Source organism: Stutzerimonas stutzeri, from assembly GCF_002909485.1.
GTDB lineage: Bacteria > Pseudomonadota > Gammaproteobacteria > Pseudomonadales > Pseudomonadaceae > Stutzerimonas > Stutzerimonas stutzeri_AH.
In genome coordinates, this window is the sequence record NZ_PPXG01000003.1 from 54884 (window position 1) to 167584 (window position 112701).

The following is a 112701-nucleotide window of genomic DNA, read 5'->3' on the forward strand; positions in this document are numbered from 1 at the left end:
ATCGACGCTGACTCTTGATCCGCTTACGCCCGATGAACTGCCGGAGCTTACCGAGACAAGCGTTGACGAAGTCGCTGAACAGGACGCAGCCGAGCAGTGGTTGCTGAGCATGTTGGACCAGCAGCAGGTGGTGGTGCAGGCTCGTGAAGCGATCAGCACCGGGCTGCCTGCAGCTTTGCCATTTGCAGCGGCGCAGGCCGAAGCGGCGACAGCCAGCCTCGGCGAATCTGCTGAGCAGCGGCCGGCTTATCTAGGCGCGCCCTTGCCGGCCGTGCAGCTCGAAGGTCACGGCGAGCGCTTCGCCGAGCACCAGTCTGGCAGTGTTGCTGTCCTGCGCGCCGCGTTCGATAGAGCCGCACCGCCGTCAACGCCAGCGCCAGATGCGTTGCTGCTCAGCCTGGAGCAGGACAGCGCGTTGCCTGTCGAGCACATATCCGCTCTGGTCGATGCGGGCGAGGGTCATGAAACGGCCATTCTAGGCGGCGAACGCCCAGCCGGCAGCGGAGTGCAGGTCGCGGAGCGCCTGATCAAGCTGCAAGGGCCCGATGCCAAGTGGGGCGAGCAGATGTTGCACGCGCTGCGCGAACACGTGGAAGTGCAGCTTCAGCAACGTCAGCAGAGCGCAACCATTCGCCTCGATCCACCAGAGCTGGGAAGCCTGGAAATCCATCTTAGCCATGACGCCGGCCGCCTCACCGTACAGCTGAGCGCTGCCAACGCAGACGTCGCGCGGCTGCTGCAGCAGACCAGTGACCGTCTGCGCCAGGAGCTGGTGGCGCAGCACTTCGTGCAGGTCAACGTTCAGGTCGGTGCCGATGGCCAGTCGGGCCGCCAGGGCCAGTCACGACAGTCGGAGCATGGCGAGGACGTGCTCGCCAGCGCCGCTGCCCCAGGCAGTAACACCACACCGGTCGGTGGCAGTGGACGTTCGGTCAGCCGTACAAACGATGTGCTGGTCACGGTCTGACCGGCTCAACCCCAACTACAGGATTGTGAATTGGTTATGTCGACGCCCCGTCTGGTTCTTCTGATGCTGCTGCTCAATGTCGTCACCGTCGCCGGTGGCGTCGGTGCCGCCTACTGGCTGCTCAAGCCGGGCATGTCCGGCATGACTGGGGGCGAGGTGGTGGCCGAAACCATTGAGCCGGTGGAGTACCAGTTCTATCCGGTGCCGAAAATCATCGTCAGCCTGCGCGGGGATGGCCGCGAGCATTACTTCGTGCTCGATCTCGCCTTACAGGCCGAAGCGTCGGACGAGCCGAAGAATTTCGAGCAGATCGAGCCGTTGGTGCGTAATTCAGTGGTCAGCTACCTTTCTGGATTAGCGTTCGCCGACCTGCGTGCGATGCCAATTGGCGAGCTGCAGACCCGTCTGGAGGAGGCGCTGTTTGCCGATTTCGCCAGCAAGAAAGCCGTAGTGCCGTTCCGGCACGTGCTGGTCAACAAACTGATCGTTCAATAAAGGCCCGCGCCATGAACGCCACCTGTTCCGTCGACTGTTACGGCGCCAACCCGGCAGGCCACATGCTGTTCGCGCCTGGCGCCGAGCAGCGCTGGCTGATGCAGTATTTGCCGCTGGTCAAACGCATCGTGCGTCAGCTTTCGTTGCAGGCGAATCAGGTGCTCGACCGCGAGGATATGGAGCAGATCGGCATGATCGGGCTGCTCGAAGGTCTGCGCCGCTATGGCGAACCGGATGAGCAGTTCGGGCGCTTCGCCGCGCTGCGCATTCGCGGCGCCATCCTTGATGAGCTAAGGCGTCAGGACTGGCGGCCGCGGCAGGTGCGCCAGCAGGCGCACAAGGTTCGCGATGCGATTCGCGAGCTCACCCGTCAGCTCGGGCACACACCCAGCGACGAGGAAATCAAGACCTTCACCGGGCTGGACGAGAAGGACTACCAGGCCTTCCTCTGGGCTGATTCGTCCGAGGCCATCGAGAGCCTCGACGAGCTGTTGCAGAGCGGTCACGAACACTTCCCGGATACCTCCGAAATGTTCGAGGAGCGGCTGCTCAAGGAGCGCCTGTTGGAACAGGCCCTCGCGCGGCTGGATGAGCGCGAGCGGCTGGTGCTCACGTTGTATTACCAGCACGAACTGAGCCTGAAGGAAATTGCCCTGGTACTGGAAGTCAGCGATGCCCGGGTCTGTCAGCTGAGCAAACAGGCGATCGGCAAGGCCTGTCGTTTTTTAGGGTCTGCGAACCCTTAACCGAGAGAAGTCAGTAACGTCATGCAGAAAGTATTAGGTGCGTTCATCATCATCGGTTGCGTGCTGGGCGGCTACGCCATGGCCAACGGCGACATGCGCATGCTCTGGCAGCCGGCCGAGGTCGTCATCATCGTCGGCGCGGCACTCGGTAGCCTGGTCGTGGGCAATCCGAAAGAAGTGCTGATCGAGATGCTGCATCAGATCAAGGGTGTGTTCGCCTACCAGCGCCGCGGCGAGGAATTTCAGCGCCAGTTGCTGATGCTGCTTTATGAGCTGCTGGAGATGGTCGATGTCGGCGGCCTGAAGGTGCTCGACTCGCACATCGAGGAGCCTGAGCAGAGTGACCTGTTCGTGCGTTATCCGCTGATCCTTCAGGAAAAGAACCTGATGGCCTTCATCGCCGACAACTTTCGCCTGATGGCCATGGGCAAGATCACGGCGCACGAGCTGGAGGGCTTCCTCGAGCAGGAGCTCGAAGCCATGGAGCACGCCCTGCTACAGCCGGCGCGTTCGCTGCACAAGATTGGCGAGGCGATGCCGGGGTTCGGCATCCTCGCGGCGATCATGGGCATCATCATCACCATGGGCAGCATCGGCGGCAGCGTTGCGGAAATTGGCGCACACGTGGCGGCAGCTCTGGTGGGCACCTTTCTTGGCATTTTCTTCTGTTATTGCCTGATGGACCCGCTCTCCAATGCCATGAGCCAGCGCATCAAGACCGAGCTGTCGGCGCTGGAATGCGTGCGCACCACGCTCGTCGCCCATGTCGCCGGCAAGCCCACGCTGCTGGCGGTGGATGCCGGTCGCAAGCTGATCGAGCAGGACGTCAAACCCGCTTTCCGTCAGCTGGAAAAATGGGTCACCCAGTATGAGGAAGAAAGGGACGCCGCATGAGAAGCAGAGGCAAGGGCGGCGCAGGCGGCGAGCACGAGATCATCATCAAGCGTCGCGGCAAGAAGGGCCACGACGACGAGCATGGCGGTGCCTGGAAGGTTGCCTTCGCCGACTTCACCCTGGCGATGATGGCGTTGTTCATGGTGCTGTGGATCATCCAGCCGCAGATGAACCAGAGCAATCCGGCGTTCGGTGAGCAGGAGAGCAATCCGTTGGTCGATGGTGGGGCGGGCATCTTCGATGGCACCAGCACCTCACCGCTGGAGCTCGATGGTGTGCCGATCCGGCAGGCGCAGAGCGAACCGGAGCGGCGACGTGATGAGAGTGTGCGTGGGGAAGATGAGGCCTCCGTGGAGGGAAGCCGTCGCTACGCCTCGACTGCCGAGCTTCAGGCCCTCGCTGCGCTGATGCGGGAAGTGGCGGGGCAGGTCGATGCTCTGGCAAACCTGGAAGTGGATGTGGTGCCTCAGGGCCTGCGTATCCTGATCAAGGACGATCAGCAGCGCTTCATGTTCCAGCGTGGCAGCGCCATCCTCAATCCGCATTTCGCCCAGCTACTCGGCGTGCTGGCGGGTGTGCTGGGCAAGGTCGAGAACAAGCTGATCATCAGTGGGCATACCGATGCCACGCCATACCGTCTGCAATCTGGCTACAACAACTGGAACCTGTCTGGCGATCGCGCCTTGCGTGCACGCAACGTGCTGGTGGATGCCGGTTTGCCGAGTCGGTCGGTGCTGCAAGTGACTGCGCAGGCGGACGTCATGCCGTTGCGTCCCGATGCGCCTGAAGATGGTGCCAATCGGCGTGTGGAGATTCTCCTACTGACCGATTCGGCCGAAGCGCTCTACAGGGAGCTGTTCGGCGACGCATACGGCAAGGTGCGTTTCTCGGAGAGTGGCGCGCAATACAGCGGGGAGCGCCAGGAGGGGATCTGACGGTTGTCGACCGTCGGGTGGTGGCGGTCAGCGCTGAGCTACGGTGTGCTCGGCACAGTAAACCTGCTGAGTCTCGACGCCATAGAGACAGGCGCCGACCTGTTCGAGGGTGATGCGCGCGCCTTTGTGCTTACCATAGAACAGGTTGAAGATCAGCTCGTCATCCAGTCCCGCGGTAGCTGCGAGGCCATTGATTTCGCCTTCTTCAACCACCAGCCGGGCGCGTCCGAGGAAGTCGGTTTCTACCCGCCCCGAGGCTTCGACAATCGCCGGATTGTTCCGCGTCATCGAATAAAAGCGGCCCTCCTTGAACACCACGCTCTGACTGATCTGAACCAGCTGTCCATTGCTGAGCAGAACCTGGCCTGTCGAGGCGTAGCGGCCGTCAAGATTGGCGCTGTAGTTCGTCGTCGTGCCCATTGCCACGAAAGCCCAGAGTGCCAGTGCCGTCGGCACCATCACCCGTAGCACTCGCTTGCTCGCCGAGCCGGCCTCGGAGTGAATACTCATCGTAAACATCCTTGAAGTGTTTCGTTCGGGATCGCGTTCACCTGGCTGCGGTGGATCTTCAGCCAGTTGACCTGACCATCGTTTCGCAGGCAGCGCAGTTCGTAGAATCCGGGTGACATGTTCACAATCAGCCGACTAGGCCGTGTGCTCAGGCCAGCCACCGAGGCAACCAGCAGGCGAGTCTCCTGCATCATCCGTTCCAGCAGCTGCTGGCTCTTTTCAACGTACAGCACTTCTAGCTGGCCAATGGAAAGGGTGTATGTCAGCGAGCCCTTGGGTGCATGGACGAAGCGATAGCCCAGAGTGGCTATGGCCAGCAGTAGAGCGACGGTGGTGCCCACTACCGTGGGCGAAAGCCAAACGGAACGGCGTGCTGCGGGCTGCGCGATGTGGATGATCTCAGTGGAGGTCTCTCCTGCTGCGGGCTCGCTAGGCATCGGCAGGTCGGTTGCTGGCGCTTGCTCGCACGTAACCAGATAGTTCGGGTTGAACAGGTAACCACGCCGCGGCAATGTCTGAATGATCTGACTGTCACTGTCGAACAGTATCTGGCGCAGGGTATAGATCTGCTGGTTCAGGCTGCCCTGACCAACTACCCGGTCTTCCCAGGCGTGCCGCAGCAGCTCATCTCGGGTGACAACTTCGCCCGGTGTTTGCAGCAGTCGTTCGAGCACCCTGCTCCCGGAAAAACCGAGGTCGACCTTTTTCACCGCATCTTCAGTGGTCAGTGACAGCTGGTAAAGCGAGCGATCGAAGCGAGCCAGGCAGCCGTCGCGGCCGCTCTTCAGGAGCGGGCAGATGATGCCATCGGTGGCCTTCCTGGTCAGAGATGAAGTCATAGAGCCCTGAAAATTTAAACGAGTTGTCTGTGATCTAGGGCAAGGCTTTGCCATGAACTAGTCGGCAGTATATTGGCGTCGTTTTTTTGAACTTACAAGGGAACTAATCGGGCTGATAGTTGTATTCTATGATGGCTAGATGACATCATCATTGCTGTCAGGATAGATTCTGCATACGTTAAAAAAGCCTGTAACCCTTGGCCTGCGGGGCTTTTCAGACTGCTCGAGGATTTTTTGAAAGCTATTTTCCTCCGCTAACCATTGGTCGGATGGACATGTCGCAGTTTCCCGGAAAAACGAAAACGCCCCGAACCAGTCGGGGCGTTTTCGTTTGTTGCAAGGTGATCGGCCATGCGCTGACCGATCCAGCGGTCTTTAGCCCAGCAGGCCCATGACCATGCTCGGCATTTGGCCGGCTTGTTTGAGCATCGAGATGCCGGACTGCATCAGCATGCTGTTCTTGGTCATGTTGGCGCTCTCCGAGGCGAAGTCGGCATCCATGATGCGACCCTTGGCCATCTCGGTGTTGTCCTTCATATTCGCCAGGTTGTTGGCGGTGTGGTTCAGACGGTTGACCGAGGCACCGAAGGCTGCGCGGGTCTTGCCGACTTGGTCCAGCGAGGTGTTCAGCGTATCGATGGCAGCGTTGGCACCGGTGGTCAGGTCCAGGGTGGCGATGTCTGTCGTCAGCGCGGTCACAGTGGTCGCGATGTCGGTAGTGGCGGCCGCCAGGGTGTAAGTCTCTGCCTGGGAGGCACCGATCTGGAAGGTAACGTCAGCTGCCAGCTTGCCGCCTGTTGCGAACAGCGCGTCGCCGGCGTAGGAAGTGTTGTCGGTGATGTTCTGCAGCTCGGCGACCAGCTCGGTGTATTCGGCCTGGACAGCTTCGAGGTCCTTGTCGGCATTGGTGCCGTTGGCCGCTTGAGTGGCCAGATCCTTCATGCGCTGCAGAATGTCGGTTGCTTCGTTGAACGCGCCTTCTGCGGTCTGCAGCATCGACACGGCATCGCTGGTGTTGCGCATGGCAACGCCCATGCCGCGGCTCTGAGCATTCAGGCGCGTGGCGATCTGCAGGCCGGCTGCGTCGTCGGCAGCGCTGTTGATGCGCAGGCCGGTACCCAGGCGCTGCTGGTTGGTGCCCAGCGCATTGTTGGTCTTGCTCAGGTTGGTCTGAGTAACCAGCGAGGAATAGTTGGTATGAATGGACAGGGCCATGAGTAAATCCTTCGTGCTAAGTGGGCTGTAGGAGCTGGCTTGACTGCCTGCTGAAAAGGTAAGGCGACAGCACTTCGGGAAGGATTAAACCCTGACGTCAAATTTTTTTGTTTTTCTCGATTTAGAACGTACTCGTCACCACCCCCGGGCTCACTACCTTTGCGTCGATGACTTTGCCGCTACGTGTGTTGCGCACACGAATGACGTCGCCTGGTTGACCGTCGCCCAGGGCTTCACCGGAGGTGGAGGCTTCGATGCCGTCGTTGCTGGCGACGATCCTGACCGGTTGGCCGCGCCTGACGGCCATGGCCTGTTCGATCAGCGCGGGGGTAATGGTCTGGCCGGCGCGGATGCGTCGTTTGGCAGCAAGGCCGACAACCTCATCAAGACGGTTGTAGTAGCCGCGGCGGGCCTTGGCAATGTTGATGCGCTGCAGCTTGAGATCGCCGGCCGTGAGGGTCTGGCCACGATCGATGATGCCTTCAGCGTGGACGACCGGCAGCAACACATGGGTTTGCCCGGTGGCGTTCAGGTGCCAGCCATCGGGGCATTCGACTCGCAGTTGCTGGCGATCCATCAATGAAGGTGCGTCGCCCGTGGCCTGGATTCGCAGTGTGCCAGAGCACTGCGCCAGGTTAGCCGAGCTAGCAGGCAGGCTGACGTCATAACGCAGTTGCATGCCCTGCCAGCCATGACGCTCCGCGTGCCGCTCAAGCATCAAGCGCAAATGCTGTTCCACCGCTTGCCGCACCTGCGCAGTGGCGTCCGCGCGGGTCTCGGTGCTGATCATCAGCGACAGGAATGCGGCGAGCAGGCAGGCGGAAGCCGCTTTTCCGCTTTCCTTGATGCGGCTCCGCCGATGCGGAAACGGTAGCTCTCGGCGCACTTCAGGGGCTGCGTTTTCAGCTATATAAATCAATCAGTTACCTTCTTTTGTTGGTCCGGCACGCTTTCTGCAATGTCTTCCCGACATTGCTGCGGGCAGCTGTTCGAGCCCGCCAGGCTGCAAAGGGTATCGGTGAATGAGTATACGGATTGAAGACGCCCTGGGCGTCCACGAGCGCGCCCTTGGTTTGCGCATGCAACGCAGCGAAATACTCGCAGCGAACCTGGCCAACGAAGACACGCCCGGCTTTCAGGCGCGAGATATCGATTTCAGCAAAGAGATGCAGCGGCTGGAAAGCAGCAGCTCGACGCGCAAGGCCATTGCCGGGACTGATCCGAGTCTGCTGTTCCGCGTGCCGGGGCAAGCCTCCCAGGACGGCAATACCGTCGAACTGTCCACCGAACAGGCGCAGTTCTCACGCAATTCCATGGATTTTCAGACCAGCCTGACCTTCATCACGATGAAATTTCGTGGCCTGAAGCAGGCCATCGAGGGACGTTGAAGACATGTCATTCGATTCCATCTATCGCATCGCTGGCTCTGCCATGAACGCGCAGACCGTGCGCCTCAATACTGTGGCGAGCAACCTGGCGAATACCGATTCGGCAGCCAACAACGCCGCCGACGTCTACAAGGCGCGCAAGCCGATGTTCGCGGCCGTCTACGAGAACAATTCGCTGACCCGCGGCGTTGGCCTGGGCGGAGCCCATGTGCAGGTGCTCGATGTGGTGACGTCCGGTGCCGAGCCCAAGCGTCGCTATGAGCCGGGTAACCCGCTGGCCGATGGTGAAGGCTATGTCTTCTACCCGGACATCAATGAGATCGAGGAAATGACCGACATGATGTCGGCCACCCGCAGCTTCGAAACCGGTGTCGAGGTGCTCAATCGTGTGAAAAGCATGCAGCAAAGCCTGCTGCGTCTGGGAGAAGTCTGATGAGCACCGTCAATTCCGCGCTCGATAGCAGCCTGGCCGGCAACGCGATCGATCAGGTCAAGCGCGCCGTCAACGTCAGCGACGCCACCACGATGGAGAACAACTTCATCAGCCTGATGGTGGCGCAGATCAAGTATCAGGACCCGACCAAGCCGGTCGACAGCACCGAGTTTCTCAACCAGTTCTCGGCGATGTCGCAGGTCAAGAGCATGGAGAACATGACCAGCCTGGCGCAGAACAACCTGGTGCTGATGGACAACCTGCAGACCCTGACCGCCGCCGGCCTGGTCGGCCAGCAGGTGCGGGTGGCGGTGGACAGCCTGCAGTTGGTCGGTCAGCCAGTACAAGGGCAATTCACTCTGGAACATGCCTCCAATCGCACGGCCGTGGTGCTGACCGATTCCAACGGCCTGAAGACCACCATCGAACTCGGTGCTCGCTCGCCCGGCCAGGTGCCATTCGACATCGATCCGCAGCGCCTAGGCCTGCCTGCCGGCCAGTACAGCGTGGTGATCGAGTCCGACAACGGCGAATACCCGCAGGTGGAAGTCGCCGGTCTGGTTGGCAACGTACGTGTCAGCGCCGAAGGCCCCCTGCTGCAGATTGATGGGGTGGGATCGGTACCGTTCTACAACATTCTCGAGTTCGGTGCCGGCAGCGCCTGAGTGCGACGGCCATCCACGAACCTCCATTTCGCAGAGTCGAGACGCAACCATGAGCTTCAACATCGCCCTGACCGGCCTGTCCGCCGTCAACGAACAACTCAACACCATCGGCAACAACATCGCCAACTCCGGCACCGTGGGCTTCAAGTCCTCGCGTACCAATTTCGGCAGCCTATACGCCGAGACCCAGGCCATGGGCGTGGAAGTGATCGGTACCACCCAGAGCATCAGCCAGGGCGGCGCGCTGACCTCGACCAACCGCACCCTGGATCTGGCCATCTCCGGTGGCGGCTTCTTCGTCACCCGCGCCAGCAACGGTGACATCGGCTACACCCGTGCCGGCATCTTCGGCACCGACAAGGACAGCTACATCACCAACAGCCTCGGCCAGCGCCTGCAGGGTTATCCCGCCGACGCCACCGGCAACCTCCAGACTGGCACCGTCGGTGACCTGCAGTTGCGCTCCGGCGGCATTCCGGCCCGCGCCACCGATGCGCTGAGCTTCGTCGCCAATCTGGACGCCAACCAGGAAGTCCCGACCGTGGCCTTCGACCCGTTGGCGGCGGACAGCTACAACTCCACCTACACCACCAAGCTGTACGACTCCCAGGGCAAGGAACACACCCTGACGCAGTACTTCGTCAAGACCGGCGACAACAGTTGGAATGCCCACTATTACGTTGATGGAGCCGCCTTGGCTGGCGCGCCGCAGGCACTGACCTTCGACAGCGCCGGCGTGCTGGCTACCCCGATCGGCACGGTTGCCCTGGCCGCTCCCCTGACCGGCGGCGTCGCACCGCTGGCCATTGACCTCGACTACAGCGGCACCAGCCAGTACGGCTCGGAGTTCAGCGTGACCAACAACCGCGCCACCGGCTATGCGGCCGGCGAACAGACCGGGATGACCGTGGAGAAGGACGGCAGGGTCTACGCCAGCTACTCCAATGGCGAACGCATGCTGCAGGGGCAGGTGGTACTGGCCAGCTTCGTCAATGCCGAAGGCCTGAAGAACGTCAGCGGTACTGCCTGGACCGAAACCGCCGCCTCTGGCGCGGCGATGCTCGGCGCTCCTGGCGTAGGCCAGTACGGCACCCTGGCATCCGGTGCGCTGGAGAGCTCCAACGTCGACCTCACCCAGCAGCTGGTAGGCCTGATGGAAGGCCAGCGTAACTACCAGGCCAACACTCAGGTCATTTCCACCAACAAGGAACTGACCCAGGTCCTGTTCAACGCAATCTGAGGCTGACCCATGGATCGTTTGGGATACACCGCCATGACGGCCGCCAGCCGCACGATGATGTCGTTGCAGGTGCGCTCCAACAACCTCGCCAACGTCAACACGCCCGGTTTTCGCGCCGACCTCGAGCGCGCCCAGGCGGTGGCGGTGGAAGGCTACGGCTACGACAGCCGGCACATGGCGCTGATCGAGAACAACGGCGTCAGCCTGGCTGCCGGTCCGCTGATGGCTACCGGCCGGGAGCTGGATTTCGCGGTCAAGGGCACCGGCTTGATTGTCCTGCAGGACGGTGACGGCGAAGCCTATACCCGTCAGGGCAGCATGCAGATCGACGCCGAAGGTCGGTTGACCCTCAATGGTCGCGCCGTAATGGGCGAAGCCGGGCCGATCGAGCTGCCTGAGCACGACCGGGTGGAAATCGGCAATGACGGAACCGTGTCGATCATGGCTCCCGGCGACTGGGTGATGGCCGAGGTCGACCGTATTCGCTTGGTCGACGTAGCAGCCGCAGATCTGATGAAGAGTGAGGCCGGCCTACTGGTCACGCGCAACGGCGAGCCCGCAGCGCCCAGTGAAGAGGTGCGCCTGGCCAGTGGTTTTCTGGAGTCGAGCAACGTCTCGGCCATCGAAGAGCTGGCCTCGACCATGAGCCTGAGCCGGTTGTTCGAAACCCAGGTAAAGATGATGAAAGCCGCTGAGGACCTTTCCGACGCTGGCAACCGAATGATCCGCGGCAGCTGATCGGGAGATAACGCATGAATTCCGCACTTTGGGTCAGCAAGACCGGCCTGGCCGCCCAGGACAAGGCCATGGCCACAGTCGCCAACAACCTGGCCAACGTCAACACCAACGGCTTCAAGAGCGACCGCGCGGTTTTCGAAGACCTGTTCTACGTCATCGAGAAGCAGCCGGGCGCCCAGGCCGACGAAATCAACACCGTGCCGTCCGGCATCCAGCTGGGCAGCGGCGTGCGTGTCGCCGGTACGCAGAAGGTATTCACCGAAGGCAGCATCCAGACCACTGGCCAGCCGATGGATCTGGCCATCGTCGGCCGCGGCTTCTTTCAGGTCGAGTCGCCCAACGGTGACATCTTCTACACCGAGAACGGCCAGTTTCAGCTCAACGCCGAAGGCATGATGGTCAACGCGCAGGGCTTGCCGCTGAACCCGGCGATCGAAGTGCCCGAAGGTAGCACCGGCTTCACTGTCGGCAGCGACGGCATCGTCACGGCGGTGCTGGCGGGCGACAACCTGCCATCGGAGCTGGGCCAGATCACTCTGGTCAACTTCACCAACCCGGGTGGTCTGGAAGCGCTAGGTGGCAATCTGTATCGCGAGACGGTCGCCAGCGGCGAGCCGGTGGAAGGTGTACCAGGCGAGGAAGGCCTAGGCCAGCTCAAGCAGGGCGTGCTGGAAGGCTCCAACGTGCAGGTAGTGGAGGCCATGGTGGCGATGATCGCCATCCAGCGCGCCTACGAGGCCAATGCCAAGGTGCTCGACGCTGCCAGCGGCATGCAGCAGTTCCTCAACCAGACCGTGTGATGCCGATGAAGCCGATCACCCTCCTGTTCGCGTTCCTGTTGCTCAGCGGCTGCGCCAGCTTCAACGAGATGTTGCCCGACGAGGACTCCAGCGAATACGAGCCACTGGAGCTGGACTACAGCCTGCCGCCGACCACCGGTGGCGGCCTGTTCCGCTCCGGCTACAGCGGCTCGCTGATCAGCGACAGACGTGCGGTACGGGTCGGCGACATCCTCACCGTAGTGCTCGACGAATCCACCCAGTCGAGCAAGAGCGCCGGTACCAGCTTCGGCAAGGAATCGAGCGTCGGAATCGGCGTGCCGACCATTCTGGGAAAAACCTACCCGGACGTGGAGACCTCGGCCTCTGGCGAGCGCGACTTCAAAGGCTCAGCCAAGAGCTCGCAGCAGAACACCCTGCGCGGCTCCATCGCCGTCAGCGTGCACCGCGTGCTGCCGAACGGGACTTTGCTGATCAAGGGCGAGAAGGCCCTGCGCCTGAACCAGGGGGACGAGTACATCCGCCTGACGGGGCTGGTGCGCATCGACGACATCAACCGCTACAACCAGGTGTCCTCGCAAAGCGTGGCCAACGCCAAGATTTCCTACGCTGGCCGCGGTGTGCTCAACGACAGCAATTCGGCCGGCTGGCTGACGCGTTTCTTCGCGTCACCGCTGTTCCCTCTTTAAGCGAGCTGACCCATGCAATCCGTGAAGCTGTTTTTCGCCGCCGTTGCGCTGTGCTGGCAATTGCCGGCACAGGCCATACCGCTGATGGACCTGGTGGATATCGAGGGCATCCGCGGCAACCAGCTGATCGGCTATGGTCTGGTGGTTGGCCTCGATGGCACTGGTGACAAGAATCAGGTGAAGTTCACCAGTCACTCGGTAACCAACATGATCAAGCAGTTCGGCATCAACCTGCCGGCCAATGTCGACCCGAAGCTGAAGAATGTCGCCGCCGTGACCGTCACCGCTACGGTGCCGCCGTCCTACAGTCCGGGGCAGAGCGTCGATGTCACCGTATCGTCACTGGGCGACGCCAAGAGCCTGCGCGGGGGCCAGCTGCTGATGACCCCGCTGCAGGGCGTCGACGGCGAAATCTATGCCGTGGCCCAGGGCGCGCTGGTTGTCGGCGGGGTGAATGCCGAGGGCGCCAGCGGCTCCAAGGTCGCCATCAATACCTCCAACAGTGGCTTGATTCCCAACGGTGCGACCGTGGAACGGACAATCCCTACCGATTTCACCGAGCGGGCCGAAGTCATGCTCAACGTTCGCCAGCCGAGCTTCCAGACCGTCAGCCGCGTGGTCGATGCAGTGGACGCCTTCTTCGGCAAAGGCACCGCAACGGCGCTCAACGCCACCAAGGTGTCGCTGCGCGCGCCGGTTTCGAGCAACCAGCGCATGAGCTTCATGGCCATGCTCGAACGCCTGGAAGTGGAAGAAGGCCGCGTGCGGCCGAAGGTGGTGTTCAACAGCCGCACCGGCACCGTGGTGGTGGGAGAAGGTGTGCGCGTGAAGGCCGCGGCAGTGGCGCACGGTTCGCTCACCGTGACCATCAGTGAGCGGCCGCAGGTCAGTCAGCCAGGGCCTTTCTCCCAGGGCCAGACCGCCGTGGTGCCGCAGTCTGATGTCGCAGTCGAGCAGGATCGCAATGCGATGTTCAAGTGGCCCGAAGGTGCCAGCCTGGAAAGCATCATCAACACCATCAACAGTCTGGGTGCCACGCCGGATGATGTGATGAGCATTCTGCAGTCGCTGGAACGTGCCGGCGCCCTGAACGCCGAACTGATCGTGATGTAAGGCCAGCCATGAGCATCGTTTCCCTACCGCAACACATCAACGTCATGCGCTCGCGCCCCGATGGCCCGACGGCGGCGCGCCGTCAGCAACTGGAGATGGTTGCCGAGCAGTTCGAGGCCATGTTCCTGCAGCAGATTCTCAAGCAGATGCGCAAGGCTGGTGACGTGTTATCGGCCGGCAACCCGACGCGCAGCCGTGAACTGGACACCATGCGCGACTTCTACGACGAGGTGCTCGCCGAGACCCTGGCCGGCAAGCGTCAGACCGGGATTGCCGACATGCTGGTGCAGCAGCTCTCCGGTGGGCTGGACGGCACCGCGCCCGCGCCTGCAGCGCTCGGTCTGGCGACGGGCGCGAGCACGCAGTCGGTTGGCCAGCATGCCCTGCGTGGTACCTGGCAGCGCGGCGTCGATGCCCTGGACAGCGCCTGGGCGGCGGGCAAGGCCGGTTTTCGGGCACTGGTGGATAGCGTCATCAAGCACGAATCCAGCGGCAACGTGGCGGCTGTCTCGCCCAAGGGCGCTCGTGGCCTGATGCAGCTGATGCCCGGTACCGCCCGCGACATGGCCGCCGAACTCGGCCTGCCTTTCGATGAAGCGCGCCTGACCAGCGATGCCGAGTACAACAAGCGCCTCGGCAGCGCTTACCTGAACAAAATGCTTGATCGCTACGACGGTCACCAGGCACTGGCATTGGCGGCCTACAACGCCGGTCCCGGCAAGGTCGACGAGTGGCTGAAGAGCCACGGTGATCCGCGTCGTGGCGAAATCGATGCGGCTAGTTGGATACAGAAGATTCCCTATCAGGAAACCCGCAACTACACGCGCAACATCCTCAAGGATCTGCAGGCCGCCAACAGCCAGGAGCATGCACCACAGGCCGCGCTTCCGTCGCAGCCAGCGCGCTGGCCACAGGTAGTGCAGGTCAGCCTGGCAGCATCCGAACGCCTGGGCCAGGCGCAACCGCTGGCGATTACGCAGGGCAAGGGATTCAGCGCTGTGCAGCCATTATCAGCGACGCTTAATACCACGCCCGCTGCGGTCGCCTTGAATAGACAGCAGCCGGTTGTCGCCCGTCATCTATCGGTGGCGTTCGCGCAACCGATCCGGATCGAGTCGAAGGAAGTCCTGTCGTGAGTATCTTGAGTCAGATTGGCTACAGCGGTGTGCGTGCTTCCCAGATCGCCCTGACGGCGACCGGGCAGAACATCGCCAACGTCAAAACCCCCGGGTTCAGCCGTCTGGCCCCCGAGCAGCATTCGGTTGCCGGCCAGACCGCGACCAGCATCGGCGGTGGCGTGCAGGTCAGCAGTATTCGTCGGCTGTCCAACGATTTCCAGAATCAGCAGCTCTGGCGCGCCAGCACCGACAAGAATTATTACGGCACCAGCCAGCAGTATCTGACGGCGCTGGAAGGCCTGATCCACAGTGAAGGCTCCAGTGTCAGCGTTGGCCTGGACAACTTCTTCGCCGCGCTCAGCGAAGCCAGCTCGACCCCCGAGTCCATCGCGTTGCGTCAGCAGATCACTGGCGAGGCCAAGCAACTGGCGCAGCGCTTCAACGGCCTGAACGGCAACATCGGCACCCAGCTCAATGCCCTCCAGGGCCAACGGGTGGCGATGGTCAGTGAGATCAACGGACTGTCCGGCAACATCGCCGAGCTGAATGCCGAGATCCTGAAAATGGAATCGGCTGGGCGCGATACCGCCACGCTGCGCGACTACCGCGAGAACCTGATCAAGGACCTCAGCCAGTACGCCGGCATCCGCGTTCAGGAAGTGGCCGACGGCACCCTGACCGTATCGCTGGCCAATGGGCAGCCGCTAGTCGCGGGCACCACGGCCGGCCAGTTGCGGGTTGAGCAGAACCTGGCCGGTGAGCAGGAACTGACCCTGGTGTTCGCCAAGACCTCTTTCCCCCTGGTGCAACAGGGTCTTGGAGGCTCGCTGGGCGCGCTCTACGACATGGAATACGGTGCGCTGCGCCCCGCCCAGGCGGACTTGCACGATATGGCCGCGGCCCTTGCCCAGATGGTCAACGATACCCTGGCCGGAGGCTTCGATCTGAATGGCAATCCGGGCCAGCAGCTGTTCGTTTACACCCCCGGTAGCACCAGCGGCTTGCTCGCGGTGACCACACTGAGCCCGGAACAGCTGGCCTTCTCCTCCGCCGGCCAGAGCGGTACCGGCGAAGTCGGCAACAACGAGAACCTGCTGGCGCTGCTGGAGCTAAAGTCGGCCAAGGTCAACGTGGCTGGCAGCGACGTTCCGCTCAATGACGCCTACGCCGGTCTGGTTGGCCGCGTGGGTAGCGCCAGTCGGCAGAACAAGGCCGATTTGGCCGCCGCCACGGTCGTCGCCGAGCAGGCCCAGGCTCAGCGCGACAGCGTCAGTGCGGTGAACCTGGACGAGGAAGCCGTCAACCTCATGGCCTACGAGCAGGCCTACCAGGCCAACATGAAAGTCATCAGCACTTCCAACGATCTGTTCAACGCCGTACTGGCGATGTTCTGAGCACCCGCCGCCCGATTCGACTGACGAGAAGACACCATGCGCATTTCCAACGCCCAGATCACCGCGATGATGCACGGCTCGCTGAACAACAGCTCCGAGAAGCTCGGCAAGCTGATGCAGCAGATGGCCAGCGGCGAGCGCATGCTGGTGCCATCCGACGACCCGATCTCCGCGGTCCGTGTATTGCGTATCCAGCGCGAGGAGGCGAGCCTCACGCAGTACCGCACCAACATCGCCAATGTTTCCGGCAACCTGTCCAAGCAGGAGGCCAATCTAAAAGCGGCCTCCGACAGCATGCTGAGCATTCGCGATTTGCTGTTGTGGGCCGGCAATGGCAGCAACACCGATAAGGACCTCTCAGCCATCGCCAACGAGCTGGAATCGCTGGAAAACACCGTGCTGAGCTTCGCCAACGTGCGTGACGAGGAAGGCCGCTATCTGTTCTCCGGCACTCGCTCCAACCAGCCGGCGGTCGCACTCGTCGGTGGCGCCTACGTGTTGCAGGGCAACGACCAGCATCGCCAGGCGGCAGTGGCCAATGGCGTGCTGGTGGAGGAGAACGTCACCGCGTCGCAGATATTCGGCGCTGATGTGGGCATGCTCAACGAGCTGCGCGCGCTGGTGCAGGTGCTCAAGGATCCGGCGCTGGATTCCACCGATCCGGCAGTGCGCGCACAGATCACGGCGACCATGGACAAACTGGACACCACTCAGAGCAACCTGCTCGGCGCGGTCACCGATCTGGGCGGGCGACAGAACACGCTGATGTTGCTCAGTAGCAGCAATGAGGATGTCTCGCTGGTTAATCAGAAGATCGACGGTGAGTTGTCACGGCTGGATTACGCCGGTGCCAGCATTGACCTGAACAACTATCAGCTGTCGCTACAGGCCACCCAAAAGACTTATCTGAAGATCAACGGCCTGTCCCTGTTCGGGATGCTCTGAGGCGAGGAAGCATGAATGAAAATTGGTAAGCAGCTACCCGCTGTTTCCGCGATCAACCCCCAGGAGCGCCGCCAGACGCTGGTGCCGGACGCGCCTGCGGTGTCGCGGCGAGCGCCCGTGGTGGGCGATGCCTTGCATGCCGAAGCTGGCACCAAGAAAAGCACCAGCTTCAGCTTGCAACTCAACCAGCAGCTGTCCTCCATGCAGTCGGCGGAAAGTTATCTGAACGACCTGCACAGCCGGCTCTCGCAGCTCAAGCTGAGCCTCAGTCGCGAAATCAGCTCGCCGACGTCAAGCAGCGGCCCGGACGCGATTCGTCACGCCATGCAGGAAGTCGAGCAGTTGCTTCGCGAGCGGAGCAAGCGTTCGGCTAATTCCCTGGATGCCACGCTGAAGCTGCGTCTGAGCGAGCCGGTGCGCAGCCGTTTCAGTCTGCAGGGGCTCGAGTCGCTGGAGGCGATCCGCCAGTCCGGGCGCGAAACGCTGCTTTTCAGTGGCGGTCGGCAGCTGGCTGAACCGGTGGCCGTGGTGCTGGACGACGACATGGGCGACGAGCAGATACTGCGGCGCTTCAACGGCAGCCTGGGCCAGGCCGGCATTCGTGCCGAGCTTGATGACAGCGGTCGGCTCAAATTCTCTGCCCGTGAGAGCGACTGGCAGCAGCTCAAGGATCAGTTGGCCGTGCAGGGTGAAGACAAGCTTTTCGCCAAAGGCCGGTATCAGCGTGTGCAGAGCAGCGAAGAGCAGCTGCTGCGCTTCCCCGAGGACCCGCCGCTGGACTCGCTGCGCGAATTACGACGCATGCTCGATACGGTAGTCGCGGGGTTGGAAAAGGTCGGTGCACTGCGCGAACAGCTCGGTCAGCGGCAGCGCGAGATTCGAGAATTCCTGGCGCGGCAAGCCGATGTCGACGAGCAGCAGTGGGCCAAGGACTTTTCGCACTCGGTGTTCAATCTCATGCAGCGCAGCCCATCCAGCTATGCCGCCGTCACCCAGACGGTAGTGGCGCAAGCCAATATCAGCCGGTTCGCCGTGGTCAGCATGTTGTCCTGAGCGTGCCCCTGATTCAAAGCCCGCACGACCGCCTTTCTAGGGCTTGCCCCATGGGAGGGGGCTTGCCCTACTGTAGAAACTTGATATCGGACGGGCGCTCGACAAGCAGCGTTTGCAGCTTATCGCCGAGTTTTCCGCTGTTCGGATCACGACCAATCACCACGAGGCTGTCGCTCAGCTGGTTGGCCACGAGTATGAAGCGCCCGTCGGGTGAAATGGCGAACTCCCGTGGTTCGCGACCTTCGCTCGGGCGGCGCTGGATTTCCCGCAGGGCGCCGTCGCTGTCGATAGCGAAGACGATGATGTGGTTGTAGTCGCCGCGGTCGCTGACATAGAGGAAACGGCCATCGGCCGAGGTGTGGATCGCCCCCGGTGAATGACGCACCTCGCTAGCGGCATCCTTCAGGTCCAGCAGTTGCCGGCGGATCAGGGTGCCGTCCGTGTAGTCGAAGCTCGCCACTTGGGCGCTTAGCTCGAGGGCGAGATAGGCGTGCTTGCCATTGGGGTGGAAGACCAGATGGCGCGGGCCGCTGCCCGCTGGCAGCTCAATGCTGGCGGGTTCGTCGGGTTGCAGGGGACGTTCGGCATTGCGCGGGTCGTAGCGGTAGACGAATACCTGATCGGCGCCCAGGTCGCTGACCAGCAGGCGCTTGTCGTCCGGGCTCGGTACGGCGGAGTGCACATGCGCCGCCTGCTGCCTCTCGGGGTGCACGCCGCTCGACTGATGCGCGAGAAGCTGCGTGACCGGCAGTGGCCGGCCATCCTCGGCCAGCGGTATCACCGCCAGGCTGCCGCCCGGGTTCGGTCGCGCCCCGTAATTGCTGATGAACAGGTAGCGCCCGTCATGGCTGAGGCTGGCATGGGTCGGTTCGTCGCCCAGGCTGATGTTCTGCCCGATCAGCTGGTGCTCGCCGCTGCTGTCGAGTTGCCAGGCGCTGACACGACCGACCGGGTCGGCGTGCGTTGGGCTGTTCTCGTTGGTGGCATAGAGGCGCCCGCGCTGCTCGTCCAGCACCAGCCAGGAGGGATTGTGGCTGGCGAGGGTCTGCAGCGGTTGCGGGTCGATCCGACCTTTCGCCGGATCGAAGCGCAGGCGCAGAACGCCCGGGCTGTCGCTGTCGTGCGTGTAGCTGCCGATCAGGATGTGCATGTCGTCGGTCTCAGCTCGCGCGCCGGCAGACAGCGTCGCGCCGATCAGCAGAGCGAGAGCGAGGCGAAGCAGTACGGGGCGTTTGCGCGTGGTCATTGATGTCATGCCACTATGACCACCGTGGGCGGCCAACGCTCCCGAAGACGTTGTTCGAACAATACCCGACTGTCAGGGTCTGATATGCACCTGGGCGGACGCCAGCCACCCGCGAATTCAGGAAGATTCATGGACCACTTGCTACCCGTTCAGCTCGTCGAATTGCAAAACGTCGCCGCCGATCTGGCTGAAACCGTCATTGCGCCGCTGGCGGCCGAGGTCGATGCCAACTGCCGCTGGCCCGCCCATTCGCTGCGAGCACTTGGCGACGCCGGGCTGCTCGGGCTGCAGGTGCCAAGCGAACTGGGCGGCCTGGGGCAGGGGCTGCTGGGCTTGTGCGTGATTACCGAAACCATCGCCCGCGCCTGCCCGTCGTCGGCGCTGTGCTACGGCATGCATTGCGTGGCGACCGCGGTGATCGCGGCCAAGGCCACCGAGCATCAGCGCGAACACTACCTGCGGGAGATCGCCGCGGGACAGCACATCACCACGCTGGCGCTCTCCGAGCGGGGTACCGGCGCGCATTTCTACCTGCCGGAAACCCGTCTGGATGCCGACGGCGAAGATTTCCTGATCGACGGTACCAAGCAGTTCGTTACTAACGGCGACCATGCTGACTCCTACGTCGTGTCCACCGTCGCGGCGGGCGCCGAGGCGGGGGATTTCAGCTGCCTGATCGTCGATCAGGGCAGTGCCGGCATGCACTGGCTCGAGCCCTGGGCCGGCTTTGGCATGCGTGGCAATTCCTCGCGGCCGCTGCAGCTCGATCGCGTCCGGGTGCCGGCGAGCAATCTGCTCGGCGAGCCGGGCGATCAGGTCTGGTACGTGTTCGAGGTGGTCGCGCCGTTCTTCCTCATGGCCATGGCCGGCACCTATCTGGGCGTTGCCCAGGCGGCGCTGGACGAGGCGAGCCTGCATCTGCGCTCGCGGCATTACAGCCATTCCGGCGAGTCGCTGCGGGATGTGGAAAGCCTGCAGATCCGCTATGGCGAACTCTGGACCGAGCTGGTCAAGACCCGCGCGCTGGTGCGCGAAGCCGCACGCCGGGGCGATGGCGCCCACCCCGAGGCGTTGTCGTTCATCCTGGCGTGCAAGGCCGATGCGGCGGAGACCGCAGTGCGTCTGGCCAACGAGGCGATGACCCTCTGCGGCGGCGCGGCCTATCGCGAGAACAGTCGTGTCGCCCGTCTGCTGCGTGACGCGCGGGCCGCGCACGTGATGACCCCCACCACCGGCCTGCTCAAGCTCTGGACCGGTCGCAGCCTGCTGGGGCTGCCGCTGCTATGAGCGAGCTGCTGCTCGATCAGATCGCGCTGCTGGAGGCAGGCGATGCCGCGTTGCGCGAGCAGATCGACAGCTGGGCGGCCGCCCACGGTCTGCAGGTGCGCAGCCTTGATCCAGGCGCGTTGCTGCCCGATGAGAACGAGCCGGCGCTGGTGCTGCTGGCGCCCGGTCTGCAACGCCCGGTGGCGCAGGCCCGGCAGCTGCGCAGTCGCTGGAAGGCCACCCAGTTGCTGTTCCTCAGCGATGAGGCGGGCGTCGACTCGCTGCACCGCGAGCTGGGCCCGGCGCCGTTGCTCGGGCCTCACTGGTCGATCGTCACCCTCGGCTCCAGCGCGCTGGCGCAGCTTGATCAGGCCTTGGCCAGCGTGCGGCGGCGGGCGCGCCTGCGCACCACGTTGGCGCAGGCCAACGCGATGGTCGATGGCGGCCAGTTGAGCAAGCGTTCGTCACCCACGGCAGAGCTCTATCTGCATCATTTCATCGACGCGGCACGCGACGCCATCGTCGGTCTCGACCGCGCCGGGGCGGTGCTCTACTGGAGCGCCGGTGCCGCTGAGCTGTTCGGCCTGGGCCGTGGCGAGGTGCTACGCCGTGCGGCGAGCGGGCTGCCGTTCTGGAGCGACGAGCTGGGCCAGGCCCTGGCGCAGGTCCAGGATTGCGACACGACGCTGACCCTGCAGCATGAAGACGCGGATAACGGGCGAACGCTGGAGATCGTCGTCGCCGCCGTGTGTTCTGCGGATGGCGCAGTGGTGGGCGCGGCACTGACCTTGCGCGATGTCTCGGCGCTGGTCGCGGAGCGTCGCGCCAACGAGCTGCATGGTCGTCAGCTCAGCGAGGAGCGCGCCCACCTGCAACGGCTTTTCGACCAGGCGCCGGGCTTCATCGCCATCACCGAAGGGCCGCAGCACGAGCTGAAGATCGCCAATCGCGCCTTCCACCAGCTGGTCGGCGCCCGCGAGCTGCTCGGGCGTCCGGCGCTCAAGGCGTTTCCGCAACTGGAAAGCCGCGCGCTCTCTGACTTGCTACAGCAGGTCTATGTCACCGGGCGGCCCTATATCGGCCGCGACATCGCCGTGCGCGTGCGCCCGCAGGCCGGCGGTAAGGCCGAGCGTCACTATGTGAATTTCATTTTCCAGCCGGTGTTCAGCGAGGACGAGCAGGTCAGCGGCATCTTTTGCCAGGGCCATGATGTCACCGCCCAGGTGCTGGCGCAGCAGGCGCTGCAGCGCTCCAGCGAGCAGCTGCAGGAGCTGGTCGAGGAGCGCACCCGCGAGCTGGAACTCAGCCGCCAGGCGCTGTATCAGTCGCAGAAGCTCGAGGCCATCGGCAAGCTCACCGGCGGCGTGGCACACGACTTCAACAACGTGCTGCAGGTGATCGCCGGTAATCTGCAATTGCTGCAGCCGCTGGTGGAGGCCAACCGTGGCGCGGCGAAGCGGGTCGATGCGGCCAGCTCCGCCGTCGAGCGCGGTGCCAAGCTGGCGCGGCAACTGCTGGCCTTCGCCCGTCGGCAGCCGCTGCGCCCGCAGCCGACCAACCTTAGCCGGCTTTTGCGCGACCTCGACGAGCTGCTGCGCCAGGCGTTGGGCGAGCGCATCGAAATCGAAACCGTGGTGGCTGGCGGGCTGTGGACGACGATGGTCGACCCGAACCAGCTCGAACAGGTGGTGCTGAACCTGGCGATCAATGCCCGCGATGCCATGCCTGATGGGGGCAAGCTCACCCTGGAGCTGGGCAACGCCATGCTCGACGAGCACTACACCGGTACCCAGATCGACGTCGCGCCAGGGCAATACGTGTTGCTGGCGGTGTCGGACACAGGCGTTGGCATGCCCGCCAACATTATCGAACAGGCCTTCGAACCGTTCTTCACCACCAAGCCAGAAGGGCAGGGCACCGGGCTGGGGCTGAGCATGGCCTACGGCTTCGCCAAGCAGAGCGGCGGGCATATCCGCCTGTACAGCGAACCGGGTGCCGGCACGAGCGTGAAGCTCTACCTGCCGCGCACCGAGCAACCCGAGGTACAGGCGCAGCCATCCACCGTCGGGCCGGTGGTGGGCGGCAGCGAAACCATCCTGGTGGTCGAGGACGATCTGCCGGTGCAGGCCACGGTGATCGAGCTGCTCACCGGCCTCGGCTATTCGGTGCTGCGCGCCAACGATGCGCAGAGCGCCCTGAGCATCCTGCAGAGCGGCCTTTCCATCGACCTGCTGTTCACCGATGTGGTCATGCCGGGGCCGCTCAGCAGCACCGAACTGGCGCGCCAGGCTCGCGTGTTGCTGCCGGATATCGCCGTGCTGTTCACCTCCGGCTACACGCGCAATGCCATCGTGCATGGCGGGCGCCTCGATCCGGGCGTGGAGCTGCTGAGCAAGCCCTATCGGCAGGAAGACCTGGCGCGCAAGGTGCGCCAGTTGCTGGGCACGCAGCACAGCGACGACAAACCCGTCGAGCAGCAGTGGGTGATGGTGGTGGAGGACCAGCCGCAACTGCTGGTGCTGGCCTGTGAGATGGTCGAGGAGCTGGGCTACCGCGCCTGCGGCTATCCGAATGCTGAAGCGGCCGCGCAGGGGCTGCACGAACAGCGCTTCGATCACCTGTTGCTGGACGTCAATCTGCCGGGCCGATCAGGCCCCGACTTCGCCGCCGAGGCCTTGCGAACCCAGCCATGGCTGCGGCTGGTATTCGTCTCCGGTGAAGGGCGTATCGAAAGCAACCTGCCGGCGCGCTCGCTGCCCAAGCCGTTCAGCTTCGACCAGCTCGCCGAGATCCTGCAGGGGTAAGGGCCTCGCCGCGTGCCTGGGGGCGGGCGCCGCTGCGCGACAAGCCATGCAGGCCGATGGCGACGGGCGCCGCCAGGGCCAGCCAGCTCAGCCAATCGCCCGCGCCTTCGGACACCAGCCCGGCGATCAGCCCGAGCATGGACAGCACGCCGATCAGCACCGGCCACAACCAGATGCGCATCATGAGCGTACCTCCGTCGTGCCGCGCTTGATCCACAGGTACAGGCCGCTGCCCAGCACGACGATGGTGAGGATATCCAGCAGCCCCCATAGAATCTTCAGCGGCAGGCCGCCGTAGTCACCGAAGTGCAAGGGTTCTGAGAGCTGCAGCGCAGTGACGTACCAGGGCCGGGCGCCGGCTTCGAGCACCTCGCCATTGGCCGGGTCGACCAGCAGCGCCTGGGTCAAGCGGGAAGTCAGCGGCGTGTCGCCGCGCAGGATCACCGCGACGTGCTCCGGCGTGGCGCGCAGTGTGCCGGGGTAGGCAATCATCGACACTGCCATGTCCGGCGCCGCAGCCAGCACGCGATCGACCGCAGTCTGCAAGGAGCCATCAGCGGCAGGCGCATCACTGGCATCGGTGGCCAGCAGTACCCGCGTTTCACCGGCTTGCAGCGCGGCGACCTGTTCGGCCTGCCAGGCCTGGAAGATCAGGTCCGCCCAGGTATTGATCACTCCGGTGAAGCCCACCGCCAGGGCCCACACCAGGGTGACGATGCCGAGCAGGTTGTGCAGGTCCAGCCAGCGGGTGCGCGGCGTGCGTTCCTGGCGCACCTCGCCGAAGCGCAGCTTGCGCATGAAGGGCGCGTAAAGCACCACGCCGGAGACGATCGCCACCATCAGCAGCAGGCCCATGAAGCCGAGAAACAGCTTGCCGGCGAGCCCCGCGTAAAGGTCGACGTGCAGGCGGTACATCACGCTCATGAAGCCTTCGTCGAAGTTCGGCGCGCCGAGCACCTCGGCCGTGCGGGCATCGGAGAGGATCAGGGTCGATTCGCTTTCATCGGTGTCGACCCGGGTATCGAGCTTGACGTACCAGACATCCGGCGCGTCTTCCTCGGCGAAGAAGTACAGCGGCACCAGACCGGGGTAGGCCTTCACAGCTTCGGCCGCAACCCGGTCGACCGCAGCGCGCGGCGTGCCCTCGGGCATCGCCGGCGCCTCGATCTCGTTGCCGGTGAGGTGATCGATCTCGTGGGAGAAGATCAGCGGCAGGCCGGTCAGGCACAGCATCAGGATGAACAGCGTAGAGACGAGACTGGACCACTTGTGGACCCAGCCCCACCGCCGCAGGTTGACTGCCTGCATCAGAAGTCGACCGTAGCGCTGACCGAGAGCGTGCGCGGGGCTCCGAGGACGAGGTAGTTAGAGCCCGGATAACCGCCGGTGGAGGCCCAATAATCGCGACCGGTTGCATTGTCGAGCCCAGCCCGAAGCGTAACGTCGCGGTCTTCGATGGTCATGCTGTAGCGTGCACCCAGATCCAGGCGGGTCCACGATGGTAGGCGGAGGTCGTTGCTGGCGCTGGCATACTGCTTGCCGGTATGCACCACCAAGCTGGTCAGCGTTAGCCCCTGCACACCTGGCACGTCCCATTCGCCGCCGAGGTTGGCCTGCACCTTAGGAACGCCGATGGCATCGTTGCCGTCGTTGGCACCGTTGAGGGTCTTCTTCTGCTCGGCATCCAGCAGGGTCACGCCACCCAGCAGGCGCACGCCGTAGACGGGCTCGCCGAACATCGATAGCTCTATGCCACGGTTGCGCTGCTCTCCGCCCTCGCGGAACACCTGGTTTTCTACGATGCCGAACGGTCGCTCGGTGTTGAACACCGCGATACTTCCACCCAGGTGGCCGCCGTCGTACTTGAGGCCGATTTCGGTTTGCTTGGCAACGTAGGGTGCTAGCGAGGTTCCGGCGTTGAGCACGGGCAGGTCATTGGCGCTCGCCGCTGCGGTATCGCCTTTAGTCAGCCCTTCGATGTAGTTCGCGTAAACCGAGAGCTCGTCGGTCAGTCTGTACACAACTCCCGCAACGGGAGTGACTTCATGGTCATCGTACTGGCCGCTGCGATCACCGGTTTGCGAGGAATAGTTCTTGACCTCAATACCCTGCCAACGCGCGCCGAGAGTGATCAGTAGACGATCATCCATAAACCCCAACGTGTCGGCTAAAGCCATGCTTTTTGTATGGATTCGTTCTGTAACATGCGGATCCGAGAGGTCTCCCCCATCGTAGGTAACGGTTGTGGGCAGTGCCGCATCGAACGGGTCGTAGAGGTTACCGATCACGGGAGCATAGAACTGATTGGCCCCTTTCTCTCGCGAGTTGAACATCGCCGCCGACGCCACGAGCTGATGCGAGACCGCCCCCGTTTGCAGGCGCATGCGTAAGCCGGCTTCGCTGGTGAATACGCTGTCTTCGCGATAATTGTCGAAGCGCGAAGCCGTGGTGGTACCAGAGGCCGTCGCTCGAGGGTTGGCCAGGCGATTTTGCTCTTCACCCTCCCGCACGCCAGCGGCCAGCCACCCTGTCACAGCATCGGCAAAGTCGTATTCGGCGCGGAAGGTGCCAAACGTCTGCTTCTCTTTCGAGTAGGTCCAGGATTGGGCGAAGTTATCGTCCGCATCTGGAGCGCTGGGCAGGCCGCCGTTGGGCGTCACGCTGGGGCGTGGATTGTCGATGAAGTGATACTGGTGGCCGATGTCTGCCGACAAGCGTAGACGGTCACCTTGGTAATCCAGACCCAATGCGAACATATCCAGCGTCTGGTCTTCTTCCTCAACGCCGGTCTCGCCGGCGCGCTTGGCTGCATTAAGGCGAACGCCGAACTGGTTCTGCTCACCAAAGCGGCGGCCCAGGTCGGCGGCAATCGTGCCCTGACCGCCGGAGCTGGCGCCAAACGTCATGCGCGTCAGTGGTTCGTTAGGCGCGCGCTTAGGCAGCAGGTTAATAGCACCACCAAGCCCGGTGCCACCCGGTGCGGCGCCATTGAGAAAGGCGCTAGCACCACGGAACACTTCCGCGCGTTCGATGAACTCTGCCGCCACATACTGGCGCGGCAGTAGGCCATAGAGTCCGTTATAGGAAATGTCATCGGAATACAGTGGGAAGCCGCGCACGACATACAGTTCCTGCATGTTGCCGAAGCCCCGCGCCACACGTACTGAAGGATCGTTCTGCACGATGTCAGACACGCTACGGGCCTGCTGGTCTTGAATCAGCTTGGAGGTGTACGACGTCGAGGTGAACGGTGTCTCCATATAGTCCTGATTGCCCAGGATGCCGACTCGTCCGCCGCGAGCCACCTGCTCGCCCGCATAAGGCTGGGTCAAGCCGTCGGCGGAGGCGTCCGCGCTGGCCGTGATTTCCACTGACTCCAGTTCTACCGGCTCGGAAACCTGGCTCGTCGCCGGAGCGTTCTGGGTCGGCTGACTCTCCTGAGCCATGAGCGGCGAACCCGTGAAGCTGGCGGCGAGGCATATGGGCAGCAGTGCGGTTTTACGCGGAAAGCTAAGAGTGGGCATGGGACCTGACCGGGCGTTGAGCGTGGCTGTGGCGGATAAAGGCACGGTGAGGACTTTCGAGTGCGTGCCATCTGAGAGCCACTATCATATTTCAACAATAATAATTCGCAACATCATTCCGCCTGTTGGCACGCCTTCGAAAAGTGCCGCCGCCTGACGCTGTGGTCTAGCTCAACAGGTCAGCTGTGCTCCGTGATCTCCGAAAAAAGCTGCGCGCTTGTCGATTCGACAATGTGCCGAACGACTAGCTGGTGAACCCCCGTTCAATCAGATGAAAGGAGATGGACATGAATAGCGAAACCCGCGAAAGCGAAATCGCCATCCGGCAGCTGCACGAGACCTTCGAGCAGGCCACTGTGGCCAAGGATCTCGACCGGATCATGGCGCAGTACGCCGACGACGTAGTCGCGTTCGATGCAGTCGGCGCGCTGCAATTCAAGGGCGTTAGCGCGTACCGCGAGCATTGGCAGCGCTGCTTCGAGTTTTGCCAGGGCGAAGGCTTTTTCGAGACCCACGAGCTGCACGTGGACATCGGTGGTGAGCTAGCCTGCAGCCGCATGCTGACCCATTGCGGCGGCCCCAATGCTGAAGGCGAGATGCAGACCGCCTGGATGCGCGGCACCCGGGTCTGGGGTCGGCGCAATGGCGAGTGGAAAGTGGTCCACGAGCATTTCTCGATGCCCTTCGACATGCAGACCGGCCAGGTGTGCATGGATCAGGCACCGTCGCAGCAACAGACCGGTTGAGGCTGGCCTGCGGTCTTCGTCGCGCGATCGGGCGAGGTCGCTCAATGGCTGCTAGCTTTGCTGCGTTGCCGGCAGACGGAGCCCCGCCATGAACTACCTGTGCCTGATCTATTACGACGAACAGCGTGTGGATGCGATGACCGATGAGCAGTGGCATGCGCTGGTTGCGCGTTGCCTGAGCTGTGCCGAGGAGCTGCGTGCCAGCGGCCACATGCTCGCCGGCGAACCGCTGCAGTCAGTGCGCACCGCACGCACGGTTCGCGTGCGAGATGGTGTCACCTCGGTGGTCGACGGCCCCTTCGCCGAAACCCGCGAGCAGCTCGCAGGCTTCTACCTGATCGAGGCGGCGGACCAGCAGGAGGCCGAGGCCATCGCGGCGAAGATCCCGCCGGCCAGCCTTGGCTGCGTCGAGGTCCGGCCGTTGCGCCAGCTGCCGCAGCGCTGAGCATGCCGCTGACCGGACATTTCACGGCGGCGCGGGTCGAGGCGGTCTACCGCAGCGAATCGCGTCGCGTGCTGGCCACGCTGATCCGTCTGCTGGGCGACTTCGATCGCGCCGAAGAGGCCTTGCACGATGCCTTCGCCGCAGCCTTGCAGCAGTGGCCGCGCGATGGCGTTCCGGACAATCCGCGTGCCTGGTTGGTTTCCGCCGGCCGCTTCAAGGCCATCGATGCCCTGCGTCGTCGGGCGCGCTTCGATGCCTCGTTGCGGCTGCTGGCCGAACAGTTGGAAGAGGCTACGGATGCAGCGGAGGTCGACGAGATGGAAGACGATCGTCTGCGGTTGATCTTCACCTGCTGCCACCCGGCCCTGCCCGCCGATGGACGCGTGGCGCTGACCCTGCGTGAAGTTTGCGACCTGACCACCGAGGAGATCGCCCGCGCCTTTCTCGCTCCACCGGCCACCATTGCCCAGCGCATCGTGCGCGCCAAGGCGAAGATCCGTGACGCGCAGCTGCCCTATCGGGTACCAGAGCGCGACGAGCTGCCGGCTCGCCTGGAGAGTGTGCTACGGGTGGTTTACCTGGTGTTCAACGAGGGCTACACCGCATCGGCTGGCGCCGAGCTGACCCGCGCCGACTTGTGCGCCGAGGCGATCCGGCTGGGTCGATTGTTGCTCGAACTACTGCCCAATGCCGAAGCGATGGGACTGCTGGCGCTGATGCTGCTGCACGACTCGCGCCGCGCCGCACGCACCGACCCGGCCGGCGAGCTGGTGAGGCTGGACGAGCAGGACCGTAGCCTTTGGAACCGGCATCAGATCGCCGAAGGAGTGCAGTTGGTGCAGCTGGCGCTGACCAGCCGTGCATTCGGGCCCTACGCGCTGCAGGCGGCCATCGTCGCTGTGCATGCCGAGGCGCCGAGTGCCGAGGCGACCGACTGGGCGCAGATCGTCCGGCTTTACGATGTGCTGCTGCAGTTGAGCCCGTCGCCGGTGGTGGAGCTGAACCGCGCGGTCGCAGTGGCCATGAGGGATGGTCCCGAGGCCGGCCTATTGCTGGTGGATAAACTGCTGGAGCGTGGTGATCTGCGGGACTATCACCTCAGCCATGCCACCCGAGCCGATCTGCTGAGCCGGCTGGCACGTAGAGATGAGGCACGGGAGGCCTATGGCAGAGCGCTGCGTCTGGTTCAGCTGGAGCCGGAACGGCGTTTTCTGCAGCGCCAGCTGGATGAGCTGGGCAGTTGATCCAACGGTCCCACGCTCCCGCCGCAGCGCTCCCACGTGTCAGACGTAGGGTGGGCTTCAGCCCACCAATTGCGCTTCGGTAGCATGCTCGTTGGCGCTTCGTCGTGCCGCGTCACCGGGCGCTGGTGGGGTGGTAGTCGATGTCCCCGCGCTTTCGTGTGCGTACCCATGTAGTGAGCGCTCAGACGTAGGGTGGGCTTCAGCCCACCAATTGCGCTTCGGTAGCGTGCTCGTTGGCGCTTCGTCGTGCCGCGTCACCGGGTGCTGGTGGGCTAAAGCCCACCCTACAAAGGTGGCGCCGGGCTACGGTGGGGCTGGCAGTGAAGCGGTGCGAGCGACGCGGTGATCAGGTGTCGCCACTACCGGCCGGCAAATAATCGCTACGGCTCAGCCCGTGGCGCTGCATTTTCTCGTTGAGGGTGCGGCGCGGCAGCTGCAGCTGGGTCATGACCTCGGTGATGTTACCTTTGCACTGCTGCAGGGCGTTGTGCAGGCATTGCGCCTCGAAGGCTTCCATTTGGTCAGCCAGGGAGCTGCTGGCGGTGGTGGATGGATTGCTGGCAGTGGACGGTGGCGTCAGGCCAAGTGCATGGCGTTCGGCGGCATTGATCAGTTCGCGCACGTTGCCCGGCCAGTCGTGGGCCAGCAGTTGCGTCAGCTCGCCGGGCGTTATCGGTGGGGCCGCGCGCCCGTGGCGCTGGGCGGCCTGGCTGGCGAAATGTTCGAACAGCAGGGGAATGTCTTCGCGGCGTTCGCGCAGCGGCGGGATATGCAGCTCGGCGACGTTCAGCCGGTACAGCAAGTCCTCGCGGAAGCGTCCACCACGCACCTCTTCCAGCAGGTCCGGCTTGGCCGCGCTGATCACCCGCAGATCGACCTCGATGCTGCGGTTCGAACCTAACCGCTCCAGGGTCTTTTCCTGCAGCACGCGCAGCAGCTTGACCTGCTGCGCCAGCGGCATGCTTTCGATCTCGTCGAGGAACAGCGTGCCGCCGGCGGCGTGTTCGATGCGGCCGATGCGCTTGCCCTGGGCGCCGGTGAAGGCGCCGCTCTCGTGGCCGAACAGCTCGCTCTCGAAGATGGTTTCCGGGATCGCCGCGCAGTTCAGCGCCACGAAGGGGCCTGCGGAGCGCGGGCTGAAGTCATGTAGGCAGCGCGCGACCTGTTCCTTGCCGCTGCCGGTCTCGCCGCGGATCAGCACGTTGACGTCGGTGCCGGCCAGCTCCAGCACCTGCCGGCGCAGATTGACCATCGCCCGTGATACCCCGAGCAGCTGCGATTCGATGCGCCCCTTGCGGGCGAACTGCTCGCGTAGCTGGCGGTTCTCGCAGACCAGCCGGCGCTTGTCCATGGCGCGGCGCACGCTGTCGAGCAGGCGCTCGGGGGTGAAGGGTTTTTCGATGAAGTCGTAGGCGCCCTGGCGCAGCGCCTGCACCGCCATGGGCACGTCGCCGTGCCCGGTGACCATGATCACGGGCAGGTCGGCGTCCAGCGCCACCAGCTGTTCGAGCAGGCCGAGGCCGTCGAGATCGGGCATGCGCACGTCGCTGATCAGCACCCCGGGAAAGTCGCGATCCAGCGCCGTCAGCGCCTCGCGGGCGCGGGAGAAGGTGCGCACCTGGAAGCCGGACAGCTCCAGCCACTGCTGCACGGCCTGGCGGATCGCCGCCTCGTCGTCGATGAAGATTACCTGCCCGCTCATTGCCTGCTCCTCGCGGTCGCGTCGCGGCAGTTTACTCGGCGGCGCGCGCTTCGGCAGCCGGCAGCGTCAGGGTGAACACCGCGCCGTGCTCGTCGTTGCTGACTTCCAGCGCGCCGCCCATCTCACGCACGATGCCGTAGGACACCGCCAGCCCGAGGCCGAGGCCCTGGCCGACCGGTTTGGTGGTGAAGAAGGGCTCGAACACCTGATCCAGATGTTCGCTGGCAATACCGCCGCCGTTGTCGCCTACGCTGAGCTGCCAGCGGTCACCGTTGAGCTGACAGAGGATGCGCAGGCGTCGCTGCGGGCGCTCGGCCATGGCATCCAGCGCGTTGTGCAGCAGATTGATCAGCACCTGCTCGAGGCGGATGGCGTCGCCGCTGACCGCGGCCTCGGCCGGTACCTGGCGGAATACCTCGACCTGCTCGCTGCGAATGCGCGGCGAGAGCAGCTGCAGGGCCTGCTCCAGCACCTCGGCCAGGCTCAGACGCTGGCGCAGCCCTGCCGGGCTCTTGCGAGCGAAGGTCTTCAGGTGGCCGGTCAGCGCCGCCATGCGTTCGAGCAGGCCTTCGACATGCCCGAGGCCTTCGCGCACCTCGCCGTCGCGGCCGCTGTCGAGCAGCAGGCGAAGGCTGGCGAGCTGCATGCGCAATGCGGTCAGCGGCTGGTTGATCTCGTGGGCGAGGGCGGCGGACATCTGCCCGAGGGCGGCCATGCGCGCCGCATGCACCAGTTCGTCCTGGGCGGTGTGCAGCTCGCGGGTGCGCTCGCGCACCAGGCGCTCCAGCTCGTTGCGGCTGCGCTGTTCGACGCGGCGGGTCTTGCCGCGTTGCGCCAGGTAGAGCAGCAGAAAGGCCAGGGTCATCCACACGCCCGCTGCGGCCAGGCGATAGCTGCGCACGCTGGCGACCACCATCTGTGGGTCGTGCAGCAGGTGCAGGGTCCAGTCGTCTTCCGGCAGCGCCAGGCGTTGCCAGAGGTATTCTCGGCGGCCGTCCGGGCCATCCACCAGGCGACGTTCGCTGCCTTCGGCGAGTTGCTGCACGCGGCTGCTCGGCAATGGCTGCAGCGTCTGTTCGGCATAGCGCCGGGCATCGACGAGGCGGCTGCGCACCTCGTCGCTGAGCGGGCGCAGATAGCGGAAGCGCCAAGCCGGGCGGTTGGTCAGGATGACGATATCCAGCGAATCAGCGATCAGCAGAATGCCCGGCTGGCCGACCCAGTCGCGCTGCATGTCCTCCAACTCCAGCTTGACCACCAGCACGCCGAGCACCTCGCCGGCGGCGTTTTTCACCGAACTGGAAAGGAAGTAACCGGGAATGCCGGTGGTGACGCCGACAGCGAAATAGCGGCCGCTGTCGTTGCTCACCGCATCGCGGAAATACGGGCGGAAGGCGTAGTTGTTGCCAACGAAACTGCTCCAGTCGCGCCAATTGCTGGCGGCGATGGTCTCGCCATTGCGGTCCAGCAGGTACAGTACCGAGGAGCCGGCTGCGTGATTCTGCTGCTCCAGTCGCTGGTTGAGCTGGCGGCGCAATGCGCGGTTGCCCGGTTCGGCGAGCAGCGCCTGGATGTCACTGTCCAGCGCCAGTAGCGCCGGCACCGAGCGGAAGCGTTCGACCTGGGTGTGAATCGCCTGTGCGTAAAGCTCCAGTTGCCCCTGAGCCTCCTGGCCACGTTCGGTCCAGGCACGCTGCTCAGCCAGTCGCCCCGCCCAATACATGCTCAGCAGCAGGCCGACGAGGATCAGCGCAACGATCAGGGTTACCCGCAGGCGGTTGGACAATGCTGGCATGACGAAGCTCGCGACAGGACGCGACGATGGTAAGCCATAGTCGCCAGATATGAAGAACTGCAGCAGCCAGTCTTAGCTACCAAAGTCTTGATCTGTGCCGATAGAGGCAATGTGCCATCATAGTTATACTGCGGGGAGTTACCTTCAGCTCAGCAGGGATTGCTAATACGGAACGGCCCGCTCGTTCCATTCAGTCGAGGTCCGCTTTGCTCAGAAAAATCCTTGTCAGCCAACTCAGCTTCGGGATGTACGTTCATGCGCTGGACGGCAGCTGGTTCGAGCACTCGTTTTGGCGTGGCAAGTTTCTATTGACCGATCCGGCCGACCTGCAGGCGCTCCGTGCCAGTGGTATCAAGGCGGTGTGGATCGACGTGGGCAAGGGCATCGATGTCGATACGGCGACGCCGTCGGTGGCTGAGGTCCCGCAGCATCTAACCGAAGCCATATCTGTTGTCGCTCAACCTGTCACCTCACCGCCACATCGGCAGCAGTGCAGCGTTCAGGACGAGCTGCAGCGTGCCACCCAGTTGCTCAAGCGCTCCAAGCAGCAGGTCACCCTGCTGTTCAACGAGGCGCGCCTGGGCAAGGCTGTCGATCCGCAGCAGTGCCTGCCACTGGTCGAGCAGATTTCCGCGTCCCTGGCGCGCAATGGCTCGGCGCTGCTCAGCCTGGCGCGATTGAAGACCAAGGACGAATACACCTACATGCATTCCGTGGCGGTCTGCGCGCTGATGGTTGCGCTGGGCCGGCAGCTCGGGTTGAGCGAACACGAGGTTCAGGAAGCGGGCATGGCTGGGCTGCTGCACGACATCGGTAAAATGGCCATGCCGCTGAATGTGCTGAACAAGCCCGGCAAGCTCAGTGACGATGAATACGCAGTCATGCGCAGCCACCCTGAGCGTGGGCACGCCATATTGCTCGGCGCCAGCACCGCGTTTTCCGACGCAGTGCTGGATGTCTGCCTGCATCACCATGAAAAGATGGATGGCAGCGGCTATCCCTATGGCCTGGTCGGCGAGCAGATCAGCCAGCTGGCGCGCATGGGCGCGATCTGCGACGTGTATGACGCCATCACCTCGGATCGTCCCTACAAAATGGCCTGGGACGCCTCGGGCTCGCTGGCGCGCATGGCGCAGTGGCAGGGGCACTTCGATACCCAGATGCTGCACGCCTTCGTGCGTACCGTGGGTATCTATCCGCTGGGCTCACTGGTACGACTGCAGTCCGGGCGACTAGGTGTGGTCATCGAACACAATGCGCAGCAGCTGACGGCGCCGCGCTTGAAGTTGTTCTATTCCACCCGCTCGCGCGCAACGATTCCACCACAGGAACTGGACTTGTCCAATCCGCAGTGCGGTGACCGTATCGTAGGCCGCGAGGACCCCGCCGCCTGGGGCTTCAGCAACCTCGATGACCTCTGGACCTAGGGTCTGTGCCATACGACGCCGCAACGCGGGCGCGGCCAGACGGCAACAGACCCTGGATTGGCGGTCGTAAATTGGCCGCGTTGCGACTAGAATGTCGCCCCCCGAATGCGACTCGCCAGCCGAGTCGCTCAGAAAGAGCTCGTAATGCCCATGACCTGGCTGCCTAGTCCGCCATAGCGCTTCGCCCCCTCGCGTCACTTTGCGACTGCCTGTCATGGGGCGGTCGTACGCTGCTGTCCGTGCGTTCGCCCACCGACAGCTGAATCACTCAAACTAAAAAACTAGCCTTGTATCCCTGCCGGCCGCCCGTGGCCTGCATGGCGGTGCTTTTGCTCTGGATAGTCCGATGCTGCAAACGATCAAACAAAACTGGTTCTCCAACATCCGCGGCGACCTGCTCGCGGGTATCGTCGTCGCGCTGGCGCTGATTCCCGAAGCCATCGCCTTCTCCATCATTGCCGGGGTCGATCCGCGGGTCGGCCTCTATGCCTCCTTCTGTATCGCCGTGGTGATCGCCTTCGTCGGCGGCCGCCCGGGGATGATCTCCGCCGCTACCGGCGCCATGGCGCTGCTGATGGTGACGCTGGTGCGCGAACACGGCCTGCAGTACCTGCTGGCGGCGACGCTGCTCTGCGGCCTGCTGCAGATCGGCGCAGGCTACCTGCGTCTTGGCTCACTGATGCGCTTCGTCTCGCGCTCGGTGGTCACCGGCTTCGTCAACGCGCTGGCGATTCTGATCTTCATGGCGCAGTTGCCGGAGCTGACGAACGTCACCTGGCACGTCTACGCCATGACCGCAGCGGGCCTTGGCATCATCTACCTGTTCCCCTATGTGCCGAAGGTCGGCAAGGTCATCCCTTCGCCGCTGGTGTGCATTCTCTCGATGACGGCGGTGGCCATGTACTTCGGCCTGGATATCCGTACCGTTGCCGACATGGGCGACCTGCCTGACACGCTGCCGGTGTTCCTCTGGCCGGAAGTGCCGCTGACCTTCGAGACGCTGGCGATCATCTTCCCGTATTCCGCCGCGCTGGCCGTGGTCGGCCTGCTGGAATCGCTGATGACCGCGACCATCGTCGACGACCTCACCGACACCTCCAGTGACAAGAACCGCGAATGCAAAGGGCAGGGCGTTTCCAACATCGTCTCCGGTCTCTTCGGCGGCATGGCCGGCTGCGCGATGATCGGCCAGTCGGTGATCAACGTGAAATCCGGCGGCCGCACCCGTCTGTCCACGCTGATCGCCGGCGTGGTGCTGTTGCTGATGGTGGTGTTCCTCAGCGACTGGGTCGGGCAGATCCCCATGGCCGCGCTGGTGGCGGTGATGATCATGGTGTCGATCGGCACCTTCAGCTGGGATTCGCTGCGCAACCTCAAGCGCTATCCGCTTTCCACCAACATCGTCATGGTCGTCACCGTGGTGGTGGTGGTCTTCACCCACAACCTGGCCTACGGTGTTCTGGCGGGCGTGCTGCTGGCGGCGATGTTCTTCGCCAACAAGGTCGGTCACTACCTGCACATCGGATCGGAGCTGGATGCCACCGGCAATCAACGCACCTACAAGGTGATCGGGCAGGTATTCTTCAGTTCATCGGACAAATTCACCGGCGCGTTCGATTTCAAGGAAGCACTCGACAAGGTGACCATCGACCTGTCCCGTGCACATTTCTGGGACATCACCGCCGTGGCGGCGCTGGACAAAGTGGTCGTCAAGTTCCGCCGCGAAGGCACCGAGGTCGAGGTGCTGGGCCTGAACGAAGCCAGCGCCACCATCGTCGACCGCTTCGGTGTGCATGACAAACCCGACGCCATCGACAAGCTCATGAGCCACTGACCAGGAGAACAACAATGACCCACGTAATGGCTTGTATCGACGGATCACCGCAGGCCGCGGCCGTTTGCGACTATTCGGCCTGGGCCAGCAAGCGCCTGGACGCGCCCCTGACGCTGCTGCACGTACTGGATCGTCAGCAGTATCCGGCGTCCGGTGATCTGAGCGGCATCATAGGCCTGGGCAGCCGTGAGTTTCTCCTGCAGGAACTTGCGACGCTGGATGAGAAACGCGCCAAGCTGGCGCTGGAAGAAGGCCGCATGATGCTCGATGCCGCACGTCAACGGGCCACTGTTGCTGGCATCGCCCAGCCCGAGTGCCGACAGCGTCACGGTGATCTGGTCGAGTCCCTGCGTGATCTGCAGAGCGAGACGCGCCTGCTGGTGATCGGTCGTCAGGGCGAAGACAGCGGCGATGCTATGCAGCACATCGGTAGCCAGCTGGAAAACGTCATCCGCACCATGCAACGGCCAATTCTGGTCGCCCCTGGCAATTTCAGCGAGCCACAAAGCGTGATGCTGGCCTTTGACGGCAGCGCCACCAGCCGCAAGGGCGTGGAAATGCTGGCCGGCAGTCCGCTGTTCAAGGGCATGCCGATCCATCTGGTCATGGTCGCAGCCGACACCGCGGACAATCATGCCCAGCTGGAAAGCGCCCGTGACGTGCTGACCGCTGCCGGGTTCAGCGTCGAAATCGCCATCCGCGCCGGTGATGTCGAGCCGACCCTGCACGCCTATCAGGCCGAGCACGACATCGACCTGCTGGTGATGGGTGCTTACGGCCACTCGCGCATTCGCCAGTTCTTCGTCGGTAGCACCACCACCAACATGATCCGCACCACTCCCACGCCGCTGCTGTTGCTGCGCTGAGCGATGGGCGCCGCGCCGGACATCGAGCGTTACAGGCTTCGCCTGGAACAACGCCAGGCGGGAACTGCAGCGGCTGCTCGCCGCGGACGAGCCACGGGAACAGAGCGTCGAGCTTGATCAGAGCAAGGTCGGTCGCCTATCGCGCATGGATGCGCTGCAGCAACAGGCCATGGTCGATGCCTCTCGCGGGCGAGCACAACGCGAGTTGGTGCGGGTGCGGTTGGCGCTCAAGCGAATCGAGGAAGGTGACTACGGTTACTGCGCCGAGTGCGGTGAAGAGATCGCGACAGGGCGGCTGGATTTCGATCCGGCCAATCCGCTATGCATCGACTGCGCTAACAAAGCATCCGCTTAGCGGCACAGCCGGTCAGTAAAGACCGGCAGCGCACTCCTAGCGATACAGATCGGCCCGCGTCCAGGGCAACTCGTGGGAGCCGTCCGGTAGCGGCTTGCTGGCGAGAATCTGATGCAGGTCGATCCAGTCGCGGCGAAAACCGTACGCGCAGCCGGCCAGATACATCCGCCAGATCCGCAGCGCCCGTTCGGGCACCAGCTGTTTTGCCTCCTGCATATGTGTTTCCAAACGCTCGCTCCACAGCTGCAAGGTGCGCGCGTAATGCAGGCGCAGGCTTTCCACATCGACGATTTCCAGTCCCGTTTCGCTGATGCAACTGCTGATCTTCACCAGGTGCGGCAGCTCGCCGTGGGGGAACACGTAGCGGTCGATGAACTCACCAGCACCGTGGCTCACCGGCCTGCCATCGAGGTGGCGCGAGGTGATGCCATGGTTGAGCACCAGCCCGCCCGGCCGAACCGCGCCGAACAACTGCTGGCAGTACAACGGCAGATTGGCGTGGCCGACATGCTCGAACATACCGACACTCACCACCTTGTCGAAGCCACCATCGGCCGGCAGGTCGCGGTAATCCATCAGCTCCAGCTGCACCTGATCCTGCAGGCCCTCAGCGGCGACCCGCTCGCGCGCCAGCGCCAGCTGTTCGCGGCTGAGGGTAATGCCGAACACCCGCGCGCCGAACTCCCGCGCGGCGAAACGGGCCAACCCGCCCCAGCCGCAGCCCACATCCAGCAGCCGCTCGCCGGGCTTGAGCCGAAGCTTGCGACAGATCAGGCGCAGCTTGGCCTGCTGCGCCTGATCGATATCCTCTTCGCCGGTCTCGAAGTAGGCACAGGAATAGACCATCTCGCGGTCGAGCCAGAGCCGATAGAAATCATTGGAAAGATCGTAGTGATAGGAAATCGCCTCGGCATCGGTGTCCTTGTCGTGGGCCGTGCGTTCAGGCGCTGCAAAGTGATCCTCGCCCAAAGCCCGGCTGATCACATCGCCGATGCGAATGACCTCGCCTGGAGGTCCGAGCAGGTCGATCTGTCCTTCGACGTAAGCGGCGCCGAGCATATCCAGACTCGGATGCGCCAGCCGGGTAACCAGGTTCGGGTCTTTGATGACCAGCGTTACGCTGGGAGCGGGGCCGATGTCGATCTCGTTGCCGTCCCACAGTTGCAGCTTCAGCGGCAGAGCGAGTTCTTTAAGGGCCGGTAGCAATGTTGCCAACATGCTCGATCTCCTTTTCAGTGCACGAAGAAATCCTAGACCACAATCTGGAAACGGTAGGCTATGGTGATGATAGTTTCGCGCTATGGTTCGAACGGCGGCGAACGTGCATTTGACGGCTTAACTCGCCGAGCGCCTTAAGCATGAGGGTTTATGGAAGAAAGCCAATCACAACGCGTACTGATTCTTGTCGCCAGCGGCCCCAGTACCCCGGCGCGCTGCGCCGCTCCGTTCCATATCGCCACGCTGCTTGCCTGTATGGATGCCGAGGTAACCCTCTACCTCACCGGCGAGGGTGCGCAGCTGGCGCGCTGCGAAGTGGCCGAATCGCTATGTGCGGTAGAGGGCGGCGAGCCACTGCTGCACTTTATCCGCAACGCCAAGCAGGCCGGCGCACGACTGCTGATGTGCCGCCAGCCCGGTGTTGAGGTAGACCCCGTCACGCTGATCGCCGAGCTGGATGAAATCTCCAGCGGAGGTGAGCTGGCGCAGATGATCCTCGAATACGAACGGGTGCTGAGCCTATGAATGTGCACGGCCTGGAATTCCCCGACTCGCTGCGTTACGCGCCAGACCACAGCCTGTGGCTGCGCGAGGAAGCCGACGGTAGCCTGACCATCGGCCTGACCGCCTATGGTTGTGCGCTGTACGGCCAGATCTTCGCCTTCACGCCCAAGCGCGTCGGCGCACGCATCGAGCGCGACCGCAGCTTCGGTGTAGTGGAATTCGCCAAGGCCGCCTCGTCGGCACGCAGCCCGGTCGCCGGTGAGCTGCTGGCGGTGAACGAAGCACTGCTACAGCGTCCGGCTCTGATCAATCAGGATTGTTATGGGGAGGGCTGGATGGTCCGCCTGCAACCCACGGACTGGGTCACCGTGCGCGACCAATTCCCACTGGGCGAGACCGCAGCAGCGGCCATCGCCGAACGCATGCGGCTCGACAACTTCGACCCCGCCAACGCCCATGTGCAGGCGTTGCAATGGAAATAGGCGCCGGCGCCTACGTAGAGTGGGCTTTAGCCCACCAAGCCGACACCAATCGATAAAGCCCTAGCGATTGCACCGCGCCGCGCTCAAGACTTATCGGCGTTGAATCCTCGAGAACCTTGTCGCAACGCCCTGATCGCATGGCCATGCAACGTAGGGTGGGCTTCAGCCCACCAAGCCAACACCAACCGATCACCTGGCGATTGCACCGCTCCGCGCTCAAGACTTATCCGGCGTCGACCCCTCGAGAACCTTGTCGCAACTCGCCTTGATCGCATGGTCCAGCTGCCGGATACAGATATCGATCGCCATGTCGCGCGTACGCTTGTTCTTCCACTCCAGCTCGGCCAGCGTCTCGATCAGATCCTGATGGCCATTCTCGTTGACCAACATCCCGTGCTGCACCGTCAGCGTCCGTCCCTGAAAGCTCAGCCGAACAGGCTCACGCCCCACGAGGGATGCACCTTCAGCTAGCAGACACTCGATGTGGTCACGCAGCGCATGAAACGCCCGACGCTCATCTGGCGGGTTACCCACGACACCTCTCCTGTCCCTGGAAAGCAAAACGCCGATTGTGACGTGCTTCTCGCTGGGGTGCGATGGCTTTTTGATACTGCGAAGTGAGGTGGACTGTCGCAGGGTGGTGGCGAGGGGTAGATGGCGGAAGGCAGTGAGAGTCGAACTCGTTTTTTTGGCTTGCAGTGATCGGCTGTCTTCGGCTTTGCTGGGTCTGTGGCATGTGCGCGCCAGCTTTGTTCCGCTCTGGACCGCATTGTTTTCGACACTTTATCGACACAGTAAAGGGTAAAAGGGGCCTGAGACGCCACGCGGTGCCGATCTAAAGCCAGCCCCTTAACGAAACATTAGGGCTCACGCCTTGTAATTCTCAGATTATGGAATAAACGATGATGGACTGGTTTAAAAACAAGTTTTACAAGGTTAATAGCTATCTAGATCAAAAATATCCTGATTTTGAAGCCATGTTCTCCGAGTCGGGTGAAAACAAAATAGGCCTAAGTCTCAATAAGGTTTTATTTAAAGTTCTCTCGCTTGCAGTATTAAGTGCTGGGTTATTGTTATTAATTAATCTGACCTTGATCACGTTCACTGATCGAGGTGGAGTTTTTGGCGATTTTTTAGGTGGAGTCCTAAATCCAATATTAACTTTCTTTACATTATTCGGCCTAATTGCCACTATCGTAATTCAGCGACAAGAACTGCGTTTGGCCCGCCATGAATATGAAAAGACGGCAGATGCTCTGAGTACGCAAGCTATTGAAACTACCTTTTTTAATATTCTCGACCTACACCATAAAATTGTAGATAACCTAAAGGTTGATTTGGAAGAATTAACTTATAGGAGTGAGGCTGAAAATGCTCTTAAGGGAATTACAGCATCTATCATAAATTCTCAGTTAGGCATAAACGTATCATCTAGAAGATCTAAGGTCGAAGGGCGAGCTGTGTTTGAGGAGATTCTGGCATTCTTATCAGTTGAGGCAAAAACACCGGAAGATGCTTTGGACCGCTACAAAAATATTCAGAAGCATCACAATCACATACTAGGCCACTATTTCAGGAATCTATACCAGGCCCTAAAAGTTATTGATGGTTACGAAGAAAACAAATTGACCTATCAAGAAAAAAGAAAATACTCAAGTATTCTGAGAGCACAGCTGTCCACAAAGGAGCTCGCATTACTGTTTGTCAATTGTCTAGAAGGCGTGTCAGATTCAGGGCAATTTAGAAATCTCCTAGTAGAGTTTCAGATGTTAGAGCACCTGCCAATACAAAAAAATAAAAATGGCTATTCACTTGCGGGCTCTAAAACAGCAATAGCTAGTGAAGACATGCTTTTGCAGTACAAAGAGAAGAAGAATATAGGGATTAGTTTGACGAAATACTATGGCGGGGCTTTTGGTACTAATGGGGGCGTTCCCTATAATCTCCGCCCTACCAAATCATCACAATCGGCAGCTGACGCGTCAGTTGATTGAGACTATATGTGGTCAATTTGGAGTTAAAGTTAAACAGCATGGATTGGTTTAAAGAATATAAAAAATTAGTTTTTTCAGAGAGTACATCTTTGGAAAATATTGATAGAGCCATTTCGTTGAAGTATGAGAATATTCCAAGCATGCTTTATAAGTATCGCTCTATTAATGAATCTTCTTTGAAAAATTTGGAAGATGACACAATTTGGCTATCTGACCCAAAAAACTTCAATGATCCCTACGATTGCTCATTTCATCATAAAGTAGAGATGGATATTGGCAATGCGGATTCAGTTCTATCAATGCTCTTTAAGCATGGCTTGCTAGATGTTTTAACTGAAGAGCAAATTCAAGCGGTTAGGGAAAGTGAAAACCCTATAATTAAGCTGCTTGAACTCAGTTATCCTGATAAGCCTGATTTTGGTCGCTCTTGTGGTGAGGCTTTAAGCCATATAGTGAAAGAGCGTGACAACGCTTTGGTTCGAGAAACATCCGAGGGTTTCAAGCAGATGTTTAAAATCTGCTGTTTCTCAGAAAATCCAAAATCCATACTAATGTGGTCGCACTATGCTAATTATCATACAGGGTTCTGTATTGGATATGACTTTCACGAGTTAGGAAATGATGATGTAAGAACTAGATCAATTTATCCTGTTGTTTATTCTGATGAAATGTTTGATGCTACAGGTGTTTTTGCCTCACCTAAAAATATAGAGAATATACTCTACCTTAATCAAGTCGCACTTATGAAAAGTACCGAATGGTCTTATGAAAAAGAGTGGAGGCTTGTGTTTGGGCATATGCTTATGCAACAAGAAATGCCCTATCGTATGCCAAAGCCAAAATGCGTAATCTTAGGCGCAAAAATATCTTCGGCTAACGAAGATACTATCCGAAAAATATGCGACAGGAAAAATATTGAAGTTCTTAAGCTGTATATGAAACATAATCAGTTTCTGCTGGATGTTCGTCAATAACCACAGAATAGATGCTTCAAGGTGGCGCCTGCGACTAAGCGTTAGTACCGCTATTTCCACTTCGCTCCCTGCGCTCGGGCATACCATCGCCTAGCTACTTTCCGTGTGATTGCTATCCCGCGCTGGGTTGGCTCAAGTTTCGGTTGGCCTCGTCGTAGGCCGGGCTGGTTTGTCCAGACTCAGGCATGACCTCTCCGGTCGCCAGCCACCATCTGTAGCGAGGAAACATCGCGTTTAGCTGCTCGATTTCCTCCGCACCCAACCTCGCTTTTCCCCGTTTGATGTTTGACCAGCGGTAGTACTCCTTCGAGCGCACCGGCGCAAAGGCGTCTAGTCCTGCGAGGTCAATCAATAGCACCGCTCTATCAGTAATGCTCACGTCGTTCGGCAATTTTCTTTGTTGGTACTGTTTACAAACGGGATGGCGATGGTACTATCTACTCACAGGTGGTACATAGTACGAACAGGCCCCGTTCGATTAATGCCGAACATAGTGGAGTAAAGCGGATGGATACGGAAGGTTTTGACCCGCAAAAGCTGCACGGCGCCCCGCCCCTGATGCCGTGGCCGAAGTTCGCCGAGTGGATCGGCATGGGCGACGAACCCATCGTGGTACGCACCTGGTTGGAGCGCGGCTACCTGCCTTCGCAGAAAGTGGGCAAGCGCACGATGGTCAACGTGGCCCTGCTGCATCAGCAGCTTCTCGAACAGGAGTGGACGCTATGAACAAGGCAGACGACAGCCTCGACCTGTGCAGCCTCAAGACCTTTGCCGAAATGAGCGGCGTATCGGTTGAGGAGGCCATCAACTGGGCCGACTCCGGCGCCATCCCGAGCATGAAGCTGGCCGACTTCCGCATGGTCAATCTGGCCCGCCTGCGCGACGACCTGCTCAAGGGCAAAACTGAGTTTCAAGCGGGGGATTACAGCCATGTCTAAGCCATTACAGGATGCCGCCAAGGCGCTCGGCTACATCGGGCAAACCGTGCTCGTCGAATTGCGCTGGGAAGACGACAACGAACTGCTGTGGCGCTGCTACCACATCGTGGGTGCCGTGCTGCCTGTGCCGGGCGTGTTCGATACGGGCTACTTCCTGACGGTGCCCTTCTGCGGCAGCGTGGATTTCCCCGACGAGATCTACTTCGACAGCATCCGCACCATCCAACCGATGCGCCAACGCGACAACCGCGGTGCTGGCAAGGTGCTGGGCCATATCGCGCTGCCGGAGCCTTCCGCACCCTGGAGCGATCTGGCCGCACATCAAGCCACGCTCAACGAAGGAGAACGCCGCCATGCGTAAGCCCTTCGTAATGGATACCGCCGCCGCACTCGGCTATGTGGGTCAGACCGTCCTGATCGAAACCGCCTGGGAGCAGGAGCCGGAGTCCTTCTGGCAATGCGTGACCATCGCCGGTGTTGTGCTGCCGGTGGATGGCATGAAAGGCGCGCCGTGCTTCCTGGGCGTCGAACTCAGCTCCAGTACGCAAGAGCCCAGCGAGATCTACTTCCACACCATTCGCACCATCAGGGTGATGCGGCACCGCGACCGGCATGGTTCCGGCAACGTACTGGACCGTATCGCCCTCCCTAATGCTGGGAGGTCAGGGGCCGCGCTCCCGGCTCGTCGGGACAGCTTCACCGTCCCGTCGAACGGAAGCACGGGCGCAGCGCACCCTTGACCCTGCACGCTCATGAACAGCCTAACGCGGGGAGTGTGGGGTAGCTTTTCCACCCCACGCTCCCGAGCCCTCGGCGGCAAGAGCGGGATGACAAGGGCAGAGCCCTTGGTGTTATTCGTCCTGTCGCGCCGCGCCGCTCTCCCTCACTTGCTCCGGCTGGCCTGCCTTGCGCTCTGCATCGCCCTGGCCGGGACGCCGCCGCCTGACGATCCCAACCTCGCCACCTTCTTTCAGGAACAAGCCTGCCTGGAAGACCCGACCCAGGGATTCATCGACCCCATCGCGCCTATCGAAACCACCACGTGCAAGCCAAGAAGGTTTGAAAGCGTCGCCGCGCCGCCGGCCGGGAGCGCAAGGCACGAGCGTTAGGCCGCCGGCGCGGCGACGTCCCTGTAGCACGTCAGATAAACCCAGATGAATTACCGCATTAGTCAGCATTAGGAAGTAAAACCAAATGTCCAAGCCAAAAGATTTTCTCCGCCTAGACATGCTTGCCCGTGAAGATCGCAACGGGCGTTTGTTCGTCGATCCCAGCACGGCGGCATTCGTCGATCTGTCCAAGGTCCGTTTGCTGCGCTGCGGCGTGGATACGGTCCGTCAGCTGTACCGCGGGCTGATCCGCCCCGAAATCATGGCGCTATTCGAGAAGCCGGGCGCGATGGTCGAGTTTGCCGGGGAGATCTGGCACGCCGGGCGAGTGGGGCGGGACTCGGGCTACCAGTACAAACTCCAGAACGCGGACCTTGGGTTCATCCTGCTGATCAAGAACTTCAACGCCAAGCTGGAACAGATCGGCCCGCACTTGAAAATCGAGGTGTCACCGCACGCCATCGACGCGCTGTCGCCGGAACGGCTCCAGGAACGCATGGACTACTACGCTGCCGCTGTGATGACCCACCGGGAGCGCAACCAGTGTGCCGTTCACCTCGCCCTGGATCTGCAAGGTTGGACGCCTCCGGCTGACCTGACGGGCCGCATGCACTGCCGCGCACGGGCCAACCGCGATATCTCGGGCATCAAGGAGATCCAGTGGACCATGGAGGCGGCGACCTACGGCAAGGGCCAATCCTTCCTGTTCGGCTCTGCCGGTGGCGTACAGCTCGGGATCTACAACAAGACGCTGCAAGCCCGTGCGAGTGACAAGCTCGACTATTGGGAAAGCGTCTGGCGTCGCCGTGATTCGTTCGATGCGAAAGACCCGGAAAACTACAACCCAGCCCAGGACGTGTGGCGCGTTGAGCTGCGTTATCACCACTCGGTCATCCAGCAGTTCGCCAGCGGCTCGACCGACGTGAAGACTGGCCAAGCCATCGATACAGACTCCTTTGCCGCCTTCTCGGCCCATCTGGAAGGCCTGTGGCGCTACGGCATGAGTCAATTCAAGCTGCTCGCCCGGCCCGGCTACTTCGAACCCATCTGGACGCTGCTGCGCGAAGACGCACGGGTTGATCTGCCAGTGGACTCCCTGGTCGATGAAACCGAGTACAAGCGGTACTACAAGACCTCTCGAGGCTTCTCCGGCAAGAACGTGGAACTATTCCTGGGAAACTTCGTAAGCCTGCTGGCAAGGGAGCGAGTGGGCGCTAAGAAGGCATTCGAGACCCTAAAGCAATGGGATTGCTGGCCGGTCATCCGCGACCACTACGCCGCCAAGGACATGAGCGAGCGGGATCTGTACAAGCACATCAAGAACCTGCTCGAGGAGCGGCATGTGAGGTGGGGCAGGGCGATCTGATGTTTGTTTGTCAGACACACAAACAAGCCAAACAGACTGCCGTAACTGCTCCCGGCCAAGGCGGTGATGGCCATGGCGATTGAGCAACTACCGGATGGCCGCTGGAAGGTCGATGTAGAGCCGGTGAAGGGCAGGCGCTTTCGCAAGACGGTGAAGACCAAGGCCGAGGCGTTGCGATTCGAGGCGACCTGTCGTGCCAAGGTGATCGACAAGCCAGACTGGACGCCTAAGCCCAGGGACCGGCGCAAACTGCTAGAGCTGATCGGACGTTGGCGATTGCTGCACGGGCATGGCCTGAGCGACATTCACCGCACCGAGCTGGTACTGAACCGCATGGCCCGCGAAATGGGCAACCCGGTGGCCAGCCAACTGACTGGCGCGATGTATACGGCCTACCGTGCTGCACGACTCGCCTCCGGCATCAGCGGCAAGACGGTGAACATCCAGTTCGGCTACCTGTGCTCGGTGTTCAACGTGCTGCGCCAGCTTGGCGAGATCGACTATGAAAACCCGCTGGCCTCGGTAAAGCCGCTCAAGCTCCAGGAACGGGAACTGACGTACCTGAGTGATGCCCATATCGACCGTCTGTTTCGCGCCATCCAGGAGCACTGCCGCACGCCTCACACGTACATGGTCGCCACCGTGTGCCTCGCTACGGGCTGCCGTTGGGGAGAAGCACAAGCGCTCAGGCCGGAACGGGTGAGGGATGGGCACGTACTGTTCGTGAACACCAAGGGCAAGCGCCGACGCTCCGTGCCGATCGATCAGGCATTGCATGACCGCATTCACCAGCACTTCCAGGAACACGGCCTGTTCACCAACTGTCGCGACAGCTTCGACTACGCGGTGAAAATGTCTGGCCTGAAGCTACCGGTCGGCCAGAAGACGCACGTTCTTCGACACACCTTCGCCTCTCACTTCATGATGAACGGCGGCAACATCCTCACCCTGCAAAAAGTCCTCGGCCACGCCTCGCTGAACATGACGATGCGCTACGCACACCTCGCGCCGGACTACCTGAAGGATGTGATCAAGCTCGGCCCGATTCGGGGTTTTCGACACTTCTTCGACACCCAAGCCGAAGCGGAACCGGGGAGAGCGCTGGAAGCCCCATAAACCGGGGCCTCCAGAAGAGAATTTGGCGGAAGGCAGTGAGAGTCGAACTCACCCGGGAACGGCTGCCGTCCCCAACCGGGGTTGAAGCCCGGCCGCACCACCGGGTGCGATTGCCTTCCTTATCTGGTCTTGATGTGAGAAAGGGGCGGTGTCCAGCCTACCCCAGGCCTGACCGGATCGCCAAGGCACTGTCCTGGCGGACTTTGCGTTCGTTGCCGAAGCGGCGGGTGAGGCCGATACGGTCGAAGTGTTCGAGCAGCTGGATGCTGCGTTTGCGGCCGAGCTGGATGCGGTCGCGGAAGGCGGCGGCGCGGATCACGCCGCTTTGTGCTTCCAGTCGCAGTACATGCCCCACGAGTTGGCGAATGGTGAACTCGGGGTAGAACAAATCTTTCACCACCTGTTGCAGCAGGCCGAGGCGGGCGAGCTTGCGTAGCAGGTTGCGCATCTGTGTTTCGTCGACGCCGAGGTCGCGGGCCAGGTCGCGGACCCAGGGTGGGTCGAACTGGCCGGCTTCGAGCAGTGGCCACAGGCGTTCCTTCAACCCTTCTTCCGCATCGCTCAGGCGCACCCGGTGATCGGGGTGGTGCAGCCAGGGGCCGCTGGTTTCGATGCGGCCGGCGGCCAGCGCCTGCTCCAGTAGGGCGATAAATACCGGCCGCTCTAGCTGCGACACGGCGTAGCGACGCAGGCGGTCGCGGTCGGGGCCGAGTTCGTCGGGTTGTTCTTCGTGAAAGCGTTGCAGGGCGGCGAGCAGGGTGGCTTCGAGTTCGTCCCAGCGGGCTTGATCGAAAAGCCGTGGCCCCAATCGCGTGCCGACTTCCAGTACGCCGTGCGGCAGCTGCCAGCCATCGCGCGGGCGGTTGAACTGGCGTTCCAGGCTTTGCGGGTCGATGCCGTTGGTGGCGCTGGCGAGCAGCGGCGGCAATGCCTGCTCCAGGCTCGGCTGGTCGAGGGCGCGAAGTTGTTCCAGCCGTGCGGCGCGGCGGCGGTTACGCGGTGGTGCGTACGGGTCGAGCACACGGCCGCCGCCAAGGGTGCGCTGGGCGGACTGATCGCGAAGGACGATGCGGTCGCCATGTACCGCGTGGCTCGGTGCGTTGAGCAGTAGCTGGGCGAAGGCGCGTTCGCCCGGCGCTAGACTCGTGCCTTCGAGCAGGGCGACGCGGGCGGTGACGTCCTGGGCGCCGAGGTGTACGTGCACCGGCGTCCAGTGCTTGAGCTCGTGGGCTTCGCCGGGCAGCAGCTGGAAGTCGATATCGATGCGTTGGGTGGGTGCATGCAGCAGTGGGTGCAGCAGCCAGTCGCCGCGATGGATCTGCTCCACTGCCAGCCGCTCGCCGGCAAGATTCAAGGCCACGCGCTGGCCGGCATGGGCTTCGCCCGCTTCGCGGTTCTGCGCGTGCAGGCCGCGGACGCGCACGCGTTTGCCGGTGGGGCCGAGCAGCAGTTCGTCGCCGATTCGCACGCGCCCGGCAAAGGCGGTGCCGGTGACCACCACACCGGCGCCGGTGACGCTGAAGGCGCGGTCGATGGCCAGGCGGAAGTGGCCGCTGTCGCCGCGTGCGGCGGTGCGCGCGGCTTCTTCGATCAGCGCGGTGCGCAGGGCGTCGATGCCATCGCCGCGGATGCTGGAAACCGGAAAGATCGGCGCGCCGGCCAACGGCCCGGCGGCCAGCAGGGCTTCGATCTGCTGCTCAACTTCGGCGATTCGGGCCGGCTCGACGCGGTCGATCTTGGTCAGCGCTACTAGCGCGCGACGGATGCCAAGCAGTTCGACGATGGCCAGGTGTTCGCGGGTCTGCGGCATGACGCCATCGTCAGCGGCGACCACCAGCAGCACGCAGTCGATGCCGCTGGCGCCGGCCAGCATGTTGTGCACGAAGCGCTCGTGGCCTGGCACGTCGATAAAACCGGTGAGGCTGCCTTCGCCGAGGTCGGCGTAGAGGTAGCCGAGATCGATGGTGATGCCACGCTCGCGCTCCTCGCGGCGGCGGTCGCCTTGTTGCCCGGTGAGGGCGTGGAGCAGCGCGGTCTTGCCATGGTCGATATGGCCGGCGGTACCGACGATCAACGGGCCAGCTCCTCTTGCAGGTGCGCCAGTTGCTGGAGGAATGCCGGTTCGTCGTCGAGCTGTCGCAGGTCGAGCCAGAGGGCGTCGTCATCGATGCGCCCGAGCACAGGAATCGGCAGGCAGCGCAGGGCTTCTTCTAGCTGGCGCAGGCTGCGGCCGCGCAGGCGTTTCGGCTGCTGCGGGCGGATGCATAGCGCGGCGCTGGGCAGGCGTGCCACCGGCTGCGCGCCGCTGCCGATCATGCCCAGGGCATCGGTTACGGCGACTTGCCAGGTTTCACCCAGCACGGCGGCAAACGCCGGGGCGATGCGGTCGGCCTGGCTACGGATCTCCGTCTGCGGGCGACTGAGCAGGCGCAGGCTGGTGAGGCGTTCGGCGAGGCGGTCGGGGTCGCGATAGAGGTTGAGCACCGCTTCCAGCGCGGCGAGGGTTAGCTTGTCGACGCGCAGGGCGCGCTTGAGCGGGTTCTTCTTGATCTTCTGGATCAGTGCCTTGCTGCCGACGATCAGCCCGGCCTGCGGGCCGCCGAGCAGCTTGTCGCCGCTGAAGGTGACGATGTCGGCGCCGTCGCGCAGCGCTTCCTGCACCGTCGGCTCTTTCGGCAGGCCCCAGCGGGAGAGGTCGAGCAGGCTGCCGCTGCCAAGGTCTTCCAGGAGCGGCAAGTCGTGGGCATGGGCGATGCGCGCCAGTTCGGCGGTGGCGACGCTGGCAGTGAAACCCTGCACGCTGTAGTTGCTGGTATGCACGCGCATCAGCAGACCCGAGCGCGGGTTGATCGCCGCTTCGTAGTCTTTGGCGTGGGTGCGGTTGGTGGTACCGACCTCATGCAGCTTCACGCCGGCGCGGGCCATGATGTCGGGGATGCGGAAGGCGCCGCCGATCTCGATCAGCTCACCGCGGGAAATGATGCCTTCCTTGCGTGCGCCGAGGCTGTTCAAGGCCAGCAGCACGGCGGCGGCATTGTTGTTGACCACGGTGACCGCCTCGGCGCCGGTCAGCTCGCGGATCAGTCCTTCGATAAGGTCGTCGCGATCGCCGCGCTTGCCGGTGGCGAGATCGAATTCCAGATTGAGTGGGTAACGCGCGGCAAGGGTGATCGCTTCGATGGCTTCATCCGGCAACAGGGCGCGGCCGAGGTTGGTGTGCAGCACCGTGCCGGTGAGGTTGAACACGCGGCGCACGCGGCTCTTGTGCTGGTTGGCCAGGCGTTCGCCGGCGCGTCCGGCGAGCACTGCCTCGGACAGTTCCAGTGCAGCCAGCTGGCCGTGACGAGCGGGCTCGCGCAATTCATCGAGCAGATCGCGCAGGGTGCTCAGCAATGCCTGGCGGCCGTAACGCTGCTGCAGCGGCTGACAGGCCGGATCGCGCAGCAGCTTGTCGACCGAGGGCAGGTGACTGCTGCTCATGCATCGCCCCCCGGTGCCAGCAGCAGATTGGGCGCCTGACGCTGAAAGCCCTGCTCGGCCAGCAGCAGGTCCAGGTCGAGGGTGGCGAGGTCGGCGGAGAGGCTTTCGCCATCCGGGGCCAGGTCCAGATAGAGCTGCTTGAGGTAGCCGTTGCACTCGGGGCAGACCTCGGCCTTGATGCCCTGGGGCGAGCCCTCGAAGTGCAGGTAGTCGAGCTTTTTGGTGCTGCGGCAGAGGCTGCATTTGACGCGCACGTAATGCCACTCGCAGGCGCACAGCGAGCAGACCAGATAACGCAGGCCGTTGAGCTGGCCGCGGTGGCGGATGATGCCGGCCATGGGCGGCGCACCGCAGCAGGGGCAGAGGGTCTGGTCTTCGCGTTCGCGCAGGGTGGTGAGGTCCAGTTGCAGCAGCCAGTGGCTCCAGGCCAGTTGCAGCGCGGCGCCAAGAAAGGGCACCAGGGCCGGCGGCAGGCTGTCGTACTGGCCGCTGACCAGTGCCACGGCCCAGGCCTTGCGCTGGCCGCTCTCGGCCTCGCGCAGTTGCTCGATGGCAGCGACTACCGCCGGGTTTTCCGGCACCACGAAGGCTTCCAGCCAGGCATCCAGCATCGTCAGCCAGGCGTCGTCGCGTACCAGGGTATCGGCAGCCAGTGGCGGCAGGTTGTGTTTGAGACTTTCGCGGGTGCGGTGTTCGTCCAGCGGCGCCATTGACGGCGGGTTGTCCAGCACCTGCTGTTGCGCCTGGCACACCGCCGCCAGCAGGCGCAGGTAGTCGGCGAACGGATGGCCTTCTGCGAGCTTTGTCAGGCGCGCGCTGCGCAGGGCGAACAGATCGCGCGGCGGCAGGTTGATGAAGGGTGGTTTGCAGGCAGCAGCTTCGATCTGCCCGGGCTCGAGAATGGTGCCTGCCACGCAGGACTCCTTTTCTTGGGGTTGTGCCGAACAGCATAGTCCGTCATCGGCTGTCGCTCGGCTTTCGATGGTGCGTGGGGCTGAAGATTCCCGCGCGGGTGCTCGGGAATCTTCAGTTGAACAGCGGTGCCGCTTATTTGCGCTCGGTGATCTCCCGATACCAGGCGGGGTGGTGCTTGCGGGCCCATGCGCGGCTGACGGTGCCGTAAAGCATGGCGCCCATCGAGCCCTTGAGCCAGATGGCGGCGTAGATGTGCACGATGATGCTGACGATCAGCACGAACGCGGCGATGGCATGCAGCAGGCTGGCCCAGCGCAGCGAGACGATGCCGAAGAAGCTGCTGAAGTACTCGCGCCAGATGACGATGCCGCTGAGCAGCAACACCAGCATGCTGAGGATCAGCACCCAGAACAGCACCTTCTGCCCGGCGTTGTAGCGGCCGACTTCCGGCAGTTTGTCTTCGCGGTTGTGCACCACGTCGTTGATCTGCCTGAGCCACTGCCGGTCGCGCGCTTCGATGCGGTTATGCCCGGCAAAGCGGATCGCCAGCCAGAGGAAGAAGACGAACATCGCGACCCCGATGAAGGGGTGCAGGATGCGCGTCCAGGTGCCGCCGCCGAACAGCCCGGAGAGGCCGAACAGCGCCGGATGGAACAATGCCAGGCCGGACAGCGCGGCTAGGACGAAGAGGATGGCAACGATCCAGTGATTGGTTCGCTGCGAGGGGTTGTAGCGTTCGATGTCGTTGTTGTTCATCGTTGGCTCCTTGAGCGATCGACTCCGAGGATGGCCCCGCGAACGGGGCCGCCGGATTCAGGGTCGCGGCTCCTTGGGGTCGACCACATGCACCGAGGGATCGACCTGGTGCACCACGGGCTCGCTGAGTTCGGCCTTCTCGTCCTCTTCCTCGACGCGAACCGGGCCGACCCGCGTGTAGTGGAAGAAGCCGGCCAGCACCGCCGCGCCCATGCCCAGCAGGGCCAGCGGCTTGGTCACGCCTTTCCACAGGCTGACCAGCGGGCTGATGGTCGGCTCGTTCGGCAGGCCGCTGTACAGCGACGGCTGATCGGCATGGTGCAGCACGTACATCACGTGCGTACCGCCGACGCCATCGGGGTCGTACAGACCGGCCTGATCGAAACCGCGTTCCTTCAGGTCGGCGATGCGCCCGGCGGCGTGCTCTTTCATGTCGTCCTTGCTGCCGAAGACGATCGCCCCGGTGGGGCAGGTCTTCACGCACGCCGGCTCAAGGCCGACGGAAACCCGGTCGGAGCAGAGCGTGCACTTGTAGGCCTTCTTGTCCTTCTCGGAGATGCGCGGGATATCGAACGGGCAGCCGGTGATGCAGTAGCCGCAGCCGATGCAGTGGTCCTGGTTGAAGTCGACGATGCCGTTGGCGTACTTCACGATCGCCCCCGGCGCCGGGCAGGCCTTGAGGCAGCCAGGGTCGGCGCAGTGCATGCAGCCGTCCTTGCGGATCAGCCATTCGAGATTGCCGCTGCCGGGGTTCTCGTACTCGGCGAACTTCATTACCGTCCAGGATTCGGCGGTGAGGTCGATCGGGTTGTCGTAGGTCCCGTTGCTGGTGCCGACCTCATCACGCAGGTCGTTCCATTCCGAACACGCCACCTGGCAGGCCTTGCAGCCGATGCACTTGGAGACGTCGATCAGTTTCGCCACCTCGCCGATCTCGCGGATAGACGGCCGCTCGGTGGTCGTGGCGGAGCGGGCAATCACGTCTTGAGTAGCCATCATGCCTTCTCCACGTTGACCAGGAACGACTTGAACTCCGGCGTCTGGGTGTTGGCGTCACCGACGAAAGGCGTCAGCGTGTTGGTCAGGTAGCCGTTGCGCGCCACCCCGGCGAAGCCCCAGTGCAGCGGAATGCCGATCTGGTGCACCGTCTGCCCGTCCACCGTCAGCGGCTTGATGCGCTTGGTCACCACCGCCACCGCCTTGATATAGCCGCGGTTGGACGACACCTTGACCCGCTCGCCAGCCTTGATGCCCAGCTCGTTGGCCAGCACTTCGCCGATCTCGACGAACTGCTCGGGCTGGGTGATCGCGTTGAGCCGGCAGTGCTTGGTCCAGAAGTGGAAGTGCTCGGTCAGCCGATAGGTGGTGGCCGCGTAGGGGAAGTCCTCCGCGGTGCCGAACAGCTCCATGTCGTTCTTGAACACCCGTGCTGCCGGGTTGCTGATCGCCTGTGCGTTGCCCGGGTGCAACGGGTTGCGCCCGATCGGCGTCTCGAACGGCTCATAATGCTCGGGGAATGGCCCCTCGTTCATCTTGTCCACGGCGAACAGCCGCGCCACTCCTTCGGGGTTCATGATGAACGGGTTCATGCCGTCCTCGGGCCGCGAGTCGACCTTGAAGTCCGGCACGTCGGTACCGCCCCATTTGCCGCCGTCCCACCACACCAGCCGCTTCTTCTGCGGCTCCCACGGATTGCCTGCGGGGTCGGCTGAAGCGCGGTTGTAGAGGATGCGGCGGTTGGCCGGCCAGGCCCAGGCCCAGCCCAGTGTCTGGCCCATTCCGTAGGGGTCGGCGTCGTCGCGCCGGGCCATCTGGTTGCCGGCCTGAGTCCAGGAGCCGCACCAGATCCAGCAGCCGCTGGAGGTCGTGCCGTCGGCACGCAGCAGGCCGAAGCCCGGTAGCAGTTCACCGGCCTTGGCCACCTGAGCGCCGGTCTGCAGGTCGAAGACGTCGCTCAGGGCCCTGCCGTTGTACTCCTGGGCGATTTCCTCGGCGCTCGGTTCTTCCGGCTGCCGATAGCCCCAGTCGATGTTGAGCAGCGGTTCGGCGTAGGCGCCGCCCTCCTTGCGATACATTTCGCGCAGACGATGGAACAACCCGCCCATGATCACCACGTCGGTCTGCGCCTGGCCTGGCGGCTCGGCGGCCTTCCAGTGCCATTGCAGCCAGCGGCTGCTGTTGACCAGCGAGCCGTCCTCTTCGGCGAAGCAGGTGGTCGGCAGGCGGAACACCGTGGTCTGGATGCTGGCGGTGTCAACGTCGTTGTATTCGCCGGCGTTGCGCCAGAACTCCGACGTTTCGGTTGCCAGCGGATCCATGATCACCAGGTACTTGAGCTTGGCCAGCGCGGCGCTGACCTTGGCCTTGTTGGGGAACGAGGCGATGGGGTTGAAGCCCTGGCAGAAATAACCGTTCACCTGCCCCTGGTACATCATGTCGAACACCTTGAGCACGTCGTAGCCGGGGATATCCAGCTTCGGCAGCCAGTCGTAGCCCCAGTTGTTCTCCGCCGTGGCGTTCTTGCCGTACCAGGCCATCATCAGGCTGACGTGGAATTTCTCGTAGTGCTGCCAGTAGGACAGCTGCCCCGGCCGTAGCGGCTTGGCGGTGCGCTTGGCGATGTAGGCGGTGTAGTCCTGTTCAGCGTCGAGCGGCAGGGTCATGTAGCCCGGTAGCAGGTTGGAGAGCAGCCCCAGGTCGGTCAGGCCCTGGATGTTGGAGTGCCCGCGCAGGGCATTCATGCCACCGCCGGGCATGCCGATGTTGCCGAGCAGCAGCTGCACCATGGCGCCGGTGCGGATCATCTGCGAGCCGGTCGAATGCTGGGTCCAGCCGAGGGCATACATGATGGTCATGACCTTGCCCGGCGCCGAGGTTTCGGCAATGGTTTCCCAGACGTGCAGCATCTTGTCCTGCGGCGTGCCGCAGATGTTGCTGACTACTTCGGGTGTGTAGCGGCTGTAGTGCTGTTTGAGCAGGTTGTAGACGCAGCGTGGGTGGGTCAGGCTCTTGTCGACGCGGGCAAAGCCGTCTTCATCGAGCTCGTAGCTCCAGCTGGACTTGTCCGGGTAGGCGCGTTTCTCGGCATCGTAGCCGTTGAACAGCCCGTTTTCGAAGCCATAGCCTTCTTTGACGATGAACGAGACGTCGGTGTAATTGACCACGTACTCGTGCTGGATCTTGTCGTTTTCCAGCAGGTAGTTGATCAACCCACCGAGGAAGGCGATGTCGGTGCCGGTACGGATCGGCGCGTAGAAATCAGCCACCGACGCCGAGCGGGTGAAGCGCGGATCGACCACCACCAGCCGCGCCTTGTTGCGCGCCTTGGCTTCGGTAACCCATTTGAAGCCGCACGGGTGCGCTTCGGCGGCATTGCCGCCCATGATGAGGATCAGATCAGCGTTCTGGATATCGCTCCAGTGATTGGTCATGGCTCCACGGCCAAACGTCGGGGCAAGACTTGCCACCGTCGGGCCGTGTCAGACACGTGCCTGGTTGTCGAATCCCAGAATGCCGAGTGAACGCACCACCTTGTGGGTGATATAGCCAGCCTCGTTGGATGACGCCGAGGCGGCGAGGAAACCTGTGCTCAGCCAGCGATTGACCGTTTGGCCCTGTTCATTGCGCTCGATGAAGTTGGCATCGCGGTCGTCCTTCATCAATCGGGCGATGCGGTCGAGGGCGTCGCTCCACTCGATGCGCTTCCACTCGTTGGTGCCGGCTTCGCGGACTTCCGGATGGGTCAGGCGGTTGGGGCTGTGGACGAAGTCGAGCAGGCCCGCACCTTTCGGGCAGAGGGTGCCGCGGTTGACCGGGTGATCGGAGTCGCCTTCGATGTGGATGATGTTCTGCGCAACGTTTTTGCCGCCGCTGCCCTGGCTGTAGAGAATCAGCCCGCAACCGACGGAGCAGTAGGGGCAGGTGTTGCGGGTCTCACGGGTGTTGGTCAGTTTGAAATGCCGGATCGACTCGGCATACGCCGACGGCGGGGCCATGCCCAATGCCGCCATGCTCGACGCCCCAAGGCCCACACCGCAGACCTTGAAGAACTGTCGACGGTTCATATCCATCGGTGTTCTCCTTTCTTCTCAGGCTGGTACGCCGATGCTTTGCCGGCGTCTGCTAAGGAGCTTAGTCAAGAATGTAGAAAGTGAAGGGCTGATTCCGGCGTTCCGTCTGAGCCTGCATAGCGAGGCCTGGGCGTCCTTCTACAGGGAAAGCAGACCTTCTAGGCTTCAGCCCTCCACCGCTATTGAAAGCTGCTTTTTCCACTCCCTCGGCGATTGTCCGCAGTGCGCCTTGAACGCCCGGGAGAACGCGGCTTCGCTGCCATAGCCGACCTCGAGCGCGATCATTTTCAGTGGGCGCCCTAGGCGCAGGGCCTTCTGCGCCAGCCGTACGCGCCAGCCCTGCAGATACTGGCCCGGCGTGGCGCCGACCGCCTCGCGAAATGCCGTGGCGAATACGCTGCGCGACATCCCCGCGACGCCGGCCAGCTCTTCGAGTGTCCAGTCCTGCGCCGGCGCCTCGTGCATCGCCACCAGGGCATTGCGCAGGCGCGGGTGTGCCAGCCCGGAGAGCAGTCCGCCATGCACCGCGTCGCTTTCCATCAACTGGCGCAATACCTGGATCATCACCACTTCGAGCAGTCGTTCGACCATTGCCACGCGCCCACAGCGCTGCTCAAAGGCTTCTTCGAACAGCAGCGTCAGCACCGGCTCGGCGCCCCATACCTCAGCCAGCGGGAGACAGACGACATCCGCCAACCCGGACACGATGGGATTGCTCGCGCCACCCTCGAACGACAGCTTCGCGCAGACCATATCTGCCTGCTGTCCGGCGGCAACAACGAAACGATGGGTCAGCGGGCGCGGGAATAGCAGCAGGCTTGGGCGTTCGACCTGCAGCTTGTCCCTGCCGTAGTGCACCTCGACGGCACCGCTGCGCACCAGATGCAGCTGTCCGTGTAAGCCATCGCTTTGCAGCGTGTTGATGCCACACAGCGGCCCGGCGTTGAACACCTGGGCGGTCATCGGGAAGTGCGTCATCAGCGCGGCGAGCCTGTCGGCCATATTCGTACTCCTGATCATGTTTTCAGGATTTTACGTCACCAATAGTTTTTCGTGGTGAGCAGAATAGCGCTCACCGGGCAACAACGCCTGGCCACTACCTGAACAGGAACCGTAGCCATGACCATCGAGAAAATCCTCTACACCGCCACTGCAACCGCTACCGGGGGCCGTGAAGGCCGGGCCACCTCCTCTGACGCAGCGCTCGACGTGCAGCTTTCCACCCCGCGTGAGCTGGGTGGTGCTGGCGGCCCCGGCACTAACCCGGAGCAGCTGTTCGCCGCCGGTTACTCGGCCTGCTTTCTCGGTGCGCTGAAGTTCGTCGCCGGCAAGCAGAAGGTCGCACTGCCCACCGACACCCGCATCACCGGGAAGGTCGGCATCGGCCAGATCCCTACCGGTTTCGGCATCGAGGCCGAGCTGACCATCAGCGCGCCCGGCATTGCCCGCGACGTGTTGCAGGAGCTGGTCAACCAGGCCCACGTGGTTTGCCCGTACTCCAACGCCACCCGCGGCAACATCGACGTCACGCTGATCATCGCCGACTGATCCACACAGCCCTCACATTCGCCCAGGAGACAACCGCCATGAATGCCATCATCCGTACCTTCACCCTTCCGCTGTTGGCCATCGCGATGCAGCCAGTTTTCGCCGCACAGCCGGAGCAAGTAGCGCAACCGACATCCAGCATTACCAGTGCCCGTACTGCCAGCACCATCACTACCGCCGACGGCGTGCAGCTGTACTACAAGGACTGGGGCCCGAAGGACGGCCCGGTGGTCACCTTCAGCCACGGCTGGCCGCTCAACTCGGACAGCTGGGAATCGCAGATGCTGTTCCTCGCATCCGAAGGCTATCGCGTGGTCGCTCACGACCGCCGCGGTCATGGCCGCTCCAGCCAGCCGTGGGAAGGCAACGATATGGATCACTACGCCGACGACCTGGCAGCGGTGATCGAAGCGCTCAACCTGAAGGATGTCACGCTGGTGGGCTTCTCCACCGGTGGCGGCGAGGTGGCACGCTACATCGGCCGCCACGGCACCGAACGGGTAAAGAAGGCTGTGCTGGTCAGCGCTGTGCCGCCGATGATGCTGAAAACCGCGGATAACCCGGGTGGCCTGCCGCTGGAAGTCTTCGACGGCATTCGCAAGGCATCGCTGGAGGATCGCGCGCAGCTGTACCTCGACCTTGCTTCCGGTCCGTTCTACGGCTTCAACCGTCCGGGTGCCAAGGTTTCCCAGGGGCTGATCGACAACTGGCGCGCCCAGGGTCTGCAGGCCGGGCACAAGAACACCTACGACTCCATCGCCGCCTTCTCGGCCACGGACTTCCGCGGCGACCTGAAGAAGTTCGACGTACCGACGCTGGTAATCCACGGCGACGATGACCAGATCGTGCCGCTGGACAGCTCGGGCAAGGCCTCCGCGGCACTGGTCAAGGGCGCGAAGCTGATCGTCTACCCAGGCGCGCCGCATGGCCTGACCGACACCCACAAGGAGCGCTTCAACAACGACCTGCTGGGCTTTCTCAAGGAGTGATGGGGGAGAGCAGCTTCGCCGAGCGGCTCGCAGCACTGCGCCACTTGCCCCTCAGAAACGACAAACCCCGCCAGATGGCGGGGTTTGCCTGCAGACTGCGCTAAGGCAGACCAGATTTCTACACGACGCTGATCAGGCGTTCTGGCGGATACCAGCGACGACCCATGGCTGGTTCTCGCCCTGGGCACGCTCCATGCGCCAGCTTTCGCTGAACGGCTCGCCCTGGTCGAAGCGCGAAGTCTTCGATACACCGTTGAAGGTCAGGGTGGCGGTAGTCTTCTCGGCATCGTCGTCGACACCGTCGAGTTGGATCTGCAGATCGTCGATGTAGGTCGCTTGGTAGGCATCACCGATCTCGGCGCGCTCCTGCTTGAGGAAGCCCAGCAGTTGCGGGGTGACGAACTCGGCGATCTTGTCCATCTCGTTGGCGTCCCAGTGCTGCTGCAGCGAGAGGAAGTGCTCGCGGGCTGCGGCGACGAAGCTCTGCTCGTTGAACCAGGCCGGGGCGTTGATCACCGGAGCGGCGGCAACCGGGGCGGCGCTGCCACCGAAGATGGAGCTTGCCGGCTGCTGCGGCATTTCACGCTGCATCGGCGCATGGCCGGCCATGGCTGGCTGCTGCTGGCGACGGCGTGCGGCGAGGAAGCGGAATAGCAGGAACGCGATCGCGCCGAAGATCAGGATATCCATGAACTGAATACCCTCGAAGCCGTCGCCCATGAACATGGAAGCGAGCAGGCCACCGGCGGCCAGACCGGCCAGTGGGCCGAGCCAGCGGGAAGCACCGCTCGCGGCGGCGGGCGTCTGACGACCTGCCTGATTCGGCGCGGCCTGGGTCTGCTGGGGCGCCTGGCGAGTTTGGTGGCTCGGCGCCGAGCCGAAGCTCTTGCCGCCGCCGAAGCGCTTGGCGTGGGCGTCGAGCGCGAAGGTCAGGCTGATACACAGCGCCATGAAAATGCTAAGCACACGTTGCATTGAGTGTTCCCGCTGAAAAGAGTGGAGTACGCGCGCCATCCTGCCGAGACGGGCAGGGGTTGGCCAGGGGCAGTATGTTACCGGCTTTTGCTTGCGACCGTTGGTCGCGCCGGGTGAGCGCTGGGCAAGATGCGGAAACGGAGCCTGACGGCTCCGTTCTGTGCTGCAGCGGGTTTAGCGCCAGTTGTACAGTTCCTTCTCGGAGATCTCGTGCATCGGCTTGACCTGCTCCTGGAAGGCCTTCATCGACGCCCAGATGCGACCGTTCAGCTCGCTTTGTGCGGCCAGCTCGCCGAGTACCAGTTCCGATTGTTCCTGCATGGCGTCGAGCACCTCGTCAGGGAAGCGCTTGAGCTCCACGCCCTGCTGCTTGAGCTGCTCCAGCGCCATGGCGTTGTTGTAGACGTAGTCGTCCATCATGTCGCGGCTGGCTGCGCGGGTCGCCTCAGTGAGGATCGCCTGCAGGTCAGCGGGCAGGGTATCCATCGCCTTTTGATTGACCAGCAGCTCCAGCACCGCTTGCGGCTCCTGCCAGCCTGGGTAGTAGTAGTACTTGGCTGCCTTGTGCAGACCAAAGGCCAGGTCGTTGTACGGGCTGACCCAGTCGGTGGCGTCGATGGCGCCGGTCTGCAACGCGGTGAACACTTCGCCGCCAGGCAGGTTCACGGTGGTCGCGCCGAGGCGCGCCAGCACTTCGCCGCCGAGGCCCGGCATGCGGATCTTCAGCCCGCGCAGATCGCCCAGCGCATTGATTTCCTTGTTGTACCAGCCGCCCATCTGCATGCCGGTGTTACCGACCACCATCGGCTTCACGCCGAAGGGTGCATAGGCCTCTTCCCAGAATTTCTGGCCGTCGCCTCTGCTCAGCCATGCATTCATCTCGATGGCCGACAGGCCGAACGGCACGGAGGTGAAGAATTGCGCGGTGGGCACCTTGCCCTTCCAGTAATAGGCAGCGCCATGACCCAGTTCGGCGGTGCCGCGGGAAACGGCATCGAACACTTCCAGCGCCGGAACCAGCTCGCCGGCAGCGTAGACCTTGATGGTCAGGCGGCCGTCGCTCATCACTTTGACGCGGTCGGCCAGGCGCTCGGCGGCGGTGCCCAGGCCCGGGTAGTTCTTCGGCCAGGCGGTGACCATTTTCCAGGTGTAGGTTTTGGCGGGTTCGCTGGCGGCTTGTTGGCCGTTTTCGACTTTCTTGTCGTCATTGCAGCCGGCAAGGCCGAGGGTAGCAAGCAAGGCAGCGGCAGCACCGAACAGATGGCGGCGTTTCATGGGTCGGTTTCCTTGGAAGATTCTTCTTATAGGAATGGCTTGTTGGTATGACGGGTTGACGTTAGCGTCAACTCTACAGTGCTTCAAGTTTTGCGTAGCTGAGCATCAGCCATTTGCTGCCCTCGTCTTCGAAATTCACCTGCACCCGGGCCTGGGCGCCGGAGCCTTCGAAGTTGAGGATGGTGCCTTCGCCGAACAGCGAATGACGCACGCGCTGGCCAAGGTTGAACGGCGTTTCTGGCACGCCGGCGCCGTCGAACAGTGACGAGCCGCTCATGCTCTTGCCGCTGAACGAGCGCGTCACCGTGTTGCTCAGGCGCACTTCCTGCACCAGCGCAGGCGGTATTTCGCGGACGAAGCGCGAGATCTTGTTGTAGGTCTCGCTGCCGTAGAGCCGGCGGGTTTCGGCGTAGGTGATCACCAGCTGCTGCATGGCGCGGGTGATGCCGACGTAGGCCAGGCGGCGTTCCTCTTCCAGACGGCCGGATTCCTCCAGGCTCATCTTGTGCGGGAACAGGCCTTCTTCCATGCCGACCAGGAACACCAGCGGGAACTCCAGACCCTTGGCGCTGTGCAGGGTCATCAGCTGCACGCTGTCCTCGTGGTCGCCGGCCTGCTGTTCGCCGGCCTCCAGCGAGGCGTGGTCGAGGAAGGCGGCAAGCGGCGATTGGACGTCGTCGTCCTCTTCGCTGTAGCTGTCGAAGGCGCGCGCGGCAGAAACCAGTTCCTCGAGGTTCTCTACCCGCGCCTGGGCTTTCTCGCCTTTCTCGTCGCGGTGATAGGCAAGCAGCCCGGATTGCTCGATGACCAGCTGCGCCATGTTGTGCAGCTGCATGCCTTCGACCTTCAGCGCCAAGGTGTCGACCAGCTCGACGAAGCCGTTCAGCGCGCTGGCAGCGCGGCCGGAAACCGCCTTGGTACCGACCGCCTGATGCAGTGCCGCCCACATCGACAGGCCCTGCTCACGCGCCAGCTGGCGCAGTGCTTCGACGGTCTTCTCACCGATGCCGCGCGCCGGCACGTTGATCACCCGCTCCAGCGCCGCGTCGTTGTCGCGGGTCTGGATCAGGCGCAGGTAGGCCATGGCGTTCTTGATCTCGGCGCGTTCGAAGAAGCGCTGGCCGCCATAGATACGGTAAGGAATCTTCTCGCGCAGCAGCGCTTCTTCCAGCACCCGCGACTGGGCGTTGGATCGATAGAGAATGGCGATCTCGCTGCGGCTCATGCCGTCGCGGATGGCCTTCTCGATGCTCTCGACCACATAGCGCGCTTCGTCGTGCTCGTTGAAGGCGGCGTACAGGCTGATCGGCTCGCCCTCGCAACCGGAAGTCCAGAGCTCCTTGCCGAGACGACCCTGATTGTTGGCGATTAGCGCGTTGGCGGCCTTGAGGATGCAGGCGGTGGAGCGGTAGTTCTGCTCCAGACGGATGGTTTCGGCATCCGGGAAGTCTTGACTGAACTGGTGCAGGTTCTCAATGCGCGCGCCACGCCAGCCGTAGATCGACTGGTCGTCGTCACCGACCACCATGAGGCTCTCGCCGCCCTTGGCCAACAGGCGCAGCCAGGCGTACTGCACGGCGTTGGTGTCCTGGAATTCGTCGACCAGAACGTGGCGGAAGCGTCGCTGATAGTGTTCCAGCAGGCCCGGATGATCGCGCCACAGATCCAGTGCACGAAGCAGCAGCTCGGAGAAATCGATCACGCCGGCGCGGGCGCAGGCTTCTTCGTAGGCTTCGTAGATCTTCAGTTGAGTGGCGAGGAACAGGTCGCCGCCGGCCTGGATATTCCTGGGGCGCAGGCCTTCGTCTTTCTGCCCATTGATCCACCACTGCGCCTGGCGTGCCGGCCAGCGCTGCTCATCGAGGCCGAGTTCGCGGATCACTCGCTTGACCAGACGCTGCTGGTCGTCGGAATCGAGAATCTGGAAGTTCTGCGCCAGCTTCGCTTCCTGCCAGTGCGCCCGCAGCAGGCGGTGGGCCAGACCATGGAAGGTGCCGACCCACATGCCCTGCGGGTTGACGTGCAGCAGTTGCTCGATACGCTGACGCATCTCGGCAGCGGCCTTGTTGGTAAAGGTCACCGAAAGAATCGAGTGCAATGATGCCCGCTCGACCTGGTGCAACCAGGCGATGCGATGCACCAGTACCCGGGTCTTGCCCGAGCCAGCGCCAGCCAATACCAGTTGACGTCCCAGCGGCGCGGCCACGGCCTGGCGCTGAGCATCGTTGAGGGAATTCAGAAGGAGAGAGAGATCGTCATGCATCGCGGCATTCTATTGGAAATGCCTGCGCTTCGCTCGCCCTGTGGTCCGTTCTGGCGTGCCGCTCGCGGCAAACGAAGGTTACCGTTGGCGAATCGGATGGGTGCAGCGGCTCATCCATTGGTCGATAAGGATAACCATAGGGGTATTTCCGACGCACCGTGGTATGACGAGGCGCTAGCAACATGCCATTATCGAAAGTGTTTTGGTTCCAAGAGAACCTAATTCGGGTGCAGCTATTACTAGAACAACATCCATGACCGAGTCTATTCGAGCCGCCAGCCTGGCATCAGCGCAGCAAGTCCCCAGCGGGGCATCGGCAGCCGATCACCCTGCCGAGCGCACACGACTGTTGTACCGGGGATCGCGTATTCCGGCTGTGCTGCTGTTGATTACCACCCTGATCTGCGTGGTGGTGCTCTGGGGTGAGCAGGGCGGCATCGAGCTTGGCGTCTGGGCAGGCTGGATGGCACTTCTGGGGCTGTTGCGGCTGCAGCAGGTGATGGCCTTCAATCGGGCCACCCCCGAGGGGCAGGCAGAGCCGTATTGGCGCTGGCGCTTCCTGCTGGGTAGTGCCGCCTCTGCGCTGAGTCTGTGTTACGCCATGGTGGCTCTGGTGCCGCCTGATGTATTCGTCACCCAGGCGCTGCTCTACGGTCTGATCGGTTCGGTGGTGGTGGCAGCCAGCGTCGCGTATGGGGTCAGTTTGCCGGCGTTCTTCAGTTTTGCCGTGCCCAGTCTGCTGCCGACAGGCTTGCTCCTGATGACCAGTGAACATCCGCTGCAGCAGGGGTGGGGTTTGTTGGCGATGATCGTGCTTGCAACCCTGAGCCTGATCGCTTGGCAGATCAACCGACTAGTCAGTGACGGGCTGGAGCAGCGGTTGCACAAGCAGCGCCTGATCGAGCGGCTGGAAAAAGCCGGTCGCGAGGCGGATGTGCTCAACCGTCGGTTGGCATCGGAAGTCGAGCAGCGCCGCCATGCCGAGCAGCAACTGCGCGGCGCTTATGACGACCTCGAGCAGCGGGTGGTCAAGCGTACCGCCGAGCTGGCCCGGGTTGCCGAGGAGCTGGGTCAAAGCGAGGCGCGACTGAATCTGGCCCTCGATGCCAGCGGCCTTGGACTCTGGGACTGGGACCTGCAGCACAACCGTATTCATCATTCTCGACTCGAGGTGGTCTTTGGCATCGGGCTACAAAGGCGCCATGACGAAGACGGCTCACCGTTGCCGGACATCCATCCGGATGACCTTGCAGGTGTCCGCGCAACCCTGATTTCGCACCTGAAGGGCGAGACCGAATTCTTTGCCGTCGAGTACCGTGCGCTGCGTGCCGATGGCACTGAGATCTGCATGGAGGACCGCGGGCGGGTGATCCAGCGCGATGCGTCCGGGCGAGCACTGCGCATGATCGGTACTCGTCGCGACATCAGCGACCTGCGCCGCCAGGCCGAGCAGCAGCGACTGGCTGCGACAGTGTTCGAAGCGGCCAGCGAAGGCATGGTGATCATGAACGCCAAGTACCGCGTGTTGGCGATCAACGATGCCTGTTGCGCTCTGTCGGGTTATAGCCGTGAGGAATTGCTCGGTCGTAGCGTGGCGCGCATTGCCGGTTCGCCGGAAAGCCAGCGCCAGTATGCGGCGATGCGCGAAGCACTGGAGCGTCATGGCTATTGGCAGGGCGAGCTGATCGAGACGCGCAAGAGCGGTGAGGTCTACCCGCAGTGGGTTCAGTTGCGCGAGGTGCGTGATGCCAACAACAGCGTTTCTCACGTGGTCGCCTTCATTTCCGATCTCAGCGTTCGGCGCAAGATCGAGGAACGCCTGCGTTATCTGAGTCAGCATGATGACCTCACCGGGCTTGCCAATCGCGGCCTGCTCAAGGAGCGGCTGCATGAGGCCTGCCAGCGTGGGCGCCGCAACGGCCGCAACATGGCGGTGCTTTACATCGACCTGGATCGCTTCAAGCTGCTCAACGAGAGCCTCGGCCATGAAGCGGCCGATGAGCTGCTGCGCGAGGTATCGCGCCGGCTGAAGCAGAACCTGGCCGATGCCGACACCATCGCTCGCTTGTCCGGTGACGAATTCGTCGTGCTTCTCGATGGCTATGGCAGCCTCAGCGGCCTTGCTCATCTGGGCAGCCGACTGCTGCAGCGCATTCGCAAGCCGATCATCGTCGGCGATCAGGAGCTGGTGATCGGTGCTTCCATCGGCGTCAGCCTGCTGCCGGACAACAGCCGCGACGCCGATGTGTTACTGCGCCAGGCGAGCACCGCCATGCAGCATGCCAAGCACTTGGGTGGCAACACGCTGCAGTTCTTCACCGATCGCCCGCAAGCGTCGAGCATGCAGTCGCTGCAGCTGGAGAATCAACTGCGCAAGGCGCTCGAAGTCGGCCAGCTGGAAGTCTTCTACCAGCCGCGCTTGAGTCTTGCCAATGACGCGCTCGACGCTGCCGAGGCGCTTGTGCGTTGGCGTCACCCCCAGCGCGGCCTGATTGCTCCCGCGCACTTCATACCGCTGGCGGAGGACACCGGGCTGATCATTCCTCTGGGTGAATTCGTGCTGCGTGAGGCCTGCCGTCAGGCGCGTCAGTGGCAGCTGGAAGGGCTGGCCGAGATTCGCGTCTCGGTGAACCTCTCGGTCAAGCAGTTACGCCAGGGCAACTTCGTCAGCCTGGTACGCCAGGTGCTGGAGGAAACCGGCCTGCCCGCGACGATGCTGGAGCTGGAGCTGACCGAAAGCCAGTTGTTGGACGATATCGACAACGCCATCAGTATCAGCGAACAGCTGCGTGCGTTGGGCGTGAAGTTGGCCATCGACGATTTCGGCACCGGCTTCTCGTCGCTGAGCTACCTCAAGCGCTTCCCGGTGGATTACGTGAAGATCGATCGTTCGTTCATCAGTGAGCTGGAGCACTCCAGCCAGGATGCGGCGATTACCCGCGCGATCATCGCCATGGTTCACAGCCTGGAACGCAAGGTGGTGGCCGAAGGGGTGGAAACCCAGGCGCAGATGGATTTCCTCAAGGCCAACCACTGCGACGAGATTCAGGGCTACCTGCTCAGCCCGCCGGTGCCGGCCGAGCAGTTCGCCGAATTGCTGCGCTAGGTCGCGGCGTCGCAACGCGACGCCAGCCCGCCTCAACCGCGCGTAGTCGTGCCTTCCAGTTCGCGCATCAGCAGTGCGTAGCGCAGGTCCACGTCTTCCGGCACGGGTAGATAGACGGTGTGGCCATCGCCTGGTGCTACCTCGATGGATTCGCCGCGCTTGTTCTCCAGTTGCTCCAGGCGCAGGTTGAGATTGCCTTGGGGTGTCATCAGCTCCAGCTTGTCGCCGACGGCAAAGCGGTTCTTCACCTTTACTTCTGCCAGGCCGTTACGCCGTTCGCCGGTCAGTTCGCCGACGAACTGCTGGCGATCGGAAACCGAGAAGCCGCGCTCGTAGTTCTGGTATTCATCGTGCACGTGACGGCGCAGGAAGCCCTCGGTGTAGCCGCGGTGGGCCAGCGATTCGAGGGTGTCCATCAGCGACTTGTCGAACGGCCGGCCGGCGAGTGCGTCGTCGATGGCCTTGCGATAGACCTGGGCGGTGCGCGCCACGTAGTAGTGGCTCTTGGTGCGGCCCTCGATCTTCAGCGAGTGCACGCCCATCTTCACCAGTCGCTCGACGTGCTGCACGGCACGCAGGTCCTTGGAGTTCATGATGTAGGTGCCGTGCTCGTCCTCGAAGGCGGACATGAATTCGCCCGGACGACTGCTATCTTCGAGCAGGAACACTTCGTCGGTTGGTGCACCGACACCGAGGGTCGGATCGGGGCTGGCAACTTGTGCCGGCTGCACGACGATCGGCTCGTACTTGTGCACGATGTCGCCGATCTCGTTTTCCTTCGCCTCGTGGGTCTTGTACTCCCAGCGGCAGGCGTTGGTGCAACTGCCCTGGTTGGGATCGCGCTTGTTGATGTAGCCCGACAGCAGGCAGCGGCCGGAGTAGGCCATGCACAGCGCTCCGTGCACGAACACTTCCAGCTCCATGCCCGGCACCTGCTCGCGGATCTCGCCGATCTCCTCCAGCGACAGCTCGCGGGAGAGGATCACCCGGGATACGCCCTGGCTTTCCCAGAACTTCACCGTAGCCCAGTTCACCGCGTTGGCCTGCACGGACAGGTGGATGGTCTGCTCGGGAAAATGTTGGCGAACAAGCATGATCAGGCCTGGATCGGACATGATCAACGCATCCGGGCCCATCGCCACAACCGGCTCCAGGTCCTTGATGAAGGTCTTCAATTTGGCGTTATGCGGGGCGATGTTGACCACCACATAGAACTGCTTGCCCAGTGCATGCGCTTCGTCGATGCCGAGCTTGAGATTGGCGTGGTCGAATTCGTTGTTGCGCACACGCAGGCTGTAGCGTGGCTGTCCGGCGTATACCGCATCGGCGCCGTAGGCGAAGGCGTAGCGCATGGATTTCAGCGTGCCGGCAGGGGACAGCAGCTCGGTGCGATAGGGGGTGCTCATGGCGCAGGACTCGCAGGAGGGCATCGAAGAAGCGCGGCATTTTACTGCGCTTGCCCACCGATTGCGCGTCATCTGCGATATTAGGACAGGCGTGAATGGCGCCCCGCTTGCACGGGGCGCCGAGGATCAGGCGGCGGACGCTTCCTTGAGCATCTCGTAGAGCCGGTCCTTGAGCTGCAGCTTCTCCTTCTTCAGTATCTCCACCTCGCTATCGGTGCCGGGAACGATGTGGGCCTCGATGTTCTTTACCCGTTGATCGAGCTCGTTGTGCTCGTCGAACAGGCGGGCAAAGGTCTTGTTGTCCGCCTTGAGGCGGGTGATCAGATCGCGGTATTCGGGAAACATGGCAACTCCTGCGTGGTAGAAGACCGGCGAGCAGGCCAGCGACTGCCGGGGGGGGCAGCGCGACGTGCTTCTTGCCTTCATAGTCATCCTACGCGTTACCGGCGGTATTGATCGGCGTCATGCGTGCAGACAGCAAAACGCCGGGACGAGCCCGGCGTTTTGCTTTTGGGCCTGGATCAGGCCGCGGCGATCACGTCGCCGTGGTTTTCCGGCTCGATCAACGCGCGGTGCAGCGCGGCGATCGCGGCGTCGTAGTCCTCCTCATTAACCACGCACTGCATTTCCACCTGGCGGATCGACTGGTGGATTGCCTGGATGCTGATGCCTGCTTCGGCCAGCGCCGCGACGGTTTTGGCCAGGATGCCCTTGACCTTGAGATCCGACCCGATCGCCGAAACGATGGCCAGGTTGTGCACCGTGACCTCGGCGGCCGGGTAGTGCTCCTCGATCAGTCTTGCGGCGCGGTTGATCAGCTTGCGCGAGCCGGAGGCGTAGTAGGTGATGCTGTTGGCGTCGGAATCCTTGTTTACCACGTAGAGCTTGAGCTGCTTGAGCAGCTTGCTGATCTCCATGTCGTGGCTGATGTCGCCGAGCATGTCCTGATCGAATACCTCGATGCCGAAGACGTCCTTGCGCCCGGCGATGATTTCCACACAGGGCTTCTCGGACTTGTAATCCTGGCTGATCAGCGTGCCGCCGTGCTCGGGCTCGAAGGCGTTCTTGATGCGCAGCTCGACACCGGCGCGGCGCAGGGTCTTGGCCGCGCGCGGGTGGATCGCTTCCATGCCGAGGTTCGACAGCTGGTCGGCGACGTCATAGTTGGTGCGGCCGATGGTGACCACCTTGTCGGCACCCACCAGATTTGGGTCGGCAGAAGAGAGGTGAAATTCCTTGTGGATGATCGCTTCATGCGCACCGGTGGCGGCGGCGATCTGGGCGAAGGTGATTTCGCTGTAGCCGCGGTCGTAGGTGTTCATCAGGCCTTCGGCACAGTGTGTATAGCCGGTGGCGACCACCAGTTCGCGGTCGAAGTCGAAACCGGCGAAGTGGCTGGCGATCATCTCCTCGAACGGCAGCGGCGACTCCTGCTGCCAGCCGGTTAGGTCGGCCAGGCGCGCGTTGACGCCGCGCTGCTTGAGCGCCAGCACCGAGTTGAAGGCGCTGTGCGCCTCACCGAGGGAAGCGAGCATTTCGCGCACTTTCATCAGGTGTTCGGAAAGCTGGAAGTGCCCGTAGGCGCAGAGCTTCTGCAGGCTGTGCATGCACTCGCTGGCGTCGTCGATGCGCGAGTTGATGAACTGGTTGGCGGCGTGCAATTCGTATTCGGAGCTGAACAGCTCGGCGTTTTTGGCCAGCATGCGCAGGCGCACGTACTCCAGCGCCTCGCGCCAGGCGCCTTCGTTCTGCGCATCAGCGAAGCGCTGGTAGACGCCGGGCTCGCCAGTCTTCTTGTGTTCCAGCAGCAGGTTGGTCATGCCGCTGTAGGCCGAGACGACGAAGATGCGCTGGTAAAGCGCTGCGCCTTCCCGGCGGCCGATGAAGATATTGTCGAGGACTTCCTCGAAGCGGCTCATCGACGTGCCGCCGATCTTTTCTACGGTATGCATCTTTATATTGCGTCCGAATCTGGCAGGCCGTTGACGGGCCCGGCGCGGCTGGCGCACCTGTCGATCAACGAGCTGAAAGTGAATTCATCCCTGGGCCGTAAAGTGATCGGCCAAGCCGGGGGATCGGGCCCGTCATCAGACGCGCCCAATCGCCTCAGAGATACTGTTGCGGCTGAATGTCCAGCGGCTTGAAGTTTTCGCGCTCGGCGACGAATGCCGGGCGGGGTTTCTGCTCGCAGAACGGCGGCTGCACGGCATTATCCACATGGTTGTAGACGTAGAACAGATTGCTCCGCGCGCTGGGCGTGATGTTGCCGTTGGAGCCATGCATCGTATTGCAGTCGAAGAACACCACGCTGCCGGCCGGGCCGGTGGCGCAGTCGATGCCGAAGCGATTGGCCAGCTCGCTCAGGCTGTTCTGGTCGGGAATGCCGAACTCCTGCTTGCGCAGGGATTTCTCGTAGTGATTCTCCGGCGTGGCGCCGACGCAGCGCACGTAGTGCTTGTGTGAGCCAGGCATCAGCATCAGCGGGCCGTTGTGCGGCTCGTTGTCGGTCAACAGGATCGAGCAGGACAGGCAGCGCATGCGCGGCATACCGTCCTCGACGTGCCAGGTCTCGAAGTCCGAGTGCCAGTAGAACTCCTTGCCAGTGAAGCCGGGCTTGAAGTTCATCCGCGACTGATGCACGTACAGATCACCACCGAGAATGAAGCGGGCGATGCCGGCGGTGCGCTCGTCGGCAGCCACGCGGGCGAACAGATCGTTGTCGCTATGAATGTCGAACACCGAGCGAATTGCGCCGCTATCGGGTTCCTTGATGGTCTTGCCGGAACCGGCGACGGCGGGGTCCTTGCGCATGCGCTCGAGTTCGGCACGGAACACCGCCACTTCGTCGGCGCTGAACAGATTGGGAATGACCAGGTAGCCGTCGCGCTCGAAACGCTCGATCAGCTCCGCCGCTATCGGCGCATTCTCCAGGTCGCTGCGGTAGACGACCGGATCCAGGCGTTCCTGCCAGCTGGGCTGGTCTTCCTGGCGCGAGGGATACAGGTCGGCTTGCATAGGGTTCACGCTTACCTCCTTTTCTTGTGATGGGGGGCGGCTCGGCGGCCGCCCCGGTAAACCGGTATCAGACGGTTTCGGCCTCCAGCGGATAGACGCCGCTCTCGTCATGCACTTCCTTGCCGTTGAGCGGCGGGTTGAAGACGCAGGCCATCTTCATGTCCTCGCTACCGCCACGCAGCAGGTGCTCGTCGTGCTTGTCGAGGATGTACAGCGTGCCGGGTTCGATCTTGTAGATCTTGCCGTCGGCGATGGTCTCGATCTCGCCGTTGCCGCTCATGCAGTACACCGACTCCAGATGGTTCTGGTAGTGGATGTGCGTCTCGCTGCCGGCGTAGATGGTGGTGATGTGGAACGAGAAACCCATGTTGTCGTCTTTGAGCAACAGGCGGGTGCTGTCCCAGGTGCCGGTCTTGCTGTGGACCTTGCGGTCGGTCTGCTCGCACTCGGCGAGGGTTCTGACGATCATTGCAAATACCTCAGGAAGCTTGGTTTTCGGTCTGCTCGCTCATCACGGCGGCGAAGGCCTTGTCGAGGATGGCGAGTGCGCGGTCGATCTGCTCTTCGCTGATGATTAGCGGGCAGAGACACTTGACCACTTCACTGTGGGCGCCGCTGGTTTCGATAACCAGGCCGTTCTCGAAGGCGTGACGGCAGACGGCGGAGGCGATATCACCATCCGGGCAGCTGATGCCGATCATCATTCCGCGGCCCTTGAGGAACAGCGAATCCGGGCCGTGGCGGCGGACGATGCGTTGCATGCCGTCGGCGATGCGCTTGCCCTTGGCCTTCACGCTGTTGGCGAACTCGTCGTTCTGCCAGAAATGCTCGACGGCTGCGGCAGCGGTGACGAACGCATGGTTGTTACCGCGGAAGGTGCCGTTGTGCTCGCCTGGCTTCCACTGGTCCAGCTCTGGGCGCAGCAGCACCATGGCGAATGGCAGGCCATAGCCGGACAGCGACTTGGACAGGGTCACGATGTCCGGATGGATGCCCATCTCCTCGAAGCTGAAGAAGGTCCCGGTGCGGCCGCAGCCGGCCTGGATGTCATCGACGATCAGCAGCATCTCGTGCTTGCGGCAGAGTTTGTCGAGCTTGCGCATCCACTCGGTCGACGCGGTGTTGAGACCGCCTTCGCCCTGCACCACCTCGACGATCACCGCGGCCGGCTTGTCGATGCCGCTGGAGGGGTCGGAGAGCAGCTTGTCCATCATGCCGATGGTGTTGGTCTTGTCGCCGAAATAGTTGGCGTACGGCATGCGGCTGACATCGGTGAGGCTGATGCCGGAGCCGCCGCGGTGATGCTGGTTGCCGGTCGCGGCCAGCGCGCCGATGCTGCAGCCGTGGAAGCCGTTGGTGAAGCTGATGATGTTGTTACGCCCGGTGACCTTGCGCGCCAGCTTCATCGCCGCTTCGACCGCGTTGGTGCCGGTCGGGCCGGTGAACTGCATGCGGTAGTCGCCCATGCCGCGCGGTTCGAGGATCAGGCGGTTGAAGGTTTCGAGGAAACGCTCCTTGGCCGCGGTGTACATGTCCAGGCCGTGGGTAATGCCGTCGTTCTCGATGTACTCGAGCAGCGCCTGCTTGAGTACCGGGTGGTTGTGCCCGTAGTTGAGCGTGCCGGCACCGGCGAGAAAATCGATGTAACGCTTGCCGCCCTGGGTGACCAGTTCGGCGCCCTGGGCCTGGTCGAAGACCACGGGGAAGGAACGGCAGTAGCTACGAACCTTGGATTCGTTCAGTTCAAAAGTTTTCATGCGTGCTCCTTGAGCTCTTCTTCTAGATGGGAAACGGTGAACGGGCCGGCGCGGTAGAGCACCTCGTCCTCGTGCTGGCCGGCGAAATGCTCGGCGCGGGCGAACAGCGTGCGCGTGGTGTAATCGGCGCTCAGCCGGTCGAATGCCCGCTTGAATAGCGCCTGGGACGCCGCGTTGTCCGGGGAAATGGTGGTTTCCATGAAGCTCACGCCTTGCTCACGGGCCACACGGGCCGTTAATGCAAGCAGCATGCGTAGGGCCAGTCCCTGACCGCGCATCGAGCTATCGACGGCGACCTGCCAGACGAACAGCGTGTCCGGTCGAGAAGGGGGGCGGTAACCCGAAATGAAACCAACCAGCTTGCCCTGAGCGTTTTCTGCGGCGATGGCGGTGTCAGCGAAATCGGCGCACTGCAGCAGGTTGCAGTAGACCGAATTGCTATCGAGGGGCTGGCAGCGCGCCACCAGCTGATGCAGGTTGTAACCGTCGCCGTCGGTTGGGCGACGGAGCACTACGGTGGGGAAACTCAAAACAATGCCTTTGGGGTTGTTGATTGAATTCCTTATTAGGGTAGGCATATCCGGAGAAGTTTCTCAACCCGAACTTCCGAATATGCGAAGTGCTGGGCCTTGCATATATCGCTCAATCCCGCGCTATTACAGCGATTGCGCCATGGATGTTTCGGTCTGTTTCATTCCGTCTGGTGAGTGATGACCGCTGATAGTTATGTGTGAGTTCATGGAGTGACACGGGAAGTTCGAGGGTGGTGGCGCGAAGAAGTTCTACAAACGTTGCGTGAGCTGGGCTGGAGGTGCCGTGAATGCTGGGTTTAGATCTGTTTCCTGGTGCGCTGCTCAATCGCTGTATTGGCGCGAGCGCTCCTGGCCTTGTGCGGTGAAGTATGCCTGGAAGAATAGTGCGCAATGCGAGCAGGGAAATAGCGGTGATATGCGAGCCGAACTATCCATAATAATTGGCTGATATGACGCCTGTATGTAGGCGTGATACGGCCGAAGCTGAGCTAGTTGATCTCACTAGTTGCCAGGGCCGTACCGGATGATTGCGGGAAGTCTACCGATCCGCTCTATCTCGCGTTATGCGCGGGCTGTAGAGAAGTTGCGAGAAGTTGCTCTGGGCAACTTCATTGCCACCAGTGGCGGCCCTGACGCTCGATGAATTGGTGGGCCTGATCCGGTCCGTCTTCGCCGGCGGCATAGGGTCGCGGTTTGCGGTAGTAGCTGTGCCAGCCGCGCAGGATCGGGTCGACCCAATTCCAGGCCGCTTCCACCTCGTCGCGGCGCATGAATAGCGTTGAGTCTCCCTCAATGACATCCAGCAGAAGGCGCTCGTAGGCCTCCCAGCGACGTGTGCTGCTGAATGCGTGCGCCAGGTTCAGGTCGAGCTCCACCGGCTCCAGCTGCATGCCCTTGCCGGGTGCCTTGGCCATGAGCTGCAGGCTGATGCTCTCCTCCGGCTGCAGGCTGATCACCAGACGATTCACTTCGCCCTTGCTGAACAGCAGGTGCGGCACCTGTTTGAAGGTGATGATGATCTCCGAGCGCTTGCGCGCCATACGCTTGCCGGTGCGCAGGTAGAAGGGCACGCCGGCCCAGCGCCAGTTATCGATCTCGGCTTGTACAGCGACGAATGTCTCGGTGTCGCTGTCGTTGTCGATGCTGGGCTCGAAGTAGTAGGCCTGCACCTCCTGGCCGCCGATTTGGCCTGCGCCGTATTGGCCGCGCACGGTCTTGTCCAGTACGTCACTGCCGGTAATGGGTTTGAGCGCTTCGAGCACCTTCACCTTCTCGCCGCGGATATGCTTGGCGTCGAAACGCACCGGCGCTTCCATCGCCACGAGGCAGAGCAGCTGCAACAGGTGGTTCTGCAGCATGTCGCGCATGGCGCCGGCATTGTCGTAATAGCCGCCGCGGTTCTCGACGCCGAGGGTCTCGGCGACGGTAATCTGCACATGGTCGATGTGTGCGGCCCGCCAGATCGGCTCGAACAGCGCGTTGGCGAAGCGCAGGGCCATGAGGTTCTGCACCGTCTCCTTGCCCAGGTAGTGGTCGATCCGATAGATGCGTGATTCGGGGAACACCGCGCCAATCGCTTCGTTGATCTCCAGGGCGGAATCGAGTGAATGGCCGATAGGCTTCTCCAGCACGATGCGCGCGTCGTCGCCTGCCAGTCCTGCGCTTTCGAGGTTGGCGGCGATGGGTTCGAACAGGTCGGGAGCGGTCGCCAGATAATGCACCCGCACGCGACCTTCGGCCTTGCCGAGATGCTGGGCGAGTCGCACGAATTCACCGCGCTGGGTGGCGTCCATGGCGAAATAGTCCAGGCGCTTGGCGAAGGCTTGCCAGGTGTCGGTACTGAAGTCGTTACGCGCGACCTGGGCGCGGCAATGCCGTTCGGCGAGTGCCAGGTAGCCGTCGCGGTCGAGCTTCTTGCGCGCCAGGGCGAGAATGCGCACGTCGGCGTGCAGGCGTCCGTCGCGGTGCAGATGGTAGAGCGCCGGAAGCAGCTTGTGCAGCGTCAGGTCACCGGTTCCGCCGAACACGAGCATGTCACAGGAAATCGACATCGGGTCACTCCATAGAGGCCAAAAAATGGGCGGCATGGCGAGGCTTGTAGTATAACTACCGCCCCACTACAACCCGCTGATGGCCGAGCGGCGCCAGTTGCGCCTGAATCAGGCCGTCATACGTGATCATAGCGAGTCCGGAACGTGAATCTGCTGCAGCACATCGCCCAGTCTAGAAGCCTGCTACGGAAGTCGGAGCTTAAGGTGGCCGATCATGTGTTGCTCGATCCGGCCGCGGTGATGCATAGCTCCATGGCTGACCTCGCCCATGCCGTGGGTGTCAGCGAGCCGACCATCGTGCGCTTCTGTCGTGCCATCGGCTGTCTCGGCTTTCAGGATCTCAAGCTGAAACTGGCACAAAGCCTGGCCGCAGGTGCCAGCTTCGGTCAGTTTGCAATCAGCGAGAATGACTCGGTTACCGACTTCGCGCTGAAGATCTTCGACACCACCCTGCACACGCTGATGGAAGTGCGCGAGAAGCTGGACTCCGATGCGCTGGAGCGCGCCGTTGCCGCCATGGCCAAGGCTGAGCGGGTGGAGTTCTACGGTTTCGGCGCGTCCGGCGCGGTGGCCACCGACGCACAGCACAAGTTCTTCCGTCTGTTGCTGTCAGCCGCGGCCTATTCCGATCCGCACATGCAGGCCATGTCGGCGGTAACACTCAAGCCCACCGATGTGGCGATCTGCATCTCGCAGTCCGGCCGCTCCAAAGACCTGCTGATTACCGCCAACGTGGTACGTGAGTCCGGCGCGACGTTGATCACCCTGTGCCCGAGCCAGACCCCATTGGCCGAGCTGGCCACGATCAATCTGGCGATCGATGTGCAGGAAGACACCGAGATCTATACCCCGCTGACCTCGCGTATCGCTCACCTGGTAGTGATCGACGTGCTGGCCATGGGTGTCGCCATGGCCCGTGGGCCGAGCCTGGTCAATCACCTCAAAAGCGTTAAGCGCAGCCTGCGCAGCCTTCGCCTGTCGCCGCAGAAGGTCAAGTCGCACGACGACTGAGCGGTTGCTGCACGCTACTCGCTGCTTCTTCATCGGCGCGTAATAACGCTGACTTCATGCTGTCATCCCGTGCGCCGATGCTGGTTTTCCCTTACCTGTTCTGGGAGACCGCCCATGCTTCGGCACACCGACGACAGTCAGCTCGACAGTAAGTCCCGTCGCAAACAGCAGGATGAGCGCCGCATGCGTTTTCGTCGCGCCATCGAAAGCTATACCGAACAACGCCAGCTGCACGCCGAACTGAACGACTACGCCGATGCGCTGGTGATCAGCTCGCTGCGGGACTCGTCGGCGACCCGGCGAAGCGCTCCGCCAGCGCACTGATCTGCGCGCGTTCTTCACGGAGGAAGGCGAAGAACGCCTGGGCTACCGGGCTCAGGCGCTTGCCGCGCGGATGCACCACGCACCAACTGCGATACAGCGGCAGCTCCACTACCGGCAGCTCGCAAAGTAGCCCGCTGGCCAGCTCCAGGTGCACCGCATGCCGTGGTAGCAGGGCCAGGCCGAGTCCGGCCACCACGCATTCGCGTAATGCGTCCAGAGATGCGACCTGGATGGTCTGGGCGAAGTGCGCACGTTTCTGGCGCAGGTAATCTTCGCCGGCCCGTCGCGTGCCGGAGCCTGGCTCGCGCACCAGTAGCGGATAGCGCGTGAGGTCTTGCAGGGACAGCGTCGCGGCTCGACATAGCGGGTGTTCGGGCGGCGCCACCGCGATGATCGGGTTGTTCAAAAAGGGCATGAACTCCAGGTCCATGTCCGTGGGTACCTGGGACATGATCAGCAGATCGTCACGGCTCACTGACAGGCGCTTGACCGCCTGGGCGTGGTTGACCACCACCAGCTGCAGGCTGACCTCTGGATGCAGGCGCTTGAAGGCGGCGAACAGGTGTGGGGTGACGTACTTGGCGCTGGATTCTACGGCCAGGTTGAGTTGCCCTTGCAGGGAGCCCTGCAGATCGGACAGCTGCATGTCGAGGCTGTCCAGGCGGCCGAAAATGTCTGTACTGGCCCGTTGCAGCGCTTCAGCTGCATCGGTGAGATAGAGCTTCTTGCCGACATATTCGAACAAGGGTTGCCCGACCAATTCTTCCAGCTGGCGAATCTGCAGGCTGACTGCCGGCTGGGTCAGCGACATTTCTTCTGCAGCACGGCTATAGGAGAGCGTTTCGCAAACCGCGCGAAATACCTGCAGCTGGCGCAATGTCATGCGCATCAGCGATTTTCGCATCACATTCCTCGCAAGTTAACGTTGTTGAGCCGTCGCGATGATGGCCGGCGGCATGCTGACCGTTCGGCCAGTTTAATGCCCGGATCAGCGCATCTATAAGTAATTACTTATCATCAGGCAAACAATTATTCATTTTCAGTAATCCCCTGAGCCGGCGTAGGGTGAAAAGGCTCGTGTGAATGCGAGTGATCATGACCCGCATAAGGGGTTACCTGCTCATTGACCGAGGGACTGACAGCGTGATCAAGAAGCTGCTGATCGCCAACCGCGGTGAAATTGCCGTCCGCATCGTGCGGGCCTGCGCCGAAATGGGCGTGCGCTCGGTGGCGGTATTCGCCGAGCCCGACCGCCATGCATTGCACGTCAAGCGCGCCGACGAGGCGCATTTCATTGGCGACGATCCTCTGGCCGGCTACCTGAACCCGCGCAAACTCGTGAACCTGGCCGTAGAGACCGGCTGCGATGCGCTCCATCCGGGCTATGGTTTCCTCTCCGAGAATGCCGAACTGGCGGAAATCTGCGCCGAGCGCGGCATCCGCTTCGTTGGCCCAAGCGCCGAAGTAATCCGCCGCATGGGCGACAAGACTGAAGCGCGGCGCAGCATGATCAAGGCCGGCGTACCGGTTACGCCGGGTACCGAAGGCAATGTGGCGAATGTCGAAGAGGCGCTGGCCGCAGCGGAGGGCATTGGCTACCCGGTGATGCTCAAGGCGACGTCCGGTGGCGGCGGGCGTGGCATCCGTCGCTGCAACTCGCGCGAAGAACTGACCCAGGCCTTTCCACGGGTCATCTCAGAGGCAACCAAGGCATTCGGCTCGGCCGATGTGTTCCTGGAAAAATGCATCGTCGAACCCAAGCATATCGAAGCGCAGATACTCGCCGATTCCTTTGGCAGCACTGTGCATCTGTTCGAGCGCGACTGCTCGATCCAGCGCCGCAACCAGAAGCTCATCGAGATCGCCCCGAGCCCGCAGCTCACCCCAGAGCAGCGCGCCTATATCGGTGATCTAGCGGTTCGCGCAGCCAAGGCCGTGGGCTACGAGAACGCTGGCACCGTGGAGTTCCTGCTCGCCGAAGGCGAGGTGTACTTCATGGAGATGAACACCCGCGTGCAGGTGGAACACACCATCACCGAGGAAATCACCGGCATCGATATCGTTCGCGAGCAGATTCGCATTGCCTCCGGCCTGCCGCTGTCGGTCAAGCAGGAAGATATCCAGTACCGCGGCTTTGCCCTGCAATTTCGCATCAACGCCGAAGAGCCGCGCAACAACTTCCTGCCCTGCTTCGGCAAGATCACCCGCTACTACGCACCCGGCGGGCCCGGTGTGCGCACCGATACGGCGATCTACACCGGCTACACCATTCCACCGTATTACGACTCCATGTGCCTGAAGCTGATCGTCTGGGCACTGACCTGGGAGGAGGCGCTGGCGCGCGGCTCGCGTGCGCTGGACGACATGCGCGTACAGGGCGTGAAGACCACCGCCACCTACTACCAGCAGATCCTTGCCAACCCGGACTTCCGTAGCGGCCAGTTCAATACCAGCTTCGTAGACAACCATCCGGAACTGCTGAATTACTCGATCAAACGCAAGCCGGGCGAGCTGGCCCTGGCCATCGCTGCCGCCATCGCCGCCCACGCAGGACTGTGAGGAACGAACCATGACTGCTCAGAAGAAAATCACCGTTACCGACACCATCCTGCGTGACGCCCACCAGTCGCTGCTGGCGACCCGCATGCGCACTGAAGATATGCTGCCGATCTGTGAAAAGCTCGACCGCGTCGGCTATTGGTCCCTCGAAGTCTGGGGCGGCGCCACCTTCGACGCCTGCGTGCGCTTTCTCAAGGAGGATCCCTGGGAGCGTCTGCGCCAGCTCAAAGCCGCACTGCCTAACACCCGGCTGCAGATGCTGCTGCGCGGGCAGAACCTGCTCGGCTACCGTCACTACAGCGATGATGTGGTCGAGGCGTTCTGCGGCAAGGCGGCGGAAAATGGCATTGATGTGTTCCGCATCTTCGATGCGATGAACGACGTGCGTAACCTGGAAACCGCTATCAAGGCCGTGAAGAAGACCGGCAAGCACGCCCAAGGCACCATCGCCTACACCACTAGCCCGGTGCACACCGTCGAGCTGTTTGTCGAGCAGGGCCGGGCGATGCGCGACATGGGCGTCGACTCCATCGCGATCAAGGACATGGCCGGCCTGCTGACACCCTTTGCCACGGGCGACCTGGTCCGCGCACTGAAGGCCGAGATCGACCTGCCGGTGTTCATCCACTCCCACGACACGGCTGGCGTCGCCAGCATGTGCCAGCTCAAAGCCATCGAGAACGGCGCCGACCACATCGACACCGCCATTTCCTCCATGGCCTGGGGCACCAGTCATCCCGGCACAGAGTCGATGGTTGCCGCCCTGCGTGGTACTCCGTACGACACCGGCCTCGATCTGGAGCTGCTGCAGGAGATCGGCCTGTACTTCTACGCGGTGCGCAAGAAATACCACCAGTTCGAAAGCGAATTCACTGGCGTGGATACCCGTGTGCAGGTCAACCAGGTACCAGGCGGGATGATTTCCAACCTGGCCAACCAGCTGAAGGAGCAGGGCGCGCTCAACCGCATGGATGAAGTGCTTGCCGAGATTCCACGCGTGCGCAAGGACCTCGGCTACCCGCCGCTGGTGACGCCGACCTCGCAGATCGTCGGCACCCAGGCGTTCTTCAACGTGCTCGCCGGCGAGCGCTACAAGACCATCACCAATGAGGTGAAGCTCTACCTGCAGGGCCGCTACGGCAAGGCGCCGGGCACCATCGACGCCAAGCTGCAGCGTCAGGCCATTGGCGGCGAAGAGATCATCGACGTACGTCCGGCCGACCTGATCAAGCCGGAGCTGAACAAGCTGCGGCTGGAAATCGGTGCGCTGGCCAAGTCCGAAGAAGACGTGCTGACCTATGCCATGTTCCCCGACATCGGCCGCAAATTCCTCGAGGAGCGCGAAGCCGGTACGTTGGTGCCTGAAGTGCTGCTGCCGATTCCGGATGGCAGCACCGCGACTGCCGCAGGTGGGCAGGGCGTGCCGACCGAGTTCGTTATCGATGTGCACGGCGAGACCTATCGCGTCGACATCACCGGCGTTGGGGTCAAGGGTGAGGGTAAGCGGCATTTCTTCCTCTCCATCGACGGCATGCCGGAGGAGGTCGTGTTCGAGCCATTGAACAACTTCGTCGGCGGTGGCGGTGGCGGCCAGCGCAAGCAGGCCAGCGGGCCGGGCGATGTCAGCACCAGCATGCCGGGCAATGTGGTCGATGTGCTGGTCAAGGAAGGTGATGTGGTCAAGGCTGGCCAACCGGTGCTGATCAGTGAAGCGATGAAGATGGAAACCGAAATTCAGGCGCCCATGAGTGGAACGGTCAAAGTGGTTCATGTCGCTAAAGGTGACCGGGTGAACCCGGGCGATGTCTTGATAGAGATCGAGGCCTGATCGATGGGTGGCGTCGCGTTGTGATGATGCGACGCCGACGCCGGATGCTGCAGGGCTGGCTATGCTGTAGAGGTAGACCTGGCTGGCCCGGCGACAATGGCGCGCTGGCTGTATGTCCCCTTCGGAGCCCGCGTGGCTCCTTTTTTTCGAGCCAATATCTGCCAGGGAACGGCTTACCTTCCGAGCTGTGGAGAATGTAGATGGGTATCGACCCAGTAGTGCTGTTCTTCGTCTTCGGCCTGTTCGCCGGGTTGGTCAAGAGCGAGTTAAAGCTGCCACCGGCACTCTATGAAACGCTGTCCATCGTGCTCTTGCTGGCCATCGGTCTGCATGGCGGCGTGGAGCTGGCCGAGCAGGCCAGCGCTGCATTGCTCGGCCAGTCGCTGTTGGTGCTGGCACTTGGCGTGCTGCTACCGATATTGGCGTTCGTCCTGCTGCGTGGTCTGCGCTTCGACCGGGTGAATGCGGCGGCGGTGGCGGCTCACTATGGTTCGGTCAGCGCCGGTACCTTCGCCGTCGTGGTGGCCTATCTTGCGGCGCGGGAGATCTTCTTCGAAAGCTACATGCCGCTGTTCGTGGCGATCCTCGAGATTCCCGCAATCCTGGTCGGCATTCTGCTGGCCAAGGGCGTGTCGCGCGATACCGACTGGAAGGAACTGGGCCGCGAAATTTTCCTCGGCAAGAGCATCATGCTGCTGCTCGGCGGCCTGCTGATCGGCGCGATTGCCGGCAAGGAAGCCATCAAGCCGCTCGAACCCCTGTACACCAGCATGTTCAAACCGGTGTTGGCTTTCTTCCTGCTGGAAATGGGCCTGATCGCGTCCGGCCAGCTGGGCTCGCTCAAGCGTTACGGCTTCAAGCTCGCCGCTTTCGCCCTGATCATGCCGCTGATTGGAGCGCTGATCGGCGCCATGCTGGCGCGCTTCATGGGGCTGTCGCTAGGCGGCACGGCGATGCTTGCCACGCTGGCGGCCAGTGCGTCCTATATCGCGGTGCCTGCGGCGATGCGTCTGGCGGTGCCGGAAGCCAATCCGTCGCTGTCGCTGACTGCTTCGCTGGGTATCACCTTTCCGTTCAACATCCTGATCGGCATACCGCTCTATCTGGCCCTGGCCGAGCGGCTGATCGCCTGGGGGTTCTGAGATGAACGCGCACAATCGAACGCTGCTGACCGTGATCTGCGAAGCAGCGCTGGAACACAAACTGGTCGGCGATCTGAAAATCCTCGGCGCGCCTGGCTGGACGCTGTCGGACGCCCGCGGCAGTGGCAGTCGTGGCGTACGCAGTGCCGGCTGGGACACCGACGGCAACATCCGGCTGGAGGTGATCTGCAGTCGCGAGGTTGCCGAGCGTATCGCCGAGCACCTGCAGGCTCGGTATTACGAGCATTTCGCCATGGTCTGCTACCTGGCCGAAGTCGAAGTACTGCGGCCGGAGAAGTTCTAGGTCGAACAGATGGATTGCCCTGAACGGGCCGGGAGTAGGGTCTTCGGTTCATCCACCGCCCTGGCGCTGGGGCCAGGACGGGGCGGCTTGCGAATAACCTAGCGATCGAGCCGATGCTGGCTACGCAATTGCTTGAGGTCGCCCTGGGTGCATGTGAGCGGCGCCGCGCCGGTCAGGTCATAGCAGCGCTGACCGAAACCCATGGGCCAGTAGATGATGCCACCCGGTGGCCAGAAGATGGAGGCAACACGGAAACGCGCGCGCAGCTTGCCCTGCTGCAACAGTTCGCCGTTATCGCTGCTCAGCTTGTAGGGGATGCCGCCAGCGGCTGTCCAAAAGAACGGACGCGTTTTGACAAACCCCTGCGAGTATTGCTGGGGCCGCTCATAGACGGCGACTTTGCTGTTCTCGGGCAGTTTGAAGTAGGTCGCGGTGGAGCAGCCGGTGGTTGCCAGTGCGAGCGCCAGCACGCCTGCGGCACGTTTGATCATCATCGGTTCTTTCCTTGTGGTGACGCCCAGGACACAGGCCGTGCCCCGTAAAGCGGGCGGCACTATACCTGAGCCCATGGCGATGCCGAATATGGCGCCGCGCCGCAGGTGGGTGCTCGTCACACTTCCTGAAGCGCGCGGTGGTACTGAATTGCTGGATAAAGTGGCCGCGGTTGGCGTCGAACTAAGTGCCGTTAGCGACTTTGCCCGAGCCTCGGACGACCAGCTCGCGCGCGGAACGGGTGGCGGCCTTCGTCGGGATCGACGAAGCACAGATCGGACACGCCTGGAAACCTGCACCAGGCCCGACGCCGACTGTGATGGACGCGGTTCGACTGGCGTCTAGTAGCCTACGGCGCGGCGCGCAATTTATCTCTTCCATGGAACGTGCATGCAAAACCTGTTGAGCGAAATCCTCGATGAGGTCCGACCGCTGTTCGGCCGGGGCAAGGTGGCGGATTACATCCCCGCGCTGGCGGATGTACCGGCCGACCAACTGGGCATCGCGGTATGCAGTGCTGATGGCGAGCTCTATCACGCAGGTGATGCGAAAACACCGTTTTCGATCCAGAGCATTTCCAAAGTGTTCAGCCTGGTCCAGGCGATTCAGCATGGTGGCGAATCCCTATGGGAGCGGTTGGGGCATGAGCCGTCCGGCCAGCCGTTCAATTCGCTGGTGCAGCTGGAGTTCGAGCGTGGTCGGCCGCGCAATCCGTTCATCAACGCCGGCGCCCTGGTGATTTGCGATATCAACCAGTCGCGCTTTGCGGTGCCGGCGCTGTCGATGCGCGATTTCGTCCGGCATCTGTCGGGCAACCCGCTGATCGTCTCAGACAGCCGTGTCGCCGAATCGGAGTATCAACACCGGGCGCGCAATGCAGCGATGGCGTACCTGATGCAGGCCTTCGGCAACTTCCACAACGATGTCGAAGCGGTGCTGCGCAGCTATTTTCATCACTGTGCGCTGCGCATGAATTGCGTCGACCTGGCCCGCGCCTTCGCTTTCCTTGCCCGTGATGGTGCCTGCCCGCAGAGCGGTGAGACGGTGCTCGCGCCGCGTCAGGCCAAGCAGGTGAACGCCATCATGGCCACCAGCGGTCTGTACGACGAGGCCGGCAACTTTGCCTACCGGGTCGGCCTGCCTGGCAAGAGCGGCGTCGGCGGCGGCATCGTCGCCGTAGTACCAGGGCGTTTCACCGTCTGTGTCTGGTCGCCGGAACTGAACGCAGCGGGCAACTTGCTGATCGGCATGGCAGCCCTCGAAGCGCTGTCGCAGCGTATCGGCTGGTCCATCTTCTGATGCGCCGTTGCGGCGGCGCCTACCCTTCAAAATCTTCTGGAGAGAACTGAGCATGAACGACGACAAGACGAGCGAAACCGCCCAGGAGGCCCTCGAGCACATCGTCTCCGGCGTCAAGCGCTTCCGCGAAGAGGTCTATCCGCAGCAGCGCGAACTGTTCGAAAAGCTCGCCTACGAGCAGACGCCGCGGGCAATGTTCATTACCTGTGCCGACTCACGGATCATCCCCGAGCTGATCACCCAGAGCTCGCCCGGCGACCTGTTCGTTACCCGCAACGTCGGCAACGTGGTGCCGCCCTACGGACAGATGAACGGCGGTGTGTCGACCGCCATCGAGTTCGCCGTGATGGCGCTTGGCGTACAGCACATCATCGTCTGCGGCCACTCCGACTGCGGTGCGATGAAGGCGGTGCTCAACCCGGCTCAGCTGGAACGCATGCCGACGGTCAAAGGTTGGCTGCGCCACGCCGAGGTGGCGAAGATCGTCGTCGAGCAGAATTGCGGCTGCGCCGACCACAACACGCTGGGCATCCTCACCGAGGAGAACGTCGTGGCCCAGCTTGACCACCTGCGCACCCATCCTTCGGTGGCAGCACGCCTGGCCAGCGGGCAGCTGTTCATCCACGGCTGGGTATACAACATCGGTACCAGCGAGATCCGCGCTTACGACGCCGGAAAGGGCGAGTTCCGTCTGATCGGCGATGGTCCGTTGCCGATGGCCACGCCACGGGCGCGCTATCAGGTAGGTTGAGGGCTTGGCTGAACGGCGTGGTGCGAGCGCTTGCAGGGCGCCCGCACTTCGATTGCGCTGTCGTGTGGTTCTGGCGGTGGGCTAAAGCCCAGCCCAACGGGCCTGCGGCGGGCTGCGCGCTGCAGGACAGCGCGCATGCTCAGAGGACGGCAGGTCTCAGTCGGCCATTTCGCCGCATAGATCGCGGCAGAACCAGTGCTCCACCTCGGCGTGGTCGAGCCCGGCGGCGAGTAGGGCGAACAGCTTGCCCAGTGCCGCTTCGCGGGTCATGCCTCCGCCGGAGATCAGGCCAGCATCGCGCAGGGCACTACCCGTGGCGTAGACGTCGAAATCGATGTGCCCGCCCGGACACTGGCTGATCGCTGCCAGCACTACGCCCTGTCGGTGTGCCGTGCGCAGTGCCTGGATGAAGTCGACGTCGTTCGCCGGGCCGGTGCCGCTGCCATAGCATTCGAGCAGCAGCGCCTGAGCGCCACTGGCCACTAGCGCCTGGACCTGTGCGGCGCCGACACCGGGGTATAACGGCAATATCGCGACCTCTGCCGGCCGCTGTGGCAGCAGTGCCGGTGGACGCTCTGTGGCGGCTTCGGCCCGGCGTTTGCGCGGTGCTTCGGCAAACGCATCGAAGGCATCGCTGCGCAACTTGCTGACCCGCGCGCCGCGCAGCAGCATGCCGTTGAAGAACAGTTGCGTGCCCTTTACCTGGCCGGCATGCAGGGCTCGCATGGCGCCGAACAGGTTGGGCCAGGCATCGCTGCCCTCGCTTCCCGCTGGCAGCATGGCGCCGGTGATCAGCACCGGTAGGTCAAGATCGAGCAGCAGGAACGACAGTGCGGCGGCGCTGTAGGCCAGGGTGTCGGTGCCATGCAGCAGCAGGACTGCATCGCAGTCACCCTGCGCCACGGCCTCACGAACCGCCGCCGCCATTTGCAGCCAATGGCTCGGCTGCATGTTGGCGCTGTCCAGCAACGGTTGCAGTTCGCGGAAGGTCCAGGTGGGTAACGGCCCGGATTCCAGCGCTTGCTGCGCCCGCAGCCGGGCTTCGAAGCCGGAGGCTGGCATCAGTCCGGCGGCGCTCTGTTGCATACCGATGGTGCCGCCGGTGTAGAGCACCAGCAGACGTTCGATTGATTGGTTCACGCGCGCTCCTCGCTCAGTCGGCGCAGGCCATCAGGAAATGAGGCGGATGGTGCCAGCCCCGTTGTGCTGTTGCGCACGAGGGGCTGGCCGGTCGCGTCGCGAGCGTTTAGCGGCGCTCGGTGGTGTCTGGCGAGGCAGGCATGTTCGCCTTCCAGACGGCTGGGTCGAGATCCAGATCGGCGAAGTCTTTCGGGTCGAGCACCGGTTGCTCGATACCGGCGCGTATCTGGCGGTCGTAGTCGCGCATCAGGCGCAGGCCGACCTTGAACAGCAGGGCCACCGCGATGAGGTTGGCGATGGCCAGCAGGCCCATGGTCACGTCGGCGAAGGCGAATACGGTGCCTAGGTCCTGCACCGAGCCCCAAAGCACGAGGATGATCACCAGCACGCGGTAGATCACCACCGGGGTACGCTTCTCAGTAAAGAAACCCAGGGCGTTCTCGCCCAAGTAGTAGTTGTAAATCAGCGTGGTGAACACGAACAGCAGCAGGGCGATGCTGACGAACACTCGGCCCCATTCGCCGACGACGGCGGCAACGGCAGTCTGGGTCAGTACGACACCCGCCTGGTCCATGCCCGGCTCGTAGACGCCGGAGAGCAGGATGATCAGGGCCGTGCAGCTGCACAGGATGATGGTGTCGATGAATACCGAAAGCGACTGCACGATGCCTTGCGCCACCGGGTGCTTGACCTCGGCAACCGCAGCGACGTTGGGTGCGCTGCCCAGGCCTGCTTCGTTGGAGAACAGACCGCGCTTGACGCCCATCAGGATCGCCGCGCCGATGCCGCCGGCAAATGCCTGTTCCAGACCGAAGGCGCTACGGAAGATCAGCCCGAAGGTTTCCGGGATCGCGCTGAAGTTACTGCCGATGACGAACAGCGCCATGGCCAGGTAGGAGAACGCCATGACTGGTACCAGCACGTCGGCCCACTTGGCGATGCGACGGATGCCGCCGAAGATGATGCCGCCGATCACGAAGGTCAGCGCGATGCCGCTGGCAACGGTCGGCACGCCGAAGGTGTCGTGCAGCGAGCTGGCGACGGTGAACGACTGCACGGCATTGAAGCCGAAGCCGAAGGTCATCAGCAGCAGGATCGATACCACGATGCCCAGCCAGCGTTGGCCAAGTCCGTGCTGGATGTAGAAGGCCGGGCCACCACGATAGGTGCCGTCCGGCTCGCGACGCTTGTATAGCTGCGCCAGCGAGCACTCGAAATAGCTGGTCGCCATGCCCACCAGCGCCACCACCCACATCCAGAAGATCGCGCCAGGGCCGCCGAGCATGATCGCCACGGAGACACCGGCGATGTTGCCCGCACCGACTCGGCCGGCGACCGACAGCATCAATGCCTGGAAGGAGGAGAGCTGCCCCGGTTGACGCTCGAAGGCGTGACCGAAGATCGTGAACATGTTGCCGAAATAGCGGAACTGGACGAAGCCGGAGCGGATGGTAAAGAGCAGACCGAGGCCGATCAGCATGACGATCAGCAGCTTGCTCCAAATGAGGTCATTTAGAAGGTCGAGCATGGCAATGTTCACCTTGTTGTCGTTGTTAGGGTGCCGGCGCGCGCCGTTGCGCCGTGCAAGCGGGGGATGTTTCAACAGAGCGGCGTGCAGGGCAATTTCGCGGTTGGCCGCGATGTGGCGCGACCTGATGCTAGAATGGCGGCACTCGCGCCAATCTTCAGAGGCAACCGTGACTTCTCACCTCGCCGAAAACCTCAAGTTGCTCTGCAGTCATTACCGTTCGATTGCCGAGGTATGCCGCAAGCTGGCCATCAATCGGGCGCAGTTCAACAAGTACCTGGGTGGGCAAAGCCGGCCGACGCCGTTCAATCTCAAGCGCATCGGCGACTTCTTCGGCGTCGAGGGTTACGAGCTGGAGATGCCGCCGGAGCAGTTCGCCCGACTGGTTGGCGCGCGCCATCCGGAGGCACAGGCGCTGCCGCGTACCGACGCGCTGCTGACGCTGCTGCAGCCGCTGCGCGAACACGCCACCAGCCTGGCGCGCTACTGCGGGTATTACTTCGAGTACGCCAACTGCATGTCTGTACCGGGAAGCATCCTGATATCGCTGGTGCACCTGCGTGAGGAAAATGGCCTGTTCCTGTTCGAGCGCCAGGAACGCCAGGAGCGCGCCAGTCCTACCCTCGGCCAGGCCGAGGACTGGGTGCGCTGCCGCTACCTCGGCGCGGCGTTCGGCCTGCAGGACCGACTGTTCCTGATCGACTACGAATCGCTGACGCTCAATGAGATGAGCCAGACCATCCTCATTCCCAGCTTCAAGAGCCGCATCACCCGCCTCAACGGGCTAAAGACGGGCGTCTCCTCGGGCGACCGCCGCACGCCGGCGTGCACCTCGGTGGTGTGGGAATACCTGGGCAGCGAGATCAACCGGGTCAGTGCCTATCGCCAGGTGATGCTCTACAGCCCGGACGACCCGCGCATCGACCTGGACATCCGCGAGCGCCTGGCGACGCCGCATGTGGAGAACGGGCTGTTCGGCATCGAGTGAAGGCTCAGAGGATCTTGCGGTACTGGATGAAGCCCGAGCGTTCGGCGATGCGGTCGTAGAGCATGCGCCCCGTATAGTTGGTCTCCTGGGTCAACCAGTGGACGCGCGAGGCGCCGGCGGCTGCGGCCTGGGCGTAGACGTGCTCGATCAGCGCCCGACCGATGCCCTTGCCGCGGGTGCCCTCGGCCACGTAGAGGTCCTGCAGGTAGCAGTAGTCACCGCGGGTCCAGCAGCTGCGATGGAAGATCCAGTGCACCAGGCCGATGGCGTGGCCGTCATGCCAGGCCAGTGCGGCATGCATCGGCTCGGCTGGATCGAGGAAGCGCTGCCAGGTGAGGTCGCTGGTCTGCTCCGCAATCGCAGCGGCGTAGAAGCGTTGGTAGGTCTGCCAGAGTTCTCTCCAGACAGCGTGGTCGGCAGCGGTGATAGGGCGGATCTCAGGCACAGTGCATTCCTCTTCAGTCGGTGATGGGCATGCGGGCGGCCAAGGCCTGGTCGCGTGGATCGAGCGACGCGGCCAGACCCTGGCGAACCCCGGTCTGGTCGACGGGCAGGCGGTTCTGCCCGAGTTTCCATTTGCCCTCCAGTCGGCGGATCGGCAGCGCGAAACCGACGATGGCGCGCAGCATGGCGTTCAGGTAGTCGCGTGGCGCATCGCTTACGGCCCAGGGCTGCGGGCGGCCGGCTTCATGTTGGTCGCTGAGGCGGCTGACGATCTGCAGCAGGCTCTTGCGATCCTCTATCAGCCGCACTGGGCCGCGGGCATGCACGGCGATGTAGTTCCAGGTCGGTACGACCTTGCCGTGCTCCGCTTTGGTCGGATACCAGCTGGGGCTGATGTAGGCGTCAGGGCCGCTGAACACGGCTAGCGCTTCGCAGCCGTCCTGCAGATCGCGCCAGTGCGGATTGGCCTTGGCGAAGTGCCCGTAGAGCGTGCCGAACTCGCCTTCATCCGGTTCCAGCAGCAGCGGCAGGTGGCTGGCCTGCACGCCGTCCTTGCCCTTACTGGCCAGCAGCGCGAACGGCGTTGACTGAATCTGGCGGTGCAACTCGCCAAGATCATCCTGGTGAAATGAGGCGGGCAGGTACATGGCGTCTCTCCAAGTGCAGTGCTGCCATGCTAGGCAGGATATTGGTCCGCTGTAAGATCCATTACCTGCGACTTCGATAGAGCCAATACTTCCTATGCTGACCACACCCCCATTGCCCGTCGATCTTTCCGGCATTCGTCTGGACCGCAGTCAGGGTCTGACGCGCCAGCTCTATCAGGCCCTGCGCGAGCGAATCCTGGATGGGCGTCTGGCTGGGCGCAGTCGGCTGCCGGCCAGTCGTGATCTGGCGGCATTGCTGGCGGTGTCACGCAACACTGTCACCCGTGCGTTCGATCAGCTCTACGCCGAAGGCTACATCGAGGGCCGTGTAGGCGATGGCACTTACGTGGTGGAGCTCGGCAGCGCGCGACCGCTGACGCGGGTGTCTGCTTCCGAACTGGCACCGACCGAGGCGCTGTTGCGCCTGCAGCGCAATCACCTTGCGCCGCCCGTGAGCGGTGCGCCGAGGGCCTTTCGCATCGGCGTGCCGGCCTTCGATCTGTTCCCCTTCGAAACCTGGGCGCGGCTCACGGCGCGCTTCTGGCGCAAGCCATCGCCGGCGCGCCTGGGCTATGGCGATCCGGCGGGTGAGCCTGCATTACGCGAACTGGTAGCGGCCTACCTGCGCAGCAGTCGCGGTCTCAACTGCGATCCGTCCCAGGTTGTGATCACCTGCGGCGCGCAGCAGGGCATCAGCCTCTGCGCCCAGCTGCTGGTGCAGCCCGGCGATCGTGTCGCGCTGGAAAACCCTGGCTACCGTGCCGCCGGCCATGCCTTCGCGGTGGCTGGTGCCGAGCTGTGTGGGGTCGCGGTGGATGGTGAGGGGTTGGATACCGCCGCACTGGCGCAGATCGAAGGCTGTCGCTTGGCCTACGTCACGCCCTCGCATCAGTATCCGACGGGGGTGACCCTGTCGCTGGCGCGCCGCCTGGAATTGCTCGCCTGGGCCGAGCGCAGTGAGGGCTGGATCGTCGAGGACGACTACGACGGCGAGTACCGTTACAGCGGCACGCCGCTGACGCCCTTGGCGGCACTGGACCGGCAGGGGCGGGTGCTTTACGTCGGCACCTTCTGCAAGATCACCTTCCCCGCGTTGCGCCTTGGCTACCTGGTGTTGCCTCCCGGCCTGGCCGAGGCATTTGCCCGCCGTCTTGCATTGGACATGCGCCACTCCGATGTTGGCAGCCAGGCAGTGATGGCCGAGTTCATCGCCGCCGGGCATTTCCAGCGTCACGTGCGGCGCATGCGCCAGGCTGCCCGGGTGCGCCGTGACACCCTGTTGCAGCACTGGCCAGAGGCGATCCCTGGTTGCGCCGCGTTGCCGGCGGTGGATGCCGGGCTGCACCTGTGCGTGCCGGTGCACAGCCAGGCCCGCGAAGCCGAGCTGGTTGCCGCGGCGCGAGCGGCCGGGGTGGAAATGAACGGGCTGGCCGACTATTGGCTGGACGGTCAGGCGCCGAGAGGCGCACCGGGCGGACTGGTGCTGGGCTTTGCCGCGGTGCCAGAGGCGGCGATCATCGATGCACTGGCTCGCCTGCGCAGCGCCTGGGGCCTGCCGCCGGCATAGCGGCAGGCCAGTAGGTCGTGACTGCGGTTGCTGGCCGGGCGGATAAACCCGCCCCGGTCAGCCTCAGCCGAGTCACTCCTTGTTGCTGGCGTCGTAGATCGCGCGGTCCAGCTCTTGCTCGCTGCGGCCGACCAGCGTGGTGGTCATCAGATCGCCAGCGACGTTGACCGTGGTGCGGGCCATGTCGAGGATGCGGTCGATCCCGGCGATCAGGGCCACGCCTTCCAGCGGCAGGCCGGCGGCGCTGAGTACGAGACTGAGCATGATCAGCCCGGCGCCCGGGATGCCTGCGGTGCCGATGGAGGCCAGCGTCGCGGTAAGGATGATCATCGCGTACTGCCCGGCACTGAGGTCGATGCCGAAGGCCTGGGCGATGAACAGCGCCAGCACGCCCTGGTAGATCGCTGTGCCGTCCATATTGATGGTCGCGCCCACCGGCAGCACGAAGCCGGCGACACCCTCGGATACACCGAGGTTCTTGCGTGCGCATTCAATGGACACCGGCAGCGTGCCGGAGCTGCTCGAGGTGCTGAACGCCACCGCCAGCGCCGGGGCGATGCCCTGGAAGAAACGCAGCGGATTGAGCCGCGCCAGCAGGCCGAGCAATCCGCCGTAGACCAGCAGTACATGGGTGATGCTGGCCAGGTAGATCACACCGATCACGCCTGCCAGCGGCAGCAGTACTTCGGCACCATGGCTGCCGACCACACCAGCGGTCAGAGCGAATACGCCGATCGGCGCGACGCGCATCACCAGATCGGTGAGTTTGTAGAAGCTCTCGGCCAGCGCGTCGAACAGGCGCACTGCCGGCGCGCCGCGCTCGCCGATAAGGTTGATGCTGACGCCCAGCGCGATGGCGAAGACGATGATCTGCAGGATGTTGCCTTCGGCAAATGCGGTGACCGGGTTGGCCGGCACCAGCCCGACCAGGATGGATACCAACGAGGGCGCCTGCTTGGCCTGTTCGCTGCCGCTGGCGACCATGTTCATGCCTTCGCCCGGGGTGAACAGCGCGCCGAACAGCAGGCCGATGCTCACCGCGAAGGCAGTGGTCACCAGATAGATGGCGATGGTCTTCAAGCTGATGCGGCCAAGCTTGGCGCTGTCCTGCATCGAAGTGATGCCGGCAACCAGCGAAACGAACACCAGCGGCACGATAAGCATCTTGATCGCGTTGAGGAACAGCGTGCCGATCGGTGCCAGCAGCTGTGCGCCTTCGCCGAAGGCCATGCCGGTGGCAACGCCGAGTGCCAGGCCGATGAGGATCTGCTGCCATAGCGGTAGACGGACGAGCAGGCGCAGGGGAGCGGAGAGGGTCGTACTCTGAGTCATGGGTTTTCCTGTTGTTTTTATTGTGCCAACGGGCCGGGCTCGCGGCCCGTAAAGCGAACGCCCGGCATTTTTGCCGGGCGCATGGGGTGATCAGACCACCAGCGGTGCCAGGCGTGGCGCGATCATGTTTTCCGGGCGCAGGATCTCGGCGAGCATGGCGTCGTCGAGTAGCCGCTCTTCGCGCACCAGCTCCAGCACGCTGCGTCCGCCGAGCAGTGCCTCACGGGCCAGGCGGGTGCTGTTGTCGTAGCCGATGTAGGGATTCAGCGCGGTGATCAGGCCGATGGAGCTCTCCATCAGCTCGCGGCAACGTGCTTCGTTGGCGGTGATGCCTTCGATGCAATGCTCGCGCAGCATGTCCATGGCGCGCTGCAGCAGGCGTATCGAATCGAACAGCTTGTAGGCGATCAGCGGCTCCATCACGTTGAGCTGCAGCTGGCCGCCTTCGGCCGCCATGGTCAGCGCCAAGTCGTTGCCGATCACTTCGAAGGCGACCTGGTTGACTGCCTCCGGAATCACCGGATTGACCTTGCCCGGCATGATCGAACTGCCCGGCTGGCGCGGCGGCAGGTTGATTTCGTTGAAGCCGGTGCGCGGGCCGCTGGAGAGCAGGCGCAGGTCGTTGCAGATCTTCGACAGCTTTACCGCCAGGCGCTTGAGCATGCCGGAGAACAACACGAACGAGCCCATGTCCGAGGTGGCTTCGATCAGGTCGGCGGCTTGGCGCAGCGGCTGGCCGCTGATCTGGGCCAGGCGCTGAACGGCGATCGACTGGTAGCGTGGATCGGCATTGATGCCGGTGCCGATCGCGGTGCCGCCGAGGTTCACCTCAAGCAGCAGCTCGGGCGCAAAGCCGCGCAGATGGTGCAGATCCTCGCCGAGGGTGGTGGCGAAGGCGTGGAACTCCTGGCCGAGGGTCATCGGCACGGCGTCCTGCAGCTGGGTGCGGCCCATCTTCAGCACGTGGGCGAAGGCATGGCCCTTGCCGGTCAGCGACTGGCAGAGGCTTTCCAGGCTGGCTAGCAGAGTGTCGTGGCCGAGCAGCAGGCCGAGGCGAATGGCGGTGGGGTAGGCGTCGTTGGTGGACTGCGCCATGTTCACGTCGTTGTTCGGATGCAGGTACTGGTACTCGCCCTTGGCGTGGCCCATCGCTTCCAGGCCGAGGTTAGCAATCACCTCGTTGGCGTTCATGTTGGTCGAGGTGCCGGCACCGCCCTGGATCATGTCTACCACGAACTGCTCGTGGTACTCACCGCGAATCAACCGGGCGCAGCCCTGGCTGATCGCCACGTGCTTGGCCTCGGGCAGGTAGCCCAGCTCGCGGTTGGCGTCCGCCGCTGCCTGCTTGACCATTGCCAGGGCGACGATCAGCTTGGGGTAATGCGCCAGCGGCACGCCGGAAAGGCGAAAGTTGTGCAGTGCGCGCAGGGTCTGGATGCCGTAATAGGCTTCGGAAGGAACGGGAAGGGTGCCAAGCAGGTCTTTTTCGACTCGCGATGATGCAACTTCGGACATGATGGTAATGTGGCTTCGTTAGACGCAGGCAGTGCTGCAGTGCGCCTAAAATAAGGCTTTCAGGTGTTTGACGGCCAATGCCGTTGGCGGCTGCCCTATGCCGGAACGGCATAATGTAGGTGTGACTTTGTGCTGGCTGCCATCGTATCGAGGAATGTTCAGGTGAATCTGGAAACCAAGTGGCTGGAAGACTTCATCGCCCTGGCAGCGACCCGCAGTTTTTCCCAGGCAGCGCAGCGCCGCTTTGTCACGCAGCCGGCCTTCAGTCGGCGGATACGTTCATTGGAAGAGGCACTTGGGCTGCAGTTGATCAACCGTTCGCGCACGCCGATCGAGTTGACCGAGGCCGGCCAGCTGTTCCTTGTCAGTGCGCGCAACATGGTCGAGCAGCTCGGCGAGGTGGTGCGTCATCTGCACCATGTGGAAGGCCAGCAGGGCGAGGTGTTGCAGATATCCGCCGCACACTCGCTGGCGCTGGGCTTCTTCCCGGCGTGGATCGCCGGCCTGCGCAACGACGGGCTGAATATCGCCACCCGGCTGATCGCCACCAACGTCGGCGAAGCCGTGCATGTGCTGCGCGAGGGCGGCTGCGACCTGATCCTCGCCTACTACGACCCGGATGCCGCGCTGCAGCTAGATCCGGAGCTGTTTCCCTCGTTGCACCTGGGGCGTACGGAAATGCTGCCGGTATGCGCGGCGGGTGCCGGGGGCACGCCGCTGTACGACGTCGACAGCGGCCAGACCGTGCCGTTGCTGGCCTATAGCGCCGGGGCCTTTCTCGGTCGTTCGGTGAATCTGCTGCTGCGTCAGCGCGCACTGCGCTCGACCACCGTTTACGAGACGGCGATGGCCGATAGCCTGAAAAGCATGGCGCTACAGGGGCTGGGCATTGCCTGGGTGCCGCGGCTCAGCGTCGAGCCGGAGCTGCAGCGCGGGGAATTGGCGATCTGTGGCAGCGAGCAATGGCGCGTGCCTTTGGAAATCCGCCTGTATCGCTGCTCGCTGATGCGCAAGGGCGCGGTGCGCCTGCTTTGGCGGCGACTGGAAAGCCGTGCGGTTGCCCAAGACTGAGTCGTGGCGCGGTCGATGCTTGGTCTTACACTTAAGGCGATAGGTCGCGGCAGCGGCGGCAATGTTATGATCGCGGCCCTGCCGCGCCCATTGCCGACTGTTCGTCTTGTGCGGCTGCTGGAGCCCTCTCGTGCCCACCCCAAAGCCAATCGGCCTGCGTCAATGGATCTGGCGGGCCTTCGTTCGCAGCGCGCTTATCCCGCTGGTGCTGGTGGAAACCGCGCTGATCGCGATCTATTTGCTGACCAACAATGCGATCCGCGATGCGCAAGTCGATCACTTGCGCGAGACCGCGCTCAACGACTTGCAGGCCGCGGTCAGCCTCGAATCGCGCCTGGTAGGTGAGCAGCTCAGCCAGGTCAGCTCGCTGACGCAGCTGTATCGCAACCTCACTGCGCAGGCGCTGCAGGGCGGCGAGTCCGCACAGTTGCCCGAGCTGGCACTAAGTGATGATGGCGTGCGCTACAGCCCCAATGACAATGGTGGTGCCGCGGTCTTCTACTCTGCCGCGACCCCGCCCGAGCGGCACGATCTGCAGAAGATTGCCAGGCTGCGGCTGCTGGAGCCGTTGATGAAGGAGATCGAGGGACGCAATCCGCTGGTCGCCAGCCTGTATTTCAACAGCTGGGACAGCTTCAACCATATCTATCCGTGGTTCTTCACCCTCGATCAATACCCCGCGGACATGGATATTCCCAAGTACAACTTCTATTACCTGGCGGACGCCGAGCACAACCCGTCGCGCGGCGTGGTGTGGACCGATGTGTACCTCGACCCGGCGGGGCACGGCTGGATGATGTCGGCGACCGCTCCGGTGTATAGCGGCGATTTCCTCGAAGGGGTGGTCGGCATCGACATCACCGTCAGCGGCATTCTCGAGCAGATCGGCCAGCTGCAGGTGCCCTGGGGCGGCTACGCCATGCTGGTCAGCGACGACCTGACGATCATGGCGCTGCCGGAGCCTGGCGAGGAGGATTTCGGTCTTGCCGAGCTGACCGATCACTCGTACCTGGATGCGATCCGCAGTGAAATGTTCAAGCCGGAAGACTTCCAGCTCAATCGTCGCGCCGAAACGGCCGAGCTGGCTGCGGCTATTTCCGGCGCCAGCAGTGGCGTGCAGCCGATAATGCTCGGCGGTCGGCCGCAGCTGGTGGCCTGGACCACGGTCGCCCAGACTGGCTGGCACCTGCTGGCGATGGTCGATGAGGCTGCGGTGTTTCGCCAGACCAACGCGCTGGCGGGCCGCTACCAGCAGATCGGCTACCTGCTGATTGCCGGGCTGGTGCTGTTCTATATCGGTTTCTTCACGCTCATGTGGCTGCGTGCTCGTCAGCTCAGTCGGGCACTGCTCACGCCCATTGCAGGCATCTCGCGGATGCTCGGCGAGATTGGCGTTGGCCGCTGGCAGCCGGAGCCGACGCGCGCGCAGATCCGCGAGCTCGACGAGATGTCCCGTCACACCCAGGAAATCGGCAGCCGCCTGGCCTACAGCGAGTCCGAGCGCTGGGAGGCACAGCGGCGGTTGGAACTGGTACTGGAAAGTTCGACCGAGAGCCTCTGGGAATACGACATGCACAATCACACGCTGCGCATGCGTGGGCGCATGGTGAATCGATTCGGCCTGCCCTCCGGGCAGCTCAGCGATAGCGAGTTCCGCCAGCGCATCCACCCGGATGACCTGGCGCCAGCGTTGGCCCAGCTTGAGCGGGTGAGTCTCGGCCTACAGCAGCGTTACGAAGCCAAGTACCGCTTTGCCGACACCCAGGGCCACTACCATTGGTTACTCAGCCGCGGCCGGGTGCTCGAGCAGAACCCGGATACCGGCGTGGTGCGGGTTTTGGCCGGTACTCATGTGGATATCGATGCGCTGATGCGCGTCGAGGAAGAGCTGCGTGCGGCCACGTTGCAGGCGCAGGCGACCAGCGAAGCGAAAGGGCGGCTGCTCTCGGGCATCAGTCACGAGTTGCGCACCCCGCTGAACGCAATTCTCGGCTTCGCTCAGCTGATGCGCATGGATTGTGACGATGAAAGCCAGTCCGAGGCTGCGGAGTATCTCGACGAAATCCTGCTGGCCAGTCGTCATCTCAATCAACTGCTGGGCGAGATCCTCGAATGGTCGAGCGTGCAGAACGAGCCTGCGCAACTGGAATTGCAGCCGGTGGAAGTCTGCGGGCTGATGCGCGAATGTGCCGAACTGGTCGCGCTGGAAGTCCAGCAGCGCGGCTTGCAGCTCGATCTGTTGCTGCCGGATGAACGCCTGCTGGTGCTCGCTGAACCGCGTCGCCTGCGCCAGGTGTTGTTGAACCTGCTGTCCAACGCGATGAAGTACAACGTTCCAAATGGCCACATCAGTCTGCGTGTCGAGACCAGCCCAGGTCACGTGCGGCTGTTGGTCGAGGACACCGGCCTGGGCATCGACCCTGAGCAGCAGGCGCAGGTGTTCGAGCCCTTCCAGCGGCTTGGCCGGGAAAACAGCATGATTCAGGGCACTGGCATCGGGCTGTCGCTTTGCCTGGAGTTCGCCCGGCTGATGAACGGGCAGATGGGTCTGCACAGCGAGCCCGGTGTCGGCAGTCGATTCTGGATCGAGCTGACGCGGCTTGCGCCCGCCCAGCTGCAGTAGCGGCCGACCACCCGGGGTACTGGCTGGTCGCGCCTTGCGCTATACTGCGCGGCTTTCGTGCGGGCGGCCATGGCCGATCCGCGACTGTCCAGGCCACGCTCTTTTGCGTGGTTTGTTGTTCTTGACGCGCCCACGGGCGCCCGATGAGAGGCACGACGATGAGCGCACTGGTAGGCGTGATCATGGGCTCGAAGTCCGACTGGTCCACCCTGAGCCACACCGCCGATATGCTGGAAAAGCTGGGCATCCCCCACGAAGTGACGGTGGTGTCCGCCCATCGCACCCCGGACCTGCTCTTCCAGTACGCCGAACAGGCCGAAGCCCGCGGCCTGCGCGTGATCATCGCCGGCGCTGGCGGAGCCGCCCATCTGCCAGGCATGTGCGCCGCCAAGACGCATCTGCCGGTACTCGGCGTGCCGGTGCAGTCGTCGATGCTCTCGGGTGTCGATTCGCTGTTGTCGATTGTTCAGATGCCGGCTGGCGTTCCGGTTGCCACCCTGGCCATCGGCAAGGCAGGGGCGATCAACGCCGCGCTGTTGTCGGCGAGCATCATCGGTCATGAATTCCCCGAGTATCACCAGGCGCTGAAGAAATTCCGCGACGAGCAGACCCAGACCGTACTGGATTGCCCGGACCCGCGCCTCTGAGCTGACCCGACCGGCACGGCGACGCCCGCCGGCGGGTATAAACTTGCTTCCTGCGCAGCGCGACGCGCGCGCTAGATCTGCCGCCTACTGAAGGGCCGTTGATATGAAAATTGGTGTTATCGGTGGTGGCCAGCTGGGCCGCATGCTGGCGCTGGCGGGTACCCCGCTGGGCATGAACTTCGCGTTCCTCGACCCGGCGCCGGATGCCTGCGCTCAGGCCCTTGGCGAGCACATCCGCGCCGACTACGACGACAAGGATCACCTGCGCCGGCTGGCCGACGAGGTGGATCTGGTGACCTTCGAGTTCGAGAGCGTGCCGGCCGAAACGGTAGCCTTCCTCTCGCAGTTCGTGCCCGTCTACCCGAGTGCCGAGTCGCTGCGCATCGCCCGGGATCGCTGGTTCGAGAAGTCCATGTTCAAGGATCTTGGCATTCCCACCCCGGCGTTCGCCGATATCCAGTCCCAGTCCGATCTCGACGCTGCGGTCGCCAGCATCGGTCTGCCGGCCGTGCTCAAGACCCGCACCCTGGGCTACGACGGCAAGGGTCAGAAGCTGCTGCGCAAGCCGGCCGATGTCAGCAGTGCCTTTGCCGAGCTGGGTAGCGTGCCATGCATTCTCGAAGGCTTCGTGCCTTTCACCGGCGAAGTCTCGTTGATCGCCGTGCGTGGGCGTGATGGCGAAACCTGTTTCTATCCGCTGGTACACAACAGCCACGAGAGCGGCATCCTGCGATTGTCTGTTGCCAGCAGCAACCATCCGCTGCAGGCGCTGGCCGAGGACTACGTCGGTCGTGTGCTCAAGCAGCTCGACTATGTCGGCGTGCTGGCCTTCGAGTTCTTCGAGGTCGATGGCGGCCTGAAGGCCAACGAGATCGCCCCGCGCGTGCACAACTCCGGGCACTGGACCATCGAAGGCGCCGAGTGCAGCCAGTTCGAGAACCATCTGCGCGCTGTCGCGGGCCTGCCGCTGGGTTCGACCGCCAAGCTGGGCGAGAGCGCCATGCTCAATTTCATCGGCGAAGTGCCGCCAGTGGAGAAGGTCATCGCCATCGAGGACTGCCATCTGCACCACTACGGCAAGGCCTTCAAGGTCGGACGCAAGGTTGGACACGCCACGCTGCGCTGCCCTGATCGTGCCACGCTGGACCGTCAGATCACTGCGGTGGAAACGCTGATTCCCCATTCCTGAAGCCCGGCCGTCTGGCTGAGGCGAACGGTAACAAAGCTCTCGGGTCGGATGGGTTACCCACTTTCGGACCTCAGGAGTATTTCCATGGGCATTATTGGCACTATCATCATTGGCCTTATCGTCGGCCTCATCGCGCGTTTTCTGAAGCCGGGCGACGACAGCATGGGCTGGATCATGACCATCCTGCTGGGTATCGGCGGCTCGCTGCTGGCGACCTACGGCGGCCAGGCGCTTGGTCTGTACCGTGCTGGCGAGGGCGCGGGCTTTATCGGCGCCGTGGTCGGTGCGATCATCCTGCTGGTCATCTACGGCATGGTTACCAAACGCAAACATTGATGCGCCACAGGGCCGCGCCCTGCGGCCCCGTTCCCTTCATTACGTAGCTGCCTCATGCGCTTATCGTCCCTCTCGCTGCTTTGCTGTCTTGCATTCGCTTCTCACGCCCAGGCCGCGCCGCCCGAACTCGACTGGCTCGAACTGATGCCGCCCGAAGATCGCCAGGCGCTGGAGGAAATGCCCGAGATCGATCACTCGACGCCGGAAGACGCCGGCTTCAGCGCCCAGGGCGGGCTCAAGCAGGAGGCCGGGCTGCCGGCAGTGATGTATTCGGCCAAGACCGTCGCCGGGTTGAACGGCCGCGAGATCCGCCTCGGCGGCTACCCGGTGCCGCTGGAGAGCGACGAGCGCGGGCGCAGTACCGAATTCTTCTTGGTGCCCTATCCCGGCGCCTGCATCCACGTACCGCCGCCGCCACCGAATCAGATCGTCCTGGTGCGCTACCCGAAGGGCATCGCCCTGGAGGACATCTACGCGCCACTGTGGGTCGACGGCCGCCTGCAGATCGAACCGGTCAGCAACGACCTGGCCGATGCCGCCTATGCGCTGGAAGCTGCGGCGGTCGAGCTGGTCGACGAAAGCGACTTCTGAGTTTCACGCGATGACCCCGCCAACCGAGATACGCCAGGCGCTACGTGAATGCGCAGCCGTGACTGAAGGCATTGATCTGGAGGTTTACCAGGCTTTTGGCCGCGATCCGCTGGAGCCCATCGTCGGCCTTGGCGATGCCGACGCGCCGATCTGCTTTTTCGGTCGTGACCCCGGTCGCGAGGAGGTCCGCCATGGCCAACCCTTCATCGGCTCTGGCGGGCAAATCGTCCGGCGCGTGCTCTATCGCCACCTGCATCGTGAGGAGATGCCGGATTTCGAGGCGGGGCGGGCGCTCGGGCAGCACTATTTCTGGATCAACACCGTGCCGTACAAGCCGGTCGGCAACAAGGCCTGGTCGATGGCGGTCAAGCGGCGCTTTCATCCCCTGATGCGTCAACTGCTGGTCGATAGTTGGCGAGGACGGCATATCGTCACGCTCGGCCGCGAGGCCTTCCTCTGGTTCGGCATCGACCTGCTGCGCAACGAGCGCCAGCGCCTGGAGGCCTTCTGGCTGCGTGAGGATCGCTTTACGGCCAGCCTGGATGTCGAGCTGCAGGATATGCAGGGCCGGAGCCGAACCTTCACCCTGCATCCGCTGCCGCATCCCTCGCCGCTGAACCAGACCTGGTTCAAACGCTTCCCCGCACTGCTCGAAGCGCGCCTGTGCCAACTCGATGGGCCGTTAAAGCGCTAGTCGCTGACCTGATTGCTGCTCTGCCCGGCCTGCCACGCAGCAACGTTGTCCAGCGTTGTGCCGGCGATGGCGGACAGCGCCTCCTCGGTGAGAAAAGCCTGATGCGCGGTAACGATTACATTGGGGAACGACAGCAGGCGCGCCAGTACGTCGTCCTGCAACGGCAGGCCGGAGTGGTCCTCGAAGAACAGCCCGGCCTCTTCCTCATAGACATCCAGACCCAGATAGCCGAGCTGGCCGCTCTTCAGCGCGCCGATCAGTGCTGGCGTATCGATCAGCGCACCACGGCCGGTGTTGATCAGCATGGCGCGCGGCTTCATGGCCGCCAGGCTCTGCTGATTGATCAGATGGTGGGTCTGCGCGGTGAGTGGGCAGTGCAGGCTGACGATATCACTGCTGCGGAGTAGCTCGTCGAGCGCCACGTAGCGCATGCCCAGGCGCTCCAGCTCAGGGTTTGGATAGGGGTCGTAAAGCTGCACCTCGCAGCCGAAACCGAGCATGATCCGTGCGAACACTGCGCCGATCTGCCCGCTGCCGACTACGCCGACGCGCTTGCCCATGAGGTCGAATCCGGTCAGCCCCTGCAGCGAGAAGTTGCCTTCACGGGTGCGGTTGAAGGCCCGTGGCAGGCGGCGGTTGAGCGCGAGGATCAGCGCCACCGTATGTTCGGCAACCGCATGTGGCGAATACGCTGGTACCCGCACCACTGGCAGGCCGAGGCGTTTGGCGCATGGCAGATCAACGTGGTTGTAGCCGGCCGAACGCAGCGCGATCAGCCGCGTGCCGCCAGCGGCGAGCTTCTCCAGCACCGGTGCCGACAGCACGTCATTGACGAACGGACAGACCACCTCGGCCCCGGCGGCCAGCGCGGCGGTGTCCGGATCGAGGCGAGCTTCGAGAAAGTGCAGCTCGAAACCGTGGGCCTGATTGGCGGCCTGGAAGCTGTCGCGGTCGTAGGGCTTGCTGCTGAACAGGGTGATACGCATCGGGATGTCTCGCTGTAAAGGGCGACTGTCCACAGGGTGCGGCAGTTACCTGCCCAGGCCAAGTCGCTTTCGTCGCCCGATGTGTTTCAGCGATTTAGCCTGGGGGCAGCTGCTGCACCGATTTGATCGATTGGCCCTTGGGTTGGAAATACAGCGTCGCGCCGCGTTGCACACCAATGAGACTGGCGTGGTCGTTGCCGACCTCGGCCTCGATCGGCTCGGCCTGACCGGCAACCTTGAGCGTGACCCGCGTCAGCGCACCAAGCGGGCGGATGTCGCGCACCTCGCCGGCCAGGTGCTCGGCGGCGGCTTCGCGACTCAGGGAAATCTCGTGCGGGCGGAACAGCACACTGCGCTCATCGTCCAGCTGCAGCCGATTGGCGTCGCCGAGGAAGTGGTAGACGAACTCGCTGGCGGGGTTGGCGTACACCTCCGCCGGCGTGCCGATCTGCTCGATCACCCCCTTGTTCATCACCACGATACGATCGGCGACCTCCATCGCCTCTTCCTGATCATGGGTGACGAACACGCTGGTCAGATGCACGTCCTCGTGCAGCCGCGCCAGCCAGCGGCGCAGTTCCTTGCGCACCTTGGCGTCCAGCGCACCGAACGGCTCGTCGAGCAGCAGCACCTTGGGCTCCACCGCCAGCGCGCGGGCCAGGGCGATGCGCTGACGCTGGCCGCCGGAGAGCTGCTCGGGGTAGCGGTCGGCGAGCCAGTCTAGCTGCACCAGGCCGAGCAGTTCATGCACCTTTTCGGCGATGACCGCATCGCTGGGCCGTTGTTTCTTCGGCTTCATGCGCAGGCCGAAGGCGACGTTGTCGAACACGGTCATGTGGCGGAACAGCGCGTAGTGCTGGAAGACGAATCCTACGTTGCGGTCGCGCACGTCACGGCTGGAGACGTCCTCGCCATGGAACACGATACTGCCGCTGTCGGGGGTTTCCAGCCCGGCAATGATGCGCAGCAGACTGGTCTTGCCGCAGCCGGACGGGCCAAGCAGGGCGACCAGTTCGCCGCTCTGGATGTGTAGGTTGATCGCGTTCAATGCCTGGAACTGGCCGAAGCGCTTGTTGATGTTGCTGATTTCGATCGACATGGTCATTCCTCGGCGTTGGCGTGCAGGCGGGCGATTCGCGACTCGCTCCACTGCTTGAGCAGCAGGATCACCAGCGCCAGGGCCAGCAGCAGGCTGGCCACGCTGAACGCGGCGACATGGTTGTATTCGTTATAGAGAATCTCGACGTGCAGCGGCAGCGTGTTGGTCAGCCCGCGGATATGGCCGGACACCACCGATACCGCGCCAAACTCGCCCATGGCCCGCGCGGTGCAGAGCACCACGCCGTAGATCAGGCCCCATTTGATGTTCGGTAGGGTGATGTGCCAGAACATCTGCCAGCCGCTGGCGCCGAGAAGCCGCGCGGCTTCTTCCTCGGTACTGCCCTGTTCCTGCATCAGCGGAATCAGCTCACGAGCGACGAAGGGCACGGTGACGAACAGCGTCGCCAGGACGATGCCCGGCACGGCGAAGATGATCTGGATGTCGCGATCACTCAGCCATTCGCCGAAGTAGCCCTGGGCGCCGAACAAGAGCACGTAGATCAGGCCGGCGATGACCGGTGAAACCGAGAAGGGCAGGTCGATCAGCGTGACCAGCAGGCTCTTGCCGCGAAACTCGTACTTGCTCACGCACCAGGCGGCGGCGACGCCGAATACCAGATTCAGCGGCACCGAGGTGCCGACGGCGAGCAATGTCAGCTTGAGCGCGGCCAGGGCGTCGGGCTCGAAGATCGCACTGAAGAAGGTGCCGAAGCCCTGCTTCAGTGCCTCGCTGACGACGATCAGCAGGGGCAGCAAGAGGAACAGCGCGAAGACCAGCCAGGCGGCAATGATCAGCAGCCGACGACCGAGGGCGTTGCCGCGGCGCGTGGCATTGGCGGTGGTATTTGCGGTCACCGATAGGGAAGCGGAAGTCATTTCGGTGGCCTCTTCAAGAACGCGCAATGCGGCGCTGCAGCAGGTTGATGAGCAGCAGCAGGACGAATGACACCACCAGCATCAGCACGCCGATGGCCGTGGCGCCGGCGTAGTCGTACTGGTCCAGCTTGACCATGATCAGCAGCGGCAGGATCTCGGTTTTCATCGGCATGTTGCCAGCGATGAAGATCACCGAACCGTACTCGCCGACACCGCGGGCGAAGGCTAGGGCGAAGCCGGTTAGCCAGGCTGGTAGCAGAGCCGGCAGCAGCACGTGGCGGACCACCTGCAACGGCCGGGCGCCCAGGCATGCCGCGGCCTCCTCGATTTCACGCGGGATATCGGCCAGCACCGGCTGAATGGTGCGCACCACGAAGGGCAGGGTGACGAAGGTCAGTGCCAGGGTGATACCCAGCGGGGTGTAGGCGATCTTGAAGCCCAGCCCTGTGGCGAACTGACCAATCGGCCCGTTCGGCGCATACAGCGCGGTGAGCGCAATGCCGGCCACCGCGGTGGGTAGGGCAAACGGCAGGTCGATCATCGCCTCGATGATCTTGCGACCGGGAAAGCGATAGCGCACCAGCACCCAGGCCAGCAGCGTGCCGATCACGCCATTGAGTACGGCGGCAGCGAAGGCGGTGCCGAAGCTCAGCTTGAGCGCCGCCAGCACGCGCGGGGCGCTGATAATGGCGATGAACTGCGCCCACGAGAGTTCAGTGGTCTTGAGAAACAGCGCACCCAGGGGAATCAGCACCAACAGGCTGAGGTACACCAGGGTGTAGCCCAGCGTCAGCCCGAAGCCGGGTATGACGGAGGTAGATCGGGACATGAACGTTGCCTTTTGTTCGAGCGACTGGCGTCACGAGCGCAGCCTGTACGGTGGAAGTCGCCTTTTACGTCCACCACCGCCCTCCGAGCGGGGAGCGATGGTGGATCGGTAACGCGTGATCCACCCTACGAACTGCCGAGTAAGGTGCAGCTGAAGCGAAGCGTGTAGGGTGGAAGTCGCTTTTTACTTCCACCGGCGGCCCTCTCCGGTGGGCGATGGTGGATCGATGAAGCGCGATCCACCCTACGAAGCCACGGCTTACTGCGTCTGGTAGATCTGGTCGAAAACGCCGCCATCATTGAAGAACTTCGGCTGCGCGGTCTTCCAACCGCCGAAATCTCCGTCGATGGTGACCAGTTCCAGCGCCGGGAACTGATCCTTGAACTCGGCCGCCACGCTTGCGTTGCGCGGCCGGTAGAAGTTCTTCGCAGCGATGCGCTGGCCTTCCTCGCTGTACAGGTAGTTCAGGTAGGCCTCGGCGACCGCCCGCGTGCCCTTGCGCTCGACGTTCTTGTCGACCACTGCGACCGGTGGCTCGGCGAGTATCGACAGCGACGGTGCGATGATCTCGAAGTTTTCGCCGCCCTGTTCCTTCAGTGCCAGGAAGGCTTCGTTTTCCCAGGCCAGCAGCACGTCGCCGATGCCATTGTTGACGAAGGTAACGGTGGAGCCGCGGGCGCCGGTGTCCAGTACTGGCACGTTTTTGTACAGCGTTCCGACGAATTCCTGTGCTTGTTCCTCAGTGCCGTATTTCTGCTGCGCATAGGCCCAGGCGGCAAGGAAGTTCCAGCGTGCGCCGCCGGATGTCTTCGGATTCGGCGTGATCACCTCGACGCCCGGCTTGACCAGATCGTCCCAATCCTTGATGCCCTTCGGATTGCCCTTGCGCACCAGAAACACGATGGTCGAGGTGTAGGGGGTGCTGGCTTCTGGCAAACGGGTCTGCCAATCCTCTGGGATCAGCTTGCCGAGGCGATGCAGCTCATCGATGTCACCGGCCAGGGCCAGCGTCACCACATCGGCGCGTAAGCCATCGATGACGGCGCGGGCCTGCTTGCCGGAGCCGCCGTGGGACTGCTGAACCTTGATCGGCTCGTGGCCCTGGGCTTGCCAGTGCTTGTTGAAAGCTTCGTTGAATTCCACGTAGAGCTCGCGTGTCGGGTCGTAGGACACGTTGAGCAGGGTATCGGCGGCCAGCGCGTGGCCACCGATAAGCGCGCTCGCCAGGGCGGCGAGCGCGAAACGGCGAATGGACATGGTGCAGCTCCTGAAAAAACTAAATTGGTATGTGTTGGCGCTTCAGGGCGGTCGCTGAAGTAACGCTGGAAGACAGGCAGGGCGAGGCAGAAGCAGCCTGGGCCGGTTGCAACCTGGTTTACCTGTGTCAGGTGGTCTTCAGTGACTCGAGTAGCTCCGCATTCGCGGACGACAGCTGCAGTACCGGTGCGTGTTCATGGTCTTGGCTCGTTTCATGGTCACGCCCTCCGGTGGTCCAGTCGGGCTGATGGATGGGTAGTGGGGTCAGGCGTGCTTGCCGGTCGGCTGCAGGCGAAACTTCTCCTTGCGCTCGATCTGCACGACCTGGCCGTTGTGCACGGTGATTTCCACCGAGCCGAACTTGAGGCCGTTCAAGGCACTGTGGATCTCGCGCAGGATGCTGGCTTCGTCCTGCCCCTCGAGGTTGCGAATGGTCGCGGTCATTTCTGTTCTCCGTGAAAGCCTTTCGTGACGACCGGAACGGCCGTAGCCAGCAAGGCGTGGAGCGGATAATAGGGACAGCCGAAATATTCTTAAAAATATTGTTTAAGAACATTTATATATTTTTATGGAATAAGAGCGTGTTTCGTTTTCAGATGATCCGATAGATTTAAAAAGAATAAATAAAGAATTCTTTATTCTTTTTAATTTGGTCAATCTGCTGTCTAGACTGGCCGCCATGAATTGCAGGAGGCGCCGACATGCGCAGTGAGTCCATCCGTTATCTGATCGTGCCGGGCTGGCATGGCTCGCCCGCCGAGCACTGGCAAAGTCATTGGCACCGCACGCTGCCCAACAGCTCTCGGGTCGAGCAGCGCGACTGGATAGCGCCGCGCCGTGAGGATTGGGTGGCCGAACTCGAGCGCAGCGTCGCCGCCAGTGCCGAGCCGGTCATTCTGGTAGCGCACAGCCTGGGCTGCATCACGGTTACGCACTGGGCGGCGCAGGCCCCGCTGGAGCTTCTGGGCAAGGTTCGCGGTGCGTTGCTCGTTGCGCCCGCCGATGTCGAGCGCAGCGGCTGCCCGGAACCCCTGCGAAATTTCGCGCCGATCTCACGCCAGCCGCTGCCGTTTGCCAGCCAACTGGTCGGCTCGGATAACGACAGCGCTTCCAGCGCCGCGCGAGCCGCCGCAATGGGCGGCGACTGGGGCAGCGAAATTGCGATCCTTTCCGGCGCCGGGCATATCAATGTCACCTCCGGTCACCATCGCTGGGAGCAGGGCTTCGCTTTTCTGTATCGCCTGCAAAACCGTATCGAGCAGCAGGCACGCCGGAGCGCTTGAGTGCCGGCTGGTACCACTGGCAAACACAGCAACTTACGCAAAGGAGAAAACACGATGAGCATCCGCCTCGGCGATATCGCCCCCGACTTCGAACAGGACTCCAGCGAAGGCCGCATTCGTTTCCACGAATGGCTCGGCGATAGCTGGGGCGTACTGTTCTCCCATCCCGCCGACTTCACCCCGGTGTGCACCACCGAGCTCGGTTTCACCGCCAAGCTCAAGGACGAGTTCGCCCAGCGCAATGTCAAGGCAATCGCCCTCTCGGTAGACCCGGTGGACTCGCACATCAAGTGGATCGACGACATCAACGAGACGCAGAACACTCGGGTCAACTTCCCGATCCTGGCTGACGCCGACCGCAAGGTTTCCGAGCTGTACGACCTTATCCACCCCAATGCCAACGACACCCTGACGGTGCGTTCGCTGTTTGTCATCGATCCAAACAAGAAGGTGCGTCTGACCATCACCTACCCGGCGAGCACCGGGCGCAATTTCCACGAGATCCTGCGGGTAATCGATTCGCTGCAGCTGACCGACAACCACAAGGTCGCCACCCCGGCCAACTGGCAGGACGGCGATGAAGTGGTGATCGTGCCCTCGCTCAAGGACGAGGAAGAGATCAAGCAGCGCTTTCCGAAAGGCTATCGTGCCGTGAAGCCATACCTGCGGCTGACTCCGCAGCCCAATCGCTGATCCAGAAGGACACCTGCATGTTGGTCGTTTCTGTTGCCGGCAGCCCCAGCCAGCGTTCGCACTCCGGCGTGCTGTTGGATGTTGCCGGGGCCTGGCTGCGCGAACACGGCATCGAAGTGGTCAGCTACGGCATACGCGACTTCGATGCTGCGGAGCTGCTGCATGCGCGCTTCGACAGCCCGCTGGTGCAGCGTTTCACTGAGCATGTCGAGGCGGCCGAGGGTCTGCTGATCGCCACGCCGGTGTACAAGGCTTCGTTCTCCGGCGCATTGAAGACGTTGCTGGACTTGTTACCCGAGCGCGCCCTGGCGCACAAGGTCGTGTTGCCGATGGCTTCCGGCGGCAGCGTGGCGCACATGCTGGCGGTGGACTATGCGCTCAAGCCGGTGCTGTCCGCACTCAAGGCGCAGGAAATGCTCCAGGGCGTGTATGCCGTAGACGCCCAGATCCACTATGGCGAAGGTGAACGTCCAGTCAGCCTGGCGCCCGAGCTGCAGGAGCGTCTGGAGGAGTCGCTGCAGCAGTTGTACGCCGCGCTCGCCCGGCGGCCGCAGCCACTCGATCCGAAGTTGTTGCATGCCAGCCTGACCGGCGCGCGCTGGAGCATTTAGCGGCGCTGCACATTTCAAACTGAAGTAGCAAAGCTGTACCCCGCGGCATCTGTGCCGCAACCCGCCTTACTCGCCCGCCAACGGGCAAGCAGGTCGTAAATCCAACTCAAGACTGTCAAGGAGAGTGCCATGCGCACAAATACCTTGCGTCGAGGACTGGTCGCCCTGTTTGCTGCGGCTATCTCCCTCGGCGCCATTACCCAGGCCCAGGCCCAATCGAAGCAGGAAAAGGTCCTGCGGATCGGTTATCAGAAATACGGCACGCTGGTCCTGCTCAAGGCGCGCGGCACGCTGGAAAAACAGCTGGCCAAGCAAGGATTCGAAGTGCGCTGGACCGAGTTTCCGGGAGGCCCACAACTGCTCGAAGGGCTCAACGTCGGTTCCATCGACTTCGGCGTTACCGGCGAGACGCCGCCGGTGTTCGCCCAGGCCGCCGGTGCCGATCTGCTCTACGTGGCACACGAGCCGCCAGCGCCTTCCGGCGAGGCGATTCTGCTGCCGAAGGATTCGCCGATCCGCTCGCTGAACGATCTCAAAGGCAAGAAAATCGTCCTAAACAAGGGCTCTAACGTGCACTACCTGCTGGTGCGCGCGCTGCAATCCGCCGGGTTGCAATATAGCGACGTGCAGCCGGTGTATTTGCCTCCAGCGGATGCTCGCGCAGCGTTCGAGCGCGGCAGCGTCGATGCCTGGGTGATCTGGGACCCGTTCCAGGCGGCCGCCGAGGCGCAATTGCAGGCGCGCACGCTGCGCGACGGACAGGGCCTTGTCAGCAACCATCAGTTCTATCTGGCGGCACGGTCGTTCGCTGAGGATCACCCGCAAGTGATCGCCACGCTGATCGAGGAAATCCGAGATATCGGCCTCTGGGTGGAACGCAACATCGACGAGGCGACAGCCCAGGTGGCGCCATTGCTTGGCCTGTCCAGCGAGATCACCCGCAAGGCGGTAATCCGCCAGGGCTACGGCGCTAAGCCGATTGGTCCAGCGGTGATACGTGCGCAGCAGGACATCGCCGACACCTTCACCGAGCTCAGGCTCATTCCGAAACGGCTCGTCATCCAAGACGTGATCTGGACGCCGCCAAAGAGCATCGCGCAGCACGCGGAATAAACGACATCCCATTCCCGGCTCGCTTTGGCGGGCCATTGCAACACGGAGCCATATACATGAGCCTGAACATCTTCTGGTTTCTGCCCACTCACGGTGACGGCAAGTACCTCGGTACCGCCGAAGGCGCCCGCGCCGTCGATCACGGATATCTCACCCAGATCGCCCAGGCCGCCGACCGCCTTGGCTACGGCGGCGTACTGATCCCGACCGGACGCTCCTGCGAGGATTCCTGGCTGGTGGCTGCATCGCTAATTCCGCTGACGCAACGCCTCAAGTTTCTCGTCGCATTACGCCCGGGGATTATTTCGCCGACCGTGGCGGCGCGCCAGGCGGCGACTCTGGACCGGCTCTCCAACGGCCGGGCGCTGTTCAACCTGGTCACCGGCGGCGACCCGGATGAACTGGCCGGCGACGGTCTCAACCTCAGCCATGCCGAACGCTATGAAGCGTCCGTAGAGTTCACCCGCATCTGGCGGCGCGTGCTGGAGGGCGAAACCGTCGACTACGAGGGCAAGCATCTGCAGGTCAAGGGCGCCAAGCTGCTCTATCCGCCGATTCAGCAACCGCGCCCGCCGCTGTACTTCGGCGGTTCGTCCGAGGCGGCCCATGAGTTGGCAGCTGAACAGGTGGACCTGTACCTCACCTGGGGTGAGCCGCTTGAGGCGGTGGCCGAAAAGATTGCCGACGTGCGCGCCCGCGCCGCCCTGCATGGCCGCACGGTACGCTTCGGCATCCGCCTGCATGTGATCGTGCGTGAAACCAACGAAGAAGCCTGGGCTGCAGCCGACCGGCTGATCAGCCATCTGGACGACGACAGCGTGGCCAGGGCCCAGGCCTCGCTGGCGCGCTTCGACTCGGTGGGTCAACAACGGATGGCTGCGTTGCATGGTGGACGACGCGACCAGCTGGTCGTCGCGCCCAACCTCTGGGCCGGAGTCGGCCTGGTGCGTGGCGGTGCTGGAACCGCCCTGGTCGGTGACGGCCCGACGGTCGCTGCGCGAGTGAAGGAGTACGCCGACCTGGGCATCGATACCTTCATTTTCTCCGGCTATCCGCATCTGGAAGAGAGCTATCGCGTTGCCGAGCTGCTGTTCCCACATCTGGATATCGCTCAGCCGCAACGCCCGGAGAGCCGAGGCTATGTCAGCCCGTTTGGCGAAATGATCTCAAGCGACATTCTGCCAAAGGCTGCCGCGGCAAGCTGACGCTTACGAGCTCGGCAGGGCGGGCTTCAGCCCGCCGCCGCGGTAGCCAGGCCATGGGGGCTGAGGCTCACTCTACGAAGTGAAGGCCCAGCCTGCTGTCAGGGACCACGGTGGAATAACGCTACTCGTTGGTGACACCGACTGAGCGCAAAACATTTACGTCATCGAAATTTGGAGTGCGGAGCAAACCATGACCTTTAATTCTCTCGGGCAACGTCTGGCGCCCTGGGCGTTGCCGGTCGCGCTACTTGCGGCTTGGCAAGGCGCTGTGGTTTTCGGGTTGCTGTCCACACGCATCCTTCCGGCGCCCAGTGCAGTGCTCAGCGCTGGCTGGGAGCTGCTGCGCAGCGGCGAAATCTGGACGCATCTGGCCATCAGCGGCTGGCGCGCTGGCGTCGGCTTTGCCATCGGGGGCGGTATCGGGCTGCTGCTTGGCTTCATCACTGGGCTATCGAAATGGGGCGAGCGCCTGCTCGACAGTTCGGTGCAGATGATTCGCAATGTCCCGCATTTGGCGTTGATACCGCTGGTGATCCTCTGGTTCGGTATCGACGAGAGCGCAAAGATCTTCCTCGTTGCGCTCGGCACGCTGTTTCCGATTTACCTGAACACCTATCACGGCATCCGCAACGTCGACCCGGCGCTGGTGGAAATGGCGCGCAGCTATGGACTGTCTGGATTCGCGCTGTTCCGCCAGGTGATCCTGCCCGGTGCGCTACCGTCGATCCTGGTCGGCGTGCGCTTCGCGCTGGGCTTTATGTGGTTGACGCTAATTGTCGCGGAGACCATTTCGGCAAACGCTGGTATCGGCTACCTGGCGATGAACGCTCGGGAATTCCTGCAGACCGACGTCGTGGTACTGGCGATCCTGCTTTACGCGGTGCTAGGCAAGCTGGCCGATGTCGCCGCGCGAGGGTTGGAGCGCACCTGGCTGCGCTGGCACCCGGCCTATCAGGCCAAGGCAGGTGGGCAATGACCGCACTGCACTGCATTCCTCGAGGCATCCCCTTGGCCATCGAAGGTATTGGCAAGGCCTTCGATCGACGCGACGTCTTGAATGGTATCGATCTGCGAGTTCCCGCCGGGCAGTTCGTCGCTGTAGTCGGTCGTAGCGGCTGCGGCAAGAGCACTCTGCTACGTCTGCTGGCCGGGCTGGATCAGCCAAGCCGCGGCGAGATCACCTCCGCTGGCACGCCCCTGACTGACCACCGCGAGGAGGTGCGGTTGATGTTCCAGGATGCACGTCTGCTGCCGTGGAAGCGGGTGATCGAAAATGTCGGCCTGGGCCTTACCGGTGACTGGCTACCGAAAGCTACCGATGCCTTGGCGGCGGTCGGACTGGCCGAGCGTGCCAACGACTGGCCCGCAGCCTTGTCTGGCGGGCAGAAGCAGCGCGTGGCGCTGGCTCGCGCACTTATTCACCAACCTCGGCTGCTGTTGCTCGACGAGCCGCTTGGCGCGTTGGATGCTCTGAC

At 62.9% G+C, this 112701-nt stretch carries 106 protein-coding genes, 1 tRNA gene and 1 pseudogene (2 of these 108 only partly in view); 63 read left to right on the forward strand and 45 right to left on the reverse strand.

Going from position 1 to position 112701, the window contains the following annotated elements:
* The 5 genes in view from CXK91_RS07705 to CXK91_RS07725 are tightly spaced (at most 36 nt apart) and all read left to right on the forward strand, a layout consistent with a single transcriptional unit that may run on beyond the window.
* A protein-coding gene (locus CXK91_RS07705) for a flagellar hook-length control protein FliK (RefSeq protein ID WP_256055748.1) crosses the window boundary here: on the forward strand, nt 1-967 show its 3' portion. 53 nt of this gene lie to the left of the window's left edge; the window shows 967 of its 1020 coding nt (coding positions 54-1020); its start codon lies off the left edge, out of view; it ends in the stop codon at nt 965-967.
* A gap of 36 nt (nt 968-1003) precedes the next feature.
* A complete protein-coding gene (locus CXK91_RS07710) occupies nt 1004-1462 on the forward strand; it encodes a flagellar basal body-associated FliL family protein (protein WP_103455596.1) in 459 nt (152 codons plus the stop codon).
* Between the two features lie 11 nt (nt 1463-1473).
* Nucleotides 1474-2208: a FliA/WhiG family RNA polymerase sigma factor gene (locus CXK91_RS07715; RefSeq protein WP_058063383.1), complete on the forward strand. Its 735-nt coding sequence runs from the start codon at nt 1474-1476 to the stop codon at nt 2206-2208.
* 21 nt (nt 2209-2229) lie between these two features.
* Nucleotides 2230-3102, forward strand: coding sequence for a flagellar motor stator protein MotA (gene motA, locus CXK91_RS07720; protein ID WP_058063384.1), 873 nt, complete (start codon nt 2230-2232; stop codon nt 3100-3102).
* On the forward strand, nt 3099-4037 hold the full coding sequence (locus CXK91_RS07725; RefSeq protein ID WP_103455597.1) for an OmpA family protein: 939 nt from the start codon (nt 3099-3101) through the stop codon (nt 4035-4037). The genes motA and CXK91_RS07725 overlap by 4 nt, the downstream gene beginning before the upstream one ends.
* 27 nt (nt 4038-4064) lie before the next feature.
* On the opposite strand, the gene CXK91_RS07730 is transcribed toward CXK91_RS07725, so the two are convergent.
* The 4 genes from CXK91_RS07730 to flgA all read right to left on the reverse strand — a co-directional run bounded on the left by CXK91_RS07730 (nt 4065) and on the right by flgA (nt 7520).
* Nucleotides 4065-4547, reverse strand: a complete 483-nt coding sequence (locus tag CXK91_RS07730) for a hypothetical protein (RefSeq protein ID WP_103455598.1) — start codon at nt 4545-4547, stop codon at nt 4065-4067.
* The gene (locus tag CXK91_RS07735; RefSeq protein WP_103455599.1) at nt 4544-5386 is read right to left on the reverse strand and encodes a winged helix-turn-helix domain-containing protein; all 843 of its coding nucleotides are present in this window, start codon (nt 5384-5386) and stop codon (nt 4544-4546) included. Before CXK91_RS07735 ends, CXK91_RS07730 begins: the two co-directional genes overlap by 4 nt.
* Nucleotides 5387-5761: 375 nt before the next feature.
* Nucleotides 5762-6601 (reverse strand): lateral flagellin LafA, encoded by an 840-nt coding sequence (lafA, locus tag CXK91_RS07740; RefSeq protein WP_103455600.1) that lies wholly within the window; start codon nt 6599-6601, stop codon nt 5762-5764.
* 121 nt (nt 6602-6722) lie between these two features.
* The gene (gene flgA / locus CXK91_RS07745; RefSeq protein WP_256055749.1) at nt 6723-7520 is read right to left on the reverse strand and encodes a flagellar basal body P-ring formation chaperone FlgA; all 798 of its coding nucleotides are present in this window, start codon (nt 7518-7520) and stop codon (nt 6723-6725) included.
* Nucleotides 7521-7623: 103 nt separating this feature from the next.
* Here flgA and flgB point away from each other — a divergent pair, with 103 nt between their 5' ends.
* The 12 genes from flgB to CXK91_RS07805 are packed head-to-tail and all read left to right on the forward strand — an operon-like array spanning nt 7624 to nt 18156.
* The gene (flgB, locus tag CXK91_RS07750) at nt 7624-7989 is read left to right on the forward strand and encodes a flagellar basal body rod protein FlgB (protein ID WP_103455601.1); all 366 of its coding nucleotides are present in this window, start codon (nt 7624-7626) and stop codon (nt 7987-7989) included.
* Nucleotides 7990-7993: 4 nt separating this feature from the next.
* Nucleotides 7994-8422, forward strand: a complete 429-nt coding sequence (flgC, locus tag CXK91_RS07755; RefSeq protein ID WP_103455602.1) for a flagellar basal body rod protein FlgC — start codon at nt 7994-7996, stop codon at nt 8420-8422.
* Nucleotides 8422-9087 (forward strand): flagellar hook capping FlgD N-terminal domain-containing protein, encoded by a 666-nt coding sequence (locus tag CXK91_RS07760; protein WP_103455603.1) that lies wholly within the window; start codon nt 8422-8424, stop codon nt 9085-9087. Before flgC ends, CXK91_RS07760 begins: the two co-directional genes overlap by 1 nt.
* A 49-nt stretch (nt 9088-9136) precedes the next feature.
* Nucleotides 9137-10327, forward strand: coding sequence for a flagellar hook protein FlgE (flgE, locus tag CXK91_RS07765; RefSeq protein WP_103455604.1), 1191 nt, complete (start codon nt 9137-9139; stop codon nt 10325-10327).
* Between the two features lie 9 nt (nt 10328-10336).
* Complete coding sequence (gene flgF / locus CXK91_RS07770; RefSeq protein WP_103455605.1) at nt 10337-11065, forward strand: flagellar basal-body rod protein FlgF; 729 nt, start codon at nt 10337-10339, stop codon at nt 11063-11065.
* 14 nt (nt 11066-11079) lie between these two features.
* Nucleotides 11080-11865, forward strand: coding sequence for a flagellar basal-body rod protein FlgG (flgG, locus tag CXK91_RS07775; RefSeq protein ID WP_058063393.1), 786 nt, complete (start codon nt 11080-11082; stop codon nt 11863-11865).
* Nucleotides 11865-12533 carry a flagellar basal body L-ring protein FlgH gene (flgH, locus tag CXK91_RS07780; protein WP_103455606.1) on the forward strand — a complete coding sequence of 223 codons (669 nt, stop codon included), beginning with the start codon at nt 11865-11867 and terminating at the stop codon, nt 12531-12533. Before flgG ends, flgH begins: the two co-directional genes overlap by 1 nt.
* Nucleotides 12534-12545: 12 nt before the next feature.
* On the forward strand, nt 12546-13646 hold the full coding sequence (locus CXK91_RS07785; protein ID WP_103455607.1) for a flagellar basal body P-ring protein FlgI: 1101 nt from the start codon (nt 12546-12548) through the stop codon (nt 13644-13646).
* A gap of 8 nt (nt 13647-13654) precedes the next feature.
* Nucleotides 13655-14782, forward strand: coding sequence for a transglycosylase SLT domain-containing protein (locus CXK91_RS07790; protein ID WP_103455608.1), 1128 nt, complete (start codon nt 13655-13657; stop codon nt 14780-14782).
* The gene (flgK, locus tag CXK91_RS07795; RefSeq protein ID WP_103455609.1) at nt 14779-16158 is read left to right on the forward strand and encodes a flagellar hook-associated protein FlgK; all 1380 of its coding nucleotides are present in this window, start codon (nt 14779-14781) and stop codon (nt 16156-16158) included. The genes CXK91_RS07790 and flgK overlap by 4 nt, the downstream gene beginning before the upstream one ends.
* 36 nt (nt 16159-16194) lie before the next feature.
* A complete protein-coding gene (gene flgL / locus CXK91_RS07800; protein WP_103455610.1) occupies nt 16195-17103 on the forward strand; it encodes a flagellar hook-associated protein FlgL in 909 nt (302 codons plus the stop codon).
* Nucleotides 17104-17118: 15 nt separating this feature from the next.
* The gene (locus CXK91_RS07805) at nt 17119-18156 is read left to right on the forward strand and encodes a hypothetical protein (protein ID WP_103455611.1); all 1038 of its coding nucleotides are present in this window, start codon (nt 17119-17121) and stop codon (nt 18154-18156) included.
* A 67-nt stretch (nt 18157-18223) separates the two neighbouring features.
* On the opposite strand, the gene CXK91_RS07810 is transcribed toward CXK91_RS07805, so the two are convergent.
* Nucleotides 18224-19402 (reverse strand): lactonase family protein, encoded by a 1179-nt coding sequence (locus tag CXK91_RS07810; RefSeq protein WP_103455612.1) that lies wholly within the window; start codon nt 19400-19402, stop codon nt 18224-18226.
* Nucleotides 19403-19531: 129 nt separating this feature from the next.
* Here CXK91_RS07810 and CXK91_RS07815 point away from each other — a divergent pair, with 129 nt between their 5' ends.
* Both CXK91_RS07815 and CXK91_RS07820 read left to right on the forward strand, forming a co-directional pair.
* The gene (locus CXK91_RS07815; RefSeq protein WP_103455613.1) at nt 19532-20689 is read left to right on the forward strand and encodes an acyl-CoA dehydrogenase family protein; all 1158 of its coding nucleotides are present in this window, start codon (nt 19532-19534) and stop codon (nt 20687-20689) included.
* On the forward strand, nt 20686-23472 hold the full coding sequence (locus CXK91_RS07820; protein WP_103455614.1) for a response regulator: 2787 nt from the start codon (nt 20686-20688) through the stop codon (nt 23470-23472). The genes CXK91_RS07815 and CXK91_RS07820 overlap by 4 nt, the downstream gene beginning before the upstream one ends.
* Here the strand turns inward: CXK91_RS07820 and CXK91_RS07825 are convergent.
* Genes CXK91_RS07825 through CXK91_RS07835 form a run of 3 tightly spaced genes read right to left on the reverse strand, consistent with a single transcriptional unit; the run spans nt 23435 to nt 26996 of the window.
* Complete coding sequence (locus CXK91_RS07825; RefSeq protein ID WP_044314010.1) at nt 23435-23656, reverse strand: hypothetical protein; 222 nt, start codon at nt 23654-23656, stop codon at nt 23435-23437. The two genes, CXK91_RS07820 and CXK91_RS07825, sit on opposite strands and share 38 nt — an antisense overlap.
* Nucleotides 23653-24780 carry a PepSY-associated TM helix domain-containing protein gene (locus CXK91_RS07830; protein WP_103455615.1) on the reverse strand — a complete coding sequence of 376 codons (1128 nt, stop codon included), beginning with the start codon at nt 24778-24780 and terminating at the stop codon, nt 23653-23655. The genes CXK91_RS07825 and CXK91_RS07830 overlap by 4 nt, the downstream gene beginning before the upstream one ends.
* The gene (locus tag CXK91_RS07835) at nt 24780-26996 is read right to left on the reverse strand and encodes a TonB-dependent receptor (protein WP_103455616.1); all 2217 of its coding nucleotides are present in this window, start codon (nt 26994-26996) and stop codon (nt 24780-24782) included. The genes CXK91_RS07830 and CXK91_RS07835 overlap by 1 nt, the downstream gene beginning before the upstream one ends.
* Before the next feature lie 287 nt (nt 26997-27283).
* On the opposite strand from CXK91_RS07835, the gene CXK91_RS07840 reads away from it, so the two are divergent.
* From CXK91_RS07840 to CXK91_RS07850, 3 genes are all read left to right on the forward strand, one after another.
* Nucleotides 27284-27742, forward strand: coding sequence for a YybH family protein (locus CXK91_RS07840; protein WP_103455617.1), 459 nt, complete (start codon nt 27284-27286; stop codon nt 27740-27742).
* Between the two features lie 88 nt (nt 27743-27830).
* Nucleotides 27831-28187, forward strand: coding sequence for a YciI family protein (locus tag CXK91_RS07845; protein WP_003284109.1), 357 nt, complete (start codon nt 27831-27833; stop codon nt 28185-28187).
* Between the two features lie 2 nt (nt 28188-28189).
* Nucleotides 28190-29431, forward strand: a complete 1242-nt coding sequence (locus CXK91_RS07850; RefSeq protein ID WP_103455618.1) for an RNA polymerase sigma factor — start codon at nt 28190-28192, stop codon at nt 29429-29431.
* A 346-nt stretch (nt 29432-29777) separates the two neighbouring features.
* Here CXK91_RS07850 and CXK91_RS07855 read toward each other — a convergent pair whose 3' ends face one another.
* Together CXK91_RS07855 and CXK91_RS07860 are read right to left on the reverse strand one after the other, a co-directional pair.
* Entirely contained in the window at nt 29778-31133 is a 1356-nt protein-coding gene (locus tag CXK91_RS07855) for a sigma-54-dependent transcriptional regulator (protein WP_103455619.1), read from the reverse strand.
* A gap of 31 nt (nt 31134-31164) precedes the next feature.
* A complete protein-coding gene (locus tag CXK91_RS07860) occupies nt 31165-32928 on the reverse strand; it encodes a sensor histidine kinase (RefSeq protein ID WP_103455620.1) in 1764 nt (587 codons plus the stop codon).
* Between the two features lie 206 nt (nt 32929-33134).
* On the opposite strand from CXK91_RS07860, the gene CXK91_RS07865 reads away from it, so the two are divergent.
* From CXK91_RS07865 to CXK91_RS07880, 4 genes and pseudogenes are all read left to right on the forward strand, one after another.
* The gene (locus tag CXK91_RS07865; protein ID WP_103455621.1) at nt 33135-34355 is read left to right on the forward strand and encodes an HD-GYP domain-containing protein; all 1221 of its coding nucleotides are present in this window, start codon (nt 33135-33137) and stop codon (nt 34353-34355) included.
* A 346-nt stretch (nt 34356-34701) separates the two neighbouring features.
* Entirely contained in the window at nt 34702-36189 is a 1488-nt protein-coding gene (locus tag CXK91_RS07870) for a SulP family inorganic anion transporter (RefSeq protein WP_103455622.1), read from the forward strand.
* Nucleotides 36190-36203: 14 nt separating this feature from the next.
* A complete protein-coding gene (locus tag CXK91_RS07875) occupies nt 36204-37055 on the forward strand; it encodes a universal stress protein (protein WP_103455623.1) in 852 nt (283 codons plus the stop codon).
* 3 nt (nt 37056-37058) lie between these two features.
* Nucleotides 37059-37410 (forward strand): annotated as a pseudogene (locus CXK91_RS07880) (TraR/DksA family transcriptional regulator).
* A 36-nt stretch (nt 37411-37446) separates the two neighbouring features.
* Here the strand turns inward: CXK91_RS07880 and cfaB are convergent.
* Complete coding sequence (gene cfaB / locus CXK91_RS07885; protein ID WP_103455624.1) at nt 37447-38628, reverse strand: C17 cyclopropane fatty acid synthase CfaB; 1182 nt, start codon at nt 38626-38628, stop codon at nt 37447-37449.
* A gap of 150 nt (nt 38629-38778) precedes the next feature.
* On the opposite strand from cfaB, the gene CXK91_RS07890 reads away from it, so the two are divergent.
* Together CXK91_RS07890 and CXK91_RS07895 are read left to right on the forward strand one after the other, a co-directional pair.
* Nucleotides 38779-39153, forward strand: a complete 375-nt coding sequence (locus CXK91_RS07890; protein WP_103455625.1) for a DsrE family protein — start codon at nt 38779-38781, stop codon at nt 39151-39153.
* Nucleotides 39150-39614 (forward strand): glycine cleavage system protein H, encoded by a 465-nt coding sequence (locus CXK91_RS07895; protein ID WP_103455626.1) that lies wholly within the window; start codon nt 39150-39152, stop codon nt 39612-39614. The genes CXK91_RS07890 and CXK91_RS07895 overlap by 4 nt, the downstream gene beginning before the upstream one ends.
* A 216-nt stretch (nt 39615-39830) precedes the next feature.
* Here CXK91_RS07895 and CXK91_RS07900 read toward each other — a convergent pair whose 3' ends face one another.
* The gene (locus CXK91_RS07900) at nt 39831-40148 is read right to left on the reverse strand and encodes a hypothetical protein (protein ID WP_036991784.1); all 318 of its coding nucleotides are present in this window, start codon (nt 40146-40148) and stop codon (nt 39831-39833) included.
* A gap of 368 nt (nt 40149-40516) precedes the next feature.
* Between CXK91_RS07900 and CXK91_RS07905 the strand changes: the two genes are divergently transcribed.
* The 8 genes from CXK91_RS07905 (at nt 40517) to CXK91_RS07950 (ending at nt 47111) form a co-directional block, all read left to right on the forward strand.
* Nucleotides 40517-41608, forward strand: a complete 1092-nt coding sequence (locus tag CXK91_RS07905; RefSeq protein WP_103455627.1) for a putative phage abortive infection protein — start codon at nt 40517-40519, stop codon at nt 41606-41608.
* 38 nt (nt 41609-41646) lie between these two features.
* Nucleotides 41647-42582: a DUF2971 domain-containing protein gene (locus tag CXK91_RS07910; protein WP_146048124.1), complete on the forward strand. Its 936-nt coding sequence runs from the start codon at nt 41647-41649 to the stop codon at nt 42580-42582.
* 507 nt (nt 42583-43089) lie between these two features.
* Complete coding sequence (locus CXK91_RS07920; protein ID WP_014852368.1) at nt 43090-43308, forward strand: hypothetical protein; 219 nt, start codon at nt 43090-43092, stop codon at nt 43306-43308.
* The gene (locus CXK91_RS07925) at nt 43305-43520 is read left to right on the forward strand and encodes a hypothetical protein (protein ID WP_103455629.1); all 216 of its coding nucleotides are present in this window, start codon (nt 43305-43307) and stop codon (nt 43518-43520) included. The genes CXK91_RS07920 and CXK91_RS07925 overlap by 4 nt, the downstream gene beginning before the upstream one ends.
* Nucleotides 43513-43881, forward strand: coding sequence for a hypothetical protein (locus CXK91_RS07930; RefSeq protein ID WP_103455630.1), 369 nt, complete (start codon nt 43513-43515; stop codon nt 43879-43881). Before CXK91_RS07925 ends, CXK91_RS07930 begins: the two co-directional genes overlap by 8 nt.
* The gene (locus CXK91_RS22700; RefSeq protein ID WP_181003930.1) at nt 43874-44260 is read left to right on the forward strand and encodes a hypothetical protein; all 387 of its coding nucleotides are present in this window, start codon (nt 43874-43876) and stop codon (nt 44258-44260) included. Before CXK91_RS07930 ends, CXK91_RS22700 begins: the two co-directional genes overlap by 8 nt.
* Nucleotides 44261-44714: 454 nt before the next feature.
* On the forward strand, nt 44715-45995 hold the full coding sequence (locus tag CXK91_RS07945) for a hypothetical protein (protein ID WP_103455631.1): 1281 nt from the start codon (nt 44715-44717) through the stop codon (nt 45993-45995).
* A gap of 72 nt (nt 45996-46067) precedes the next feature.
* The gene (locus CXK91_RS07950; protein WP_103455632.1) at nt 46068-47111 is read left to right on the forward strand and encodes a phage integrase; all 1044 of its coding nucleotides are present in this window, start codon (nt 46068-46070) and stop codon (nt 47109-47111) included.
* A gap of 23 nt (nt 47112-47134) precedes the next feature.
* On the opposite strand, the gene CXK91_RS07955 is transcribed toward CXK91_RS07950, so the two are convergent.
* The 8 genes from CXK91_RS07955 to CXK91_RS07990 form a co-directional block, all read right to left on the reverse strand.
* Nucleotides 47135-47230: transfer RNA gene (locus CXK91_RS07955), tRNA-Sec, on the reverse strand.
* Nucleotides 47231-47268: 38 nt separating this feature from the next.
* Nucleotides 47269-49185 carry a selenocysteine-specific translation elongation factor gene (selB, locus tag CXK91_RS07960; RefSeq protein ID WP_103455633.1) on the reverse strand — a complete coding sequence of 639 codons (1917 nt, stop codon included), beginning with the start codon at nt 49183-49185 and terminating at the stop codon, nt 47269-47271.
* Nucleotides 49182-50591, reverse strand: coding sequence for an L-seryl-tRNA(Sec) selenium transferase (gene selA, locus CXK91_RS07965; RefSeq protein ID WP_103455634.1), 1410 nt, complete (start codon nt 50589-50591; stop codon nt 49182-49184). The genes selB and selA overlap by 4 nt, the downstream gene beginning before the upstream one ends.
* A complete protein-coding gene (gene fdhE, locus CXK91_RS07970) occupies nt 50588-51505 on the reverse strand; it encodes a formate dehydrogenase accessory protein FdhE (RefSeq protein WP_103455635.1) in 918 nt (305 codons plus the stop codon). Before fdhE ends, selA begins: the two co-directional genes overlap by 4 nt.
* 133 nt (nt 51506-51638) lie before the next feature.
* The gene (locus tag CXK91_RS07975; RefSeq protein WP_103455636.1) at nt 51639-52262 is read right to left on the reverse strand and encodes a formate dehydrogenase subunit gamma; all 624 of its coding nucleotides are present in this window, start codon (nt 52260-52262) and stop codon (nt 51639-51641) included.
* A gap of 57 nt (nt 52263-52319) precedes the next feature.
* Nucleotides 52320-53258 (reverse strand): formate dehydrogenase subunit beta, encoded by a 939-nt coding sequence (gene fdxH, locus CXK91_RS07980; protein WP_103455637.1) that lies wholly within the window; start codon nt 53256-53258, stop codon nt 52320-52322.
* The gene (gene fdnG / locus CXK91_RS07985; protein WP_103455638.1) at nt 53258-56332 is read right to left on the reverse strand and encodes a formate dehydrogenase-N subunit alpha; all 3075 of its coding nucleotides are present in this window, start codon (nt 56330-56332) and stop codon (nt 53258-53260) included. The genes fdxH and fdnG overlap by 1 nt, the downstream gene beginning before the upstream one ends.
* A gap of 165 nt (nt 56333-56497) precedes the next feature.
* Nucleotides 56498-57334 (reverse strand): AraC family transcriptional regulator, encoded by an 837-nt coding sequence (locus CXK91_RS07990; protein WP_103455639.1) that lies wholly within the window; start codon nt 57332-57334, stop codon nt 56498-56500.
* Nucleotides 57335-57451: 117 nt separating this feature from the next.
* Between CXK91_RS07990 and CXK91_RS07995 the strand changes: the two genes are divergently transcribed.
* On the forward strand, nt 57452-57880 hold the full coding sequence (locus tag CXK91_RS07995; RefSeq protein ID WP_103455640.1) for an organic hydroperoxide resistance protein: 429 nt from the start codon (nt 57452-57454) through the stop codon (nt 57878-57880).
* A gap of 38 nt (nt 57881-57918) precedes the next feature.
* Complete coding sequence (locus CXK91_RS08000) at nt 57919-58869, forward strand: alpha/beta fold hydrolase (protein WP_103455641.1); 951 nt, start codon at nt 57919-57921, stop codon at nt 58867-58869.
* A gap of 132 nt (nt 58870-59001) precedes the next feature.
* On the opposite strand, the gene CXK91_RS08005 is transcribed toward CXK91_RS08000, so the two are convergent.
* From CXK91_RS08005 to uvrD, 3 genes are all read right to left on the reverse strand, one after another.
* Nucleotides 59002-59844: a Tim44 domain-containing protein gene (locus CXK91_RS08005; RefSeq protein ID WP_102820329.1), complete on the reverse strand. Its 843-nt coding sequence runs from the start codon at nt 59842-59844 to the stop codon at nt 59002-59004.
* A gap of 174 nt (nt 59845-60018) precedes the next feature.
* Nucleotides 60019-61119 carry a TRAP transporter substrate-binding protein gene (locus tag CXK91_RS08010; protein ID WP_103455642.1) on the reverse strand — a complete coding sequence of 367 codons (1101 nt, stop codon included), beginning with the start codon at nt 61117-61119 and terminating at the stop codon, nt 60019-60021.
* A gap of 73 nt (nt 61120-61192) precedes the next feature.
* Nucleotides 61193-63382 carry a DNA helicase II gene (gene uvrD, locus CXK91_RS08015; RefSeq protein ID WP_103455643.1) on the reverse strand — a complete coding sequence of 730 codons (2190 nt, stop codon included), beginning with the start codon at nt 63380-63382 and terminating at the stop codon, nt 61193-61195.
* A gap of 253 nt (nt 63383-63635) precedes the next feature.
* Here uvrD and CXK91_RS08020 point away from each other — a divergent pair, with 253 nt between their 5' ends.
* Nucleotides 63636-66488, forward strand: a complete 2853-nt coding sequence (locus CXK91_RS08020) for a putative bifunctional diguanylate cyclase/phosphodiesterase (RefSeq protein ID WP_103455644.1) — start codon at nt 63636-63638, stop codon at nt 66486-66488.
* Nucleotides 66489-66520: 32 nt separating this feature from the next.
* On the opposite strand, the gene yegQ is transcribed toward CXK91_RS08020, so the two are convergent.
* The 8 genes from yegQ to zwf form a co-directional block, all read right to left on the reverse strand.
* Nucleotides 66521-67894: a tRNA 5-hydroxyuridine modification protein YegQ gene (yegQ, locus tag CXK91_RS08025; protein ID WP_103455645.1), complete on the reverse strand. Its 1374-nt coding sequence runs from the start codon at nt 67892-67894 to the stop codon at nt 66521-66523.
* Nucleotides 67895-68020: 126 nt separating this feature from the next.
* On the reverse strand, nt 68021-68239 hold the full coding sequence (locus CXK91_RS08030; protein ID WP_103455646.1) for a YdcH family protein: 219 nt from the start codon (nt 68237-68239) through the stop codon (nt 68021-68023).
* 176 nt (nt 68240-68415) lie between these two features.
* A complete protein-coding gene (locus CXK91_RS08035) occupies nt 68416-69846 on the reverse strand; it encodes an aspartate kinase (RefSeq protein ID WP_103455647.1) in 1431 nt (476 codons plus the stop codon).
* A gap of 154 nt (nt 69847-70000) precedes the next feature.
* Nucleotides 70001-70909, reverse strand: coding sequence for an ectoine hydroxylase (gene thpD, locus CXK91_RS08040; RefSeq protein ID WP_103455648.1), 909 nt, complete (start codon nt 70907-70909; stop codon nt 70001-70003).
* 67 nt (nt 70910-70976) lie between these two features.
* Nucleotides 70977-71378 (reverse strand): ectoine synthase, encoded by a 402-nt coding sequence (locus CXK91_RS08045; RefSeq protein WP_003284068.1) that lies wholly within the window; start codon nt 71376-71378, stop codon nt 70977-70979.
* 10 nt (nt 71379-71388) lie between these two features.
* Nucleotides 71389-72666, reverse strand: coding sequence for a diaminobutyrate--2-oxoglutarate transaminase (ectB, locus tag CXK91_RS08050; RefSeq protein ID WP_103455649.1), 1278 nt, complete (start codon nt 72664-72666; stop codon nt 71389-71391).
* The gene (gene ectA, locus CXK91_RS08055) at nt 72663-73178 is read right to left on the reverse strand and encodes a diaminobutyrate acetyltransferase (protein WP_181003939.1); all 516 of its coding nucleotides are present in this window, start codon (nt 73176-73178) and stop codon (nt 72663-72665) included. Before ectA ends, ectB begins: the two co-directional genes overlap by 4 nt.
* Before the next feature lie 629 nt (nt 73179-73807).
* A complete protein-coding gene (gene zwf / locus CXK91_RS08060) occupies nt 73808-75250 on the reverse strand; it encodes a glucose-6-phosphate dehydrogenase (protein ID WP_103455651.1) in 1443 nt (480 codons plus the stop codon).
* A gap of 144 nt (nt 75251-75394) precedes the next feature.
* Between zwf and hexR the strand changes: the two genes are divergently transcribed.
* On the forward strand, nt 75395-76261 hold the full coding sequence (gene hexR, locus CXK91_RS08065) for a transcriptional regulator HexR (RefSeq protein WP_103455652.1): 867 nt from the start codon (nt 75395-75397) through the stop codon (nt 76259-76261).
* 114 nt (nt 76262-76375) lie between these two features.
* Entirely contained in the window at nt 76376-76585 is a 210-nt protein-coding gene (locus CXK91_RS08070; RefSeq protein WP_103455653.1) for a PA3496 family putative envelope integrity protein, read from the forward strand.
* Here the strand turns inward: CXK91_RS08070 and CXK91_RS08075 are convergent.
* Nucleotides 76530-77489 carry a LysR family transcriptional regulator gene (locus tag CXK91_RS08075; protein ID WP_103455654.1) on the reverse strand — a complete coding sequence of 320 codons (960 nt, stop codon included), beginning with the start codon at nt 77487-77489 and terminating at the stop codon, nt 76530-76532. The two genes, CXK91_RS08070 and CXK91_RS08075, sit on opposite strands and share 56 nt — an antisense overlap.
* Nucleotides 77490-77728: 239 nt before the next feature.
* On the opposite strand from CXK91_RS08075, the gene CXK91_RS08080 reads away from it, so the two are divergent.
* The 4 genes from CXK91_RS08080 (at nt 77729) to CXK91_RS08095 (ending at nt 82418) form a co-directional block, all read left to right on the forward strand.
* Nucleotides 77729-79144, forward strand: coding sequence for an acetyl-CoA carboxylase biotin carboxylase subunit (locus CXK91_RS08080; protein ID WP_103456054.1), 1416 nt, complete (start codon nt 77729-77731; stop codon nt 79142-79144).
* Nucleotides 79145-79154: 10 nt separating this feature from the next.
* Nucleotides 79155-80972 (forward strand): sodium-extruding oxaloacetate decarboxylase subunit alpha, encoded by a 1818-nt coding sequence (gene oadA / locus CXK91_RS08085; protein WP_103455655.1) that lies wholly within the window; start codon nt 79155-79157, stop codon nt 80970-80972.
* Between the two features lie 200 nt (nt 80973-81172).
* Nucleotides 81173-82114: a sodium-dependent bicarbonate transport family permease gene (locus CXK91_RS08090; RefSeq protein ID WP_103455656.1), complete on the forward strand. Its 942-nt coding sequence runs from the start codon at nt 81173-81175 to the stop codon at nt 82112-82114.
* A gap of 1 nt (nt 82115) precedes the next feature.
* A complete protein-coding gene (locus CXK91_RS08095; RefSeq protein WP_103455657.1) occupies nt 82116-82418 on the forward strand; it encodes a P-II family nitrogen regulator in 303 nt (100 codons plus the stop codon).
* Nucleotides 82419-82516: 98 nt separating this feature from the next.
* Here CXK91_RS08095 and CXK91_RS08100 read toward each other — a convergent pair whose 3' ends face one another.
* On the reverse strand, nt 82517-82912 hold the full coding sequence (locus CXK91_RS08100; RefSeq protein ID WP_103455658.1) for a hypothetical protein: 396 nt from the start codon (nt 82910-82912) through the stop codon (nt 82517-82519).
* Nucleotides 82913-83300: 388 nt separating this feature from the next.
* Between CXK91_RS08100 and glsB the strand changes: the two genes are divergently transcribed.
* Both glsB and CXK91_RS08110 read left to right on the forward strand, forming a co-directional pair.
* On the forward strand, nt 83301-84209 hold the full coding sequence (glsB, locus tag CXK91_RS08105) for a glutaminase B (protein WP_103455659.1): 909 nt from the start codon (nt 83301-83303) through the stop codon (nt 84207-84209).
* Between the two features lie 52 nt (nt 84210-84261).
* On the forward strand, nt 84262-84960 hold the full coding sequence (locus CXK91_RS08110) for a carbonic anhydrase (RefSeq protein WP_103455660.1): 699 nt from the start codon (nt 84262-84264) through the stop codon (nt 84958-84960).
* A 156-nt stretch (nt 84961-85116) separates the two neighbouring features.
* Here CXK91_RS08110 and CXK91_RS08115 read toward each other — a convergent pair whose 3' ends face one another.
* Together CXK91_RS08115 and CXK91_RS08120 are read right to left on the reverse strand one after the other, a co-directional pair.
* Nucleotides 85117-86100: an asparaginase gene (locus tag CXK91_RS08115; protein ID WP_103455661.1), complete on the reverse strand. Its 984-nt coding sequence runs from the start codon at nt 86098-86100 to the stop codon at nt 85117-85119.
* 106 nt (nt 86101-86206) lie between these two features.
* A complete protein-coding gene (locus CXK91_RS08120) occupies nt 86207-87628 on the reverse strand; it encodes an alanine/glycine:cation symporter family protein (RefSeq protein WP_103455662.1) in 1422 nt (473 codons plus the stop codon).
* A 127-nt stretch (nt 87629-87755) separates the two neighbouring features.
* On the opposite strand from CXK91_RS08120, the gene CXK91_RS08125 reads away from it, so the two are divergent.
* Nucleotides 87756-88616, forward strand: a complete 861-nt coding sequence (locus CXK91_RS08125; RefSeq protein ID WP_272887562.1) for a helix-turn-helix domain-containing protein — start codon at nt 87756-87758, stop codon at nt 88614-88616.
* 4 nt (nt 88617-88620) lie between these two features.
* On the opposite strand, the gene CXK91_RS08130 is transcribed toward CXK91_RS08125, so the two are convergent.
* Both CXK91_RS08130 and CXK91_RS08135 read right to left on the reverse strand, forming a co-directional pair.
* Nucleotides 88621-89061 carry a GNAT family N-acetyltransferase gene (locus tag CXK91_RS08130; protein ID WP_103455663.1) on the reverse strand — a complete coding sequence of 147 codons (441 nt, stop codon included), beginning with the start codon at nt 89059-89061 and terminating at the stop codon, nt 88621-88623.
* Between the two features lie 13 nt (nt 89062-89074).
* The gene (locus CXK91_RS08135; protein ID WP_103455664.1) at nt 89075-89707 is read right to left on the reverse strand and encodes an FMN-binding negative transcriptional regulator; all 633 of its coding nucleotides are present in this window, start codon (nt 89705-89707) and stop codon (nt 89075-89077) included.
* 94 nt (nt 89708-89801) lie between these two features.
* Here CXK91_RS08135 and CXK91_RS08140 point away from each other — a divergent pair, with 94 nt between their 5' ends.
* Entirely contained in the window at nt 89802-91274 is a 1473-nt protein-coding gene (locus tag CXK91_RS08140) for a PLP-dependent aminotransferase family protein (RefSeq protein WP_103455665.1), read from the forward strand.
* Between the two features lie 72 nt (nt 91275-91346).
* On the opposite strand, the gene CXK91_RS08145 is transcribed toward CXK91_RS08140, so the two are convergent.
* Together CXK91_RS08145 and CXK91_RS08150 are read right to left on the reverse strand one after the other, a co-directional pair.
* Nucleotides 91347-92606 carry a dicarboxylate/amino acid:cation symporter gene (locus tag CXK91_RS08145; RefSeq protein WP_103455666.1) on the reverse strand — a complete coding sequence of 420 codons (1260 nt, stop codon included), beginning with the start codon at nt 92604-92606 and terminating at the stop codon, nt 91347-91349.
* A 90-nt stretch (nt 92607-92696) separates the two neighbouring features.
* The gene (locus tag CXK91_RS08150; RefSeq protein WP_103455667.1) at nt 92697-94121 is read right to left on the reverse strand and encodes an aspartate ammonia-lyase; all 1425 of its coding nucleotides are present in this window, start codon (nt 94119-94121) and stop codon (nt 92697-92699) included.
* A gap of 162 nt (nt 94122-94283) precedes the next feature.
* Between CXK91_RS08150 and CXK91_RS08155 the strand changes: the two genes are divergently transcribed.
* The 7 genes from CXK91_RS08155 (at nt 94284) to CXK91_RS08185 (ending at nt 101272) form a co-directional block, all read left to right on the forward strand.
* Nucleotides 94284-95192, forward strand: coding sequence for a LysR substrate-binding domain-containing protein (locus CXK91_RS08155; protein WP_103455668.1), 909 nt, complete (start codon nt 94284-94286; stop codon nt 95190-95192).
* Nucleotides 95193-95322: 130 nt separating this feature from the next.
* Nucleotides 95323-97815 (forward strand): sensor histidine kinase, encoded by a 2493-nt coding sequence (locus tag CXK91_RS08160; RefSeq protein ID WP_103455669.1) that lies wholly within the window; start codon nt 95323-95325, stop codon nt 97813-97815.
* A 158-nt stretch (nt 97816-97973) separates the two neighbouring features.
* The gene (purE, locus tag CXK91_RS08165; protein ID WP_015278703.1) at nt 97974-98462 is read left to right on the forward strand and encodes a 5-(carboxyamino)imidazole ribonucleotide mutase; all 489 of its coding nucleotides are present in this window, start codon (nt 97974-97976) and stop codon (nt 98460-98462) included.
* Between the two features lie 103 nt (nt 98463-98565).
* Complete coding sequence (locus tag CXK91_RS08170) at nt 98566-99651, forward strand: 5-(carboxyamino)imidazole ribonucleotide synthase (protein WP_103455670.1); 1086 nt, start codon at nt 98566-98568, stop codon at nt 99649-99651.
* Between the two features lie 84 nt (nt 99652-99735).
* Entirely contained in the window at nt 99736-99987 is a 252-nt protein-coding gene (locus CXK91_RS08175; protein ID WP_103455671.1) for a GlsB/YeaQ/YmgE family stress response membrane protein, read from the forward strand.
* A gap of 54 nt (nt 99988-100041) precedes the next feature.
* Complete coding sequence (locus CXK91_RS08180) at nt 100042-100578, forward strand: DUF3299 domain-containing protein (protein WP_103455672.1); 537 nt, start codon at nt 100042-100044, stop codon at nt 100576-100578.
* Between the two features lie 10 nt (nt 100579-100588).
* The gene (locus tag CXK91_RS08185; protein ID WP_103455673.1) at nt 100589-101272 is read left to right on the forward strand and encodes a uracil-DNA glycosylase family protein; all 684 of its coding nucleotides are present in this window, start codon (nt 100589-100591) and stop codon (nt 101270-101272) included.
* Here CXK91_RS08185 and CXK91_RS08190 read toward each other — a convergent pair.
* The 6 genes from CXK91_RS08190 to oscA form a co-directional block, all read right to left on the reverse strand.
* Nucleotides 101269-102258, reverse strand: a complete 990-nt coding sequence (locus CXK91_RS08190) for a 2-hydroxyacid dehydrogenase (RefSeq protein ID WP_103455674.1) — start codon at nt 102256-102258, stop codon at nt 101269-101271. The two genes, CXK91_RS08185 and CXK91_RS08190, sit on opposite strands and share 4 nt — an antisense overlap.
* A 94-nt stretch (nt 102259-102352) precedes the next feature.
* Nucleotides 102353-103357, reverse strand: coding sequence for a sulfate/molybdate ABC transporter ATP-binding protein (locus CXK91_RS08195; RefSeq protein WP_103455675.1), 1005 nt, complete (start codon nt 103355-103357; stop codon nt 102353-102355).
* A gap of 2 nt (nt 103358-103359) precedes the next feature.
* Nucleotides 103360-104235, reverse strand: a complete 876-nt coding sequence (gene cysW, locus CXK91_RS08200) for a sulfate ABC transporter permease subunit CysW (RefSeq protein WP_103455676.1) — start codon at nt 104233-104235, stop codon at nt 103360-103362.
* A 13-nt stretch (nt 104236-104248) separates the two neighbouring features.
* Entirely contained in the window at nt 104249-105064 is an 816-nt protein-coding gene (gene cysT / locus CXK91_RS08205) for a sulfate ABC transporter permease subunit CysT (RefSeq protein ID WP_103455677.1), read from the reverse strand.
* A gap of 258 nt (nt 105065-105322) precedes the next feature.
* A complete protein-coding gene (locus tag CXK91_RS08210) occupies nt 105323-106321 on the reverse strand; it encodes a sulfate ABC transporter substrate-binding protein (protein WP_103455678.1) in 999 nt (332 codons plus the stop codon).
* Between the two features lie 264 nt (nt 106322-106585).
* On the reverse strand, nt 106586-106765 hold the full coding sequence (gene oscA, locus CXK91_RS08215) for a sulfur starvation response protein OscA (RefSeq protein ID WP_103455679.1): 180 nt from the start codon (nt 106763-106765) through the stop codon (nt 106586-106588).
* A gap of 257 nt (nt 106766-107022) precedes the next feature.
* Here oscA and CXK91_RS08220 point away from each other — a divergent pair, with 257 nt between their 5' ends.
* The 7 genes from CXK91_RS08220 to ssuB all read left to right on the forward strand — a co-directional run.
* Entirely contained in the window at nt 107023-107604 is a 582-nt protein-coding gene (locus tag CXK91_RS08220) for an RBBP9/YdeN family alpha/beta hydrolase (RefSeq protein WP_103455680.1), read from the forward strand.
* 54 nt (nt 107605-107658) lie between these two features.
* Complete coding sequence (locus CXK91_RS08225; RefSeq protein ID WP_102826686.1) at nt 107659-108297, forward strand: peroxiredoxin; 639 nt, start codon at nt 107659-107661, stop codon at nt 108295-108297.
* Between the two features lie 17 nt (nt 108298-108314).
* Nucleotides 108315-108908 (forward strand): NADPH-dependent FMN reductase, encoded by a 594-nt coding sequence (gene ssuE, locus CXK91_RS08230; protein ID WP_103455681.1) that lies wholly within the window; start codon nt 108315-108317, stop codon nt 108906-108908.
* 129 nt (nt 108909-109037) lie between these two features.
* Nucleotides 109038-110021 carry a sulfonate ABC transporter substrate-binding protein gene (locus CXK91_RS08235; RefSeq protein WP_103455682.1) on the forward strand — a complete coding sequence of 328 codons (984 nt, stop codon included), beginning with the start codon at nt 109038-109040 and terminating at the stop codon, nt 110019-110021.
* Nucleotides 110022-110077: 56 nt separating this feature from the next.
* On the forward strand, nt 110078-111226 hold the full coding sequence (gene ssuD / locus CXK91_RS08240; RefSeq protein ID WP_103455683.1) for an FMNH2-dependent alkanesulfonate monooxygenase: 1149 nt from the start codon (nt 110078-110080) through the stop codon (nt 111224-111226).
* 190 nt (nt 111227-111416) lie between these two features.
* Nucleotides 111417-112202: an aliphatic sulfonate ABC transporter permease SsuC gene (gene ssuC / locus CXK91_RS08245; protein ID WP_103455684.1), complete on the forward strand. Its 786-nt coding sequence runs from the start codon at nt 111417-111419 to the stop codon at nt 112200-112202.
* A protein-coding gene (gene ssuB / locus CXK91_RS08250) for an aliphatic sulfonates ABC transporter ATP-binding protein (protein ID WP_103455685.1) crosses the window boundary here: on the forward strand, nt 112199-112701 show its 5' portion. It continues 298 nt past the right edge of the window; the window shows 503 of its 801 coding nt (coding positions 1-503); it begins with the start codon at nt 112199-112201; its stop codon lies beyond the right edge, outside the window. Before ssuC ends, ssuB begins: the two co-directional genes overlap by 4 nt.

Coding starts and splice junctions, on each gene's coding strand:
- CXK91_RS07710 (WP_103455596.1), top strand. CDS start 1,004: ATGTCGACGCCCCGTCTGGTTCTTCTGATGCTGCTGCTCAATGTCGTC.
- CXK91_RS07715 (WP_058063383.1), top strand. CDS start 1,474: ATGAACGCCACCTGTTCCGTCGACTGTTACGGCGCCAACCCGGCAGGC.
- motA (WP_058063384.1), top strand. CDS start 2,230: ATGCAGAAAGTATTAGGTGCGTTCATCATCATCGGTTGCGTGCTGGGC.
- CXK91_RS07725 (WP_103455597.1), top strand. CDS start 3,099: ATGAGAAGCAGAGGCAAGGGCGGCGCAGGCGGCGAGCACGAGATCATC.
- CXK91_RS07730 (WP_103455598.1), bottom strand. CDS start 4,547: ATGAGTATTCACTCCGAGGCCGGCTCGGCGAGCAAGCGAGTGCTACGG.
- CXK91_RS07735 (WP_103455599.1), bottom strand. CDS start 5,386: ATGACTTCATCTCTGACCAGGAAGGCCACCGATGGCATCATCTGCCCG.
- lafA (WP_103455600.1), bottom strand. CDS start 6,601: ATGGCCCTGTCCATTCATACCAACTATTCCTCGCTGGTTACTCAGACC.
- flgB (WP_103455601.1), top strand. CDS start 7,624: ATGAGTATACGGATTGAAGACGCCCTGGGCGTCCACGAGCGCGCCCTT.
- flgC (WP_103455602.1), top strand. CDS start 7,994: ATGTCATTCGATTCCATCTATCGCATCGCTGGCTCTGCCATGAACGCG.
- CXK91_RS07760 (WP_103455603.1), top strand. CDS start 8,422: ATGAGCACCGTCAATTCCGCGCTCGATAGCAGCCTGGCCGGCAACGCG.
- flgE (WP_103455604.1), top strand. CDS start 9,137: ATGAGCTTCAACATCGCCCTGACCGGCCTGTCCGCCGTCAACGAACAA.
- flgF (WP_103455605.1), top strand. CDS start 10,337: ATGGATCGTTTGGGATACACCGCCATGACGGCCGCCAGCCGCACGATG.
- flgG (WP_058063393.1), top strand. CDS start 11,080: ATGAATTCCGCACTTTGGGTCAGCAAGACCGGCCTGGCCGCCCAGGAC.
- flgH (WP_103455606.1), top strand. CDS start 11,865: ATGCCGATGAAGCCGATCACCCTCCTGTTCGCGTTCCTGTTGCTCAGC.
- CXK91_RS07785 (WP_103455607.1), top strand. CDS start 12,546: ATGCAATCCGTGAAGCTGTTTTTCGCCGCCGTTGCGCTGTGCTGGCAA.
- CXK91_RS07790 (WP_103455608.1), top strand. CDS start 13,655: ATGAGCATCGTTTCCCTACCGCAACACATCAACGTCATGCGCTCGCGC.
- flgL (WP_103455610.1), top strand. CDS start 16,195: ATGCGCATTTCCAACGCCCAGATCACCGCGATGATGCACGGCTCGCTG.
- CXK91_RS07805 (WP_103455611.1), top strand. CDS start 17,119: ATGAAAATTGGTAAGCAGCTACCCGCTGTTTCCGCGATCAACCCCCAG.
- CXK91_RS07810 (WP_103455612.1), bottom strand. CDS start 19,402: ATGACCACGCGCAAACGCCCCGTACTGCTTCGCCTCGCTCTCGCTCTG.
- CXK91_RS07815 (WP_103455613.1), top strand. CDS start 19,532: ATGGACCACTTGCTACCCGTTCAGCTCGTCGAATTGCAAAACGTCGCC.
- CXK91_RS07820 (WP_103455614.1), top strand. CDS start 20,686: ATGAGCGAGCTGCTGCTCGATCAGATCGCGCTGCTGGAGGCAGGCGAT.
- CXK91_RS07825 (WP_044314010.1), bottom strand. CDS start 23,656: ATGATGCGCATCTGGTTGTGGCCGGTGCTGATCGGCGTGCTGTCCATG.
- CXK91_RS07830 (WP_103455615.1), bottom strand. CDS start 24,780: ATGCAGGCAGTCAACCTGCGGCGGTGGGGCTGGGTCCACAAGTGGTCC.
- CXK91_RS07835 (WP_103455616.1), bottom strand. CDS start 26,996: ATGCCCACTCTTAGCTTTCCGCGTAAAACCGCACTGCTGCCCATATGC.
- CXK91_RS07840 (WP_103455617.1), top strand. CDS start 27,284: ATGAATAGCGAAACCCGCGAAAGCGAAATCGCCATCCGGCAGCTGCAC.
- CXK91_RS07845 (WP_003284109.1), top strand. CDS start 27,831: ATGAACTACCTGTGCCTGATCTATTACGACGAACAGCGTGTGGATGCG.
- CXK91_RS07850 (WP_103455618.1), top strand. CDS start 28,190: ATGCCGCTGACCGGACATTTCACGGCGGCGCGGGTCGAGGCGGTCTAC.
- CXK91_RS07855 (WP_103455619.1), bottom strand. CDS start 31,133: ATGAGCGGGCAGGTAATCTTCATCGACGACGAGGCGGCGATCCGCCAG.
- CXK91_RS07860 (WP_103455620.1), bottom strand. CDS start 32,928: ATGCCAGCATTGTCCAACCGCCTGCGGGTAACCCTGATCGTTGCGCTG.
- CXK91_RS07870 (WP_103455622.1), top strand. CDS start 34,702: ATGCTGCAAACGATCAAACAAAACTGGTTCTCCAACATCCGCGGCGAC.
- CXK91_RS07875 (WP_103455623.1), top strand. CDS start 36,204: ATGACCCACGTAATGGCTTGTATCGACGGATCACCGCAGGCCGCGGCC.
- cfaB (WP_103455624.1), bottom strand. CDS start 38,628: ATGTTGGCAACATTGCTACCGGCCCTTAAAGAACTCGCTCTGCCGCTG.
- CXK91_RS07890 (WP_103455625.1), top strand. CDS start 38,779: ATGGAAGAAAGCCAATCACAACGCGTACTGATTCTTGTCGCCAGCGGC.
- CXK91_RS07895 (WP_103455626.1), top strand. CDS start 39,150: ATGAATGTGCACGGCCTGGAATTCCCCGACTCGCTGCGTTACGCGCCA.
- CXK91_RS07905 (WP_103455627.1), top strand. CDS start 40,517: ATGATGGACTGGTTTAAAAACAAGTTTTACAAGGTTAATAGCTATCTA.
- CXK91_RS07910 (WP_146048124.1), top strand. CDS start 41,647: ATGGATTGGTTTAAAGAATATAAAAAATTAGTTTTTTCAGAGAGTACA.
- CXK91_RS07920 (WP_014852368.1), top strand. CDS start 43,090: ATGGATACGGAAGGTTTTGACCCGCAAAAGCTGCACGGCGCCCCGCCC.
- CXK91_RS07925 (WP_103455629.1), top strand. CDS start 43,305: ATGAACAAGGCAGACGACAGCCTCGACCTGTGCAGCCTCAAGACCTTT.
- CXK91_RS07930 (WP_103455630.1), top strand. CDS start 43,513: ATGTCTAAGCCATTACAGGATGCCGCCAAGGCGCTCGGCTACATCGGG.
- CXK91_RS22700 (WP_181003930.1), top strand. CDS start 43,874: ATGCGTAAGCCCTTCGTAATGGATACCGCCGCCGCACTCGGCTATGTG.
- CXK91_RS07945 (WP_103455631.1), top strand. CDS start 44,715: ATGTCCAAGCCAAAAGATTTTCTCCGCCTAGACATGCTTGCCCGTGAA.
- CXK91_RS07950 (WP_103455632.1), top strand. CDS start 46,068: ATGGCGATTGAGCAACTACCGGATGGCCGCTGGAAGGTCGATGTAGAG.
- selA (WP_103455634.1), bottom strand. CDS start 50,591: ATGAGCAGCAGTCACCTGCCCTCGGTCGACAAGCTGCTGCGCGATCCG.
- CXK91_RS07975 (WP_103455636.1), bottom strand. CDS start 52,262: ATGAACAACAACGACATCGAACGCTACAACCCCTCGCAGCGAACCAAT.
- fdxH (WP_103455637.1), bottom strand. CDS start 53,258: ATGGCTACTCAAGACGTGATTGCCCGCTCCGCCACGACCACCGAGCGG.
- CXK91_RS07990 (WP_103455639.1), bottom strand. CDS start 57,334: ATGGCCGACAGGCTCGCCGCGCTGATGACGCACTTCCCGATGACCGCC.
- CXK91_RS07995 (WP_103455640.1), top strand. CDS start 57,452: ATGACCATCGAGAAAATCCTCTACACCGCCACTGCAACCGCTACCGGG.
- CXK91_RS08000 (WP_103455641.1), top strand. CDS start 57,919: ATGAATGCCATCATCCGTACCTTCACCCTTCCGCTGTTGGCCATCGCG.
- CXK91_RS08005 (WP_102820329.1), bottom strand. CDS start 59,844: ATGCAACGTGTGCTTAGCATTTTCATGGCGCTGTGTATCAGCCTGACC.
- CXK91_RS08010 (WP_103455642.1), bottom strand. CDS start 61,119: ATGAAACGCCGCCATCTGTTCGGTGCTGCCGCTGCCTTGCTTGCTACC.
- uvrD (WP_103455643.1), bottom strand. CDS start 63,382: ATGCATGACGATCTCTCTCTCCTTCTGAATTCCCTCAACGATGCTCAG.
- CXK91_RS08020 (WP_103455644.1), top strand. CDS start 63,636: ATGACCGAGTCTATTCGAGCCGCCAGCCTGGCATCAGCGCAGCAAGTC.
- yegQ (WP_103455645.1), bottom strand. CDS start 67,894: ATGAGCACCCCCTATCGCACCGAGCTGCTGTCCCCTGCCGGCACGCTG.
- CXK91_RS08030 (WP_103455646.1), bottom strand. CDS start 68,239: ATGTTTCCCGAATACCGCGATCTGATCACCCGCCTCAAGGCGGACAAC.
- CXK91_RS08035 (WP_103455647.1), bottom strand. CDS start 69,846: ATGCATACCGTAGAAAAGATCGGCGGCACGTCGATGAGCCGCTTCGAG.
- thpD (WP_103455648.1), bottom strand. CDS start 70,909: ATGCAAGCCGACCTGTATCCCTCGCGCCAGGAAGACCAGCCCAGCTGG.
- CXK91_RS08045 (WP_003284068.1), bottom strand. CDS start 71,378: ATGATCGTCAGAACCCTCGCCGAGTGCGAGCAGACCGACCGCAAGGTC.
- ectB (WP_103455649.1), bottom strand. CDS start 72,666: ATGAAAACTTTTGAACTGAACGAATCCAAGGTTCGTAGCTACTGCCGT.
- zwf (WP_103455651.1), bottom strand. CDS start 75,250: ATGTCGATTTCCTGTGACATGCTCGTGTTCGGCGGAACCGGTGACCTG.
- CXK91_RS08070 (WP_103455653.1), top strand. CDS start 76,376: ATGCTTCGGCACACCGACGACAGTCAGCTCGACAGTAAGTCCCGTCGC.
- CXK91_RS08075 (WP_103455654.1), bottom strand. CDS start 77,489: ATGCGAAAATCGCTGATGCGCATGACATTGCGCCAGCTGCAGGTATTT.
- oadA (WP_103455655.1), top strand. CDS start 79,155: ATGACTGCTCAGAAGAAAATCACCGTTACCGACACCATCCTGCGTGAC.
- CXK91_RS08090 (WP_103455656.1), top strand. CDS start 81,173: ATGGGTATCGACCCAGTAGTGCTGTTCTTCGTCTTCGGCCTGTTCGCC.
- CXK91_RS08095 (WP_103455657.1), top strand. CDS start 82,116: ATGAACGCGCACAATCGAACGCTGCTGACCGTGATCTGCGAAGCAGCG.
- CXK91_RS08100 (WP_103455658.1), bottom strand. CDS start 82,912: ATGATGATCAAACGTGCCGCAGGCGTGCTGGCGCTCGCACTGGCAACC.
- glsB (WP_103455659.1), top strand. CDS start 83,301: ATGCAAAACCTGTTGAGCGAAATCCTCGATGAGGTCCGACCGCTGTTC.
- CXK91_RS08110 (WP_103455660.1), top strand. CDS start 84,262: ATGAACGACGACAAGACGAGCGAAACCGCCCAGGAGGCCCTCGAGCAC.
- CXK91_RS08120 (WP_103455662.1), bottom strand. CDS start 87,628: ATGCTCGACCTTCTAAATGACCTCATTTGGAGCAAGCTGCTGATCGTC.
- CXK91_RS08125 (WP_272887562.1), top strand. CDS start 87,756: ATGCTAGAATGGCGGCACTCGCGCCAATCTTCAGAGGCAACCGTGACT.
- CXK91_RS08135 (WP_103455664.1), bottom strand. CDS start 89,707: ATGTACCTGCCCGCCTCATTTCACCAGGATGATCTTGGCGAGTTGCAC.
- CXK91_RS08140 (WP_103455665.1), top strand. CDS start 89,802: ATGCTGACCACACCCCCATTGCCCGTCGATCTTTCCGGCATTCGTCTG.
- CXK91_RS08145 (WP_103455666.1), bottom strand. CDS start 92,606: ATGACTCAGAGTACGACCCTCTCCGCTCCCCTGCGCCTGCTCGTCCGT.
- CXK91_RS08150 (WP_103455667.1), bottom strand. CDS start 94,121: ATGTCCGAAGTTGCATCATCGCGAGTCGAAAAAGACCTGCTTGGCACC.
- purE (WP_015278703.1), top strand. CDS start 97,974: ATGAGCGCACTGGTAGGCGTGATCATGGGCTCGAAGTCCGACTGGTCC.
- CXK91_RS08170 (WP_103455670.1), top strand. CDS start 98,566: ATGAAAATTGGTGTTATCGGTGGTGGCCAGCTGGGCCGCATGCTGGCG.
- CXK91_RS08175 (WP_103455671.1), top strand. CDS start 99,736: ATGGGCATTATTGGCACTATCATCATTGGCCTTATCGTCGGCCTCATC.
- CXK91_RS08180 (WP_103455672.1), top strand. CDS start 100,042: ATGCGCTTATCGTCCCTCTCGCTGCTTTGCTGTCTTGCATTCGCTTCT.
- CXK91_RS08185 (WP_103455673.1), top strand. CDS start 100,589: ATGACCCCGCCAACCGAGATACGCCAGGCGCTACGTGAATGCGCAGCC.
- CXK91_RS08190 (WP_103455674.1), bottom strand. CDS start 102,258: ATGCGTATCACCCTGTTCAGCAGCAAGCCCTACGACCGCGACAGCTTC.
- CXK91_RS08195 (WP_103455675.1), bottom strand. CDS start 103,357: ATGTCGATCGAAATCAGCAACATCAACAAGCGCTTCGGCCAGTTCCAG.
- cysW (WP_103455676.1), bottom strand. CDS start 104,235: ATGACTTCCGCTTCCCTATCGGTGACCGCAAATACCACCGCCAATGCC.
- cysT (WP_103455677.1), bottom strand. CDS start 105,064: ATGTCCCGATCTACCTCCGTCATACCCGGCTTCGGGCTGACGCTGGGC.
- CXK91_RS08210 (WP_103455678.1), bottom strand. CDS start 106,321: ATGTCCATTCGCCGTTTCGCGCTCGCCGCCCTGGCGAGCGCGCTTATC.
- oscA (WP_103455679.1), bottom strand. CDS start 106,765: ATGACCGCGACCATTCGCAACCTCGAGGGGCAGGACGAAGCCAGCATC.
- CXK91_RS08220 (WP_103455680.1), top strand. CDS start 107,023: ATGCGCAGTGAGTCCATCCGTTATCTGATCGTGCCGGGCTGGCATGGC.
- CXK91_RS08225 (WP_102826686.1), top strand. CDS start 107,659: ATGAGCATCCGCCTCGGCGATATCGCCCCCGACTTCGAACAGGACTCC.
- ssuE (WP_103455681.1), top strand. CDS start 108,315: ATGTTGGTCGTTTCTGTTGCCGGCAGCCCCAGCCAGCGTTCGCACTCC.
- CXK91_RS08235 (WP_103455682.1), top strand. CDS start 109,038: ATGCGCACAAATACCTTGCGTCGAGGACTGGTCGCCCTGTTTGCTGCG.
- ssuD (WP_103455683.1), top strand. CDS start 110,078: ATGAGCCTGAACATCTTCTGGTTTCTGCCCACTCACGGTGACGGCAAG.
- ssuC (WP_103455684.1), top strand. CDS start 111,417: ATGACCTTTAATTCTCTCGGGCAACGTCTGGCGCCCTGGGCGTTGCCG.